Origin of the sequence: Dehalobacter sp. TeCB1 (genome assembly GCF_001707455.1) — a bacterium.
In the GTDB taxonomy this organism is placed as follows: Bacteria; Bacillota; Desulfitobacteriia; order Desulfitobacteriales; family Syntrophobotulaceae; genus Dehalobacter; species Dehalobacter restrictus.
The window spans coordinates 1-95,307 of sequence record NZ_MCHF01000017.1 but is presented as its reverse complement, the minus strand read 5'-3'; the positions used below and the strand labels follow the sequence as shown (position 1 = coordinate 95,307).

Annotated in this window: 84 protein-coding genes, 1 tRNA gene, 2 pseudogenes and 2 riboswitches; of the genes and pseudogenes, 17 read left to right on the top strand and 70 right to left on the bottom strand. The window is 44.3% G+C overall.

The genetic code is table 11. The annotated features are described in order from the left end of the window. The coding region (locus A7D23_RS05490) for a cation-translocating P-type ATPase (RefSeq protein ID WP_068883402.1) at positions 1-2,438 on the bottom strand (2,438 nt) is incomplete at its 3' end. A gap of 54 nt (positions 2,439-2,492) precedes the next feature. After that, positions 2,493-2,590, bottom strand: a riboswitch (NiCo riboswitch). Between the two features lie 216 nt (positions 2,591-2,806). On the opposite strand from A7D23_RS05490, the gene A7D23_RS05485 reads away from it, so the two are divergent. After that, positions 2,807-3,298 carry a DUF2127 domain-containing protein gene (locus A7D23_RS05485; protein WP_019225473.1) on the top strand — a complete coding sequence of 164 codons (492 nt, stop codon included), beginning with the start codon at positions 2,807-2,809 and terminating at the stop codon, positions 3,296-3,298. Between the two features lie 24 nt (positions 3,299-3,322). On the opposite strand, the gene A7D23_RS05480 is transcribed toward A7D23_RS05485, so the two are convergent. The 4 genes from A7D23_RS05480 to A7D23_RS05465 form a co-directional block, all read right to left on the bottom strand. Then, positions 3,323-5,149, bottom strand: a complete 1,827-nt coding sequence (locus A7D23_RS05480; protein WP_019225472.1) for an APC family permease — start codon at positions 5,147-5,149, stop codon at positions 3,323-3,325. A gap of 240 nt (positions 5,150-5,389) precedes the next feature. Continuing rightward, positions 5,390-6,091, bottom strand: coding sequence for a response regulator transcription factor (locus A7D23_RS05475; RefSeq protein ID WP_019225471.1), 702 nt, complete (start codon positions 6,089-6,091; stop codon positions 5,390-5,392). Further along, complete coding sequence (locus A7D23_RS05470; RefSeq protein ID WP_019225470.1) at positions 6,084-8,765, bottom strand: sensor histidine kinase KdpD; 2,682 nt, start codon at positions 8,763-8,765, stop codon at positions 6,084-6,086. The genes A7D23_RS05475 and A7D23_RS05470 overlap by 8 nt, the downstream gene beginning before the upstream one ends. A 257-nt stretch (positions 8,766-9,022) precedes the next feature. Further along, positions 9,023-9,445: an iron dependent repressor, metal binding and dimerization domain protein gene (locus A7D23_RS05465; protein WP_015044310.1), complete on the bottom strand. Its 423-nt coding sequence runs from the start codon at positions 9,443-9,445 to the stop codon at positions 9,023-9,025. 196 nt (positions 9,446-9,641) lie between these two features. On the opposite strand from A7D23_RS05465, the gene A7D23_RS05460 reads away from it, so the two are divergent. Next, on the top strand, positions 9,642-10,910 hold the full coding sequence (locus A7D23_RS05460) for an Nramp family divalent metal transporter (protein WP_019225469.1): 1,269 nt from the start codon (positions 9,642-9,644) through the stop codon (positions 10,908-10,910). 14 nt (positions 10,911-10,924) lie between these two features. On the opposite strand, the gene A7D23_RS05455 is transcribed toward A7D23_RS05460, so the two are convergent. Then, positions 10,925-12,124: an MFS transporter gene (locus A7D23_RS05455; RefSeq protein WP_019225468.1), complete on the bottom strand. Its 1,200-nt coding sequence runs from the start codon at positions 12,122-12,124 to the stop codon at positions 10,925-10,927. Between the two features lie 256 nt (positions 12,125-12,380). On the opposite strand from A7D23_RS05455, the gene A7D23_RS05450 reads away from it, so the two are divergent. The 7 genes from A7D23_RS05450 (at position 12,381) to A7D23_RS16005 (ending at position 17,980) form a co-directional block, all read left to right on the top strand. Next, positions 12,381-13,979, top strand: a complete 1,599-nt coding sequence (locus A7D23_RS05450) for a spore germination protein (protein WP_019225467.1) — start codon at positions 12,381-12,383, stop codon at positions 13,977-13,979. Positions 13,980-14,015: 36 nt separating this feature from the next. Continuing rightward, positions 14,016-15,206: a Ger(x)C family spore germination protein gene (locus A7D23_RS05445; protein WP_019225466.1), complete on the top strand. Its 1,191-nt coding sequence runs from the start codon at positions 14,016-14,018 to the stop codon at positions 15,204-15,206. Positions 15,207-15,209: 3 nt separating this feature from the next. After that, complete coding sequence (locus A7D23_RS05440; RefSeq protein WP_019225465.1) at positions 15,210-16,292, top strand: endospore germination permease; 1,083 nt, start codon at positions 15,210-15,212, stop codon at positions 16,290-16,292. Positions 16,293-16,303: 11 nt separating this feature from the next. After that, the gene (locus A7D23_RS05435) at positions 16,304-16,528 is read left to right on the top strand and encodes a hypothetical protein (protein WP_019225464.1); all 225 of its coding nucleotides are present in this window, start codon (positions 16,304-16,306) and stop codon (positions 16,526-16,528) included. A gap of 186 nt (positions 16,529-16,714) precedes the next feature. Continuing rightward, on the top strand, positions 16,715-17,017 hold the full coding sequence (locus tag A7D23_RS05430; RefSeq protein WP_026071844.1) for a zinc-ribbon domain containing protein: 303 nt from the start codon (positions 16,715-16,717) through the stop codon (positions 17,015-17,017). A gap of 278 nt (positions 17,018-17,295) precedes the next feature. Further along, positions 17,296-17,814 (top strand): CarD family transcriptional regulator, encoded by a 519-nt coding sequence (locus A7D23_RS05425; RefSeq protein WP_019225462.1) that lies wholly within the window; start codon positions 17,296-17,298, stop codon positions 17,812-17,814. 1 nt (position 17,815) lies between these two features. Then, positions 17,816-17,980 (top strand): hypothetical protein, encoded by a 165-nt coding sequence (locus A7D23_RS16005; RefSeq protein WP_019225461.1) that lies wholly within the window; start codon positions 17,816-17,818, stop codon positions 17,978-17,980. Positions 17,981-18,099: 119 nt separating this feature from the next. Here A7D23_RS16005 and A7D23_RS05420 read toward each other — a convergent pair whose 3' ends face one another. The 25 genes and pseudogenes from A7D23_RS05420 to A7D23_RS05305 form a co-directional block, all read right to left on the bottom strand. Next, entirely contained in the window at positions 18,100-19,278 is a 1,179-nt protein-coding gene (locus A7D23_RS05420) for an iron-containing alcohol dehydrogenase (RefSeq protein ID WP_019225460.1), read from the bottom strand. 66 nt (positions 19,279-19,344) lie between these two features. Beyond that, complete coding sequence (locus A7D23_RS05415; protein ID WP_019225459.1) at positions 19,345-19,827, bottom strand: hypothetical protein; 483 nt, start codon at positions 19,825-19,827, stop codon at positions 19,345-19,347. Between the two features lie 98 nt (positions 19,828-19,925). After that, entirely contained in the window at positions 19,926-20,687 is a 762-nt protein-coding gene (pflA, locus tag A7D23_RS05410) for a pyruvate formate-lyase-activating protein (protein WP_019225458.1), read from the bottom strand. 12 nt (positions 20,688-20,699) lie between these two features. Further along, on the bottom strand, positions 20,700-22,934 hold the full coding sequence (gene pflB, locus A7D23_RS05405) for a formate C-acetyltransferase (RefSeq protein ID WP_019225457.1): 2,235 nt from the start codon (positions 22,932-22,934) through the stop codon (positions 20,700-20,702). A gap of 73 nt (positions 22,935-23,007) precedes the next feature. After that, positions 23,008-23,090: riboswitch (ZMP/ZTP riboswitch) on the bottom strand. 97 nt (positions 23,091-23,187) lie between these two features. After that, positions 23,188-23,910: a DUF421 domain-containing protein gene (locus tag A7D23_RS05400; protein ID WP_019225456.1), complete on the bottom strand. Its 723-nt coding sequence runs from the start codon at positions 23,908-23,910 to the stop codon at positions 23,188-23,190. A 1,001-nt stretch (positions 23,911-24,911) separates the two neighbouring features. Further along, on the bottom strand, positions 24,912-28,055 hold the full coding sequence (locus tag A7D23_RS05395; RefSeq protein WP_019225454.1) for an SMC family ATPase: 3,144 nt from the start codon (positions 28,053-28,055) through the stop codon (positions 24,912-24,914). Next, complete coding sequence (locus A7D23_RS05390; protein WP_019225453.1) at positions 28,052-29,203, bottom strand: exonuclease SbcCD subunit D; 1,152 nt, start codon at positions 29,201-29,203, stop codon at positions 28,052-28,054. Before A7D23_RS05390 ends, A7D23_RS05395 begins: the two co-directional genes overlap by 4 nt. 275 nt (positions 29,204-29,478) lie before the next feature. Beyond that, entirely contained in the window at positions 29,479-29,649 is a 171-nt protein-coding gene (locus tag A7D23_RS16615) for a hypothetical protein (protein WP_019225451.1), read from the bottom strand. 341 nt (positions 29,650-29,990) lie between these two features. Further along, a complete protein-coding gene (locus A7D23_RS05385) occupies positions 29,991-31,409 on the bottom strand; it encodes a cell wall-binding repeat-containing protein (protein ID WP_019225450.1) in 1,419 nt (472 codons plus the stop codon). A gap of 168 nt (positions 31,410-31,577) precedes the next feature. Further along, positions 31,578-33,380: a hypothetical protein gene (locus A7D23_RS05380; protein WP_019225449.1), complete on the bottom strand. Its 1,803-nt coding sequence runs from the start codon at positions 33,378-33,380 to the stop codon at positions 31,578-31,580. Continuing rightward, a complete protein-coding gene (locus A7D23_RS05375; RefSeq protein WP_019225448.1) occupies positions 33,373-33,711 on the bottom strand; it encodes a hypothetical protein in 339 nt (112 codons plus the stop codon). The genes A7D23_RS05380 and A7D23_RS05375 overlap by 8 nt, the downstream gene beginning before the upstream one ends. A gap of 62 nt (positions 33,712-33,773) precedes the next feature. After that, the gene (locus tag A7D23_RS05370; protein ID WP_019225447.1) at positions 33,774-34,334 is read right to left on the bottom strand and encodes a hypothetical protein; all 561 of its coding nucleotides are present in this window, start codon (positions 34,332-34,334) and stop codon (positions 33,774-33,776) included. A gap of 37 nt (positions 34,335-34,371) precedes the next feature. Beyond that, positions 34,372-35,169, bottom strand: coding sequence for a hypothetical protein (locus A7D23_RS05365; protein ID WP_019225446.1), 798 nt, complete (start codon positions 35,167-35,169; stop codon positions 34,372-34,374). Positions 35,170-35,227: 58 nt separating this feature from the next. Further along, the gene (locus A7D23_RS05360) at positions 35,228-35,653 is read right to left on the bottom strand and encodes a hypothetical protein (RefSeq protein WP_019225445.1); all 426 of its coding nucleotides are present in this window, start codon (positions 35,651-35,653) and stop codon (positions 35,228-35,230) included. 243 nt (positions 35,654-35,896) lie between these two features. After that, on the bottom strand, positions 35,897-36,829 hold the full coding sequence (locus A7D23_RS05355; protein WP_019225444.1) for a helix-turn-helix domain-containing protein: 933 nt from the start codon (positions 36,827-36,829) through the stop codon (positions 35,897-35,899). Between the two features lie 183 nt (positions 36,830-37,012). Then, positions 37,013-38,461: pseudogene (locus A7D23_RS05350) on the bottom strand (IS66 family transposase); the annotation flags it as partial. Between the two features lie 12 nt (positions 38,462-38,473). After that, positions 38,474-38,659 carry a hypothetical protein gene (locus A7D23_RS16375; RefSeq protein WP_242871503.1) on the bottom strand — a complete coding sequence of 62 codons (186 nt, stop codon included), beginning with the start codon at positions 38,657-38,659 and terminating at the stop codon, positions 38,474-38,476. Between the two features lie 15 nt (positions 38,660-38,674). Beyond that, positions 38,675-39,031, bottom strand: a complete 357-nt coding sequence (tnpB, locus tag A7D23_RS05345; protein WP_019225441.1) for an IS66 family insertion sequence element accessory protein TnpB — start codon at positions 39,029-39,031, stop codon at positions 38,675-38,677. Further along, entirely contained in the window at positions 39,025-39,357 is a 333-nt protein-coding gene (locus A7D23_RS05340) for a hypothetical protein (protein ID WP_019225440.1), read from the bottom strand. Before A7D23_RS05340 ends, tnpB begins: the two co-directional genes overlap by 7 nt. A gap of 250 nt (positions 39,358-39,607) precedes the next feature. Next, entirely contained in the window at positions 39,608-41,134 is a 1,527-nt protein-coding gene (locus A7D23_RS05335; RefSeq protein WP_019225439.1) for an AAA family ATPase, read from the bottom strand. 27 nt (positions 41,135-41,161) lie between these two features. After that, entirely contained in the window at positions 41,162-42,022 is an 861-nt protein-coding gene (locus A7D23_RS05330; RefSeq protein WP_019225438.1) for a DNA adenine methylase, read from the bottom strand. 3 nt (positions 42,023-42,025) lie between these two features. Beyond that, positions 42,026-42,775: a hypothetical protein gene (locus tag A7D23_RS05325; protein WP_025205350.1), complete on the bottom strand. Its 750-nt coding sequence runs from the start codon at positions 42,773-42,775 to the stop codon at positions 42,026-42,028. Positions 42,776-42,795: 20 nt separating this feature from the next. Continuing rightward, positions 42,796-43,458 (bottom strand): hypothetical protein, encoded by a 663-nt coding sequence (locus A7D23_RS05320; protein WP_025205349.1) that lies wholly within the window; start codon positions 43,456-43,458, stop codon positions 42,796-42,798. A gap of 400 nt (positions 43,459-43,858) precedes the next feature. After that, positions 43,859-44,749 carry a recombinase family protein gene (locus A7D23_RS05310; protein WP_019225436.1) on the bottom strand — a complete coding sequence of 297 codons (891 nt, stop codon included), beginning with the start codon at positions 44,747-44,749 and terminating at the stop codon, positions 43,859-43,861. 144 nt (positions 44,750-44,893) lie between these two features. After that, positions 44,894-44,969 (bottom strand) — tRNA-Ala (locus A7D23_RS05305). Positions 44,970-45,254: 285 nt separating this feature from the next. Between A7D23_RS05305 and A7D23_RS05300 the strand changes: the two genes are divergently transcribed. Next, positions 45,255-46,574, top strand: coding sequence for a ferric reductase-like transmembrane domain-containing protein (locus tag A7D23_RS05300; RefSeq protein WP_019225128.1), 1,320 nt, complete (start codon positions 45,255-45,257; stop codon positions 46,572-46,574). On the opposite strand, the gene A7D23_RS05295 is transcribed toward A7D23_RS05300, so the two are convergent. From A7D23_RS05295 to A7D23_RS05225, 15 genes are all read right to left on the bottom strand, one after another. Beyond that, complete coding sequence (locus A7D23_RS05295) at positions 46,567-47,361, bottom strand: aminotransferase class IV (RefSeq protein WP_019225127.1); 795 nt, start codon at positions 47,359-47,361, stop codon at positions 46,567-46,569. The two genes, A7D23_RS05300 and A7D23_RS05295, sit on opposite strands and share 8 nt — an antisense overlap. Further along, the gene (pabB, locus tag A7D23_RS05290) at positions 47,342-49,555 is read right to left on the bottom strand and encodes an aminodeoxychorismate synthase component I (protein WP_019225126.1); all 2,214 of its coding nucleotides are present in this window, start codon (positions 49,553-49,555) and stop codon (positions 47,342-47,344) included. Before pabB ends, A7D23_RS05295 begins: the two co-directional genes overlap by 20 nt. Before the next feature lie 31 nt (positions 49,556-49,586). Further along, complete coding sequence (locus A7D23_RS05285; RefSeq protein WP_019225125.1) at positions 49,587-51,017, bottom strand: NADH-quinone oxidoreductase subunit N; 1,431 nt, start codon at positions 51,015-51,017, stop codon at positions 49,587-49,589. Beyond that, complete coding sequence (locus tag A7D23_RS05280) at positions 51,017-52,555, bottom strand: NADH-quinone oxidoreductase subunit M (RefSeq protein WP_019225124.1); 1,539 nt, start codon at positions 52,553-52,555, stop codon at positions 51,017-51,019. The genes A7D23_RS05285 and A7D23_RS05280 overlap by 1 nt, the downstream gene beginning before the upstream one ends. After that, positions 52,555-54,528: an NADH-quinone oxidoreductase subunit L gene (gene nuoL / locus A7D23_RS05275; protein WP_019225123.1), complete on the bottom strand. Its 1,974-nt coding sequence runs from the start codon at positions 54,526-54,528 to the stop codon at positions 52,555-52,557. Before nuoL ends, A7D23_RS05280 begins: the two co-directional genes overlap by 1 nt. A gap of 37 nt (positions 54,529-54,565) precedes the next feature. Beyond that, a complete protein-coding gene (gene nuoK, locus A7D23_RS05270; RefSeq protein ID WP_019225122.1) occupies positions 54,566-54,901 on the bottom strand; it encodes an NADH-quinone oxidoreductase subunit NuoK in 336 nt (111 codons plus the stop codon). After that, entirely contained in the window at positions 54,898-55,398 is a 501-nt protein-coding gene (locus A7D23_RS05265) for an NADH-quinone oxidoreductase subunit J (RefSeq protein WP_019225121.1), read from the bottom strand. Before A7D23_RS05265 ends, nuoK begins: the two co-directional genes overlap by 4 nt. Continuing rightward, positions 55,398-55,811: an NADH-quinone oxidoreductase subunit I gene (locus A7D23_RS05260; RefSeq protein WP_019225120.1), complete on the bottom strand. Its 414-nt coding sequence runs from the start codon at positions 55,809-55,811 to the stop codon at positions 55,398-55,400. Before A7D23_RS05260 ends, A7D23_RS05265 begins: the two co-directional genes overlap by 1 nt. A 12-nt stretch (positions 55,812-55,823) precedes the next feature. Next, the gene (gene nuoH, locus A7D23_RS05255) at positions 55,824-56,870 is read right to left on the bottom strand and encodes an NADH-quinone oxidoreductase subunit NuoH (RefSeq protein ID WP_019225119.1); all 1,047 of its coding nucleotides are present in this window, start codon (positions 56,868-56,870) and stop codon (positions 55,824-55,826) included. Positions 56,871-56,906: 36 nt separating this feature from the next. Next, the gene (locus A7D23_RS05250; RefSeq protein WP_025205348.1) at positions 56,907-58,016 is read right to left on the bottom strand and encodes an NADH-quinone oxidoreductase subunit D; all 1,110 of its coding nucleotides are present in this window, start codon (positions 58,014-58,016) and stop codon (positions 56,907-56,909) included. Positions 58,017-58,051: 35 nt separating this feature from the next. Beyond that, a complete protein-coding gene (locus A7D23_RS05245) occupies positions 58,052-58,513 on the bottom strand; it encodes an NADH-quinone oxidoreductase subunit C (RefSeq protein ID WP_019225117.1) in 462 nt (153 codons plus the stop codon). Further along, positions 58,506-59,045, bottom strand: a complete 540-nt coding sequence (locus A7D23_RS05240) for an NADH-quinone oxidoreductase subunit B (protein WP_019225116.1) — start codon at positions 59,043-59,045, stop codon at positions 58,506-58,508. Before A7D23_RS05240 ends, A7D23_RS05245 begins: the two co-directional genes overlap by 8 nt. After that, positions 59,036-59,392, bottom strand: coding sequence for an NADH-quinone oxidoreductase subunit A (locus A7D23_RS05235; RefSeq protein ID WP_019225115.1), 357 nt, complete (start codon positions 59,390-59,392; stop codon positions 59,036-59,038). The genes A7D23_RS05240 and A7D23_RS05235 overlap by 10 nt, the downstream gene beginning before the upstream one ends. 300 nt (positions 59,393-59,692) lie before the next feature. Further along, entirely contained in the window at positions 59,693-60,073 is a 381-nt protein-coding gene (locus A7D23_RS05230) for a desulfoferrodoxin (protein ID WP_019225114.1), read from the bottom strand. Continuing rightward, entirely contained in the window at positions 60,070-61,242 is a 1,173-nt protein-coding gene (locus A7D23_RS05225) for an FprA family A-type flavoprotein (protein ID WP_019225113.1), read from the bottom strand. Before A7D23_RS05225 ends, A7D23_RS05230 begins: the two co-directional genes overlap by 4 nt. Before the next feature lie 255 nt (positions 61,243-61,497). Between A7D23_RS05225 and A7D23_RS05220 the strand changes: the two genes are divergently transcribed. Both A7D23_RS05220 and A7D23_RS05215 read left to right on the top strand, forming a co-directional pair. Further along, the gene (locus A7D23_RS05220; RefSeq protein WP_019225112.1) at positions 61,498-61,755 is read left to right on the top strand and encodes a hypothetical protein; all 258 of its coding nucleotides are present in this window, start codon (positions 61,498-61,500) and stop codon (positions 61,753-61,755) included. A 208-nt stretch (positions 61,756-61,963) separates the two neighbouring features. Then, complete coding sequence (locus A7D23_RS05215; RefSeq protein WP_025205346.1) at positions 61,964-62,797, top strand: histidine kinase; 834 nt, start codon at positions 61,964-61,966, stop codon at positions 62,795-62,797. Between the two features lie 323 nt (positions 62,798-63,120). Here the strand turns inward: A7D23_RS05215 and rbr are convergent, their stop codons facing one another. The 7 genes from rbr to A7D23_RS05185 form a co-directional block, all read right to left on the bottom strand. Continuing rightward, positions 63,121-63,657 (bottom strand): rubrerythrin, encoded by a 537-nt coding sequence (gene rbr, locus A7D23_RS05210; RefSeq protein WP_019225110.1) that lies wholly within the window; start codon positions 63,655-63,657, stop codon positions 63,121-63,123. A 187-nt stretch (positions 63,658-63,844) separates the two neighbouring features. After that, a complete protein-coding gene (locus tag A7D23_RS05205; RefSeq protein ID WP_019225109.1) occupies positions 63,845-64,603 on the bottom strand; it encodes a fumarylacetoacetate hydrolase family protein in 759 nt (252 codons plus the stop codon). Positions 64,604-64,629: 26 nt separating this feature from the next. Next, on the bottom strand, positions 64,630-65,277 hold the full coding sequence (locus A7D23_RS05200; protein ID WP_019225108.1) for a hemolysin III family protein: 648 nt from the start codon (positions 65,275-65,277) through the stop codon (positions 64,630-64,632). A gap of 88 nt (positions 65,278-65,365) precedes the next feature. After that, the gene (locus A7D23_RS15565) at positions 65,366-65,488 is read right to left on the bottom strand and encodes a cyclic lactone autoinducer peptide (RefSeq protein WP_019225107.1); all 123 of its coding nucleotides are present in this window, start codon (positions 65,486-65,488) and stop codon (positions 65,366-65,368) included. Beyond that, complete coding sequence (locus A7D23_RS05195; protein ID WP_019225106.1) at positions 65,485-66,072, bottom strand: accessory gene regulator B family protein; 588 nt, start codon at positions 66,070-66,072, stop codon at positions 65,485-65,487. The genes A7D23_RS15565 and A7D23_RS05195 overlap by 4 nt, the downstream gene beginning before the upstream one ends. 20 nt (positions 66,073-66,092) lie before the next feature. Further along, positions 66,093-66,545 (bottom strand): hypothetical protein, encoded by a 453-nt coding sequence (locus A7D23_RS05190; protein ID WP_068883400.1) that lies wholly within the window; start codon positions 66,543-66,545, stop codon positions 66,093-66,095. A 119-nt stretch (positions 66,546-66,664) separates the two neighbouring features. Next, on the bottom strand, positions 66,665-68,494 hold the full coding sequence (locus A7D23_RS05185; protein ID WP_019225104.1) for an ATP-binding protein: 1,830 nt from the start codon (positions 68,492-68,494) through the stop codon (positions 66,665-66,667). Positions 68,495-68,768: 274 nt separating this feature from the next. Between A7D23_RS05185 and A7D23_RS05180 the strand changes: the two genes are divergently transcribed. Both A7D23_RS05180 and A7D23_RS05175 read left to right on the top strand, forming a co-directional pair. Continuing rightward, a complete protein-coding gene (locus A7D23_RS05180) occupies positions 68,769-69,608 on the top strand; it encodes a hypothetical protein (RefSeq protein WP_242871502.1) in 840 nt (279 codons plus the stop codon). 219 nt (positions 69,609-69,827) lie between these two features. Continuing rightward, entirely contained in the window at positions 69,828-73,262 is a 3,435-nt protein-coding gene (locus A7D23_RS05175) for a pyruvate carboxylase (protein ID WP_019225102.1), read from the top strand. Between the two features lie 186 nt (positions 73,263-73,448). Here A7D23_RS05175 and A7D23_RS05170 read toward each other — a convergent pair whose 3' ends face one another. The 7 genes from A7D23_RS05170 to A7D23_RS05145 all read right to left on the bottom strand — a co-directional run bounded on the left by A7D23_RS05170 (position 73,449) and on the right by A7D23_RS05145 (position 77,759). Continuing rightward, the gene (locus tag A7D23_RS05170; protein WP_025205344.1) at positions 73,449-74,270 is read right to left on the bottom strand and encodes a methyl-accepting chemotaxis protein; all 822 of its coding nucleotides are present in this window, start codon (positions 74,268-74,270) and stop codon (positions 73,449-73,451) included. Positions 74,271-74,437: 167 nt separating this feature from the next. Further along, a complete protein-coding gene (locus tag A7D23_RS05165) occupies positions 74,438-74,803 on the bottom strand; it encodes a hypothetical protein (protein ID WP_019225099.1) in 366 nt (121 codons plus the stop codon). A 22-nt stretch (positions 74,804-74,825) separates the two neighbouring features. Beyond that, the gene (locus A7D23_RS16000; protein WP_019225098.1) at positions 74,826-74,990 is read right to left on the bottom strand and encodes a hypothetical protein; all 165 of its coding nucleotides are present in this window, start codon (positions 74,988-74,990) and stop codon (positions 74,826-74,828) included. Between the two features lie 184 nt (positions 74,991-75,174). Next, positions 75,175-75,606, bottom strand: a complete 432-nt coding sequence (locus A7D23_RS05160) for a hypothetical protein (protein ID WP_019225097.1) — start codon at positions 75,604-75,606, stop codon at positions 75,175-75,177. Between the two features lie 10 nt (positions 75,607-75,616). Then, complete coding sequence (locus A7D23_RS05155; protein WP_068883398.1) at positions 75,617-76,324, bottom strand: M23 family metallopeptidase; 708 nt, start codon at positions 76,322-76,324, stop codon at positions 75,617-75,619. Between the two features lie 116 nt (positions 76,325-76,440). Further along, positions 76,441-76,986, bottom strand: a complete 546-nt coding sequence (locus tag A7D23_RS05150; RefSeq protein WP_068883396.1) for a hypothetical protein — start codon at positions 76,984-76,986, stop codon at positions 76,441-76,443. A gap of 233 nt (positions 76,987-77,219) precedes the next feature. Next, entirely contained in the window at positions 77,220-77,759 is a 540-nt protein-coding gene (locus tag A7D23_RS05145) for a hypothetical protein (RefSeq protein WP_242871501.1), read from the bottom strand. A gap of 185 nt (positions 77,760-77,944) precedes the next feature. On the opposite strand from A7D23_RS05145, the gene lexA reads away from it, so the two are divergent. Then, entirely contained in the window at positions 77,945-78,571 is a 627-nt protein-coding gene (gene lexA, locus A7D23_RS05140; RefSeq protein ID WP_068883394.1) for a transcriptional repressor LexA, read from the top strand. Between the two features lie 87 nt (positions 78,572-78,658). Here lexA and A7D23_RS05135 read toward each other — a convergent pair whose 3' ends face one another. Together A7D23_RS05135 and A7D23_RS05130 are read right to left on the bottom strand one after the other, a co-directional pair. Then, positions 78,659-78,853 carry a hypothetical protein gene (locus A7D23_RS05135; protein WP_068883392.1) on the bottom strand — a complete coding sequence of 65 codons (195 nt, stop codon included), beginning with the start codon at positions 78,851-78,853 and terminating at the stop codon, positions 78,659-78,661. A 318-nt stretch (positions 78,854-79,171) separates the two neighbouring features. Continuing rightward, positions 79,172-80,047, bottom strand: a complete 876-nt coding sequence (locus A7D23_RS05130) for a methylenetetrahydrofolate reductase (RefSeq protein WP_068883390.1) — start codon at positions 80,045-80,047, stop codon at positions 79,172-79,174. A gap of 338 nt (positions 80,048-80,385) precedes the next feature. Between A7D23_RS05130 and carB the strand changes: the two genes are divergently transcribed. Beyond that, a complete protein-coding gene (gene carB / locus A7D23_RS05125) occupies positions 80,386-83,610 on the top strand; it encodes a carbamoyl-phosphate synthase large subunit (RefSeq protein WP_068883389.1) in 3,225 nt (1,074 codons plus the stop codon). A gap of 184 nt (positions 83,611-83,794) precedes the next feature. Next, a complete protein-coding gene (locus tag A7D23_RS05120; protein ID WP_025205335.1) occupies positions 83,795-84,112 on the top strand; it encodes a hypothetical protein in 318 nt (105 codons plus the stop codon). A 12-nt stretch (positions 84,113-84,124) separates the two neighbouring features. Here the strand turns inward: A7D23_RS05120 and A7D23_RS05115 are convergent, their stop codons facing one another. From A7D23_RS05115 to A7D23_RS05080, 8 genes and pseudogenes are all read right to left on the bottom strand, one after another. Further along, positions 84,125-84,532 carry a response regulator gene (locus tag A7D23_RS05115; RefSeq protein ID WP_038603138.1) on the bottom strand — a complete coding sequence of 136 codons (408 nt, stop codon included), beginning with the start codon at positions 84,530-84,532 and terminating at the stop codon, positions 84,125-84,127. A 47-nt stretch (positions 84,533-84,579) separates the two neighbouring features. Beyond that, positions 84,580-88,407 carry a PAS domain S-box protein gene (locus A7D23_RS05110; protein WP_025205333.1) on the bottom strand — a complete coding sequence of 1,276 codons (3,828 nt, stop codon included), beginning with the start codon at positions 88,405-88,407 and terminating at the stop codon, positions 84,580-84,582. A gap of 13 nt (positions 88,408-88,420) precedes the next feature. Then, positions 88,421-89,440 (bottom strand): chemotaxis response regulator protein-glutamate methylesterase, encoded by a 1,020-nt coding sequence (locus tag A7D23_RS05105; RefSeq protein ID WP_025205332.1) that lies wholly within the window; start codon positions 89,438-89,440, stop codon positions 88,421-88,423. 22 nt (positions 89,441-89,462) lie between these two features. Beyond that, the gene (locus A7D23_RS05100) at positions 89,463-90,278 is read right to left on the bottom strand and encodes a protein-glutamate O-methyltransferase CheR (RefSeq protein WP_025205331.1); all 816 of its coding nucleotides are present in this window, start codon (positions 90,276-90,278) and stop codon (positions 89,463-89,465) included. A 103-nt stretch (positions 90,279-90,381) separates the two neighbouring features. Continuing rightward, on the bottom strand, positions 90,382-92,052 hold the full coding sequence (locus A7D23_RS05095) for a methyl-accepting chemotaxis protein (RefSeq protein ID WP_025205330.1): 1,671 nt from the start codon (positions 92,050-92,052) through the stop codon (positions 90,382-90,384). After that, complete coding sequence (locus A7D23_RS05090; protein WP_015044367.1) at positions 92,049-92,558, bottom strand: chemotaxis protein CheW; 510 nt, start codon at positions 92,556-92,558, stop codon at positions 92,049-92,051. Before A7D23_RS05090 ends, A7D23_RS05095 begins: the two co-directional genes overlap by 4 nt. A gap of 19 nt (positions 92,559-92,577) precedes the next feature. Then, positions 92,578-93,438 (bottom strand): annotated as a pseudogene (locus A7D23_RS05085) (chemotaxis protein CheW); the annotation flags it as partial. A 228-nt stretch (positions 93,439-93,666) separates the two neighbouring features. After that, positions 93,667-95,142, bottom strand: a complete 1,476-nt coding sequence (locus A7D23_RS05080; RefSeq protein ID WP_176714395.1) for a recombinase family protein — start codon at positions 95,140-95,142, stop codon at positions 93,667-93,669. Positions 95,143-95,307: the final 165 nt, after the last annotated feature.

Here is a 95,307-nt window from a genome sequence, read left to right as displayed (position 1 = left end):
TTCAATAAGTGATTCAGCGGCGTATAGATAATAAGAAGCAATCCTGCTAGGGTCCCAATATTTACCATCCACATGACCTTATCTCTGATTAGTTTCGCAAAAGACCGAAAAGCAGAATCCGTATTGGAGCTGTTCACCTGAACCAGCACTAGGTTTGCCAGCAAAATAATCGCTAGTGCCATAGTCCTGGCCAGAGAAGCCTGATCAGGATGGTTGTTTAAAATAGTGAAATAGGTACCGAATGATGCCCCAAAGATCACGAGACCCTGTAGGACACTTTTGGTCAGTATTTTTGCAGTGAGCAGCTTTTCATTGGGATTGCGCGGAGGCTGATCCATGATATCCCGTTCGGCCGGCTGCCGCTCCAGCACAATGGAACAGGTGGGGTCAATGACAACTTCAAGCAGTACCACGTGCAGCGGCAGCAGCAAAAGACTCGCCGGACTGATTCCCAGGAAGGGTGCAAGTAAAGAGGCAAATGCGATCGGGATATGAATCGTGAAAACATAGCCCACGGCTTTTCTGATGTTATCATAGATTCTTCGGCCATCCTTAATGGTATCAACAATGGTTGAAAAGTTGTCATCCAGCAGGACCAGATCGGCAGCCTCACGAGAAACCTCAGAACCGCGCTTGCCCATCGCAATCCCAATATCGGCATATTTCAAGGCTGGCGCATCATTGACGCCGTCTCCGGTCATCGCGACAATCTCGCCGTTATCTTTAAAAGCTTTGACGATTCTCATTTTATGTTCCGGAATTACCCTGGAAAAGATACTGACATCCTTGACTTTCTCACGCAGTTCTTCCTCGCTCATTTGATTCAGCTCATCGCCGGTGATAATCTTATCGCAGTTCGGCATGTTAATCTGCCTGGCAATCGTGCTTGCCGTAATCCCGTTATCTCCGGTGATCATAACGACCCGAACCCCGGCTTTGTTGCAGATTTGAATATCCTGCTTAACAGATTCCCGCGGCGGGTCGGCAAGACCCACCATACCACAAAGCTGCAGCCGGCATTCCGGCAGGGTGTCCGGGACTTCCTCTTTGCCGGTCAGTACCATTTGGCCAACAGCAATCACCCGCAGGCCCTGCTGCGACATTTCTCTGATTTTGTGCTCGGCAACTTTTCTCTCCTGATCCGTCAGACTGCATACGTCCAGAATACGTTCAGGCGAGCCTTTGGCTGCGACCACAAGCTCATTTTCATTTTGCCAGACGTGTCCCATCATCTTGGTCTGATCCGTGAACGCATATTCTTTGATCAGCTCTCCGTCAAAAAGGAGCTCTCTGCCTACCCCTTGCGCTTCACAGTAAGCAATCATAGCCTTCTCCATCGGGTCATAGGCATCCGGCTCGCAGCCCATGCCCATAATCCGGATCAACCTTTCGCCGTCATCGTTCAGACTCCAGGTATCCCGGACCGTCATTTGGTTCATGGTAATGGTACCTGTTTTATCGACACAAAGAACGGATACAGCCCCGAGCGTTTCTACGGACGACAATCTTCTGACCAGTGACTGCTTTTTGGCCAGCCGCCAGGCACCCATCGATAGAAACACGGTCAAAATAACAGGAAACTCCTCCGGGATCATGGCCATGGCCAGGGTGATCCCAGACAAAATGCTTTCGATGACCCGTTCACTGCCAACATGGTCCGGCAGGTTGAAATAGGTTACGACTCCGACCAGCGCGAATAAGACTGCGGCAATTCCCGCGCACAGCTTGACCAGTTTTCCGGTTTGTTTTTCCAGCGGGGTCGGACGGTCAGGCGCGGCGGCTATTTCCTGCCCGATTTTTCCGTATTCGGTAGCCGGGCCGATTTGATCGACCCTGATCGCTCCGGTGCCCTGGGTAACCAGCGTCCCGGCGTAGCAATAGTCCCGTCGCCAGTATTCTTTGCTGTCGAGGGACAATTCCCCATCGGCAGCCTTCTCTCCGTTGACAACTTTCCAGACACCTGCCGATTCGCCGGTCAGCGAGGATTCATCGACACATAGTGTACTCGCTTTTAAAACCGTGCCATCCGCCGGCACTTTGACGCCTTCAGCAATAAACATGATGTCGCCGGGCACCAGGTCCGAACTGTTGATGATCTGCATCATCCCATCGCGCAGTACGGAAATCTTCGGCGTGGATAAATCCTTCAAAGCCCTAAGTGTTTGGTCGGTTTTCCATTCCTGGATGACTTCTATGCTGATAATCCCGACAACAAAAACAAGCATGATGGCGCCGTCCCGGGGTTCTCCGAGGATAAAATAGATCACAGCCGCAATGAGCAGCAGCAAAAACATGGGTTCACTAATTACCTGCAGGATCTTGCGCGGAAAGCTTTCTTTTTTTTCAGGCACCAGCTCATTCTTCCCGAACCTTTCCTGAAGCTGTCTGGCTTCGGGACTTGAAAGTCCCTGCAGTTCCCTGATTTGTTGTTCTGTCATACAGATGCCTCCATTTATTGTCTTGAAGGATATAAAAATACCTGTAGAACATTTTACTGTCCCACAGGTATATGTGTATCATCACCTGCTGCCCAACGGGCCCAGCCCCATGAACTTGTGTCCAAGTTCATCGCCTGCTCAGTTTGTACTGTAGATTGATATGCAGTGCAAAGAGATAGTTGAATTTTACCATATTGTTTTTTTTTAAGCAATATTTTATGCAGATTTTATTTAGACATTTTTATTTAGACATTTTAAGGCATCTGCTTTTTTTAATGAATAATTAATTGAATTTTAGTGGACATTTAATAAATATCGTATACGATTGAAAGAGACCAATTACTTAATATTACGCAAAGGATATAAGGATGACAACACCTAAGACAAATAAACGGAAAGATATTTTCCATATCGGCTTCGAAATCGGCTTGCTAATGAAAGGCATTGACGGTCTACTGGAAATTATCGGCAGTATCTTGCTGCTGTTTCTGACGCCGGACCGGTACAACTGGCTGATACGCCTCTTGACGCAGCATGAATTATCTGAAGACCCGCAAGACTTGTTTGCCAATTACCTGATTAATTCCAGCCCCAGCTTTTCCTCCAGCACGCAGCATTTTGTGGTATTCTACCTGCTGTCACACGGGATCATCAAATGCATTCTCGTACTTCTGTTATGGCGCCAAAAACTGTGGGCTTACCCTTTGGCCATTTTGTCCTTAATCTTGTTTGTCGTTTACCAGCTTTACCGCTATACGTTCACACATTCCGCATTTCTGATTCTGCTTACGATCTTCGATGTGCTCATGATTTTCCTGACTTACAAAGAATCGAAACAAGTAAGATCTAAGGCTATGTGATTCTGTCTGATCGGTCATTTAGTTTCATTTTTGTAAATGGTACGGTATCGTAGCCACGCACACATTTCTCCGATATAGCAAATGTGTGCGGATTAGTAAGCTCGACTGGTTATGCAGAATATGGTGCCATCCTTTTTTCGGAATAAATTCCGGGATCAGAACCATGATCTGATAATTCTGATCGGTTGCTTTGTGTTCGATCATATCGATAAATTTGGTCAGCGGATGGACAATGCTCCGGTGTAGAGAATTCAACGTTACCAAACGGACGTCGGGATTCCATTTCTCCCACTTTTCCTCGAGCTTTTTCTCTTCTTCTTTATCAAAGCAAACACTTACTGCAATGATCTGGTTTGCCGACAGCGATTTTGCATAGTTTAACGCATTTTCCACCACGCGCGTGATGCTTGCAACAGGAATAATGATAATATTTCCTTTAATCGGTACTGTTGGTTCAGCCGCTGATACCCGAAGCTGTTCTGCGACGTCCATATAATGCTTGTGGATTCTGTGGAAGAGCAGAATAATCAACGGCAGGAAGATCAAAATCGGCCAAACCTGCGTGAACTTGGTTAACAGGAACATCATGACAACGACGAAGCTGATCAGCGCCCCGAGCGAATTAATAATTAGCTTTGGCATCCAGCCTTTCGGCTTTTCGCGGAACCATTTTACGATCATTCCGGTCTGGGCCAGGGTAAACGGAATAAACACGCCAATCGCGTAAAGCGGAATCAGGCGCTCCGTTTTCCCTTTAAAAGCCACAATCAAGAGGATCGATAAAAAGCCAAGGATAAGGATTCCATTGGAGAATCCAAGACGGTCTCCGCGGATCGTGAACATCCTTGGAATAAATTTGTCTTTGGCAAGATTCACAGCCAGTAAAGGGAAAGCCGAGTATCCGGTGTTTGCGGCCAGAATCAAAATCAACGCGGTTGTGCCCTGAATAAAGTAGTAGATAAAATTACGTCCGAATATTCCCTCAGCCATTTGGGAAACAACCGTTTCCTGTGCATTCGGGGCTATTCCATAATAAAAGGCCAGAAATACAATCCCAGAAAACAATATCGCGAGCAAACTACCCATCGCCATTAATGTCTTGGCCGCATTATTCGGAGCGGGCTCTTTAAAATTCGGGATCGCGTTAGAGATAGCTTCAACACCAGTCAAAGCCGAACAGCCGGAGGCAAAGGCCTTGAGCAGAATAAACAAGCTTATCCCTGCGACAGGTGTGCCGACAGCCGCATGCAGTTCGGCCGGCACCTGACCTGTAAAGACATTGTACAGACCGGCACCAATTAAAATAAACAGGGCCGCCACAAACAAATAGACAGGATAGGCCAGGATCGTAGCGGATTCTCTTATCCCGCGCAGATTAAGGACCGTAATTAAGAGAACAAAAAACACAGCGATCGCTACTGCATGGACATGCAAGGCCGGGAAAGCTGAGGTAAGCGCATCGGTTCCTGCAGACACGCTAACCGCTACAGTCAGAATGTAGTCGACCAGCAGGGAGCCTCCGGCGATTAAGCCTGAATTCATGCCGAGGTTGTTCTTCGATACGACATACGCTCCGCCGCCGCGCGGATAAGCAAAAATGATCTGCCGGTACGACAGGATTAAAGCAATTAAGAGAACCAAAACACCGATCGCGATCGGAACAGAATACCAGAATGCTGCCGTTCCAACCGTAAAGAGAACGATCAGGATTTGTTCCGGGCCGTACGCTACCGAGGATAAAGCGTCGGAAGAAAGAATCGCAAGGGCTTTCTTCTTGGTCAGCTTCTGTTCGCCAAGCTCCGTTGATTTTAAAGGACGCCCGATTAAGAAGCGTTTAAGGGCAGATACCATGAAATGTTTCACCATCCAATTAAAATAGTTGCGTTCCTTGCCATCTATAGCCGTTGGCAGCCTTTGCTGCACTTAGATATATTATGAAGTACTTATACTTCATGATATACCAAAAAAGGTTAATTTCGTTCGCACACCTATTTATAACACCGATGGCATAAAGAAAGAATTCAGATATATGCCCTTCATATAAAGAATGTATAAAGATTATGTTAAATAAAAAAAGCCCGTTTGTACGGGCTAAATCTCCTCAACCATCCGGTATCCTACCCCAACCTCGGTTAGAATATACCTGGGTTCTGCAGGGTTGATTTCCAGCTTTCTGCGGATATTGGCCATATTGACCCTGAGCGCTTGGATCTCATTGGTGTAAGGTCCCCATATTTCCTTCATGATGAAATCGTGGGTCAGTACTTTCCCGGTGTTTTTGGAAAGCAGCACAATGATCTTGTATTCAATCGGTGTAAGGTGGATTTCTTTACCGGCCATGGCTACAAGTCTTTTCTGATAGTTTATCTCTAGATCGCCGACTGTCATCTTCTCTGATTCGGGAAAACTGACACTAACGTTCTTTTGACTGTGACGGATCCCGGTTCTTATCCTGGCCAGCAGCTCGGAAGTACCAAACGGTTTGGTCAGATAATCGTCCGCACCAAGATCCAGGGCTTCAACTTTTTCCCGCTCCTGTCCACGGGCCGACACAACGATGATCGGAATTCCGCTCCACTGCCTGATTGTACGCAGCACTTCCACGCCGTCCATATCCGGCAAACCGAGATCCAGCAGGATCAAATCGGGCGAATAGGATGCCGCCATTGAGACAGCCTCTTTCCCCCGGGCTGTCCGGATAATCTGATAATCATTGGAACTCAGGATCGCCGAAATAAAGTTGCAGATTTTTTCATCATCTTCGACAATCAGGAGCAAAGGTTTGTTACTCATAAATGTTCTCCTCCAGAGGCAGTGTGAACCGGAATACGGCACCGCCCTGCTCTTTATTGGCAGCCTCCATTTTCCCATTGTGAGCCTTGATAATCGACATGCATATTGACAGACCGATTCCCATTCCGCGGGCTGAATCCGAGCTGCGTTTGCCGCAGGGCACATAACTTTCAAATAAATACGGGAAATCCTCTTCGGCAATTCCTGGTCCGTTGTCACTGACCTCAAAGACAGCCTGAGCTCCGGCTTTTGTCACCTGCACCGCGGTCACGGTGTCATCCGGCGAATGCTTGACCGCATTTTCGAGCAGATTGATCAAAACCTGCTCAATCAGCTTTCCATCCATCGGCACCAGCAAAAGGTCTTCAGGCACCTGCACCGCTATTTTACTGTTCGGGTAACGATGACGGGTTCTACTGATCGCTTCAGCCACGATCTCCTCAGCGGCCTCAAATGTTTTGGCGACATTCATGGTCCCTTCCTTGATCCGGGTCACGGACAATAAGTTTTCGACCATGCGTATCAGCCATTGCGAATCTTCTTTGATGTTCGAGACCAATTGGCTATGGGTCTCTTTATCCAGATGATCACCATTTTCAAGGATTGCTGAGCTCGCCCCGAGAATGCCGGTCAGCGGGGTCCTCAGATCGTGCGAAATTGCGCGCAGCAGATTGCTTCGCATTTTTTCTTTTTCTGATTCGATTAATATTTGCCGTTGTTCATCAGACAGGTACTGCCGTTCCAAAGCCATGGCGACTTGGGAAATAATCATTTTTAGCAGCAGACGGTTATTACGGTTTAATCTGCCTTTGAGACATGAAATTCCAATCACGCCAAGCACATCGCCTTGGGAAATGATCGGCATATAATAAGCGCCTGCTTCTGTATGCGTATCTGTTCCTGCACCGGCCTGTTTTTGATTGGCAAATACCCATTGAGCAACCTTGCTTTCGCGCTCCGACAGCAGAAATGAAGCATCAGGTTCTGCGGAGGATTGCGTCAGAATACCTGATGAACCATGATGATTGGATGAACGATACAGGTTTGCCGGTCCATACTGATCCCGGGTGTAAAAAACCGCGGAGCATTTAAAAAGTTTCACAATGTATTCGTTCGTCAGCGTAACAATATGTTGAAGTCCTCTGGTCGTTAAAAGCCTTTTATTTATCTCATACAATAACTCGGTGCGCCCTTCTCTTTCCGCGGCGAGCCGTGCCTGGGTCTGAATGCGGACAGTCGTCGTACTTGTGATCAAAGCCACAACCAGCATAATCACAAAAGTGACCGGATAGCCTGTCTGGATGGCATAAAACGTGAAAAGCGGCGAAACAAAAAAGAAGTTAAAAACAAGTACACTTAAGACCGAGGCAGTCATGCCGTACACATACCCCATGGTGAGTCTGGAAATAAAAAACACAGACAAGATATAGACCATGATAATATTTTGATTGCCAAATTCCAGCGCCCGAAGGCCAAAGGAAAGCAGGGTTGCCCCAGTCAGAACCCCTATCGTTTTCCAGATATCCGGCCAGGATAAGAACAGGTCTTGGCTGATCCGCTTCCTTCGCGGTTCGCGATAGGATCTTTGAGGCCAGCTGCTTGGGATGATATGAATTTCAATGTTTGGCAGCAGCCCGATGAGCTTATCCTCAAGTGCCGGATCAAATAATGTTTTCAGCGTCTTTTTATTTCTGCTTTTTCCAATGACAATATTTGTGATGCCCGTAAGCTTGGCATATTCCGAAATGATGGAAGCCAGACCATGTCCGTTCAGCGTCACAATTTTGGCGCCTAAGAGCTCGGCCAGATCCAGATTCTCCTGGACGTTTTTCTTTTCTTCTTCCGTAAAATACCTGCTTTCCATATCTTCGATATACAAAGCAGTCCACGGGGCATGGAAGGCCTCTGCCGATCTGGCCGTCCAGCGGATGCATTTAGCGGCCGACGGCGAAGAACTGATACAGACTAATAGCTTAATTCCGGCTGTTTTTACGGATAAGCGCTGTTCATTTTGATTCTCGTTGACGATCCGGTCCGCAACCTTGCGCATAGCGGTCTCACGCAGGAGGCGCAGGCTTTCAAGACTTAAGGGACATTTCTTTCCCCCGCAGCGTTTCATCAGTTCGTCCGGCTCGATATCGATCAGCTCAACTTTATCGGCGCTGTCAAACATATAGTCCGGAATCGTGTCCTGCTCATTAACCTTCGTGATATCCTGCATTAGATCTCTCAGGCTTTCGATGTGCTGCACATTGACTGTGGTGTAGACGTCAATTCCGGCATTCAGCAGCTCTTCGATATCCTGGTAGCGTTTTTTGTTCCGCATGCCGTCCGCGTTACTATGGGCCAGCACATCAACCAGCAGGAGCTCGGGTTTTCTTTGCAAAGCGGCGTCCAGATCAAATTCTTTGCGGTAACGGTTTTTATGGTTAACAGTCTTCGGCGGCAATGCCGGCAGTCCGTCCAGCAGCTGAATGGTTTCAGGACTTGTATGCGGCTCCAGATAACCTAGGACAACATCTACCCCGCTTTTCAGCTGGCTGTGGGCATCATCAAGCATCGCATAGGTTTTTCCTACACCCGGGGCATAGCCAAAGAAGATTTTTAGTTTTCCGGTTTCCTTTGCAGCCCTGGCGCGAATATCCTGCACGCCGCCACCACCCTGACTCTTCATTCGTTTATCATACCCCCGATAGGGTGATTTAGCAAGAAGCGTTCGACTCACCTTGCCGCTTCATTTGAACGCATGGTATGCTGAGGAAACAGACTCCGCCAGCTTCAGGAGCATACCACATTAATCAGACGAACACCCCGGCTAACATTCGGGGTGTTGTTTATTATGTGATGCACACTTTTTTCTTCTCCAACATATTCTGTTTTAGAATCACTCGTTAAAGTTAGCTTCGGCTAACCTCCAGAGAATACCTACAGTTATTTCTCCCTTGTATGACGCAGAACAAAGTCGTCAAAATCCTGTTTCCAGGACGTATTGCTTTTCATGAACTCCACCAGCGTTTTTATCGCATCAATCGATGCAATTGAAAGGTAGTGTTCCATCGCTTCAGCCTCAGCAGCAATATTGCATTTGCTACATATCAGCGAAAGAAATTCCTGCAGCAGCTGATTCCTGGCAACCAGGTAAAACCCATACTCTTTTCCTTTATCCGTAAGCTTGATTTCGCCATACGGTTCGTACTTTATATAGTCAGAGTCTCGCAGTCTGTAGAGAGCTTTCGTTACGGAAGGCAAAGCGACCTGAAGCCTATTACTTATATCCGTGACTCGAACTTCATCAAGTGACAGCGAAAAGCGATAAATTTCCTCCAAATAATCTTCCAGGCTCGGTGAAAGCATCTTCCCCACTCCTCTCGCTTCACCTGAAGTTACTGATATTTGTTAGCATCCACCTAAATGCTTATCGCTATTTAAGAAAGAATTATTCAGCCGTATCACAGTAGATTCACATCTATGTGTACTGCTTCGTTCTATACCTATATCATTTTCTTGCCTCATATGACAGTTCATTAGAAATAAGCGGAGGGTTATAACAATGAGCAAAGAAATCAACCTTGTTCAAACTTCATTAACATTACCTTTGCCTAAAAATACCTGGCTGGAAAAGATCAAAGACACACTGAGATACCTGGGTCCGGCCTTCATCGTGAGTGTCGCCTATATTGACCCCGGCAATTTTGCCACCAACATCAGCGCAGGTTCCAATTTCAATTACAATCTTGTTTGGGTTGTCTTATGGAGCAACCTGATGGCGATTTTCTTGCAAACACTGTCGGCGAAGCTCGGCATTGTTACCGGTGTTGATCTGGCTACGCAGTGCGGACGTGTTTTCTCCAGGCCGGTAAATCTTTTACTTTGGATCATCATGCTGTTTGCCGTCATCGCAACGTATATGGCAGAGTTCCTGGGCTCGACGCTTGGCCTGTACCTACTTTTCGGCATACCGCTCGTGGCAGCAGGTCTGATAACCGTATGTCTGACCTTCGTCATTGTTTATTTGCGGCGTTTCGGCCAGCATATGGTTGAAAGAATTATCATCAGTCTGGTGGCCGTCATCGGGGCCTCGTATTGTCTCGAGCTGTTCTTGGCTAAACCGGATTGGCACGCGGTCGCTTTGCACACCTTGGTTCCTAGCCTAGGTCCCGAAAGCATTCTGGTTGCCGTCGGCATGTTGGGCGCGACCGTTATGCCGCACGTCATTTATCTCCATTCGGACTTGATGAAAGCAAGACGTACTTCCGATGATTTGGCCGAAGCAAAAAAGCATTTCCGAATGGAATGCTTGGATATCGCCTTTGCTATGAACATCGCGTTTCTGGTCAACGCTGCAATGGTTATTATCGCTGCAGCCGTTTTTTTTAACCAGGGTCCCGTCGATTCCATTGAACAGGCACACAAGTCCCTGGCGCCGCTACTTGGCAGTTTATCCAGCGGTGCTTTTGGCCTGGCGCTGCTTGCTTCAGGCCTTTCCTCATCCACCGTTGGCGCTATGGCCGGAGAATGTATGCTGAAAGGGTTCATCGGTCTGGATATTCCGGTCAATATCCGGCGGGCAATTACTATGATTCCGGCCATCATTCTCCTGTGGCTTGGCTTTAACCCGATGAAGATGCTGATTATGAGCCAGGTTACCTTAAGCTTTGCGCTGCCGGCAGCGGTCATTCCGCTGCTTCTGATCACCAAACGCCGGGACATTATGGGTGAAATGACAAACCGTAAAATCACCAATGCTGCCGGTGTGGTAATCGTAAGTCTTATTGTCTCGCTGAATGTTGTTCTGTTATATTTAACTTTCTCCGCTTAAGTTAGAACTAAACATCAGTTTTCAAGATGCCTTAACCCTTTCCGATAAAAGATAATCATGAACAGCGCAGCAATCAGAGCCATCACAGAGCCATAGTAAAATGGCACGCTGTAATTGACATGATCATAAAGCAAACCTGCTATGACACTGGCCGGAAGAAGCGTAATACCCACAAGGCTGTTATATATGCCCAGTCCTGTTCCCCGTTTGTCTTTGTCAATCAAATCAGACACCAATGCCTTCTGTACGCCGTCAGTGGCTGCGCTGTAAAGTCCGTACAACGCAAAAAGCAATACCACTACGGTTCCGCTGTTTGTTCTGCCAAACCCGAAATATAGGATTGAATACAGCAGATAGCCAAAAATAATCAGTCTTTCTCTGCCGATTTTATCTGACAGCATGCCGGCTGGTACGGAGAAGAGCGCTGACACTGCGTAAAAGATCAAATAGATCATCGGAATCAAGGAGTCTTTGATCCCAATATCACTGGCTTTGACCAAAAGAAGCGCATCGGTTGAATTTCCCATCGTAAAGATAAAGATGATTCCAAGAAAGGCATAGTACTTTTTCGGGAAGTCCTTCAATGTAATTTTCCCAAGCGGTTCCATCTTCTCCGATTTTGCTTCCTTCACAAAGCATATAATGTTTATCAGTCCCAGCAAACCTGGGATGGCTGCTATAAGAAATATCAGCCGGTAATCATTTGGAAACAACAGCAGGATTCCTGCTGCCAGAAGCGGCCCAACGATCGCCCCGCTGTTATCCATCGCTTTATGAAAGCCAAAGTTTTTGCCTTTGCTGCCGTCTTCAGAGGACGCGGCGATCAGGCTGTCTCTTGGCGCCGTCCGGATGCCCTTGCCAACCCGCTCGGTAAACCTGATAAGCAGAACCTGCAGCGGCGAGGTTACCATCGAAAACATGGGTGAAAGAACTGCCGTGAAAGCATACCCTATGACCATGAATGGCTTATTTTTTCTGATCTTGTCACTCCACCATCCGGATAACGCTTTAAGCACGGATGCCGTACTCTCCGCAATCCCTTCAATCAAAGAGAGCTCCGTTTTAGTTGCTCCCAAGGACATTAAAAATAACGGCATTACAGAATAAATCATTTTCGTCGTCGTATCCGTTAGAAAACTTGTCAGGCCTACGAAAAAGATGTTCTTCTCTATGCCCAAGATCTTCTTTTCCCGGATCTTATTGTTATTGCTCATTTTCTTTTCTCATTAAAAAGAGCGATCTCCATCGCCCTAGCTCCCTTTGTCATATCCGTTACGTCAATGCTAACACATTGTAATATCAGTTACAAGCAGAGATAACACATATCGCCGTCATCACATCCCATATTCCAGTTCGCAAATCTTACGTGCTCAGCCAATTTTTGAATCCAAAACAGTATTCATAAATAACTTCATTCCTAACGGGAGATACTACGTAAGGTTAGGTTCAAAGTGGAAGGATGAAAGCAGTATGTTCCGCTCCATTCATTCTAAACTGCGTTTTTGGCAGTTAGCAAATCATAACGGCGCTAACGCCAATCATTCAGAGAATTCTCAATCTAACCTTTTCGACAATCTGAACAAAAACCTTACCGCTTTAAAAGGTATGTTCGGAAAGAGCTATGATGTTAACATGCGTGAATTTAACTTTGGTGATCAGGGACTTACGCGTGGTGCGATCGTCTTCTTATCCGGGATGACGGATACAGCCATAATTAACGAAAGTATTATAAAACCATTGATGTACGACATCCGGTTAAGCTCCAGACAAGAAACATCATTACTGAATAATATGAGTATTATTCAGACAACGCTGCTTACAGTGGGAATGGTTCAAAAAGCTTCTAAGATCGATGAAGTCGTAGATGGCTGTTTGTCCGGAAAAACAATTCTACTGATTGATGGCTCAAAAGAAGCTTTAGTCATTGGCACCGAAGGTTGGGAAACCCGTGGTGTGGACGAACCCAAAACAGAATCCGTTGTCCGGGGTCCGAGGGAAGGCTTTACCGAGAATTTGCTTACCAATACAACCCTGTTGCGTCGTAAAATAAAAAACCCTAATTTAACTCTGGAAACAATGAAAATAGGTGAACGAACCAAGACTATTGTTTGTGTTGCCTATTTAAAAGATCTCGTTCATCCACAGCTCATCAAAGAAATTCAACGGCGTCTTAATAGAATTAAGACAGATGCAATTCTGGAATCAGGGTATATCGAACAGTTCATTGAGGATGCTCCTTTTTCTATTTTCTCCACAGTTGCTAACAGTGAAAAACCGGATCTTGTTGCAGCAAAAATCTTGGAAGGAAGGGCGGCCATTTTTGTTGACGGGACTCCCTTTGTGCTTACCGTTCCAATGGTCTTTATTGAAAGTTTTCAAAGCGCTGAAGATTACTATTCCCGGCCTTATTTTGCAAGCGTGGTTAGACTCCTCAGGCTTTTAGCTTTTCTGATTAGCATTACAGCTCCGGCAATCTATGTTGCTTTAACAACTTTTCACCAAGAATTGATTCCTACTTCCTTACTTTTTACCATGGCTGCATCCGAGGAGGGCGTCCCTTTTCCTGCGATGGCAGAAGCACTCATTATGGGAACAACATTTGAAATTCTCAGGGAGGCCGGGGTTCGCTTGCCCCGTCCTATTGGTCAAGCGGTCAGTATTGTGGGGGCTTTGGTTATTGGCGAGGCTGCTGTAGGCGCCGGAATAATCGGAGAACCTATGGTTATCGTGATAGCTTTGACAGCAATTTGCAGTTTTGTGGTTCCTTCCCAAACAGATTCCGGTAGTATCCTACGATTAATTCTTGTTCTCTTAGCCGGGGCAATGGGAGGGTTTGGGATTGCACTTGGATTAATGGGGACATTTATTCACCTGGCTTCCTTAAGATCTTTTGGCACCCCCTATTTATCACCTTTCGCTCCTCTCAGTACGCAAGACTTGAAAGATACATTCATCAGGGCGCCTATTTGGGCAATGTTTACCCGCCCTAGGACGATAGGCTGGCATGACCCTGAACGCCAGGAGTTCAGATTAAAACCCAGCCGTCCGTCAGAAGAAGACAAGAGCTAGACCGGCTTGAATAACATTGAAAACAAGAGGCAATTGATGAAAAATCGTATGGGTTTCATTATAAAAACCATGGTATGCTTCATGTTAATTCTACCTATAAGCGGATGCTGGAGCCGTCATGAGTTAAATTCTTTATCGTTCGTGGTTGGCGTAGGTTTAGATAAAGCCGAGAAACCCGGAGAAATACAATTGACGACACAAGTGGTAAAACCAGGTGAACTAAAATCTGCTTCTGCTAAAAATAAGAGTAGTGGGAGCGGCGGGAACGGGACAAATGCTTACTGGAACATAAAAAGAACGGGATATGTTGCCTCTGAAATTATCAGAGATTTTAGTCATGAATCCAGCCACAAGTTGTATTTCCCACATAATCAGGTTTTGATAATCGAGAGGAAATTGGCTGAAGAAGGAATACAAAAATATATTGATACGTTTATACGGGATAATGAGACTCGCTTTAATGTTCTGATTGCGGTCTCCGAAGACCGGGCAAGTGAGGTACTTGATGTTTCGCCTGGATTGGAGAAACTGCCGGCAATTAACATTGCCAAATTAGTTGAAACGCAAAATGTAACGTCTGAATCGCCAACAGTTAGATTAATCGATTTTATTCGTCGTTTAATGAGTAAGACCACTGCTCCTATCGCACCCTTGATTAGAGTGACCGGTGACGGAAATGAAAAAACAGTGGAAGTCTTTGGAACAGCAGTTTTTAAGCATGATAAATTGGTTGGCGAACTGAATAAACGTGAAACGCGCGGACTATTATGGGTTATCAACAAAGTAAAAGGCGGAATGATTGATGTTGCTGTCCCTAGCGGTGATGGTACAGTGAGCCTGGAGATTATGCGTGCGAAGAGTAAAATGACACCCGTCATCCAAGATGACACGATTCTGATAAAGCTGGATATCAAAGCGGAAGGGATTATCAATAGCCAAAGTGGTTCAGAAGACATAACATCACCAGTCCATGTTGCCTCTCTGGAAAAAGAACTATCTGCAGAAATCAGAAAGGAAATCATAGCTGCTTTAAAAACGGCCAGGGATCTCAATTCAGATATCTTCGGTTTTGGTGATTCAATCTATTGGAAATACCCCTCCAAGTGGAAGAAACTAAAGATGAAATGGGACGAGGTCTTTCCGGACATTGAAGTAGCGTTAAATATCGATACCACGCTGCGCAGTACAGGCAATATCAGCGCTCCTGCCGTACCTGCCAAGGAGTAATTCATGAGACTTGAAAGAGGAATCATATCAAGTTCACAATTGATGTTTTTAGTTGCAGGATATGTCCAGGGTTCTGTTATGGTAGTTGCAATTACGAATATAATTACCAAACAGTATACTTGGCTGGTTGTTTTATCCGGATTGGCTGCAAGTATCCCCCTTGCGATGGTTTATATTGCCTTAGCGAGGAAATTTCCCGGCAAGGACCTGGTACAAATCAATCGTATTGTCTATGGTCCCTATTTAGGCAAACTGGTTTCCGCCTTATATATTTGGTTCTTTTGCTCTGTTGCAGGTTTTATGTTAACCTATGTCGGCGAAATCATAAAGTATTACATGATGCCGGAAACTCCTAAGTATGCAATTTGTATTCTATTTGCTTGCATCTGCGCCTGGACAGTTCGCAACGGAATAGAGGTCCTTGCCCGGACCAGTGTTATATTTGTCATGATCATCATATTTGTAATCCTAATCACTTTTTTTCTACTGCTGAAAGACATGCAACTAACCAATTTCCTGCCATTTTTTGATCTTTCCCTGAAGGATTTTATTCAGGGTACACATGTCATGCTGACCCTTCCCTTTAGTGAAATCGTGGTGTTTCTCATGGTAATGCCCTATGTGAACAAGGGAGTAGAAGCAAAAAAATCCGTTATTTTAGGATTAATCATCGGAGGGGGCAGCATATTAATTGATACGGTTCGCAATACAGCTGTGCTGGGAGTAACATCGACGATTATGGTTTCTCCTTCGATCGAATCAGTGCGCCTGATAGACCTGGCAGAGATCATAACCAGGCTGGAAATGCTTGTTATTACTTTATTATTAATTGCAATGTTCATCAAAGTAAGCGTCATGTATTATGGCTCTGTATTAGGGATAGCCCGATTATTTAATTTACGTTCCTATAGGCCACTGGTACTTCCGATTGGAAGTATCATTGTTAGTTTATCTATTCTGTCATTTACTTATCTGGCACAAAACGTTAGTTTTGCAACTGGGACAGGGCCTTTTTTCACCCTTACGTTTGAATTTTCGCCTGTAATAACATTACTAATAGCAAAAATACGAAAGTTGCCAAAATAACAGGAAAGGAAATGGCCGTGATTTTTTTATTAACGATAGCTTTTGTGGCCATAGGATTATTTGAAATCCCTGCTCTTGTCAGAAATAAGCATTGGCGGGAACTTGCCGTCTTTTCGGTCTTTTTTGTGTTAGCGTTTATACTGGCTCTATTACAAGCAGCAGATGTCAAAATACCCAGCCCAGTCAAAGGCATGGAATATTTGTTCAAGGATATATTAAAACTGAGTTATTACTAGAATCAAAAAAACTCCACCAAATTTGCTATATATTTGAAATATTCCTTTGACATATACTTTCATTGCAGTTATACTTAAGCAGCTCGTTCATTTTGTGGATTTACTAATAACCTCTCCATTGCCTAAAGCTCTGGGAAGCTATGAATTCTTCCCATAAAGCGGGTAATATATTTTGGAGGTTTTTTTATGTTTGAAGACAAAGTTTTAACCTGTAAGGACTGTGGAAATGAGTTTTCCTTCTCCGTTTCCGAACAAGAATTCTACGCAGAAAAGGGATTTACCAATGAACCTGGCAGATGTCCGGAATGCCGCTCTGCGAGAAAGGCACAGGGTAGATCCAACAACCAATACGGTCGTCCGCAACGAGAAATGTTCCCAGCCGTCTGTGCTACTTGTGGAAAAGAAACTCAAGTCCCTTTCCAACCCTCAGGTGACAAACCGGTTTATTGTCGTGATTGTTATCAACCACGCACACGTAATAATTGGTAAGTATTTGAAAGAAGCCTTCCTAGTACACACACTAGGGAGGCTTTTTTATTTCGGGTCTTTTATTCCATAAGCAGCCCAACCTTTTACCATTTTATAAAAAATGTTTATGGCTATTAATTATGGCTTTATTTTACAAATGAAGCTTATTAATTTATTAACCATTAATTCATTGACATTAATCATTGACATACATTTTTATAAATGATAAAATAATTGATTTGCTATATATCATTTTCTATGATATGCTTAATAAGCTACTGACTCAGGGAGGTGAATATATGTTCCAAGTTGGTGATCAGATTGTCTATCCTATGCATGGAGTCGGAACTATTGAAGCTATTGAAGAAAAAGAAATCTTGGGGAAAAAAAGAATTTACTATATTGTCAATGTCCCCCAAACCAGGATGCAGATGATGATTCCCCAGGATAAAGCTGAAAGCTTTGGCATCCGGAAGCTGGTTGAATCCTCTATCTTTGAGGAAATTCTGGAAAATTTTAATGAGGGAATTACCGATCCCCTGCTTTATAAAAACCAGAAATACTGCACTGATTTAAATACGAAAAAGATGAGAAGCGGCGATATTTTCAAAGGGACAGAAATAATCCGTGATTTAACGCGGAAAAACCTCCTTGGTAAATTGGGAAAAGAAGATTCCAAAATGTTGGAGGGTGCCCGTAATATATTTATCAGTGAACTGATGCAAGTAAGATGTATGACTAAAGAGAAAGCAACAGATTTATTAGATTCAGTGTTAGCAGCCAACGTTTTAGATGTAGAATTTCAGGAGGTAAAATAATTTGAAACCATATACTTGGTATGATTTTAGTTATTTATCGAAAAAACAGAAGCTTCAGTTTCTGATCGATGTCAAACCTGCTGCTGAAAAAAATGGCAGATTTGATCTAATCTTATACAACAAATACGCAGAGCAGTTTGGTTTAGACAAGACCAAAGAAGCTTAAGAGACCTTGATTCTATAAGAGGCGGATAGTATTGGGTCTGTCATACGCGCGTCGTGATATTGTACAAGAAGATTGTCAAAATCTTCAAAACTCAGCAGAGTAGAGTTCCTACTCTGCTTTTATAATGCAGCTTGGTAGATATCGATGATATCTTCAACCGATCCCTGCCTGGGGTTCGTTAACGTGCAAATGTCTTGCATCACATTATTTGCCAGTTCTTCAATATCACCTTCCTCAAGACCCATCATAGATAGCTTTCCGGGAATACCAATTACAGAAGACAGATTCTTAATCGATTCGATAATAATATTTATCGCTTGCTCCTTATGATGTGTAACAGTCCCCATAGCTTCGCATAATTTCAAAATCCGATGTTCCGGTATCGCCGTGGAATTGAATCTAAAAACATGAGGCAGCAGCGCAGCATTATTGAATCCATGAGCACCATTATAAAAACCGCCCAGCTGATGCGCCATTGCATGCACATAGCCTAGACCTGCGCTATTAAAGGCAAGCCCTGCCATAATATTGGCATACATCATTTTTTCTCTGGCTTCCAAATCATTGCCGTTCTCATAGGCTCTCGGTAAGTACTCAAATGACAACCTCAGTGCATCCAAAGCCAAAGCATCTGTAATCGGAAACGCCTCTGTCGAAACAAACGCTTCTATCGCATGCGAGACAACATCTATTCCAGAACTGGATGTTACTTCCTTCGGCATCGTGGTCATAAAAATTGGATCGTTTACGGATATAAACGGTGTCAATAAAGCTGAAGTAATTACCATTTTTACCTTTCTTGTATTATCCGTGACGATTGCAGTATGTGTTACTTCTGCTGCAGAACCAGCCGTTGTGTTGATTGTAATAAGAGGGATCATCGGTTTGGTTATTTTGTTATATCCTTCATAGTCTATGATCGAGCCACCATTTACAGCAACTGCAGCAATTGCTTTTGCACAATCATGATTTGTACCGCCGCCGATGGATATAATTAATTTATAGTCTCGTTTAAAGACATTCCAGCCCTGCTTAAAATATCTTAATCCGTCCTCGACAAAAGATACTGTCGGATTGGGGTGTAAAATCCCGTCAAAAATATCATAGGAAATAAATAGACTCTTTAGTATTTTTTCAATATTTTCAACATACCCAAGTTTGATCATATTCTTATCCGTGACGATTAACACTTTACTTAGTTTCCAAGACAATAATTGATTAGGAAGATCCTTAATTGCCCCAACGCCGATCAGATTGGTTTTGGGGATAAAAAAATTATGGGTATTTTCCAAGGCCAATCACCCACTCTCTGCAAAATGAATTATTAATATGAAAAAGCCGCAAGCATTGCTTAATCGCAATGCTTAGTAGGGATACATTTTCTCTCTGCTTTTATCCTCGACAAAATGGCTCCATTTTAAAAATGCCCAGGTGGCAACAAAAAACCAGACCGTAAAACCGATCAGCGGCAGAATTAATCTGCTGGAAGCCTTGAAAATCCCTATATCAAGCAATAAATTATAGTATAAGATCGAAGCAAAGACTCCTGCTGCTATAGAAATATAATAAAACGGCCTTTGTCTTGGTAAATAATAAAGATAAATAATGAAAAATGCTGTCCAGGCAATATTGGCAAAAAGATGAACACCAATGAAGCCAAAAGGGCCAAAATTCGTCCAAGAAAATAGTCCGGTAAAATATCCAAAAGCGTGGACAATAGAATCCATCATCCCGCCTAAGACAACACCAAACAAGGACAATCGCTGAATATCTTTTTTTGGCACAATAACGATTAAGAGTAAAATAAAAGTCGCAGCATAGAACGGATGCAACAAAAAAATTGGCATTACTGCAATCCCCTTTATATTATATGCAAGCTTAGGATATCCATTAAGGCATTAAACTATTCGGATATTAGAAGAGCTCCGTTTAACGTTTTCATTTTTTAATAGCCCGGAGCAGTTTCCGGCAGCTCTTTGGAGCAATACTTCAGCAACTCGGCAAGTCTTCCTTCTTCGAGTTCCTGAACATCGGCCAGCCGGTATGACAGTCCCAGCAGCTTATATTTTTCAATACCCATCCTGTGATAAGGTAGCAGTTCCATTCGTTCCACAGCTACTCCGCTATCATGAATAAGGCTACACAGGCTGCCGATATCATCTTTCTTGTCGTTAATGCCCGGTATCACCACGTGCCGTATCCATATCCGACAGCCTGCCGCCGAAGCTGCCTGCAGAAAATTCATTGTCGTACTTAGACTGCCTCCGATATATTGATCATACCGCTCTTGATCCGGCATTTTGATATCCAGCAGGACCGTGTCGGTATTTGCCAGCACCTCGGCTACCTCCTCCGACGGTGTCGTACCGGCAGTATCCAGAGCCGTGTTGATACCGGCCTTTTTAAGCTGTTTAAACAGTTCTGCCGCAAAAAGGGGCTGCATAAGCGGCTCTCCGCCGGAAAGCGTGACACCGCCTTCCCGGCCAAAGTAAGTGCGGTAACGCATCGCTTTTTGCACCAAAGCTCCCGCAGTGAACTCCCTCCCCCCATTCCTGTCCCAAGTATCGGGATTATGGCAATAGATACAGCGTAATGGACATCCCTGCATGAAAATAACCATTCTCAATCCAGGTCCATCCGCTCCTCCAAGGGTCTCAATGGAGTGTATCCTTCCCGTCTTTCCTATCTCTTCCGCTTTACCGCTCATCTGCTTACTGCCTCACAGCCTTTCATGGTAGGTCCTACTGATGACCTCCTGCTGCTGCTGACGGCTTAGCTTGTTGAAGTTGACTGCATAACCCGATACGCGTATCGTCAGGTTGGGATAGTGTTCCGGATGCTCCATAGCATCAATCAGTTGTTCACGGTTCAAAACGTTAATATTGATGTGATGGGCCTTCATATCAAAATAGCCGTCTAGGACCGCTACCAGGTTGCTCTTCTGTTCCTCAGGGTTCTTGCCGATGGTGGAAGGAGTTATGGAAAAAGTACAGGATATCCCGTCCCGGCAGGCTTCATACGGAAGCTTTGAAACAGAATTCAATGATGCAAGCGCCCCGTTTGCCTCTCTGTTGTGCATCGGATTAGCACCGGGAGCAAAAGCTTCGCCCTTTTTCCTTCCGTCCGGGGTTGCACCTGTCTTTTTGCCGTAGACCACATTGGAGGTAATTGTCAGCACCGAAAGGGTGTGTACGGCGTTCCTGTAAGCAGGCGTCTTTCTCAGTTCCCCGATAAAATCCTCTGTTAGCTCTGCAGCAATCGAGTCCACACGGTCGTCATCATTGCCAAACCGCGGGTATTCTCCATCTATTTCAAAGTCCTGGATCAGGCCCTTTTCGTTTCTGGCTGCCCGGACTTTGGCATACCTGATCGCACTCAAAGAATCCGCAACCACGGAAAGTCCGGCGATTCCGAAAGCCATAAAGCGTTCGACATCCGTGTCATGCAATGCCATCTGCAGCTTTTCGTAGGCATACTGGTCATGCATATAATGGATGACATTCATGGTATTGACATACAGCCTGGCGAGCCATCCCTGATAAAAAGCGAACCGCTTCATGACATCCTCGTATTCCAGCAAACTGTCCTTAACCCCTTCGGATACAGGCCCGACCTGTTTGCCGGTGATTTCATCCCTTCCGCCGTTTAAAGCCATAAGCAACATCTTTGGCAAGTTGCAGCGTGCTCCGAAATACTGCATTTGCTTGCCTATCTTCATCGCCGATACGCAACAGGCGATCCCATAGTCGTCCCCATATAAAGGACGCATTACATCGTCGTTCTCATACTGAATAGAGTCGGTATCGATAGACACCTTGGCGCAATAACGTTTAAAAGCCTCCGGCAGCACCGCGGACCACAGCACAGTTAGGTTAGGCTCGGGTGCCAGTCCCAGATTATATAGCGTATGCAAGAAACGGTAGGACATTTTAGTAACCAGCGTCCTTCCGTCCTCGCCCATACCTCCGATAGCCTCTGTGATCCACATGGGATCCCCGGCAAAAAGCTCGTTGTATTCTGGTGTCCGAAGATGCCGGGCCATTCTCAGTTTAATGATGAAATCGTCTATGATCTCCTGGACCTGCTGTTCGGTCAATCTTTGCTGATCAATATCCCGCTGAGCATAGATATCCAGAAATGTGCTGACCCTTCCCAGGGACATGGCGGCGCCATTCTGCTCCTTAATCGCGCCAAGATAGCCAAAATATAACCACTGAACCGCCTCTTTAAAATCTGCGGCTGGTTGGGATATATCGAAACCATAAAGCTCCGCCATCTTTTTCAGCTTTTCTAAAAAATCGATCTGCTTGTACAATTCCTCGCTTACTTTGATATTCTCCATGTCCATCAGTAACTGACCTTTTTTGCGCTTATCTTCTTTTTTCCCTGCAATCAGCCTGTCAACGCCATATAGTGCTACACGCCTGTAGTCCCCGATGATCCTTCCCCGTCCATAGGCATCCGGCAATCCGGTAATGACTCCGCTCCTGCGGGCTTCCTTCATTTCATCGGTGTAAACACGGAAAACGCCGTCATTGTGCGTCGTCTTGTAAAAGAACTCTCTTTCGATTTTCTCATCCATGGTATAGCCATAAGCCTTGCAGGCTTTCCTGGCCATATTGATCCCGCCAAAAGGATTGACTCCTCTTTTTAACGGCCTGTTGGTCTGAATGCCAACGATGAGTTCCTTTTCCTTGTCCAGAAAGCCCGGCGCATAGCTTAGCAATGAAGAAACCGTTGAGGTATCGATATCCAGCACGCCGCCGAATTCCTTCTCAAGCTTTTGCAGCCTTGAAAGTTTCTCTAGGATATGCTGCGTCCGATTCGTTATCTCCGTTAAAAAAGTTTCATCACCTTCATAAGGCTGGTAATTTGCTTGTATGAAGTCCCTAACATCAATTTCCTGCTGCCATCTGCCGCCTTTGAAGTTTTCCCATCCTGTATTATTCATCATTTTAATCCTCCTGATTTGCCAGGTTCTGAATTTTATGAGGGTGACTCAGAAAATAAAAAAACCTGGACAATATTTATACTGCCCAGGCGGTCGACGTTTGAACTCTTCCAATCCCTTATGGTTCAACCCATATGTCCGCCAGTCTTGGAAGCTTACCGACATTCTATTATGGATGTAATGACTTTGTCAATTACCTTGTTTATACGGAGTTTATATGGAGCTATGTTTATTCAAAGCTCGAACAGAATAACGCTTATTCGAGTACGTCAAAAGGGACTGGATCATTGTTTTTTAGGTCTATATGCAATGTGCCGTCATAATCAAGAGACCCCAGTAAAACTTCTTGCACCGAATTAATCTTTTGTTTCTTCAATTCATGAGTTAACCACTTTTCATCCCGGTTCACAAGGCTGAGATGTTTTTTTAAGACTGTTCCGTCAATAATCAGGTTGGCAGCAATACCTTTAGCGGAAGTATTTATATTCATATCTTCAGGTGTTAAAGGTTGTTTTTGTGCTTTAAGTTGAATACTGACTTGGCCGCTTGTCTCAAGGATTGCGTTTTCTACATCGCTAATACTAAATGCACCTTTGTTCCTGCATTCCTCCATTACTTCATTGATATGAAATCTGGCTTTCTTTAAGTTTTGTTCGATCAATTTGCCATTCTGTATTAAAATCGTCGGCACTCCACATAAAAATTTTCTGGCCCGGATACTTCTCCGGGATACATAAGAAGACAGTAATACAAAGCTGCCATAAATAAGAATTCCGAGTATTCCGTGTAAATAAGGAATTTCATTATCTATTGCTAAAGATGCAGCAATAGAACCAATAGAAATGCCTATTGTGTAATCAAAAAAGCTTAATTGAGAGAGTTGTTTTTTTCCCAGTAAGTGAGTTAACAAAAATAAGATAATAACTGAAAGTATGCTTCTGAGCACAATATCTAAAATACTGATGATATTATCGTTCATGGTAATCACCCCTGTAAACTCGACCCAATTATTATGCGTATTATACATTCAAAGACAGAGAATTATACACCAAATGCCCTATCAATCCACCTTTTATTTTTTTCACCTGTTGCTTCAATGTCCAAACGGAGTAAGATAGTACGCTTACAATGCTTCCAAACTTCTTAAACGGCAAACCAGGAAAAAGGTAGTTTTACATATTCGTGACGATATCCCGACCCAAAAGCTCCGCTTATGTCTGTCTAAAAGTCTTTTTTGCTCATTTTTCGCTTCAAAATCGGTCTCTAACCACTACATCTTGTGATAGAACCTACCTTTCTGCCTTAGAACCACTATTCGTCATCAGAATTATACACTCAACGTGCCTTAAGTGCGTAAAAAACGACATGCCTTCGCCAATGAATACAGCATTCAGGTTCTCCATATTTGATACAAAACGGTTTAATCCCGCTTCGTTTTTAATTCCCTCGAATTCGGGGGAATTAAAATTTCCACCTTTTAATCTCCTACTGCTGTTGTGGCATTTAACTTATTACTACATTGCACAGCCTCCAGCATTGATATGCAAATATCCATTACCCATTTTAGCGCATGATAACCCAAGTCCTGAATTTGCTCCAGTAATAATGATTGTTTTTTTATTATTCATTATAGCCTGCAATCCTCCTATTCTCATTGAGCATACATATGTATTTGGCTAATCTTCTAAGAATCTATTCACGGATACTCCTCAATTTCGGCAGAAATTAACTCATACAGACTATTTCAGGTGGATGCCGAGATCCTGCATGAACAACTTATTTATCTTATATATTACTTTGCACATAAATTAAATTATTACCTGCATATATTTTTTAATTCTGTCATTTTAAACATGCTCCTTTCTCTCTCCCTGGTGGATTCAATAGCAGCACTTCTAATTTATTAATACACCATTTTTAAAATAAGCATCGGGCTAAACACGCTACTTAGGCCAGCCGGAAGTTTTCTTCTCGATTTTTTCAAGAAATGAGATTAATACTACTTCCCCTATTACTCTTCATAATCACAACCTGCCGGTCAATCCGCTCTTTCAGCTCACTCACATGAGAAATTATGCCGACCAGACGATTTCCCGCCGCAAGACCTATAAGTGTCTGCATTGCCTGCTCTAATGACTCGGTATCCAGTGCTCCAAAGCCTTCATCAATAAACAATGTATCGATTTCCACGCCGCCGGCATAGCTTTGAATCACGTCAGAAAGTCCCAGCGCTAGGGACAGGGATGCTTTAAAGGATTCTCCGCCGGACAGCGACTTTACCGAACGTATCCGGCCGGTATAATGATCCAAAACATCAATTTCCAGTCCGGTCTGAGCACGGAGATCTGCCGCGTCTTCTCTGCGCAGAAGCTCAAACCGGCTGTTTGTCATAATCTTCAGCCGCTTGTTTGCCTCAATAAGAATCTGGTTAAAGTATGAAGCCTGTACATACTGCTCAAAAGCCAGCTTTTGTTTGCCGCCCAACTCGCCGTTCGCCGTTTTTGAAAGATTGCTCAGAAGGAGGTATTCCTGTTGATAGATAGCTGCGTCTGAGATTGCTCTGCCGAAAGCTTTTGTAATCGGTTCATTGGTTCCCAACCGCGCTATCAGCGTCCGAATAGATTCATCCGCCTTCCTTTTTTCCTGCTCCAGCTTTTGTTTTGCGGCTTCAAGCTGTTCCATATCCTGCTTCTGCTTGTTTTCGGTTTCTTTGAAAAGCCTCCGTAAATCCTGTTCTACAGCTTGGACTTCATTCTGATACTGGTCGATAGAATGTTTTAACTCGCTGATTTCCGATTCTGTTTTCAATGCGCTATGATAGGCTTCTTCATTGGGAAAATCACATTCAGACAGCTTTTTTGTGTAAGCTGCCAGTGCCTGTTGTTTTGTTTGGATGGTGTTGCTCAGTCTTTCTCTCTGGTCGCTAAGAAGAGTTTGGTTCCCCTCCAACTTGTTTTGAAGTGCATGATATGCTTCTTCAGCTTGCCTGAAAGCTTCTTTCAAAGAATTTAGATTTCCCGTCCATTCTTCTATAGATGCCACAGCCTGTTGGCGGTCTGCATACTCCAAAGAGGATTTCAGCACCTTGAGTTCTCCGGTCTTGGAAGCAATATCTGAGATGATGTTATTTTTCTGTTGTTCGTTCTGAGTCGTTGCTTCCTCGTTGGTCTGTAAGGATCCCTCTAAAGATGCAAGTTGTTCCTTAGATTGGTTTTTACGAGAGACTTGTTTTTTCAATTGGAGATAGTGATCGTCATTCTCTTTCTTTTTTTGCCTGCTTTCTGCTAAGGCTGATTCGATCAGGGTCGCAAGTTGCTCCTGCATGATGCTCTTATCGACATCGGGGAAATATGCTCCGGCAGCATGTACCAACTGTTCCCGCGCCAGTTTGACTTCCGCCAGCTTTGCAGCCGACTGTTCGCTGGCTTCCTGCATATTCTGCCGGGCAAGGTCACTTTTTTGTTTTAATTCATTCAGCTCTGCCTCGATAGGAGCATCCGCGCCCAGCGTTGCCTTGTTGGGGTGAACAGTGGAACCACATACAGGGCAGGGATTTCCATCTTCCAGTGATGCCGCCAGAAGTCCCGCCTGTTCACGGAAAAAAGCAGTTTCTTTTTCCATATAAACTGTATTAACGGTTTGGAATGCCCCTTGTGCACTAGTGAACTGCTGCTGCAGCCTGGCGCTCTCACTTTGTAATTTGCTGAGCCCGGATAAAAAATTCTGTAGATCAAGCAATCCGGATTGAGTGGCTTGCAGTTGTTTTGCTTCCTGCTCACAGACTGCCGCTTTTGCCTCTATGTCCGCAAGCCGCTCCAATTCTTGATTGAGGTTATTTTTCTGCTCCAAAAGATCCGCTTTTTGCTGTTGGAGTTCTCCCAGCGCCGCACAAACTGCCGATTGCTTTTCCGTCAGTTTTTCCAATTCTCTTTCAAGTAGCTCGGAAGCTTCATACTGGGGAAGCATTTTTGTAAGCCGATCAATTGCGGAAGCAAGCTTTTCCCGCTCCGGTTCCTTTTCTTTCTCTGCTTGGTAGGCCGTTTGTACTGTTTCCAGGTCTTTTATCTGTGCCTGTATTTCAATATCCAGTGCCATGATGCTCTGTGTTAATTTCTGTTCGGCCTCCTGCTCCCGCAAAAATGCGGCTTCCAGGGGAGAGACGATATATAGCGCTTTTTCCGCGTCCTGCAACATTTTCTTCTGAACGTTATGTTCCCCTTGACGCTCGATCAGAGCGTTCCGCTTTTCTTGGACGATCTTCAAATCGTTAAAGGCTTGATTAATATATTGGGCCTGCATGATTATGGCAATCTGCGAAGCAAGATCCTTATCCAGTTTATCTACCTGCTGCTTTAAGCTATCCCGAAGAGTTGTGTCCACTGTGATCAAAGCCTGTAATTCTGACAGGATATCCTCCGCGGTATGTATGGTAGCTGTGCCTATCTTCGCGGATAGTATCTGCCCTTGCTCACTTTCAGGACAGGCGATTCCAGAGATATATTGAAAGATGCTCTGCTCAATGCTCTCACAGCGCTTTTTAGATTCGCGTTCACTGTCTTTCAATAAGCGTTGCGCAGTTTGATAAAGATCGGTATTGAATACACGCCGGAAAATATCGCCCCGTTCTTTACTGTCCGCAAGCAAAAGCTGGAGAAATTCACCCTGGGCAATCATAGCAATTTGCTTGAACTGTCGATAGTTGATACCTAAAAGCTCAACGATTTCTGCCGTAACATCCCGATAGCCGGTGATGATGTCTCCGTCAGGCAGTTGCAGCGTGGCATCGGAATTTTCAGTCGTTACCCCGTCGCCGCTCTTTTTGGGCCGCTCATAGCGGGGATTCCGCGTTATGGAGTACATCTTGTCTTTATGCAGAAAGGTAAATTCGACATAAGTCTTAGCATTAGGCTCTGCAAAATCACTGCGCAGGGTGTCCACGGTTCTGGTGCAACCGCTCACCTCGCCAAACAGTGCAAATGCGATGGCGTCAAAAATGGTTGTCTTTCCAGCGCCGGTATCACCGGTAATGAGAAATAATCCCTGACCACCAAATGCTGCCAGATCCAGTTCAGTTCTGCCGGCATAGGGGCAAAAGGCGCTCATCACTACTTTTAACGGCTTCATACTCCAGCACCTCCCGCCTGTTCAAAAATCCGTTCCATTACCTGGACTTGTTCTGGAGTTAGCTCGTTGTTGTTTTGCATCTGATAGAATGCCGCAAATAAATCCATCGGGCTTTTTTCGGCAATGTCACCGGAAACGGCAATCTGTGCGGAAACGGCTTGTCTAGTGCGGCTGTTTTCAAAGTTCAGTACCATCAGATTACGATACACCTGACGCAACTGCCCAATCGCGTCATAGATTTCTTCCTCGTCCGTTAGGGTTGCATGGAGGTAATCTTCCGCACTCTTCGGTTCTTCCCGTCCAATGCGAAGCAGTCCGGCAATCGGCCCTTTGATTTCACGGAGATCATGCAGAGGGATAAGCGGAAGCTGGTGGATTAAAAGCTCGCCTTTTACGCCAAGCTCTACAAATGTCACTGATTTTTGATGACGTACTTCGGAAAAGGAATATTTTAGAGGTGAACCGGCATAGCGGACGGTATCCCGTCCGATTCTCTGTGGTCTATGGAGATGGCCTAATGCGACATAATCGAAAGACTCAAAGGCGGAAACGTCCACGTTGTCCAGACCACCTACAGACAGGCTTTCTGACTCCGAACGCTCCGGCTGCTGTGTGCCACTTATCACAAATTGATGCGCCAGCAAAATATTTCGTTCCTGGGCATTGATTTCCGTCGCGGAAATGACCGCGCGCACAGCTTCGTCATAGGACTCCATTAGCTGTTCAAAATAAGGTTTTACCATTGCCGGTTTCAGAAAGGGAAGCAAGTATATATTGACGATACCATGCTCGTCCTCCAGCGATACCTTTTGCAGAACACCATCAAATACACCGGCGATATGAAGTCCGTTTTTCTGCATGATCCGGCTTCCAAAGCCTAATCGCTCAGGAGAGTCATGATTCCCGCTGATCATGAAAACGGGCTGTCCGAATGCAGTCAATTTTGTCAGGAACTCGTCGAGCAGCTCCACCGCTTCAACGGAAGGCTGGCTCTTATCATAGACATCCCCAGCGATGAGGACACCATCCGGTTTTCCCTCGTCGGTTATTCGCAAGATCTGTTCCAGTATGTATTTCTGATCATCAATCATATTAAATTCATTGACGCGCTTTCCGATATGCAGATCGGCAATATGGAGCAGTTTCATTGTATCATTCTCCCGAATTTCTATTCCTTTTCCGGTTTACTCTTCTTATACCTTTCATCTCTCGGTTTTTGTGCATTTCCGATATGGCCCAAGCGTTTCCAAAGAGACAGCACCGGGTATTTTCCCATGAATGCAAAGCACCTGAACCCTCCGTTGTGTAATTCCCCATCATCTTGATGCTTCTCGGGTTGTGATATAATTCATAAATTCAATCTTTCACAGGAGAACTTTGTATATTTTAATTATGCTTCCATACCGCAAATAATACAACGAATTCAACCGATAAGTTGATTATTTTTTAGAAAAATAGCGTTATTTGTAGTTGCAAGCCTTTCTTCTTTACTTTTCCCTTCCTTTATTAACTCGGCATTATGTGTTTCGAGATTGGATAAAACCGTTAATTCATTTATCGATGCAAAATCTCTTATATTATTTTTCTTTGCCAATTCTACATTAGCCTGTCCCCATTGTTTCGCCGTACAGCCGAAAAGCGCTACATTTAATAAATCGGCTTCGTCCGCATAAGCAAGCCATTCTGTCTGTTTTGTATAATCACTCTGTGGCAGTACATATTTTTATGATATCAGCAGCCCGTGCATCCCCACCTTTAGCTTTTGCCATATCAGTGATGCAAATATAATCATCCATATTAAATGAAGCTATGGTAACAGAAATGACCTGTACTAAATAAGGCCACTGAAAAAGTCAAAGAAGCCACTGCTTTTTAGGCAATGGCTTCTTATCCCCAATATTGGGTTATTTTCTCTACTTTAAATTCCAATTAAACTTATTCGTAAATTTGTTCTATTTCATTGCGAACCGTGTCCGCAATAGCGCCTGTCCCTCCTAAAAGTTGGACCGTTGTGGTATTTTGCTTGTTATCCCCCAGATACTGCTTAACATAAGCGGAAAGCGGGTCTCCGACAAACAGTATCGGGCTGTTGAATTTGGCGGCTACAGCTGAACCGGACAGCGCATCCGGGAAATCCTTACCCGTAGCCAGAAATACTCTTTCCGTATTTGCCCCAAAATTCTTTGCCACCAGAACCGCCGTTTCATAGATGTCACTGCCGCTGATGCGCCGGGCGTTGGTAAGTTGACTCAGTACATTGTTGCTGACGGCACTTGGGTTTCCAACCACAATGGTCTCCGTAGGTGCTATCGTTTGCAGCGCCGTTTGAATAACAGCCGGCAGGGAATTCGGCTGGGTCAGTAAAATGGGAATCCCCTGATAGGCGGCTTGAGGCGCAACCACCAGCGCGTCATGGAAATCCTGGCCAGTCGTTATGACGACCTTGCCCTTATAGCCAAGCTCCGCGGCAATTTTGGCCGCTGTTGCATACCGGTCGGTACCGCCGATCCTTTGCACAGTGTAATTCTGTTTCAGTTTGCTCTCAATCGCCTCGGATACAGCGCCGCTGCCGCCCAGAATAATGACCTTTTTCACTCCCAAGCGGGTAATTTCCGCTGCCGTGGCAGGGGTCAGCGTCAGACGGTTGGTAAATAAAATGGGCGCGTCGTATTTTTTGGACAGGGGCGTTCCTGTGAGCGCGTCGGGATAGTTGTCCTCTCTTGTTAAAATGATGGTTCCGGCACCGTTTGGCCAGCCCTCTTGCGATACCGCAATTGCTGTTCCTATTCGGCTTGCTCCGCTCAAACGATCCGTTTTGGAATACGTCCCCGAACCGATGGTAACCATGTTGGATATGGGGGAAGATATAGGCTGTACGTCCGGCCAGCCCTCGTAGTAATCGTAGTAGACGCGGAGCTGGTAGGAATAAATATGGCTTTTAATATCGACGGAGGTCAGGGTACCTTCGTCAATGGGATCGAAGGTAATTGCAAAGGTTCCGGCGCTAACGGGCGCTTCGCCGTCCTCGCCGCCGGTGTAAACATTAATATATCCGCCGCCGCCGAACTCTTCCCAGGAACCGTCGTCAACCTTCACCGAATACTCCCAGAAAACAGAACCGCCGCCGGGGGCCTCGCTGTCGAGATTGAGAACGCTCTGGGGGAAATAGACCTGGGCTTCAAAATATGGCCTGCCGTCATCATATGTCTTTAACGCGATGTTCTGGATAGAAGGAGCTTCTAATGACGAAGGAACACCTTCCGGCAAATCTGCAAATGCAGTGATCGGGAATAGTGCGGTAACGAGAAGTGCCACAATTAATAGCAGACAAGTCCTAACAGACGGTTGTTTCATGATAATCCTCCTAAAAATAATATAGACTCTCGGCATTCACCGAGGCAGATAGCACAAACCTTTGCTTGTACCATCCCTATTGATTTCTCCTGCTTTCGGGTAGTGGGATTTCATTTATTACACGATGCCGTATGCTTTGTGTTGAAACATGCTTAAAAACAAGAGTAGTTACTTGGGCGTATGCTTAATCTCAATCGTATACGCAATGCTTCCAGAGGCGCTACCTTCTTCAGGATAGCTGATCGAAGCGGTTTTGGTGAAATTTTCCGAGCCCATCACTGCATTGTTGTTGGTGAAGGGCACTTGGAAAAGGTAATTCCCATCTTCCTGTTTGTAATCTTGGAATAATTGTTCCGCCATAAAGTTGACAAAGCTGTATTCATCGGACGATTTTTGATCAAGCTCGAGGTTATACCAGACTTCCGTCTGCGCTCCGATGGTATCCACTTGGACATCCACCGTTTTACTGTCGCAGGGAGAGAAGTTGACAAACTTCATATTTACCGGATATTTGTTGGGATAATCAATTCGTGTCGTATTTGGCGAGCTGTTGGAATAGCTTACATATTCGCCCTCGCCTTTTCCGGTAAACACTTTTTCGTCGTTTTCATCCAGCCAGGACAGTTCCACTTTGCCCTTTAACGTCATTCTTTGATTGGCGATGCCGGAATGCAGCGAGACGTCGTAGTTTACAGTGAAGGTCATCGCATCCTTAAGCTTCTGCAGGTACTTCCGGGAAAAGTCCTGGGAGACCTGAAAATCCGAGGTAAAAATCAGCGCGCTCTGAATCAATGACACTGCCGGTCCCATTGCTTTGTAATTATGCTCTTCTCTGATTTCTTTAATCTTCTTGTCTGCAGCACGGACCATCCAGTCGGAAAACGTATCCAAATAAGGTTGGATAGAGATATCCACTCCCAGAGTTTGAGCTTCTTTTAAAATCTTCAAAGAAGCGTTCATTACCGGGATCAGTTTATCGACATCATTTTTGTAGGAGGCGATCAATTTATCGGCTTTCTTGATATTTCTCAGCTGCAGAAGCCCGGCATAATAAAAGGCTTCCTGGTTCTGGTCCAACAGAGCAACTTCACGGCCTGAGGCCAAAAGCTTGATGATCAAATCCTTCTCCGGCTGAACCACATTTTCAATGTACATATCCAGGGCCCGATTTCTTACCTCCGACGCATTTTCGCCATCTTCATCCTTACACATAAAGGTATAATCCGGTGGCACAGGGGGGGCGGATATCGGGGTCTTGAGAAAAGCTTTAGCTTCTTTTACGGCTTCTTTGTACGACTCTGCAGCCATTTCAGCCGCCTGCTGAAATTCCCCTTCGCTTACCGGTGTATAGAGAATATAGGAAGAAAAATGGGCTACTTCTACGGAAAGCTTATCCGTTTCTGCTTTCTTGGCAGCAAAGTTCAGATACTTTCCGGACTGATCCCCGAAAAAAACAAAGGATTTGTCCGTACTGGCCTTTGGCCCGGTAATGGACAGGGTAGCCGGAATAATAAATTGCAGGCCTTCGGGCTGTAAAACGACACCGGCATTCAGCTGGCCGGAAACCATGTCTGTGCTGATATCTCCAGCCAATTGCATGGAAATCGTTTCGGCATACGGCAGGGCATTTTCCGGAATATCCAGGCGCCAGACATTTCCTTCCGTATCTTTAAGCTCCAGAAAGACCGGATCGCCCAGAGGCACATAGCGGACGGAAACTTTGTGTGTTTTATCCAGGGTTAGAGCGGCATTCCCTAAAGAATAATATGAACTCGCTTTGTCGTTATTGCTGGTTTCCTGATCTGCCAAAGTAACCTCTTGCTTTTCAATGAATTTTTTCAGGTCATCATCCGTTGTTTTTTTAGCTGATGTTTTCGCGCAGGAACAGGCAGTCATTAGCATGGCAACAGATAAGAAAACACAGACTATTTTTTTAATTTTTGCAATCATTCCACAGCTCGGATTACTCATTTTTAATAATTCTATACTTGCCAATAACGGGAAGTTCTTTTGCCTTACCGTTTAAGGTATGAATCAGGCCCAGAATTGCAATAATTAATATCGCCAGCGAAAATAACGGCAAGAGAAGCCAACCTAAAACAGGGATAAATGACAAAATGACACTTCCGGCAACCCCCATGATTAACAACAATAATCCCTGATTGGCATGGAATTTTCCGAATGGTGAATCTGAGCAAACGATAAGCGGCAGAAAGAAAATAATATATGCCAGAGCTGAAATCACTTTGTTTTTTTCAATATCTTCCGCTGTAAATTGAGTTGGGTTTTCTTGTTGATCCATAAATATCCTCCTCTTCTGTAATCATATAAAATCATCTAACTTCGACGAAACCAGGCATATTTTTATTCAAAGCGGATATCCGAAAGTATTTTCGCATAATCTGCCGAGAGTGAATCAAAGGAACCTGCTAAATCGCCAAAAGTAATCGCATAGACGTCTGCGCCCACATAAAGATAGACATATTCATATTTCATCTGCATGCTACTGACCGTACAGGTGAACATGATTTTTTGGGCGTCGATTCCTCCTATACTTATCTTCTCTGATTGACCAATGTACTTGACATCACCAAAGGATCGTTCGAAGTATCCTTTGGCTTCCTGTACAACATCCCCAAGAGTTTTTCCACTAAAATTTTCTTTTTTAACCATAAAGCTGGCCGTGTTTTTCATATATTGGACCTGGAGAACGGAACCGGTTACCGGCTCCCAGCCGGAGGGTGGCGTAATCTGAATTTTCGTTTCTGCTGTTGTGGCCGTTGTCGGTGAAGTTTGCTGGGCGCTTGGTTCGGATTTTCCTTGACTTATCGGTTTTTGGTCCTGTACAGGGGTTTTTTGAGAGCCGCAGGCTGAAAGAGCAGCCATTAAAATAAAGCAAAGACAAAGCATCATTAGTTTTTTCATTGCGGAAATTCTTCTTTTTTGTAAAGTAACCGAATCGCTATTGCGCCGGTTTTTCCATTGTAATTGTCGCTGTATTATTGCCTTCCACAATGTTCAGGCAAGCATTAGCCCACTCGCCTTTAGCATTATAAGCCCGAAAATCACTCGAAGAAACGCTTGTGCTTTCATCCACATCTTTCGTAAAGCCGTTCAGCTTAAGCAATTTGATATAATCTTCAAAAATTGCTTTATCCACATGTTCCAAAGAAACCGTGACACTCTTGTTATTGTCATTGACAACATCCACGATCCTTCCTACCAGTTCGGGAACGCCTTCCATATAGTTTTCCGGCCAGGACGCAGCATCGGTCATATCGACGGCCGTAGCGGATTGGCCGGAAGCGTCACCGGTACCGAAGGAGATCGTACCTTCCTTGGCGGTAACATTATAGGTGAAAACCGCTGTTGAACCGTTTGCCGCCTTGCCGCTGTGAATCAAACTTTCCTCGTCGGCCACACTCAGCTCCCCGGTATATCCCCTTTTTTTCATTTCGGCAATATAGGCTTGGGCATCTTCTTTCGCCATTTCGGAAAAAGCCACTGTACATTGCCCGGTACTGTCATCCTTCAACACGGCGCTGATCTTGCCTTTTAATCCCGGTAGATTTCCCATGCTATCGGTAGGCCATTTTAAATTTTCTCCGACATCCAAGTCGCTATTCGTACTTTGGGCCGCATTTCCTTGGCTTTGCGCCTCACTGTTTTCATCAATTTTACTGCCTGATCCACAAGCCGTCATCATAAACGCCATACATACGATGATCACCACAGTAACAAAATACCTTATTGTTTTCATTTACTCACCTTGACTTTCCAGTTCTTTTTAAGAAGCGCTAATATCACACAATAACCGCTTACTTCATAAGCATCACCGCTCCATGAGATATATGATCATTGCTTTCAACTACCGGGAAAAAAACGGCGCTTTCATAACCGTCACTATAATCCGGGACGAAGTCATCCCTCACAAACATGGAGAGATGCTCAACTAGATTTTTCAGTAACGTTGTTTCCCCTAAAAAGATGTCTTCCACAGCTTCCAGCACAGCAGAATTCTCATTGGTAATGCGGCTTAGAAAATTGATTTTTCCCGCTTGTACATCGTCAGGCTTTATGTTTGCTCTTTGCAACAGGATATGATTGGCCATGATCAGTATGCCGTTGCGTTCAAAAATGGCAATAGGATAAGGAAAATTACCAATTACCTGAAAATGCAGTCCCTCGTTTTGAATTAACAATTGCATGCTTTTTATTAAGCTGTCCTGAATCTTAACCTTCACACCTTCTTTTCAATGTTTTTTTGCATCTGAATTAGATCTTCGAGAAGTTTCTCCTTGCTCTTTTTTTCACTCACTACTCACCACCTCATTTCATAAAAAGCCCCTTTTTACCTCATGGTAGTAATTTTCAGAAAATAAATATAGTTAATATCAACCTGACTTTAGTAAATATATTGCTCAATTAAAAAAGCTCCCGTGTTCTTATCACAGACACGGAAGCCTTTATCCTATACTTTTTTATTTTTATCCAAGTGTTTTTCGGTATTGTGATGGTGTCATTCCTACCTTTTCCTTGAACACCCTGGCGTAATTTCCATTGTAATTCAAACCGCAGGCAGAAAAAGCTTCGCCAATAGATAGATTCTGATCGCAAAGCTTCTCCTTCAGCTTATTTATTTTAACGTCCTGATAATAGCTGAAGGGAGTCATGGAAGTATACCTTTTGAAAAGACGGGAAAAGTGATATCGACTCAGATTTACCGACCTTGCCGCCTTGTCCAGATCAAATTCTTCCAGCCAATGACTTTCTATATATACCTTCGCTTTAACCATTTCTTCTTTACCATTATACAGCTTGGATGTAACAAAGACATGGACGACATAGGCCAGTCGATTATGATCATCAAAAATAGGAAAACAAGTGATGTTTTGGAAGCTCATGTCAAAGCAAAGCTCGCCTACCTCAAATCGATTAATAATTTCTTGAATTGGCATTTCTAAATCTTGAAATTGTACGGTTTCACCTTGAAATGACTTTAATATTTGTTCTCTTGCTCGTTCTTCCCATTTGTCGATAACTGGATCTTTCAATACATTAAATTTTCCGATTAAATGATCTTTCGAGGGTATATGCATTAGCCTTAATGATGCTTCGTTAGTTAAAACCATCGTCCCGTTCGGTGAATAAACTTGAATCGGATAAGGAAAAAATTCTATAATCCTTGAAAGCATCTCTTCATTTCCACCCCAGGATTGAAAAGGACGGCCAATGTCCTTTGGACTTTCTTCCATTACTTTATATCTGCCATCTCTTGGTTTGGCAGTGTCGTTGGGAATGGTCCAGACCTTGCCAAACTGGACAGCTCCTGCTATCATATCCTGTTTGCATAGATATTGCACACGTCTTACAGATACTCCCCACTTTTCCGCAGCTTCCCGAACTGTCATGTAGTCCATAAAATCACGTCCTCTATTTTAGATAAGAACATATAGACAAATATGTTATTGGTTTCCAGTATAATACGTGAGTGCGTATTATACCAGAGATTTTCATTCAACCCATCGCCGGTCCGTAAGCGTAAACTCTAGCAGCGTAAAAAGGAGCCCACTGTAAACCAGAAGGCCCGCGTCATATAAAAATCATTCGTTACTTTTGCATTGCAAACGCGGTACTCGGCACAGCTCCGGAGCATTTGCCGGCAACAGCTGAGTTACCCAGTCTGGTTGTGTCCGATCCAGGTTGGGTGCAGTGGTTAAGACATAGACCAAATACCGATACGGATTCAGGTTGTTCTCCTTGGCTGTTTCAATCATACTGTACATCACCGCACTGCCTTGTGCACCGCTGGGCGTATTTGCAAACAGAAAGTTTTTGCGGCTCATAACAAACGGTTTTATGCTTCGTTCTGCCCGATTGTTGGAGAGTTCCAATCGACCGTCCTTCAGATACTGGATAAGATGTGGCCACTGTTCCTGCAGATAATGCAAAGCTTTTCCCAGAGCGGACTTTGGGGCCGCATTTTTCGTCTGTGCCCATGCCAAAAAAGCATCCAAAACCGGTTTTGCCAGCTCCAGCCGCTTGGTATAGCGTTCTTCCGGAGAAAGAGCTTTTAGCTTTTTCTCAATTGCAAATAGCTCGCTGCAATATCTCTGCCCAATTATTGCAGAAGATTCTTTTTGCTCGGATTTCGGCAAGGAATTGACTGCCTCGTCAAATTTGCGCCGCGCATGGGCCCAGCAGCCAACTACCGTTATGTTTTCCGGCAGTGTGTAATAGGATTGGTAGCCGTCCGCATGCAAATATCCGGAGAAACCTTCTAAAAATCTTTTGGGGTTTTCAGCTTTCCGATCCGGTCTGTATTCATACAATACAATCGGTTGCTCTGTATCCCCGCCGGTTCTGTACAACCACATGTAGCTTTTAGCCTGTGCCGTCTTGCCGGGTTCATGCAATACCTGCAAGGTGGTTTCGTCCGCATGAATAACATGATGTTGTAGAAGCAGTCGGTGCAGTTCCTCATACACAGGCTTTAACCAATCTTCGGATGCTCTTAATATCCAACTGGACATGGTCTGGCGGGATAGCATCACGCCGCTTCGGTTCAGTTCTTGTTCCTGCCGGTAAAGAGGAGAGCCCATCACGAATTTCTGGGTCATGATGTGGGATATCGCTTCGGGTGATGCAAAGCTTCCGGAGATGACAGGTTTATCTTTCTGCGTTTTTAACACAGGTGTTTCCAAAGCCTCTACTTTACAGGTCTGGCAGGCATAGCTGAAATACCAATCCTCATGGATTTTTACTTGTGCCGGAATAATCACCAGGCTGCGGCGGACTTCCTTGCCAATTTCCTGCATGACCGTGTCACAGGCGGAACAAATCCGCTTATCCTCCGGCAGACGATGCTCGACCACTTCAACGGGAACATCATCTGGCAGGATTTCCTCAAGGCTGCCCGATCGCTTTTTGCGGGTATGGGCGGCAACCGCTGTTTTCTCCGGTGGCTCAACTTTGGTATACGCCTCCGCCTCGTTAAAAAGAAGGCTTAATTGGTCCATGACTTCTTCATGTACTTTCTCAGAAGAAGATCCAAAGCGTTTTTTCTAGCCCAGGCGTATCTGCTGCATAAGCCACTCAATCTGTCGGCTTTGCTCTGCCATCTGCTCCTTAAGGGCTTCATATTCTGAACGTGAAATGGTGATCATTTCAGCGTTATTTATTTCATCTTTCGGCGCATTTTTCATGGTTAAATTATACCATAAAACATGCCGATTCTCCAGTGTTTTCAATGCTTTCAGGCTTTTTTAGACCATGCTTAAGCCTGCTGCCAGCCGATGCGCTTTGGGCTGTTCCACATTTAAGCCTTCCATGAGCCACCGATACTGCTGAGGAGTAAGCGCCTTCGCTTCGTCACCACTCCTAGGCCACTGGAACCTGCCGTTTTCTAGCCGCTTATACAGGAGAACAAACCCATTGCCTTCCCAATACAGGGCTTTTATCCGGTCACACCGGCGGCCACAAAACAGAAACAGGATGCTCGAAAACGGATCCAGCCGGAACTTTTGCTGGACGATACTGGCAAGACCGTCAATCCCACATCGGAGATCGGTGTACCCGCAGGCAATATAGATGGCGTCAGCTCCGGTAAAATCATTTAGCATGTCTTCAGCGCGCGACAGACCGCCTCAATGGTTCCTGCATCAGCACCGGTGTAGATGTCGGCTTGTGCATTTCCTATGCGTACAGTTACCGCTACGTCCTGGCTGCTATTCTGACGTTCTACAGGAACTCTGGCAAAGTATGGCTCTTGCTGCGCAGTTAATGCCTGAAATACGCGGCGTTGCCAGTAGTAATATGTTTTTTCGGGTATTCCTTGTTCCTGACACCATTGTTTGACGCTTATTCCGCTGTTCCGGCAGGATGAGATCCGCTCGCTCCACTCGGCCATGCGTTGTTTTGCACTTAAGACTTGCAGGCTCTGTTCCATTTGAGACACTCCCTTTCTATCTGAGTGTCTCCCTTAGACTCTTTTAGGGATACTCAGATACTTTGGGATATTTTCTTATTCTGCCGATTCACTGACAATCCGCCGCTATAGTTTACGCTTACACAAAAACAAAAAGGCAGGATTTCCCTGCTGTAAAAAAACATCAAACCCGCATGAATAGCGGGTTCTCGGAAAAATTTTGAGAAGTTTGGTAATGAAAGATGTCATATTACTGAATGATAGACATCATTCAGATGGTAGGTATGGACCGTCTTTTTGCTATTTCATTGTATACTCGAACAAATCGGATACGAAAATCTTCTGCTTGTTCAGGATGATGATCCAACCAGCACTTGAAAATATTGCTTCCTCCTCGTCCCCAAAACTTTTTTTGATTATTAAACCAAGCTTTCATCTTGTTCCTATCATCGTAGCGCCCATTTGTCTGTTTTGATAGTTCTTTTTCGAATACTTGCTTTGTATATCTTAAATCATTTTGCCAAAAAACATGATCAGGAGGCATATCCTCCAACAACTGACGAAAAACATTTTCAGGATTAGCATTACCAGGCAAACATAAAACATTGGACGCCGCTTTTGAAGGTTTCTTATCACCATCCAGGACTATAATACTGCTATTAAATTCCGAGATATTCTTCTCTGCAAGAGAACTTAAAAAATCGCCGCCAAATGTCGCAGCACAAAAATTAAGATACTTTGTTTTTTGAGGCCCAAGTATTCTTTTAATAAACCAAGAAGCTTCCGCATCTTCACAATACAAATTTATTTTTTGAAGCGGTGAGCGGGAAATAGTAGCCATATTCAAATCGCTCCTAATGCGTTGCATTTGAGGCGCTACTATTAAATCTAGCTTTCCATAGACATTGGTAAAATACAGCACCTCTGTATCACTATTATTATGCTGTCTTTTATCAATAATATGTTCTAAGGTGTCCAAAGAATGTGTTGTAAATACAAATTGCAAATTATATTTCCCCGCAAGCTTATAAAACAGGTCTACCAGATTTGTCTGCGCTGCAGGAAATAAAGTTGCATCAAATTCATCGATTAAAAGAATGCCTCCTTTGTATTCATCACCAAGTTTTGCCTTCAGACGATCAAAGGATATGATTGCACCTAAAATTTGGCCAATATTATCTTGACCAGCAGAGTTTGCGAAGTAATCATATTTTTCTGAGTTTACAGCTAAAGTATCTTTTTGTAACTTAGAAGTTATCTGTATCGGAGATATTTTTTCCTGCGGGAAAAATATCTCTTTATACCATTTATTGAATATCTCAATTTCAGATTCAGTGAGAGTAGGTTTTGACTCAGTGATTTCACGCAATTCCCCAATTGGATATGTACGCTTAAGTCCCAAGTATATTACCGGATAATCTAAATTCCCCTCACCTTTCCCTCTCGTTTTCCCTACTACCAAGCGAATGTGTGATGTATCATGCTGAGCACGCTTATAGGATTTTATATATTCAAGGTTCTTACCAAAAAGAGTTGAGTCAAAAAACTCAATTTGATACTCATGCTCTCCTGGTAAGTCATTATTTTTTGAGAACTTAAAGATATCGGAGAACTTAGTTGAAAATGGCTTGTCAAAAATGGTCTTTTCATCTTTTAAACCAAAGGGTTGTCCAATCATTCCTAATAAAGTAGATTTACATGTAGCATTTTGTCCAGCAATAACTGTGATTTTTCGCCCTAAGGGGATAGATAATTTTTTCATTGCTCTGAACTGTTCTATATACAAAGATTTTATCATTTACATTACATCCCCCTGTTAATGTAGCTATTCTATCGTAATCGCTGAATATTTACCTTCTGGAATTATAAAATTGTTACTAAAAGCCAGCATTTCACTGCCTTTTACTTTCTGAGATGCGGTGTAGCTTAATGTTAGCAACCTTTTTTCAACATCACGGTACATTTCAATAATTTTGGGAGTATAGTCATATGTCAACATCCATTTGCAGTTCAAGCGCTGGATATATCGAGATAATTCAACATGATTGTCATGTGTATAATGATTTACATATAAGGCCGAACCTTGATTGTAATACGGCGGGTCAAAATATATTAATGTATGGTCATCAATGTCAGGTAAAATCTCATCAATGAAAGTAATCGAATCTGAGCAATGAAGTGAAATTCTATCACGATATAAAGCAATTTTTTCGATTCTTTTAATTAGATCGTCCTTATTAAACCTTACATCCATCTTCCATTCGCCTGTTTGGTTTTTGCCTCCAATAACCCCACCTTTGATAATCCCTGATCTATTCGTTCTATTCAAAAAAAACGTCGAAAAGGCTAGATCTAAAAACTCCGCCTGTTCTTTTTCTTGCTGAACAGCTTTTTGATTTTCCCATTCAACCATAGTTATTGCTGTTTGTTCAATCCTGCTGCATAATTCCTGTGTGTTGTTTAAAACACAATACCAAAATGCATAGATTGATCTGTCAATGTCATTTATTATGATTTGGTTTACAGACTCATTAAACAACAAATAGAGCGCTACACTCGCGCCCCCTGCGAAAGGCTCAACATAGGTCCCGCCCTGTATATCATTCTTAATAACTGCATCTTTCACAAATCCAGCCAGTTTACGCTTCCCGCCTGGATAGCGCAATGGCGAAGAAAACTGCACCATAAATTACCTCCAAACCTGCTCTATGAATGTCCATATATCATCCCAAGCAGATTTCAGATCTGTCGAAGATGGTGTCACGTCTTTGTTATGTATATATGAGTGAAATGTTCTTATAGATTGCGTTTGGTTTTCACTTGCGGTCATCTGCCGTATAGCTCTGAGTTCATGCTTTGTCAAAATCTTGTTTATTTCAAAATAAGCCGCAACAGCATTTATTTTATACGCCAGAGTACTGTCCACATTTAATCTCGAATCAATGAGGCTTTTATTCGTAATAAAACAATCTACGCTTAATTCTATAAACACTCTAAAAAGCACCGACACAGCATTAGGGTAATCATCTACTGCAAGAGCTTTTAATTCATTGAAAATTTTTAATATCCTTGCATGTGTAATAGTTAACTTATGAGGAGAAGGAATAAGAGTTTTCCTGTTTATATGATAACTGTCCCCTCTCTTCGAATTATGGTTTGCATTGGATGCTTGTTGATTAGCAGATGAAGATTGCTGCTTGCTATCTGTATTTTCATTATTATAATAATTATTGCCGGATGAATTAGAAGCTTTATAACCTCCACCTTGACTGTTATTGGCTTCTCTTGTATTCTCGGAAATCTGCTCATCAGAAGATTCCATATTTTCTTGCATGAGTCGTTGTTTTAACGATTCTATGTATTCAATACGATCTTTTTTTCGATATATATCCCCGACACTAAGGTCTTCATAAATCAGGTCATAAAGTATCATTAGCAAAAATGGATTAATCCCATTTTTTAGTTGAAGCTTGTCACCACTAATCTCAAGTCCATAATTTCACGGATATCAGGGTCTCCTATGAGACGGTCAAAGTTGGTTTTCTTGATATTTCCTAACCCATCCTTTATAGATTGAGGAACATCAGCTATGAGCCGTAATTCATCTAAAAAGGACAACCTCATATCTGGCTTTCCTTCAGCAATTACACGAAACCGACTGGTTTGCTGCCCATCCCAACTCACAGTGCCAGAACCCTCATTTTGACCTGTATGTTTCAATCGCACCCATTCATTGATTTCATCTTCATTCTCTAAAACAACACACTGAATATTCTTCAATATATCTTTGTCAAAAGATATATTGATTAGTTGGAATTCCTTCTTCAGTTTAGGAAAATCAGATGGAATCAGAGCCGGCTCATTTATCAGCTTTAAAGTCGTTATGCGCCGATTTCCCTCACGTACGACCCACTGTTTGTTATGAGGTTTCACAAGAACAATGTCGCTGGGATTTAATCCATAAAGAGCAATATGTTTAGCTAGAGTAACTAGTTTATCCTGCTGGTCACGAACCATAGCGTCAATAGCTTCCGATTGATGCTCCACAGGATTAAACCGCGGATTACTGGAATTAAGTAATAGATTAGTAATATTAATGCTTTTATAAATCGGATTACTCATATCCAAATTTCCCCTTAGTACTTATTCCAGTTTTTTCGCTGATCATCTGGTTTTTTTGCATCAACAGGTATTGCCCATGCATTGCCCAGTCTAAATGCTCCCTCTATTCGTTTCTGAGAACACAAAACTTGTACACGTCGGTCTGACAATCCCCATTTTTGAGCGGCATCTTTTACACTTATGTATGCACCCACGTCAGACACCTCAATTTCCAAAATAATCTAATTATATTATATGCGTAGGTGCGAACAAATGCAATGGTTAATCAGTTGAGAATTCGACAAAAACTCTCAATGGTTCACAGAATATTAATTGTCCCGCTTATTATGGCAAATTCGCCATATTTAGAATGATGTACAGTTGTTTTTTTAATATAAGGGCCTGACTTCTAATGCAAACTTTACGAGGATTTTCTATGCTGGACTTCCTCAAAAACCTCCTTGCTTATAATCGCTTCGTGATTATTCTCCATAAGATACATAGGCGACTCACCGTTGTTTTTTACCTGTTTGTGAGTCAGGCAATTTTCAACATAGCTCTTTTGGGATAATATAGTTCCAATATATTTTTCATTGCAAAGGATCCGGTCAATGGTGGAAGTGCTCCATTCAGACTTTCCCGTTACCGTTTTTATGTCATTCTTTTCAAGGTAAGATTTAATCTTGCGGTAGCCATAGCCTTTCAGGTATAAATCATAAATGAGCCGGACTATTTTGGCTTCTTCTTCAACGATAACCAATTTGCCATTCTCATCTTTTGTGTAACCGAGGAAGTTGGTATGGTTCAGCTTGACATGCCCTTTTTCAAAGCTGCGTTGAATTCCCCACTTGATATTCGCACTCTTTGACTCACTTTCACTTTGAGCAACAGCTGCAGCTGCGGTAATGATTTTTCGCATTCGCCAATCAGACGAATCCAACCTCTCCATTTCAAAGTAAATTGTAATACCTAAACCAAGGAGTTCATTAAAGCTCCGTAAAAAGGGAAGAGTGTTTCGCCCGAAACGACTGATAGACTTGGTAATGATATAATCAATTTTTCCGGCGCGGCAGTCTTTCATCATACGGTTGAATGCGGTTCTGTTATCAAAGCGCGTACCTGATGCCTGCTCAGAATAGATATCTGCAAGTACCCAGCCCTCATGATTGTTGATGTAATCTGTATAATATCGAATCTGTGAATCCAGACTGGTTTGTTGTTCTTCATAAGCTGTGCTGACCCTGCAGTAAGCGGCGACACGTAAAACTTCTTTTTTGATAGACGGTATTTCAATGACTATATTGTTATTCATTTGAAATGCTCCTTTCTATGCTTACAAAATAAAAAGACATGACAGTTAACGAGCCGTCATGCCGAAGTTATATTTTTATTGCTGATATATAAAGTAAACTACATTTTCTTGTGCGCTTTTCACAAGAAAATGTAGCTTTTAACTTGGTGGAGATGATGGGATTCGAACCCACGACCTCTTACATGCGAAGCAAGCGCTCTCCCAGCTGAGCTACATCCCCACTGTTTCAAAACAAAAAACAATTATTCAATTCACATGAATATCATTATACTGAATAATCCTAGTTTTCGCTAGAGTTAGATAATTAAAAATTATGATTCCGGAACTATTTTTTGATAAACACTTCATTCTGACGGAGAATTGCAGATGTGATACACTGTATCCAATAGCGCTTAAAGGAAAAAAGCAGGTCTGTGTGGAATATATTACCTCATCATACTATAGCAGCACTATAGTATGATTGCTTTATTCCTTTACTATTCTATTACACTCGGAGGATGAAAACATGCGTAAACGTCAAGGCCCCCTGTTCATTCTGCTTACTTTGATCCTGACCTTTATCTTCTGGTCAGTCAGCGAACCATTAAGGAATGTTGCCCCGGTCAGACAATACTCCGAGATGGCTGCTTCGCTCATGCTAGTTTGCTTTGCCTGGGTCAATTTTATTTCAACACGTCATCCGCTGCTGGACTCCCTGTTCCATGGCCTGGACAAAAGTTACCTTTACCATAAAGTTTTAAGTATCACGAGTGTTCTTTTGATCTTCGTGCATCGATTTACGCTCGACGCAGGTAAGGGTAATCATTATGGGGAGAACAGGGTGAATTTGGGACCGGGTCCACATGGTTTGAATGGTCCGCCACCAGGAGTGGAAAATGGGGCGGAGCTTTTTTCCGGGATCGCCAACCTGAGCATGCTGCTTTTTATCGTCTTAATCTTGCTTGCGCTGTTCGCCTGGAAAATGAATTATGAAAAATGGAAGAATATTCACAAGCTCTTTTTTATTCCTTATATGATCGGAATCATTCATTATTACGGCAGCTCGGACTATGCCGTTACAGGCTTAAGCGCCCTGGGGCTGTGGCTGAATCTGGTTAATCTGGTCGGTCTGACTTCGGCAATCTACAGTATAGGATTTTATGAAAGAACAGCATTTCAATCCCGCTATGTCGTAACGAACATCCGCACGGTCGCCAAAAATACTCTTGAAATTACCGGCAAAGCCTTTAAAAAAGGAATCCGCTATAAGGAAGGACAATTTACTTTTATCAAGTTTACCGAGGAAGGTAAAAAATTTCCTTCTCATCCGTTCACGATAAGCCAGTCTTTCCGAAAGAATGAGATACAGTTTGCGATCAAGGCTTTGGGAGATCACACCTCTGCTTTACTGGAAAGCGTTCAGGAGGGAGATACTTTTGCCGTAACCTCCCCCCACGGCCGCTTCGATTATAAGGCTGGATCAAACCGTCAGGTCTGGCTGGCCGGCGGAATCGGCATTACGCCATTTCGCAGTTTCTACCAGTCTGCGATCCCTCCGCAATATTCCATTGACCTGTTTTACTGTTATAACAATGAAGCCGAAGGACCCTATTTGGATGAAATAAAAACCCTTGCAGCCGGGAGTGGTATTCGCGTGCATTTGCACGATCTCCAGACGAAAGGGTTTCTGGGTGCCGAAGATATTTGCGAAGCGGTACCCAAGACCGAAACTGTTGATGTCTATTTCTGCGGTCCGGAACCGTTGAGGATCAAACTGGAAAGAGAATTAAAGACCTGCGGACTGCGTATCGGATATTTTCACTACGAGTCTTTTCAGTTCAAATAGGCAAGGACAGCCGACGCCCAAGTGTTCCATCAAGCCGAAATACTTTTTCTTCCAGTTCTCTTACCGGCATGACGTCCATCAGGGAATTGGTAAGGAAAACTTCATCAGCATTCAATAAGTCTTCAGGATAATAAACGCCTTCACTGAACGGTATGGTCAGCTCAAGGGCTTTTTCTATCACGATCCTTCTTCTGATACCGGCCAGGCAGCCGCTTTCCAGGGAAGGCGTATAAAGATGCCCATCCTTTACAAAGAAAATATTGCTTCTAGTCCCCTCCATTATCTGGCCCCTGCTGTTCAACCAGATCCCTTCAAACGCACCGCTGCCCTGCACCGCGCGCAGGGCAGCGGCAGTATCCAGAAAATCTGCGGATTTAATGTAGTTGAGCGGTATAGGGTCAGACCGGTGCTCCGGCATAAACAGGACCCGGACACCCTCTTCATATTGTTCACGAGTATAGGAGACTGCTCTAGTGCTGAAAAGCCACTGGTTATTATGATTATGATTTTGGCTTTGATCGGAAATCAGACTCGGATCTTTCCTGATTTCTGCTCTCAAAGCAACTGGCAGCTGCTCGATTTCTGTTTCTCTTAGGTAAGTCTCGATCTCATTCAGCCATTCATCATAAGCGGGAATGGTGATTCCAAGAAGCTTACCGCCCTTGCTCATCCTCTCCCAATGCAATCCAGGTACGACGATCCCGTCGGCAGTAACCTTTATCGTTTCAAAAACCCCGATACGCTCGATTTTATCGAAGCTTCCGCATTTACTGTTTTGATTTCCCATCAAGCTTAACCCCCAAAACTTCCAGAAGCCTTCCCGCTTTATGGATTGTTTCTTCATATTCTTTTTGGGGGATCGAATCGGCAACAATCCCTCCCCCGGCATGAAGATACGCCGTTTTCTCTTTCAGCAGAATGGTCCGGATCACAATATTTAAATCCCAGGCCCCATCGAAGCCGATATAGCCGATGCTCCCGGTGTAAATACCCCTATTATACGGTTCAAGCTCATCAATGATTTCCATCGCTCTGATTTTGGGCGCACCGGTGATCGAGCCGCCCGGGAAAATGGCTTTGATCAGTTCTTCCGGTTTTAAGGATTTCTTGAGTTTCCCAACGACTGTGGCAACGAGGTGCCAAACAGTCGAATATTTTTCCAGGGTCAGCAGTTCTGTGGTAAGCACTGATCCAAACTCACAGATCCTTCCAAGGTCATTGCGTTCGAGATCGATGATCATCGTAAGTTCAGCCCTGTCTTTTTCACTGTTAACCAGCTTGTCTGCAAGTCTTTGGTCTTCCTCCGGCGTTTTTCCCCTTGGCCGGGTTCCCTTGATTGGGCGCGTTTCAATATTTCCGTCCGGTGTAATCTTAATAAACCGTTCCGGAGAGGATGACAGGATCTGAAAATCGGGATACGGCAAGAACGCAGCAAATGGAGCAGAATTCTTGTGATGAAGCTGCTTATACAAATCCCAGGGGTCTCCTTCATACCTGACACTGAACATCTGAGCCAGATTCGCCTGATAGATATCACCGGCATAAATGTAATCAATGACCCGCTGCAGATCCCTGTAATATTGTTCCTGGGAGACAGCTTTATGAACTTCGGCAAAGGAAATACCGAAAACAGCTAATTCATTTCCTGTGCAGGGGTGCTCTGCTGAACCATTAGCCAAATATTGTTCCTCTACATAGTGCCGGAGGAGCTTCTCCAGTTTATCAAGCCTTTCCTGCGCGAGAGAGGGGTCGCAGCAGCCCTGATCCGTCATGCCGCAGGCCGTCAGACTGTAAGTTCCCGTTGCGTGTTCGTAGACAACAATCCCGTCATACCAGGCCAGCCGCCAGAGCGGCATCCCAAGGTCATCTTTGACCCGTACAGGCAATTCTTCAATCTCATTTTTCAGATCGTAGCTGAAGTATCCGACAGCCCCTCCGGCAAACGGAAAAGGTGCCGCGGAAGGAGCCTGATATTTCAAGACATAGTCGTTCAAAATTGTTAGGCTGTACTGCGGTGCGGAGTAAGCGATCAGTTCCTCGTCTTTGCAGCTCTTTGCGATGCTATACTGATATCTATGAGCGCTGATCTTTAAGAAAGGATCCGCCCCAAAATAAGAATACTTCCCAAGTTCGGTATAACCGTCCCCACTGTCCAAGAAGAAAGGATCTCTGGCATTTTTAAACACCTGAAGCATCTCGAACGGCTTCAGATCTGTGATAAAAGGCCTAACTTGCCAGATATTCTGCTTGATTTCATCTTCATCAGGCGTTTCCTGGGTTTCTGATATTTCTAATTCTGGTGTTTCCAATGTCTTTACTGATCCTGGTATTCCTGGTTTCTGAATTGTTTGTGGTATTACAGATGCTTTTAACGCTTGAATCATCTTTGATTTGCCGTGTTCACTAAGCCACCTGCGGGCATCCTGTACTGCGTTCCGCAGCATTTGATGACCGTTTTCTGTAAGAATAGCCTCCGGATGGAACTGTACTCCTTCAATCGGCAAATAGCGGTGACGGATCCCCATCACCTGACCGTCTTCTGTTTCCGCGGAAATAATAAAGTCAGCAGGTATACTGTTTCTGCGCAGGGCCAGAGAATGGTAGCGGGTTACCGTAAAGGGGCTGGCAATATCCCGGAATACGCCGGATTGATCATGCATGATGCTCGATATTTTGCCATGAACCGGCGTCTTGGCCCGGACAACCTCAGCCTCAAAAACCTGCCCGATCGCCTGATGGCCAAGGCAAATGCCCAGCAGCGGAATTTTCCCCTGGAAATGCCGAATGACTTCCAGCGCAAAGACCGATTCATTCGGTGAGCAGGGACCCGGAGAAATCACAATAAGCTCCGGTTCCAGCTGCTGGATCCAGGCGATCGTACACTCCTCAGGACGCCGAGCGAGTACTTCCTCCCCGAGCTCTCCAAAATACTGGTACAGATTGTATGTGAATGAATCATAATTATCCAAGATGAATATCATCGATAATACTCCTTTGATGCCTTCATTTACATCAGAAAGGAAACATCGCATTTCCAGCCATATTTGCCAGCACTGACAGTGGCTCGGCATAGACACCGAGAACCAGCGTGAGGACCAGAATCAGCAGTAGGGTAACATTGGTTCCGACCGGAACCTTGATTGGTGTGCTGGAGACAGGATCGTTCATATACATGGCTTTAACCACGAGCAAATAGTAATAGACGGAAACCATGCTCATGACCAGACCGAGAATGACGAGCCATAAATAGCCCTGGTTAACGATCGAAGAAAACAAATAAAGTTTGCCGACAAAACCGGCGAGAGGCGGTATCCCTGCCATCGACAGGAGACATACCGTCAGCACGGCGGCCATAAACGGTGAACGCTGGGCAAGCCCTGCATAATCTTTAATCTCTTCACTCCCCGTATTCTGGGAGAATGTGATGACAACCGCAAAAGCACCGATCGTCGCAAACACATACACCATCGAATAGAACGCAACTGCTTTGATCCCAGCGGAACTTATGGCGATAATTCCCGTGATAATATAGCCGGCCTGCGCGATACTTGAGTACGCAAGCATTCTCTTGATATTGGTCTGCGGGATGGCAGCAATGTTTCCGATGACCATCGTCATCGCAGCCATAATCGCCAGGATATACGTCCATTGTCCGCTGTAGCTTGGCAGTGCTTCAATCAGGATACGGGCCAACGCTGCAAAAGAAGCCGCTTTGGAACCGGTGGCGAGGAAGGTGGTGACAGGTGTCGGCGCACCTTCGTAGACATCCGGTGACCACATATGGAAAGGCACCAGCGAAACTTTAAAGCCAAGTCCTGACAGCAGGAAGATGATTCCGACGAGAATCGCCGGTGACAATCCATCCATCTGCTTAATGCTTTCAGCAATATCACGGATCACAAACGTACCAGTCATGCCATAGACCAGGCTTAAACCGTACAGCAGGATTCCGGAGGAAACGGCACCGAGAATCAGGTATTTGACCCCGGCTTCAGAGGACTTCAGATCGGTCTTGTAGCCTGCCAGGATGTAGAATGAAATTGTCATGGTTTCCAGCGCGACATAAAGTGTCAGCAGGTCTCCGGCGGAAACCAGCACCATCATGCCCAGCGCAGCAACGAGGGTGATGATATAGAACTCATAGTTGCCGCCCATTTTCCTGACATACACCGTGGAGGTCAGGATGACCAGAACGGCAGCTATCAGGAACAGCTGTTTAAAGAACACGGCAAAATCATCGACGATGAACATGCCGTCCATCACACTGGTATTCTGTCCATAGCTTCCGAAACTGTATACGAGGATCACCGCAAGTCCCACGGCAATGACGTAACCAAGTCTATGCCGTTTTTCTTTGGACAGGAACAGGCCAATGGCCAGAACTACCAGTCCAAGGAGTGCCGTTGCAATTTCAATGGTAAATAAAGAAAAGTTTATATTCATTACAGGTTACCTCCTATCTGGGAGCTAGCCTCGACCAGTCTTTCAGCAATAGGCGTTATCCCTGAATTGACCATATCCATCAGCAAGGATGGGAATAAACCGAAGATGACAGTGAACGCGACCAGAACGATGACCGGAATCATATAGGAGCCTTTGATATCTATTTTTCCGTCCCATTCTGTCTTGCGTGGTCCAAACAGTACATTGGCTGCCATTCTGAGGACATAGACGGCTCCAATAATAATTCCCGTCAGGGCCAGAATCGCAGGAATCCTGATGGCCGGTTCGCTAAAAGCACCCATAAATACGGTAAACTCAGGAACAAACGTAATTAAGCCCGGCAGTCCGGCCGAAGCCATCGTCGCTACTAGGAACACACCGGCTAGACGCGGCATCTGATGTGCGACCCCTCCGAGATCAGGGATATGCCTAGTTTTCGTTTCAGCATAGATATAGCCGACGACCGAGAAGAACAGGGCCGCCATGATGCCATGCGCGAACATATTGGCAACCGCACCGTTCAGACCAATCACATTAAGCGATGCGATACCGATCAGTACGAAACCCATATGGCTCACGCTGGAATATCCGACGACATATTTCATGTCTTTTTGGGCCAGGCTGATGAACGCCGCGTACAGCACGTTGCAGACAGCCAGGATTGCAATCAGCGGCGCCCAGAATTTAGCACCGAGCGGGAAGATAAAGATACCGATCCGGATAAGACCATAGCCGCCAATCTTTTTCAGAACACCGGCGTGAATCATGGAAACCGCAGTCGGCGCACCGGCATATCCGTCCGGTGACCAAGAGTGAAACGGAAACATGGAGATCAGGGACGTGAAGCCAAGCGCCATCAAGCCAAAGATCGCAATCTGAAGGTTTCTGGAGAAGTTCAGCGTGGCGAGCTTTTCAATATCAAAGGTCGGCGTTCCAAGCATATTGCCGGCCAATACATACATCCAAATCAATCCGGCCAGAAGGAAGGCGCTTCCGATCAGTAGATAGATCGTCAGTTTCATACCGGCGTATTCTTTGTTGACATCTTTTGTTTTGCTGCCGCTTCCCCAGATGATCACCATGATGTAAATCGGAATGACCACCACTTCATAGAACAAGAAGAAGATAAACAGGTCCCTGGCAATAAAAGTTCCCATGACACCGGCAATCAGGATCAGCAGCAGGATATAGAACTCTTTGGCTCTTTTCTCGATACTCCAGGAACGGGAAAACACTGCTGAAAAGCCAATGACGTTGGTCAGCAGCAGGAGAGGCAGGCTCAGGCCGTCAACCCCAAGCGAATAAACAACACCCAAGTCCGTCACAAACGGAATATCTTCCGTAAAGGCGAACCCACCGACAGCCAAGTTCTGCGTGTAATAAATATAATACACAAAAATGGACAGGGCAAGGGAAATGAACGTCGCGATGCCGGCAACGGCTTTGATCGCGCCGGATCTTTCTTTCGGTATAAAGACACTGATCAGCGCACCGATGATCGGTGCCAGTAAAATGGTGGTTAAGACAGGAAAATTCATTACTTGACACCTCCCAGCAGCCCGATATTCAGTTGACCTAAGTCTGCAGTTGTTAAAATCATGATCAGGACGATCACACCAACAAAGAAGACCATTGCATAGTGCTGAAGGTTGCCGGTATTGACTCTACGGGCAGCATCACCTGAATCCCGGGTAAGCTTCGCAAGACCATTGACAATACCGTCGACGATAACCACATCAACCCACCACAAAATCCGTCCGAACCCATCAATGATGTGATTAATGACCCAGAGGTAAAACTCATCAATATAGTATTTATTAAGCGAAAGCTTATACAGGAACGGGATCTTTTGGGCAACGGCTTCAGCTGAGAATGTCTTCTTCAGATAGAACAGCGCAGCCGTTCCAATTCCGATCAACGCTAACGCTGTTGACAGGATGATCAGGAACCAGTTTGCTTCCACCTCGTGGAAATGGCCCAACCGGACAAAGTAACCAAAAGCATGTCCTTCCCCAAGTCCCGGCCAGCCTACCCAGCCGCCGGCCAGCGAAAACACAGCAAGAATGATGAGCGGGATCGTCATGGTCTTCGGTGCTTCATGCGGATGCGCATCGTGGCTTCTGAGTTCACCGTGGAAGCAGATGAAGAACATCCTGAACATATAAAATGCCGTCATTAGGGCTGTCAACGCTGCCAGAATAAACAGGACCGTGTAGACGCCCTGAAACGGACCGGCAGCATGTCCCGATAATGATGAAGCAGCATAGGTGACTTCCAGGATCAGGTCCTTACTGAAGAAGCCGGCAAACGGAAAGATACCGGAAATGGCCAGGCAGCCAACCAGCATGGTCCAATAAGTAACCGGCATGTATTTTTTCAAACCGCCGTATTTCGCAATGCTGGCTTCATTGTGCATCGCATGAAGCACAGCGCCTGCGCAAAGGAAGAGCAACGCTTTGAAGAAAGCGTGGGTGAACAAATGAAACATACTGGCGGTAAGGCTTCCTGCTCCAAGGGCCAGCATCATGTAGCCGAGCTGGGAAACCGTTGAGTAAGCCAGGATCTTTTTCATCTCGGTCTGCGTTAAGGCAATAGAGGCCGCAAAGATTGCGGTGAAACCGCCGATAATCGCCACAAAAACCATTGCCGTAGGAAGCGTAATGAACAGCGTAAGCGTTCTGCCAACCAGATAGACCCCTGCCACAACCATGGTAGCCGCATGGATCAGTGCACTGACCGGAGTAGGGCCTTCCATGGCGTCGGGAAGCCAAACATGGAACGGGAACTGACCGGATTTGGCCATAGGTCCGAGGAACAGCACGATCGCGATTGCCGTCAGCGCACCAGCCGAGAGGGTGGTGTACTGCGCAAAATTCGGGATCATTTCAGCGAGTTCCTGCAGGTCAAGGGTCCCGAAGTTGACTTGCAGAAGAATAATCCCCAGAAGCAGGCCGAAGTCCCCTGCCCGGCAGGTAATGAACGCCTTTTTTGCTGCTTCACGCGCGGAATTCTTCTCGTACCAGAAACCAATCAGCAGATAGGAACACAGGCCGACCAGTTCCCAGAACACAAACATTTGCAGAAGGTTCGGCGCAATGACCAACCCCAGCATCGAGGCGGCAAAGAGCGAAAGGTAGGAATAAAAACGGGAAAATCCAGGATCTCCGTGCATATAGCCGAGAGAATAAATCTGGACCAAAGACGCGACCAACGTCACTACGAAAAGCATCATGGCCGATGTAGGATCGATCTGCGTTCCTACGTCGATCGTGAGCCCATGCATACTGAACCAAGGAACAACGACTTTTAAAGGATGTTCTATTAAGAATTCGCCGCGTTGAAGTACGCCTATTCCAATAGCAACCGACAGTACAAACGATACAAGGATGCCCAGAATGGAAATGAAAGCGCTTAGCTTTTGCGAGGGTTTCGTCACAAAGACGATCAGAGCAAAGGCCAACGCTGGCAACAACGGAATCAACCAGGCGTTATTCAAAGCAAAATCAATCATTATAGTAAATTACACCTGCCTTTATCTTGAATTAAGACTACCATTTCATTGAATCGATATCATCCGCTTCAACTGACTTGTGCTGGCGGTAGACAGAGATAATCAAGGCCAAGCCTACCGATACTTCCGCTGCTGCCAAGGCGATCACAAAAAGCGCGAAGACGTGGCCGTGCAGAGCCGGAGCGGTGGTATATCTGTTAAATGCAACAAGGTTGATGTTGACTGAACTCAGCATGATTTCCATTCCCATGAGGATCGCAATCAGGTTTCTTTTGGCCAGAACACTGAAAAGCCCGATGAAGAAAAGAGTTCCGCTAAGAATCAGAAAATGCGGCAATCCAATATTGAATAAAAAGTCGATGATACTACTCATGAGGACTTTTTCACCTCTTTCACGATAACAATCGCGCCGAGCATGGCCACCAGCAACAGTACTGCGGTCACTTCAAACGCAACGACGTATTTTGTCAGCATCAGATTAGCAATTTCCTTCGCTGTTGACTCCGGAGCTGTCGTAGCCTTCAGCGGCCACTTCGTTGTCAGCACCATGACTGCATTCACGACGATCATGATCAGCGAGAGCAGCGCTCCCGGAATCAGGTTCCTGGAGAACAAGTTTGTCGTTTTCATATCCCCGCGCATGGTAAACATGATCGCGAAAACAACAAAGATCGTAATCGCCCCGGCATAAATCAGAACCTGGGTGGCGGCCAGAAAATCAGCATGCAGCAGAACAAAAACCCCCGAAATACCCAAGAATGCTACCAGCATTAAAAGCGCACTGTGAAAGATATTTTTGCTGATGACCATCATAAGTGCCGAACCGAGGGTAACGATGGCAATTACGTAAAACATCACTGTAAAGCCCATCACGCTTCACTCCTTTCAGCCTGAACCGACTGAGGCTCGGCTTTATAGAGGATTCTGTTAAGATCTTCCCGGAAGAAGACCGTCTGTTCAAAAGCTTGCGTATTGTACAAAGCATCTTGAGGACAGGCCTCAACACAAAACCCGCAGAAAATACAGCTTTCCATCAGCATACGATACTGAACCAGCTTTCTTTTGTTGTTCTCATCCTTATAGCTTTCAATGGAGATAATCCCGTTGGGACAAGCGTTGACGCAAAGTCCGCATGCCGTACATTTATCCGGGGTCAGTTCAAACCATCCCCGGGAGCGCTTCGGCAGGTTAGGCTTTTGCTCCGGGTACATCTCCGTGACTTTCTTCTTAAAAAAGTGTCTGATTGATATTCTTAAGCCTTTTAAAAGTCCTTGTCCGTACACGATTTCACCACCTTAACCTGCAATCATCCGGTAGACGTAAACGCCAATGCCGGTGATCACAATATTGAATAACGTAAGCGGAATCAGGAATTTCCAGCCAATATGCATCAAATGCTCGACCTTTACCCTGACAAATGTCCATCTGACCCACATGAACAGGAAAATCATCAAGTAAATTTTAAACATCATCCAGATGAATCCCGGTATGAAGGTCAAGCCAAACGGTGCATTCCAGCCGCCGAGGAACACAACCGCTGCAATCGCCGAGACCGCAACCAGATGGGTATATTCAGCGACCATAAACAACGCATAGCGGATACCCGAATACTCAACGAAATATCCCGCAACCAACTCCTGCTCCCCTTCCGCCAAGTCGAACGGTCCACGGTTTGTTTCCGCGATGGAACAAACAAAATAAGCGAAGAAGGCGAGAATCTGTGGGAAGATAAACCAGACGTTTTTCTGGGCATCGACAATCTCGGTAAGGCTTAAGCTTCCGGTGATCATGACGATGCCGAGCAAAGAAAAGGCCAGCGGAATTTCATAGCTGATCATCTGAGCAGCCGTTCTCATGCCGCCGAGCAGCGCGTATTTATTATTGGAAGCAAAACCGGCCATGACAAAGGCAATCGTTCCTGTAGAACCGATCGCAATAAAGTACAATAGTCCGACATTCAAATCTTCCAGGATCATACCTTTGCCGAGAGGAATAACGGCCCAGCCCATAATTGCTGTAAGGAATGCGCAGATACTGGCAATCTTAAATACCGGTCTGTCCACGTTTTCGGGAATGATATCCTCTTTCCCGAGCATTTTGACAATATCAACTGGGAACTGCAGAAAACCTGCAGGTCCAAGGCGGTTGGGGCCAACGCGGTCAGCGTAAAAAGCAGCAAACTTACGTTCCAGCCAGACCAGAACAATCAGGTTCGTTAGCACAAAGATAATGACAATTAAAACCAGAATGGTTTTAATCAATATTTCAGCAGGCAATGCCGGTATTCCAATCCCAACAAGCCACTGTCTGAACATATCGACCCAAACAAGAAATAGTACCATATTTTCCTCCATCTTCTGAATTCTTGTTTCTGTCTGTTAGCGATCAATTTCTCCCAACACAATGTCTAAGGAAGCAAAGGCAACGACTGCATCCTGCAGATGCAAACCGACAGCCATTTCTTCAAAAACTGCCACATTTACAAAACAGGGAGAACAAATCCTTAAACGGTAAGGTTTGGCTGTACCGTCACTCACAATATGGAAACCAAGATGCCCTTTGGAATGCTCGATACGGTGATAGACTTCTCCGGCAGGAGGTTTAATTATTTTCGGGACCTTGGCCAAAACCGGACCTTCCGGAAGTTCTCTATAAGCCTGTTCCAGAATTTTGACGCTTTCAGCCATCTCGTCCATACGAACGATATAACGATCAAACGTGTCCCCAGTCTGACGGACCGGCACATTGAATTTAAAACGGTCATAGATCCCATATGGCTCGTCCCGACGCAGATCATAATCAATGCCTGAAGCCCTGGCCGAAGGACCGGATATCCCGTAATTCAAAGCTTTTTCGCGGGAAAGCGAGGCAACCCCCTTTGTACGGGCCTGGAAGATCTCATTGCCGGTTAATATACCGTGGTACTCTTCCATGCATTTAGGCATGATATCGAGCAATTTGCGCAGGGCAGGCATAAATTCTTCGTTTAGATCCGCTGCAACGCCACCAAACCGCATATAATTCGGCATCATGCGGCTGCCGGCTGCCATTTCAAATAAATCCAAAATCGTGTCTCTCTCGCGGAACCCGTAGGTCCAAGGTGTGAAACCGGCCATGTCCAGCGCCATCGAGGAATAAAACACCAAGTGGCTGGCGATACGCTGAAGTTCAGCCATAATCACCCGGATATATTCGGCCCGTTCGGGAACCTGATCGGAAATACCCATCAATTTTTCCACCGTACGGACATAAGCCTCTTCATTCAACATGCCTGAAACATAGTCCAACCGTCCGTTGTACGGAATAAACTGGGTATAGGTACGGGACTCCGCCATTTTTTCAATGCCGCGATGAAGATAACCGATATGGTTCACGCACTTGGTGATATATTCGCCCTCCATTGTGAACACTCCGCGATACACCCCGTGCGTACTGGGGTGCTGAGGACCAAAGTTTAAGTTCATCTCCTGGGTTCTTATGTCATTCATTCTTACACCTCAAATTCTGTTTCGCATTTTGGTGTTTAATCAGCCTGCTGCGTAAAATCTTTGCGCAAAGGATGTCCGGCAAAGTCCTCCGGCAGCAGAATCCTTCTGAGATCAGGATGATCATTAAATAGAATCCCCATCAAATCGAAAACTTCCCTTTCGTGTACCTGAGCCGCTTTCCAGACGGAACTGACCGACGGTACCCAGCAGGGATTCTCTTTGGTTATTTCCACTTTAACAGTCAAATAGTGCTTATGCTCAATCGAAAACAGGTGATAGATCACCGTGAAGTTTTCCGGATAATCCACAGAGCTTAGATTCATCAGAACATCGAATTTGTACTGTGGATTTTCCCTAAGTTCCTGCATGGTCTCCACAAGCTTCAAGCGGGATACTTTTATGGAACCTTCCGTATTGTCCTCAAAGACTTCTGCTTGAGCATCCATCTTCTCATTAAGGAAGGCAACCAGTGCTTGACGATCCATCTTCTTATCCATTCTGCATGATCCTCTCCTTGTTGTTCTCAGCGAACTTTCTGGGATTCGTCACTTTTTTCCGCAGCTCGAGAAGTCCGTAGAACAGTGCTTCGGGTCTCGGCGGACAGCCCGGTACGTAGACATCTACCGGCAAGAACGTATCGGCTCCTTTCACAACACTATAGGAGTCTTTGAACGGACCGCCGCTGATTGCGCAACTGCCCATTGCCAGCACGTATTTCGGTTCGGCCATTTGTTCATACAGTCGGGCAACAATCGGTTCCATTTTTTTCGTGACTGTCCCCGCGATAATCAGAAGGTCGCACTGACGCGGCGAAGGTCTGAATACTTCGGACCCGAAACGCGCGATGTCATAGCGGGCATCTCCAGCCGCCATCATTTCAAACGCACAGCAGGCCAAACCGAACGTCAGCGGCCAGAAGGACCGGGAGCGGCACCAGTTTAACGCATCTTCGATCTTGCACATGATAATATTGTTTGGCATCTCATATTCCGGCACTTCAACTTTATAGTTTTTCTTGACTACATCCATTCCAGAGCACCTTCCTTCCAGGCATAGGCAAATCCAAGGATGAGAATTGCAATAAAGATCACCATCTCAACAATGGCAAACAAGCCCAAATTTTGGAACAACATGGCCCAAGGATAGAGGAAAATTGTTTCAACATCAAAAACCACAAAAATTAAAGCATACATAAAGTAACTAATTTTAAAACGAATCCACGTATCCCCCTGGGTATCAAGGCCACACTCGTAAGTCAACAATTTTGCCTTGGTTGGATTGCTAGGACAGAGCAGCCTCTGAACCACCAGCAGAATTACTGGGAATACAATTCCCCACGCTAAAATTACTGCGATCCCTGCGTAGTTAATTAACATTGTCTACCTCCTCTATATATAAATGAAAATGAATTTAAATTCTCACCAGAGAATTATTGCAAGATGCGTGCCAGAAGTATCCGACACTCAACTTATAAAAATAAAGGCCCAAATACAGGCTTTTTCTCAAATTGTTAAAGTCTCGTAAAAACAAAATATCATTCCGAAAAATTCATAAGTGTACAATTTATTTTCAATTTGATCAACTGAAACAAAAAAGAGATGGTAATCTCAGTCTTTATTATACCATCCCTCTCCTATGATCACATCATCAACTATTAAGAATAATAAACCGTAGGTCTATTTTGTTTTCCAGAGCCCATGCAGATTGCAGTATTCCCTGACCTCGAGAACGGCTGCGATATCTACTGGGAAAGAAGCCTCAGGCTTCTGACCAGGTTTAAGCTCTACACGGCAGACTTTATCTGCGGTCAGAACTTCGATAAACTGAATAAAATGTTTTTCTTCCATGGGGTGCTCAATACTGCCAACCGTTACTTTGATGCCCTTTTCTGTTGGCTGAACTATCGGAAGGTGTTTTTCCAAACCCATATCTTCCGAACGTCCCTCAAGCTTTTCCATGGGCTGGCCACAGCATACCAAGGCTGGAGCCCCTGTGTGAACAATCTCCACAACATTGCCACAGACGTTGCACTTGTAGATCTCTCTTAAATTCGTCATAGGATATTTCCCTCCAACTTCTCTTTCATTTCTTCCAGTTGATCCTCTTCCGGAATGTATTGAATCCTGATATTTTCCAGGGTTTCAAAACCGCAGTCCTTCAGATACTGCTCGACTTGTCCGATACTCTGGCCGCTCCAGCCATAAGAACCGAAAGCCAGTCCAATTCTGTCCTTCGGAGCCAGACCCTTCAGATAGGTTAAGAAACTGGCTACACTTGGCATCAGGTTATTATTCAGAGTCGGTGAGCCGACGCAGATATATTTTGCTGTGATCACTTCAGTCATAATATCTGAAATATGGTTATTTTTTAGATCCATGAACCGGACGTTATAGCCCTTTTTCTCAAATGCATCGCTGATGCTCTCCGCAATAATCTCCGTTGCGTTCCACATCGTGTCATAGACAATCACAACCTTTTTTTCCGTGGCATTCGTGGACCATTTTTGATATTCGTTGAGAATTGCCGGGATGTTGGAGCGCCAGATCAGCCCATGGCTGGTCGCAATTACCTCGACATCCAGTCCGCCTAAGGTTCCTAAAGCTTTTTGAACCTGACCGCCGTACGGCAGGACAATATTCGCGTAATATTTCCTGGCTTCTTCCAGGATAACCCCGAGCGGGAGCTCATCATCAAATCTCTCGGTTGAAGCAATATGCTGGCCGAAAGCATCATTCGAGAACAGAATTTTATCTTCCTCAAGGTAGGTCACCATATTATCCGGCCAGTGTACCATTGGGGTCTGGACAAAAGTTAGATTCCTCTTGCCGATATTCAGGACATCTCCTGATTTGACAATCCGATAGTTCCAATCTTCCCGGAAATGTGCCTTGAGCCCCTTTTCCCCATTGGGGGATGTGACCAGGGTTGCCTTAGTGGCAATCTCCATAATTTCCGGCAAGCTTCCTGAATGGTCCTGCTCAACATGATTGGAAATAACGTAATCAATATCTGCCGGATCAATCACATCCGAAATCCGTTCCAGCATTTCGTCAAATAGGTAATGCTTTACCGTGTCAATTAACGTAATCTTCTCATCAATGATCAGATAAGCATTATATGTACTCCCCCTTTGGGTCAGATACCCATGAAAATTTCTGATGTTCCAGTCAATTCCACCTACCCAGTAGACATTTTCCTTAATTTGAATTGCTTTTATAGAAATCACCTCATATCTTTGTCTTGATATCCACTTCCAAGAATTCACATTTTATTGATTTGTTATTTTCTCTTAACACCTAGTTTATAATATTTCTATTATTTTTTCAACAGCATACTTATTGATAATTATTATAAATCAAAATTACTTTGGTCATTCGGTTAAATCGTTCATGTGAAAGAAGGAAATCATTACGCCTTCCAAGAATATATCTTCAAATATAATGGAGAACTCTATTTTTCTATGACAAAGGAGGCTGAACAAATGTCTTGTTTTAAGCTTATGGCTATAGCTGTTAACCACAGGGCAAAAAATGCTGCCGAAGTACAGGGCGTCTTGACAAAATATGGTTGTATGATCACCGTGAGACTGGGTCTTCATGAGGCCGGTAATGTATGTTCGGACTCAGGGCTAATCATTCTTCAGCTTTCCGGCACTCCCGAAGAGTCGGAATCCTTTGCCGGTGATTTGAACTCAATTCCCGGCGTCAACGCCAAATTTATCGAGATCTGCACCGAGTAAGAAACGCTACTTTTGACTTAAGCAAAAGGCTTCAGATATCAATTTCAAAAGTTTTGTCAGAACAGGTATGATATAAGTTTCGACTGCTTCGACTGCCTATCTCCTTTCTTTTATTGTTTTTTACAATTTTACAAATTATACTAAATTATTTACACCTTTTGTAATAAGATAAAGATACCAATATGGAGTCGAAAAGGAGGTATCATTTATGTCGAAAACCCAGGTAAGCGAATTATTAAAGATTCTTGACAGAGAAATTATGACAAAAAAAATACTCTCCGAACTGAATAATTATATCAATTTGAAAGACTCAATCATTGCGGTTATGAAGCATTTAAAGCAGATCACTAATTGTGACGCTATCGGTATTCGCATATATGATGGCAAAGATTATCCCTTTTATGCCTGTGAAGGCCTGCCTGAGATGCAGATTTCTGAAGAACCACCCCTGTGTTCCGTAAACCCTGAACTCAAAATCCTGAAGCTTTCTCAGGATGAATTCTGGTCTACAAAGTGTATCTGCATGGATGTTATCCAGGGAAAAGCAGACAGGAACATTCCTTTTTTCACTTCTCAGGGAAGCTTCTGGGCCAATGATCTGCCTTCGGTCCTTAAAACCAAGGATAAACATTGTATTGCGGCTGGCTTTAAATCTGTGGCTTTGATTCGTATCATGGCCAGGGATAACTGTATCGGTCTGATTCAGTTGTTGTGCAAGTCAGCGCCGTTTTATCTTGATATGATTCTTTACCTCGAAATGGTAGGAACCTACATCGGTATGGCCATCAACAACAGTTTGACCTATACCCGTATGAAGGAAGCCTACGATTCTATGAATCAGCTTATCCCGATGTGTTCAAGCTGCAAAAAAATTAATACCGAGGAAGAAAGCTGGATCACGATTGAGGAATACCTATTCCAGCAAACCGGCTCTGAATTCACCCATACCATTTGCCCCGAGTGCATTGAGGAATTGTATCCTGCGCTCTATCATAAACTCAAGGAAAAGGAAAATAAAGAAGAAGCGTTTAAAGCCGTGTGATTACAATACCATTATGTTTGGGTAAGTCTGAGGGCCACAATAGCCGCGTACCACGGATGGCACAATACAAAAAGCCTCGCTTCGTATCGTACTCCGCTCACAGCGGGACTGTGGCCCCAGACTGGTATCATAGGTTAACTTGCTGAAAGCCCAGAGGTCTTGGAATATTAGCGAGGATTTTTTCCATAACAGTTCACTGGGCTGTTATGCTGCGAAAACGTGTTCGCGAAGTATCCGTGTAAATCTACACTGTCCCAGAAATAAGAAAAACGTCACAATTGTGACGCCTTCCATAATACTGAATTTAGTTACAGCTACAACAATTAATAGTTCTGTGCAATCACTTCAAAGTACGCTTGCGGATGATCGCAGACCGGGCAGGTCTCAGGTGCTTCAGTCCCGACATGAATATGTCCGCAATTACGGCATTTCCAGGTCGTATTTTGCTTTTTGGCAAATATCTCCTTGTTCTGAAGATTCGACAGCAGCTGCTTGTACCTTTCCTCATGTTCTTTTTCTATTTTCCCAACGCCTTCGAATAATGCGGCAATGTCTCCAAATCCTTCTTCTCTGGCCTCTTGCGCCATTCTGGCGTACATACTGGTCCATTCTTCTCTTTCCCCTGCGGCAGCTGCAACAAGATTTTCTGTCGTGCAGCCAATCCCCTGGAGCTTCTTAAACCAAATCTTCGCATGTTCTTTTTCATTTTCTGCTGTTTCTAAGAAGATGGCGGCAATCTGCTCGTAACCCTCTTTTTTAGCGGCAGATGCGAAATAGGTATATTTGTTTCTCGCCTGTGATTCTCCGGCAAAAGCCTCCATTAAGTTCTTTTCTGTCTTTGAACCTTTTAAATCTTTCATCCCATAACTCCTCTCTGATTAGACTGGCCCTTGTACTTAGTCAACTCTAAAATGCATGTAAAACATCAGAAAGTATTCCATATGAATTGATCTTATATTTTGAGGACCTAAAAAGATTTTAAACGATCCGATATGATTATGCAACAGTTATTTATAATAATTACAATTATTAACTTAGTATAGTTATTTATATTACATAATTTCTTAACACACCGATCTTCTCAATATCAGCTTCTACCCTATCTCCAGGATTCATTGCTCCAATTCCGCCAGGTGTTCCGGTCAAAATAACGTCACCGGGCAGCAAAGTCATGATTGCCGACAGATATTCCACAAGCTCAAAGCATCTGAAAACCAGGTTCTTTGTGTTGGATTTCTGGCGTACTTCTCCGTTCAGGGTAAGCTTGACGGCCAAGTTGTCAGGATCGGCAACATCGGTCTCAATCCACGGTCCCAGCGGACAAAATGTATCAAAACCTTTTGCTCTTGACCATTGACCGTCTTTATGCTGAATATCCCTGGCAGTCACATCGTTCCCGACCGTATAACCAAAGATATATTCAACGGCTTTGCTTTGCGCCACATTTTTTGCTTTTTTGCCAATTACGATTGCCAGCTCCGCTTCATAATGCAGGTTTTGCGTTTGAGGCGGATAGACAATATTCTCTTCAGGCCCGATTACACTCGTAGAAGGCTTAAGAAACAGCAAAGGTTCCGCAGGAATGGGCTTGCCAAATTCAATCGCATGATCCTGGTAATTCAATCCGATACATAATACCTTGGACGGTTCAACAGGTGCCAGAAGCTGCACATCTTCCAGCGAACATATCTGGTCCGTTGCCTCATAAACTCCAAAAATATCCCCTTTGACATAGCGGATCATCTGACCTGTCAATACGCCGTACCTGACCTGGTTTTCCGCATCCTTGAATCTAAGAAATCTCATGCGTCTTTACTCCCTCTATGATTGTGTTAACCCATAACATACCGGTAAATAAAAAAATAATGCACAATACTCCCTGCTAAGATAAAAAGATGAAATATTTCATGGAACCCAAACTTCCCCAACCTGATCCACTGAGGTTTCACAGCATAAAAGACCGATCCTACAGAATATAACAGTCCTCCTAAGATTAGAAGGAATAAGCCCTGGCCAGGAATAGCCAGAGAAATTGGGTAAATAAAAAATATGGCAATCCAGCCCAGAAGCAAATAGAAAGCGGTATATAACCAGCGAGGAGCATTGAACCAGACAAGCTTCAGGACGATCCCTAAAACGGCCAGCGTCCAGACCCCGATCAGCAAGCCCATTCCCAGCGCACCCTGCAATGTGATCAGACAAATCGGGGTATATGTACCCGCGATCAGAACATAGATCATACAATGATCGATTTTCCGCAGCGTACGGATGACCTGTGCGCTGGAGACTACCCAGTGATAGATCATCGAAGCAGAATAAAGCAGAATAAGACTCCCCCCAAAGACTAGGGCAGAACCTAAATAGGCCATACTGTCGTGTTCCAGCGACCGCAGCAGAAGCAGAACCAGCCCGGAGAGCGAAAGTACAGCTCCGAGCATATGGGACATTGAATTGACCGGTTCCCGAATTCTTAAAGACATTTCTTACACTCCCACTGAAGATTTATTCTGTTACAAGCGTCAAAAATTGTAAGGATAAAAAATGAGGCGGGAAACCCGCCTCATTTTTTTATTTTTGCAGTGACTTTGGTGTCTTTGGCTGATAAGCCCAATAACCACAGGCAAATACAGAACTTGCAGTAGCGAGAAGTACAAGCATGGACGCCATCAGTGTGTAGAGAATTTTTTTCATGTTGTTATCCCCCTTTTTTTATTAAATACAGGCAGAAGGGTCATCGTCTGGAAAACGATCCCCAATACTGCACTGGTATTCACCAGGAAGTTATGACTGACTAACACTACACCAATCGTCAGGATAACAAAACCTATGGAAATAATCTTAAGTTTTCTTCTGAAATTTTGAGAGTGAATAGGTTTGGCCTCACAGTCCACCGGGGCAAGAATAGCAACTAGGGCCAAAGAAAACAGTAAAAAGGCCAGGAGAAAACCGGAGCTCTGGAAACCGTAGTTAACAATTTCCTTGGCAATAACACCAAGAATAGAATAAACTACCGCCCCAAAAGCCAGGCACTTTAGCGGCGTGTCGAAATGAGCCCCACCGGATACTCTCCGTAGAAATCCCCCGAAAACAGCAGCGATGACCGTGGGTACCAAGGCTTTAAAAAGAAAGGCCATTCCCATTATTGCCAAAAAACCCAACACTGTTAAAACAAGTGACTCAATACCATAAGCAATGATCTCTTTTTTATCGTCATCAAAATCTAATTCAGCTGTCAGATTACGGGAAATACGCTCACTGATTTGAGAGAGATCCATTTTCTTCCCTCCTGGTATACCTATCTTTTAACACCTTTTTTTATTTTTAAAATAATTAAACTCGCTATGAATAAAACAAATACTTGAGGTAAAGTAATCAGTATCCTTAATCCAACATCTGTGTTTAGCATCTCAGCTGAAACGTGAAATAATGGCATTAACAAAGACAAACAAACTGTCTCACTAATAATTAAGGCTAAAAAGCCAAGAAGGCTTGCAACCAAACCAGCATAAAAATTACTCTTGCCCCCAAAAAACAAAAGAATAAATAAAAGGACCAACATAATCACAGTGTGTAAACCAAACAGGATTGGAAAAAATCGAAGTAAATAAGAGGTCAAAGCCAAAATTATCCCCATGGAAACAATTTTTTTCCATGCAAAAGGCATACCCGCAATAACATAGGCTAAAGTAACAACAGCGATCTGTTCCGGTATTCCTTGCAAAATGAGTGCTATTATTGAAATCTTCATCGATTTCCTCCTTTGGCATTATATGTATTTAGTTTCTACAGTTTTGGCATTTTTCCTTTAATAATCTTAAAAATATTTCATAAGTCCTATAGTTTTTTTCTAGTCTGGCAGTTCAATCATTAGATCTGCTCATTTTCATTACTGCTATAATTATTAAGCGGGAAAGTTATAAAAAACGTAGTCCCCTCCTCCCCTGTCAGAAATTCAAGCCTGGCTTGGTGTCTGCGTACAATACCTAAAGAAATCGCAAGGCCTAAGCCTGTCCCATTCTCTTTCGTCGTAACGAACGGTGTACCCAAGGTATCCTGAACACTCTGAGGAATTCCTTTGCCATGATCTTGGATTGCCAGAACGACCCCTTCCTGAACCCGGTACGTTTTGATGTAGACCTTTCCCTTCGTAGCAGTCTCTTCCAGAGCATTTCGGACTAAATTAAGGATAAGTTGTTTAATCTCTGATTCATTGAGATCAATGCTTGGAATATCCATTAATTCCAAGAGCAGCTCTTTGTCTGAACTATGCGCATCAGCCTGCAGCATCGGATACAACCTGTTGATAATGTTGTTGATATTCTCCTCTTTTGTTCCTTCAGCACTAACTTTGGCCACAGATAGAAAATCGGTAAGAATCTCATTGGCTCTGTCAATCTCCGTAATCATCAGATCCATGTATTCTATCTTAAGTTCCGAATCAGACTGGCCCTCCAGCAGTTGCAGAAAGCCCCTGACCGTACTCAGCGGATTTCTGACTTCGTGGCTGATCCCTGCCGCCATTTGTCCGATCAGGTTGAGCCGCTCCAGGCGCTGCATTTCCTTGTCTCTTTGTTTCAGCTCAGTGATATTCCTGACAAAAACTGTGAGGCCTTGTTTAAACGGGTAGGCATGATACTGGAAATATTTATTTTCCGGAGAGATATATTCCTCCCAATGCAGGGATATATTCTCTTCTAAAGCCTGTCTCAGGTTGACACGCGTTGCAGAATCAGCTAATACACTGTAAACGTCCCAAATATTTCTTCCAATCAGGTCTTCACGATCGTGTCCCATGTTTTTCTTCATCTCTTTATTGACATAGGTAAAGCACCACTCCTTGTCCAACGCGAAGAATCCATCGCCAATGCCTTCCATGATGGTCAGGAGCTTATCATTGGAGCTTTCCAATTCAACATTCAATTGATACAAGCTTTCCAGGTGATTTCTGATCTCTTCAAATACCGGTTGGAGTTCCGGCAGCCTTTCCAGGTCCTCCACGCTTTCCAGACTGTTGCTTTTAATTGTATGGGCAAATGACTCTAATGAAGCCTTGATTCTGACAATATTCTTTTTAATAATGGCCAGCACAATGATCCAGAGAATAATGCTTGGGACCAGCACTTTAGCATATTTGAACGATGACAGATAAAAGATATTATCGGTCCCTATTTCGGCCCAGGTGTAACCAATCACTGTATTCTGGTAATACAGCGGTACAGCAACCGCAATAATGCCTTGGCCGTTCCAGTCAATAACGCCCGCTTCATTGATAAATTCTGCATTCCCAGATTGAAAAAGCCGGAAGAACTCGGCATTAAGCTGATCCTTAACAACGGATTCCACACTAGGTGCAAAAATAATATTCTGATCCATTTCCTTGTCAAAATAGCCCATGCGAATATTGGAGTACTTCGCGGAAAGATCGGCAACATCCTGGCCGAGCAACGCATTCATTTCTGTTATCTTTTCTTCGTCAGAAAGATTGCGATCATCTTCGTAAAGCTTGATGTCCGTATAGTGCGCTTGGATCTTATTTTCTAAAACTGACGCTGCACTCATCAGTTCAAACTCTTTCTTTAATACTTCTTCATCCCAATAAATATTTGCGATAAAAAAGTATAAAATAACCATGATCCCGAAGATGAGCAGAGTTATCTTAATCATCGTCGACTGAATAATTGACTTACTGAATCCCATTTTTTCTACCTCTTTCCACAAATGCCGATAGTGTTCAAAAATATGCTCACTTGTGTAAACAGTTTTTATATATTCCTTTCCATTATTTCAGAACTTTGGCATTAATTCAATAAGTTTCTTAAGAATAAGAAGCAAGAAACTGCAAATAATAACAGAAAAAAGTAACAAAGGAAGTATTTATATGGGATATTTTACAATAAAAAGTAGGAATTGGTCTACAAGATTAATCTGCTTTTTTATCATTTCTTTATTGTTTTTTCCGGGATGCAGCATGATGAATAAAATTACAGGCAAGCAGCCCGAAAAATCCGAAAAGTCCGAAGCAATTCCTAAACAGCTTGAAGACGTCGAGGCATCAATCGAAAAGATCTTCGGCGTATTAAAAGGGCCGTCCCTTGTTTCAGGAGAAGCAAACGGTCAGAGTGAACAAACTCAAACCGGTGAGCAGAATCAAGCAGGCAGCAGTCAGAGCCAAACGAACGGCCAGAATCAAACCGAAGGGGGCAGCCAGCAGAAAGAGCAGTCGGGTAAGAGTTCCTCCGGGCAAACAAATACGAATCAGGTTGCTGATCCGTTCCAGCAGGCAGCACTCGAAATTAACAAACTCCATTATCTATGGAATGAGATTATGCCCGAAATTAATAAAAAAGGCGCTCCCAAAAAACTTACTGAGGATTTTAGCAATTCCCTGAATAATCTTACAGAATCCGTGACGACCAAAGATAAAATGAAAATCATGCTGGCCTTAAACGCCCTATACGCAAAGATTCCAAATGTTTACGCGCTTTATAAAACCAATATTTCTCCCGAAATTAAGAATATCATCTATTTCAGCCGAAGCACCATTTTATTCGCTGAGTCTAAAGACTGGGGAAAAGCATCAGTCGCCATCAAAGAACTTAAATCATCCTGGGCCATGCTGAATAACGCGCTGGAAGGAAAACAGCAGGATGATTCCGGCAAGCTGGACATGTCCATTCTGGAGCTTGAAAAGGTGGTCCAGGAACAAAATACGCAGCTTGTGCAAATTAAAGGGAAAATCACGCTGGCCAATATTGCTGCACTTCAAAAGTCTTTGCAAGAAGCACAGCAAAGCGAAAAGCAAAAGAAATAAACAAAACCCTCATGCTTAAGATCTGACAATTGGCGTATCCGTTTGCGTTGCAAAGAATTTCTGCTATTTTAACAAAATCATATTGGTGAAAACTTGGATTATTTGTACAATTAATTCTGTATTCCGGTATTTTTTTTCTGAAGGACTTTTTACCGCACCCTCAATGCCTTATAATAGTAGGAATAAGATGATTGATTTCAAGACCAAAGGAGATACCAAATGAAAATACAGAATTTTAATAAAGTGCTGGTCGCAAACAGGGGAGAAATTGCGATCAGGGTTTTTCGGGCCTGCAAAGAGCTTGGGATCAGAACCGTTGCTATTTACTCGGAGGAAGACAAATATGCCTTGTTCAGAGCAAAAGCGGATGAATCCTACCTGATTGGTGAGAAAAAGAAACCGATCGAAGTATATTTAAGCATTGGTGAAATTATTAACCTCGCCTTAAAAAAGGGCGTTGACGCCATTCATCCCGGCTATGGCTTCTTATCAGAAAACCCGGAATTCGCGGAAAAGTGTGAGGAAGCCGGTATTGTTTATATCGGACCGTCTGTTCATACACTCGAAAATCTCGGGGATAAAATCAAATCCAAACTGCTGGCTCAAAGCGTAGGCGTTCCTGTCATTCCCGGCGTGGACAAACCGATGACTTCCGTGGACGAAGCTGTGGTCTTTGCCGAGAAATATGGATATCCCGTGATTCTGAAAGCGGCAGCAGGCGGCGGCGGAAGAGGAATGCGCGTCGTCTACAGTGAAAAGGACCTGGAGCGTGAATTTAATAATGCCAGAACAGAGGCTAAGAAGGCTTTTGGTATTGAAGATATTTTCATTGAGAAATACCTAGAAAGACCTAAACACATTGAAGTCCAAATTCTGGCCGACAAGTACGGCAATATCGTTCATCTGTATGAGCGGGACTGCTCCGTGCAGCGCCGCCATCAGAAAATTCTCGAATTCACGCCGGCTTTTTCGATTCCCCAGGAAGTCAGAGATCGCCTGTACCAGGATGCGCTTAAACTTTCCAGAGCTGTCAATTATGTTAATGCAGGCACTGCGGAGTTTCTGGTTGACAAGCATGGCAACCACTATTTTATTGAAATGAATCCCCGGATTCAAGTCGAGCACACAATCACTGAGATGACGACAGGGATCGATATTGTTCAAAGCCAAATTCTGGTCGCTCAGGGCTACCCGCTAAATTCGAAAGAAATCGGAATTTCGTCCCAGGAATCGGTTGTTCCGCGCGGATACTCGATCCAGTGCAGAATTACCACGGAAGATCCGCTCTCAAACTTTATGCCGGATACAGGGAAAATTGACGTATACCGGACGAGTTCCGGTTTCGGCATCCGGCTCGACGGCGGGAATGGCTACACCGGCGCGAACATCTCACCTTACTATGACAGCCTGCTCGTTAAAATTATCTCCTGGGCCAGAACGTTTGAAGGAACCACGCAAAAAGCAATCCGTTCTGTTAAAGAAATGAATGTCAAAGGGGTCAAGACCAACGAAGCCTTCCTTATTAATGTCATGAACCACGAGAAATTCTTAAGCGGAGAATGTGATACCCATTTTATCGATGATACGCCGGAGCTTTTTGACATCAAACCCAAAAAGGATTACGAAACAAAGCTTCTGAAATATATCGGCGAAAAGATTGTCAACGAAGTCAAGAGCACCAAGAAAGACTATAACATCGCCCCAGTGCCAAAGATAGAACTGCCTTCCGAACGTACAGGAATCAGAGACATCCTGCAGCAGCGCGGCGCTGACAGCTTCGTATCCTGGGTCAAAGACCAGAACAAACTACTGCTGACCGACACGACCTTCCGGGACGCGCACCAGTCCCTGCTGGCAACCCGGGTTCGAACCAAGGATCTTGTGTCAATTGCCGAAGCAACTTCCGTCCTGGCCAGTGATCTGTTTTCCATGGAAATGTGGGGCGGAGCCACGTTTGATGTTGCCTACCGCTTTTTACGGGAATCACCCTGGCGCAGGCTGCAAAAACTCAGACAGCTCATCCCAAATATCCCGTTCCAGATGCTGATCCGCGGCGCCAATGCCGTAGGATATACGAACTATCCCGACAACCTGATCCGAGCCTTTATCCAGGAAGCCGCAACGCAAGGTATCGATATCTTCAGGATCTTTGACAGCCTGAACTGGCTGAAAGGTATGGAAGTGGCTTTTGACGAAGTGATGAAGACCGGAAAAATAGCAGAAGTATGTTTATGCTATACCGGGGATATCCTCGATGAAAGCAAAGAAAAATACTCGCTGAACTATTACCTGAAGATGGCGAAGGAAATTGAGAAGATGGGTGCCCATATACTTGGCATCAAAGATATGTCCGGCCTGCTGAAACCCTATGCCGCAACTAAACTGATCAAGGCCCTGAAGCAGGAAATATCCATTCCGATCCACCTGCATACACATGATACCAGCGGAAACGCTGTCGCCACGATTCTGATGGCGGCTGAAGCAGGGGTGGATATCGTTGATGCGGCGCTCAGTCCGATGGCAGGGACTACAAGCCAGCCTTCCATGGATTCAATTATCGCTGCACTCCGCAATACCAAGATGGATCCGGGAATGGACCTCGACGATATCCAAAAGCTCTGTAATTACTGGAGTGAAGCCAGAACGTTCTATGAGCAGTTTGAATCCGGACTGAAATCTGGAACTGCTGAAATATACAAATATGAGATTCCTGGAGGCCAGTATTCCAATCTGAAGCCGCAGGTGGAAAGTTTTGGTCTTGGCCACAAATTTGATGAAGTCAAAGCGATGTATATAGAGGTCAATCAGATCCTCGGTGACATCGTCAAGGTTACCCCTACCTCCAAAGTGGTCGGAGATATGGCCATCTTTATGATCCAGAACGGACTGACCAGAGAAAATCTGCTTGGAAAAGGAAAAAACCTAGCGTTTCCCGATTCGGTCGTCGACTATTTCAAAGGGATGATAGGCCAGCCGGAGGGTGGTTTCCCAGAAGAACTGCAAAAAATTGTTCTGAAAGGTCAGGATCCAATTACCTGCCGGCCCGGTGAAATCCTCGAATCGATTGATTTTGAAAAAATTAATAAGAAACTCCAGGAAGAATACCATATAGAGCCCAATATCCGGAACGCCCTGAGCTATGCACTTTATCCGAAAGTATACAGCGATTACCTCAAATCCCTGGATGAATTCGGGCATCTCTATAACCTGGAAAGCCACGTCTTTTTCTACGGATTGAAAGAAGGCGAGACCAGCGAAATCGAACTTGACGAAGGCAAGACCATGATCTTGAAGCTGGTTGAAGTCCGCGATGTGGATGAAGAAGGCTATAAGACGCTGCTTTTCGAGATCAACGGTAATAGAAGAGAAGTACGGATCTTTGACCGGAACTTTGAAGAAAAAGAAAAGGTCTCCGTCACACTGATGGCAGACCCGAATAATCCAAAGGAAATCGCCTCATCGATCACCGGAATCATCTCCAAAGTGTTTGTCAAAGAAAACGAAAAAATTATCAATAAACAAAGCATGCTGATCATTGAGGCCATGAAAATGGAGACGAATATTATGGCCCCAACGGACGGAGAAATCGAAAGCATTCTAATCAGCGAAGGCCAGCAGGTTAAATCCGGTCAACTGATTATTAAACTCAAGTAAAAGCCATCATTAATAAAATAAACCTTAAGTAATAAGATTCCGTAAGAATTGCGCAGACAAACCTATTTTTGTCTGCCTTTTCTTCATCCAAAAAAGAAAACCCGGCATAACAGAGTCCGAAGAGCGACACAATGTGCCCGCCTCGACATCTGTAATACCAGGTGTTTTTTCAATCATGGTTATTATTTACAGTTTGGCAGCCGTATCTTTAACCGTCTCCGCCAGTTTCCGCAGGTGATCGATCGTGGCTGCATTCTCCTGAGTGGCCGCAGCCTGCTGCTGGGCGATCTGTCCCGATTCTTCAGCTGCATTGGTCATGTCGGTAACCGCCGAAGAAATCGACTCAATAATCTGCCGGACTTCTTCTGCTGCTTTTTTACTGTTTTCGGCTAACTTCCTGATTTCCTGGGCAACTACGCCGAACCCGCGGCCGTGTTCCCCGGCCCGGGCCGATTCAATCGCGGCATTTAAGCCAAGCATATTCGTCTGATTCGAGATGTTTGTAATGGTGTTGATAATGACTTCAGTTTCATCAATTTTCTGATTAGATTCCTGCGCTTTCACGGAGAGGGCTTGACCGACTTCGGCCAGTCTCCCGGCACCCATGGCGACCTCCTCAACCGCTGAGGCAATCTGATCCAGATAATTGGACAGCTGTACAGCTACCTCATTAACATCCTGTTGTTTCTTCCTTCCGGTCGCACATACCACCGTCCCGACAGGACTTCCGTTTTCATCAGGTATCGGTATATTTACTCCGCGAAACAGTGTCCCGGTCCGGACATTAAACACGGTCTTCCTGTTCTCTTTCATACATTTTTCGGTAGCTGTTCCCATAATCTCACTGCCGACTTCAATACCAATATTAAGCTCTTCTCCCTCGGCTACCTGAAGATACTTTTTCCCATCCGTCACGTATAAGGCCATGTCAGGAGGAAGAGCCTTCACAACGTAAGGCAATATGCCGCAGAGTGCCTCAAGTGCATCTTGTCCCTTAAGTAAGACCATTCTATTCCCCCCCTTATTCAAACAATTATTTATACTTTAATTGGATATTCGACGCAATTAAAGCAATTCCTTTTTGTTAAAAAAATAACTTGTATATACTTTTATTTATCAAAATTTTAATAAAAAAATACCCGCTTAAACTTCCTCTGCCTAAGCGGGCTCTTGGTCTAAGCGGGCCGTATTTGAATGTACCAGATAAAAAAGCCTGCAAGCAGGAGGAATACTGTCGTAGCAGTCCATCGAAGAATGGACAGGACTGCTTTCACCGAACCGGCGAGACTTTCAATATCTTTTTCTTTTTTGACACACTCCATCTCCTGCTCTTTGATCCTTTCGTCGTGACTGCTAAGCATCTCTTTGATATCAAAGCTAAACTCCATCAACTGCTCGCACAAACTATCCAGCCGCTTGGATTCCAGCACCGAGGAAGATTCCAGGATCGTCAGCCGTTCATCATGCTTTTTAAGCGTCTCTTCATGCTCTTTCAATCTTTCTTCAAGTCCTTTCTTACTCTTTTCATTTTCAACCGTCATGTCCTTTCCTCCCTTCGTTTTCTTATTGCAACACCTCGCTGACCAAAGCATTATCCTGGTCGTAAGTCAGGAGATAGGTCTTGATTGCCTTGGCGGTCACGCCGTCTTCGTGATAATAAGTATCCGTCCGCAAGGAATAATACGGCGGAGTTCCCCCGGCCCCTCCCTGCCTTCTGGATTGCATCATACCCGCCGTCTCCGGCACTCCGTTTTAGATACTTAAAATAAAAACGCCCTTACAAGGACGTTCCAATTAAGTTGCCAAACTATGTTTGGTGTGATTCTCACTGTACTCAGCATACCCGAAATTTTGCTTCAAAATCGGCAAATAACCGGAAAAAATTCGGAAAACTTTATCCGTTAGAAACCTTTTATCCAGATATGTTATTTGAATTAGATATGTTTTTTGCCTCAGATGATCCTTGATTTTCAAGATTATTTTTCAGATTCTCTTTATCCATGGCCTGCAAAACAGCTTTCTCCTTCGTTGGAGCCACAATATAGTCATGGGCCGCTCCGGCGATCAACGCGACAAGAAAAGCATTAATGATGGCCAGACCAATGTTTTCGGCACTAACCTCTTCCCGAATGACCAGTGTCCAAATGATGATCAGGAAGGAAATCAGGACAGAGGACGGACGCACGATCCAGTCCCCTGACCCGTCTTTGGAAATCCTCTTTCCCAATATTTTCAGGTAATCTTTCAGAAAAGATACAATGACGTAGACAGCGATTACTGTACCACCGAGCGATGAAAGATCCTGCAGGGTAAAAAAAGTCTGGGGCAGCGTAATCGTATCCATAACTTCCTCCTTACTTGCCTTTACAGAGATCAAGCACTTTTTGGCAGGTATCGTAACGGTCCGCACCGATGATATTGATTGATTTTTCTGCTGCTTGATAATTGTTGCCGATCACATAGACTTTTTCTGCACAGTCAATGAACTCTTTCGTTACATTTGCGAGGTAACATACCGGTGCCTTTAAATGATCTGCCAGATAAGCTGCTGCTCTTTCATCCGGGCCCGGATTGCATAAAATAATATTTCGAACCACCATTTTTCCCTCCTCACTTGAATTCTCAGAAACATTTTTTACGGGTCCTTCTTTGTTTACTATCCCCAGAAACACAGCTGGATTAATTTCATTATTGTTTGTCCATGGCGCTCTCCTGACCTCAAAATGAAGATGAGGGCCGGTGGTATTTCCGGTTCTGCCCATCATACCGAGAATGGTTCCTTCATTGAGTGTCTGTCCGCGGGTCACCTTCACGGAGGCAAGATGGGCATAGATCAGATCGTAATTGCCATTCCTGGTTCTTAGGATAACGTAATTTCCCCACCCCGCCGGATCTGCACCCTGACCACCGGCATAGGCTGCCTTAATGACAGCACCCGCAACAGCAGCATATATGGCTCTGTCTTCTGAAATCAGATCAATTCCCTGGTGATAACCTTTACCATATACACTGTTTCTGACACCATAGGGGTAAGATACGCTTGCTGACTTTAAAGGCATCATCCGCTTTCCCACCTTTCCGATAGACCAAAGAAAATAAGACCTGTCCTTTATTAGATAAATATTCATAAAGTCTCAGGTCTTATGCATAATATGTGGCTTGTCTCATTTTTGTGCTATTAGCCGGATTTAACGAGGTGTTTTACCTTCAAATAATCGCTGAGTTTCTGGTTAATATTTTTCCGGCGATATCTTATGGTCTTTTCATCCATATTCAGCGCCAGTCCAATTTGCAAATTACTTTTTCTTTTTAAACCATAATACTGTTCACAAATCATCCGTTCCACAGGATCCAGCAAGTTCAGCGCAAAACCAATTCCCTCAATGGAAGATTCCAGATGCATGATCTCCATTTTTAGCCTAATCTTTTTTTCAAGCAAAATCACAAGCTCCCTTTGCGATTTTTCCATGGAGCGTGTAAATTCCGCATAGGCTTGCGCAGTTGGATCACAGACCAAGCCGCTTCCTCCTCCCGTGACGGGACGATAACTCGAAACTGTTCCTTTCGAAGGAATAAGCTGATTTACATCCAATAATATTCTTCTGATATCTTCGGCATTCTTTTCCACCGCTTCCAAAGCTCTTTTCTTGACCTGCAATTCATCTAATTTCCGGTAATAGCTTCGCAAGGCGGCTTCCATACCTTTCATAGCGGTGTCGTTCATGTTCACCTCTCCTCTCCGGTTGTTCCTGTATGTTCTTTATGGAGAATACTTCCACTGTAACAAGCATACGTTATTTTCAAGGATTAATTCGGCAAAAGCCAGGAAAAAATTCGGAAATCTCTTTGCATGTCTAGCACCTTGTCAACCCTAAAATGATTATATAATGACGACAACGCGGTATTACGAGAAATCTGCCGCCAGGGTATATAAGGTTCAGGGCTGACAGGTACTGGTTATTGATTCACACACAAACAATCCTGCAGGTAAAGATTGAGTTTCTGATTAATTTTTTTCCTTCTGTACCGAATCGTTTTTTCGTCCATCCGAAGTTCTTTGGCAATTTGAAGATTGCTGTGCTCCTTAAGGCCGTAACACTTCTCACATATTGTTCGGTCAACAGGATCAAGTAGACTTAAGGCATAAGTGATCCCTTCAATGGCTGATTCAAGATAGATGATCTGAATCTTCAGTTTGACACCGCGATGCAGCAACGCAGCTAATCTCTTCTCAAATTTTTCTACGGATGAAGTAAATTCATAATAGTTTTGCGCAGACCTGTCGCAAACGTACACACAACCGCCTGAAACAGCCATATATTGCGTAACAATCCCTCTGGAAGGTACCAGTTCATTGACATCCAGCAAAATATTTCTGATCTCATTAGCATTTTTTCTAAGGTTTTTAATAATCGCCTTTTTTACCCACAGTTCATTCAAGCTTCGATAGTAATTTTTCAACATGTTCTCCGTGTCTGTTATCTGTGATTTCTGCAAAACTTCACACCCCTTTTTGCCCGCAACCAAATGTCCTTACGCTTTAATTCAAAGCGTATATTAATTATATTGCTACATTGCGTAGCAGTCAACTTCTATTTTTGGAATTTTATGTTGTTATTTATATTTTGTCCTATTGAATTGCTACTCATTGTAGAGTAGAATATTTTCTTAGAGGTGATGATGTGAGTTTTGGTGAAACTTTAAAATATTTGCGTGGGACGAAGAAAATTACGCAGAACCAGTTGGCCTTACACCTGGAGGTATCGCGTTCAGCTTTGTCTTTATATGAACTTGGTTTAAGAGAACCGGATTATAGATTTCTGCAGAAAGTCTCCGATTTCTTTGGGATCTCTCTGGATAGTCTGCTGGGCAAAAACCCTGCGATGAACGAACTGCCGAATTTTAATAACGGGCATACCATTCCTGATCTTGCTATGGTTCCAATCGTCGGCCGAGTCCCCGCCGGAACCCCGGCCATTCCTTTCGAAGATATTGAAGATTATTTGCCGGTTCCCCGTTCGTTTGTCCGCGAAGATGAATTGGTCTTTGCCTTGAAAATTAAAGGCGATTCGATGATTGATTTAGATATCAATAACGGCGACCTTGTGCTGGTAAGAAAACAGCAAACGGCCCAAAACGGGCAGACAGTAATAGCCAGGATCAACGGGGAAGAAGTGACCTGCAAAAGGTTCTACAAGGTTGATAATAAAATTACGCTGGAACCGGCCAACCCTACCTACCGGGCGTTGGAACCTGATCATGTCGAAATTGTCGGCGTTGTGTTCAAAGTCATCAAAGATATTTTCTAAAAAAGGAAGTAAAGAAGAATAAAAAAGCAAAGACTTCGTTTCATTTAATTTGAAACGAAGTCTTTTGCTTGGGAAATAAGCTGTTAACTATTGATCCATCAGCTTATTTCTAGATAAGTATTTTCTTGCTTCCTTTTTTGTATAGATAATTGCTTCAACAAGCATTTTTTTATTTTCAAAGACTTTTGGTCCTGCTAATATTTCCGGCGTATTGTCATCCTCAGACAGGCAGAGTCTGGCTTTTTCCCCCATGCAGTCAATGACCCAAACTCTTATCTTCATAATGATTTCCTCCTCCTGATGTAAAAGAAGATCACGAAAGGAAATATTAATGGTTTTACTGCCGTGAAGCTATAACTTTTTTATTAATGTCAATTTGTTAAGACAGATCTTCATGTTGAAATTGACTAAAAATTTATATGTTATCTCCTTCCTTTGTATTTGGCTCAAAATCTTAATGAGTAAAAGTAATTATACCATTTACTTCCTGCGAAAATTGTAGAAATACTTGATTATCATAAAAAAATGACCTTAGGATAGTACTTTCGTCCTAAGATCAATCTTCGGAACAGAATAAATAAACCTATTCAAAAATAATACTTACAGCAAGCCCTTCTCTCGCAGGATTTTAACAATACCGGCTGTTGATTCGCTTCTGTCCATCGTGTAGAAATGCAAGCCGCAGGCTCCTTCTTGGAGGAGCTCTTCGCACTGTGCCGCAGCGTATTGAATACCAAATTCCACTAGGGCATCCGCATCACCTTCCGGCAATGCAGCGATTCCTCTTTTCAATTGTTCCGGTATAGTAGCCCCGCAGTTTGCTGCAAGCATTTCCATCATTTTGACACTGTAGACAGGCATCAGGCCGGGAATAACAGGAATAGTAATGCCGCTCTTTTGGCAGCGCTCCATCAAATGATAGAAGTAAATATTGTCATGAAAGAAGTTGGCAATGACAAAATCCGCGCCTTGATCCACCTTATACCTTAAATATTCAATATCCTTTTCCAAACTTGGCGCCTCAAGATGGCCTTCGGGATATCCTGCTACCCCTATACAAAAGTTATAATTCTTTTTGGCAAACGTTACGAGTTCATAAGCGTAGTGAATGGTATCCGCAGGAATTTCCTTCGCTCCGTCTTTTCCCAGGTCTCCACGCAGTGCCAGGATGTTCTCAATCCCAAGGTCCTGGTAAGCATCCAGCACTGCAGCCACTTCGTCCGGCCTTAAACCATAAGCCGCCAGATATGCAACAACTTCGAGCTTTTTCTCCTGCTTCAATTTCTTGACCAGTTCATAAGATCCTTCCCTTGTCGAACCACCTGCCCCGAAGGTGACCGAAACAAAACTCGGATTAAGACCTGCTAAGACACCAAGCGTCTTTTCAAGGATTTCTGCATTTTTTTCCGTCCGTGCGGGAAAATATTCAAAAGACAAGGTTGGCTTGCCGGTTTTGAATAATTCAGATATTTTCATACTTCTCTCCTTATCAATTCTTTTTATCGTTATTGCCGCATCAACCATACTGCGTTAACGTTTAGCTGGTTTCCAGATTATGGACAGCTGCTAGTAATATATTAATTCAGAATGATGATTTCTGCAAGCATATACTCTTATAACAAATACTTTTATGCAGATACTTTTATAGCGATACTTTTGGACATTAACGGCATTTGATTATTATGTATATAGAATACATAATTCTTTATGAAAAGCATCATCTTGTCTTGTTTTTTCTGATAAAATGGCTGTGAGGCTTTTACATAAAAATACACTATTTCAGCTTTATTTTTTATAAAGAAAGGAAATACAACATGCCAAAAAGAACCGACATTAATAAGATCCTGATTATTGGGTCAGGTCCCATTGTGATTGGACAAGCCTGCGAATTTGACTATTCGGGAACCCAGGCCTGTAAAGCGCTTCGCAAACTGGGCTACAAGATTGTACTGGTCAATTCCAATCCTGCCACCATCATGACAGATCCCGGAATTGCTGATGTCACCTATATTGAACCATTAAACCTTGAAAGTCTGACGAAAATCATTGCCAAAGAACGTCCCGATGCCCTGCTGCCAAATTTGGGCGGTCAGTCGGCCTTGAACCTTTCCTCCGAGCTGCACCAGGCAGGCGTCCTTACGAAGTATAACGTTAAGGTCATCGGCGTTCAGCTGGACGCGATTGAACGTGGTGAAGACCGAATTGCTTTCAAAGAAACCATGAACAGGCTCGGCATTGAAATGCCCCTCAGCAAAGCGGCCTACAGCGTAGAAGAGGCTGAAGCGATTGCCCAGGAACTCGGGTATCCGGTGGTTATCCGCCCGGCCTATACCATGGGCGGAACCGGCGGCGGTCTGGTTTACAATGCTGAAGAACTAAACGTAATTGCGAGCCGCGGTATTGCCACAAGCCTGGTCGGTCAGATTCTGGTGGAAGAATCCGTACTTGGCTGGGAAGAACTCGAGCTTGAAGTCATCCGTGATGCCAAAAACCAGATGATCACCGTATGTTTTATTGAAAATATCGATGCGATCGGTGTCCACACCGGCGATTCTTTTTGTTCGGCCCCAATGCTGACGATCAGTCCTGAGCTTCAGGAGCGCCTGCAAAAATATTCTTATTCTGTCGTCGAAGCCATTGAAGTCATTGGCGGCACCAATGTGCAGTTTGCGCATGATCCGAAGACCGGTCGGGTTGTCATCATTGAGATCAACCCGCGTACTTCCCGATCCTCAGCATTGGCCTCCAAAGCAACAGGTTTGCCGATTGCACTGATCTCTTCCATGCTGGCGGCAGGGTTGACCCTGGACGAAATACCGTACTGGAGAGACGGCTCTTTGGATAAATACACACCTTCAGGCGACTACGTCGTTATCAAGTTTGCACGCTGGGCCTTCGAAAAATTTCCCGGTTCGGTGGACAAGCTTGGTACCCAGATGCGCGCGGTCGGCGAAGTCATGAGCATCGGAAAAAATTATAAAGAAGCGCTGCAAAAGTCTATTCGCTCTCTCGAGATCAACCGTTACGGCCTGGGCTTTGCGAAAGATTTCCATCAGCGGTCTCTGGAAGAACTGATGGCCATGCTAACTGAACCGACCAGCGAGCGTCAGTTTATCCTTTACGAAGCGCTGCGCAAAGGCGCAGATATCCATGATCTATACGCTTTGACCTATATCAAGCCTTACTTCCTGCAGCAAATGAGAGAACTTGTGCTGCTGGAAGAAGAAATCTTAAAATACAGCGGCCAAAATCTGCCGGATGAACTACTGACCCAGGCCAAAAAGGACGGCTTTGCAGACCGCTACCTTGCAATGCTCTTAAACTTAAGTGAAGCGGAAATTCGCAAACAGAGAGTTGCCCTGGGGGTAGTGGAAGGTTGGGAAGCTGTTCCGGTAAGCGGCGTTGAAGATGCCTACTATTATTTCTCTACCTATAATGCCCCAGATAAGACCACAAGCAGCAACCAGCCAAAGGTAATGATCCTCGGCGGCGGACCGAACCGCATCGGTCAGGGCATAGAGTTCGACTACTGCTGCGTGCATACCGCCTTTGCGCTGCGTGATCTTGGCTACGAGACCGTCATCGTAAACTGCAATCCCGAAACGGTCTCCACGGACTACGATACCTCCGATAAACTGTATTTTGAACCGCTTACCGTCGAAGATGTCCTGAGCATCTACGAAAAAGAAAAACCGCTCGGCGTAATCGTGCAGTTTGGCGGCCAGACACCACTGAACATTGCAGATGAGCTCAAAAAAGCCGGTGTCAAAATTCTTGGCACAACTCCGGAAACCATCGCGCTGGCTGAAGACCGTGATTTATTCCGTAAGATGATGGAAAAGCTGGATATTCCGATGCCGGAATCCGGAATGGCCGTCAACCTGGAAGAGGCGCTTGTTATCGCTGACCGGATTGGTTATCCTTTGATGGTCCGTCCTTCATTTGTTCTGGGTGGACGCGGTATGGAAGTTGTTCACGACGCAGAGATGCTAAGCCGTTACATGGCAGCTGCGGTAGGCGTGACGCCCGACCGGCCGATTCTGATCGACCGTTTCCTGAGCAACGCGATCGAAGCGGAAGCCGACGCGATCGCGGACGGCAAGGATGCTTTTGTGCCGACCGTCATGGAACATATCGAGCTTGCCGGTATCCACTCAGGGGACTCCGCCTGCATCATCCCGCCGATCAGCATCCCTGAAAGACATCTCGCGACGATTGTGGAATACACAAAAAAAATTGCCCAAGAGATGAACGTTATCGGACTGATGAACATGCAGTATGCGATTGCCGACGACAAGGTTTATGTTCTGGAAGCAAATCCGAGAGCCTCAAGGACTGTACCGCTCGTATCCAAAGTCTGTAATATTTCCATGGCCCGGATCGCGACCGAAATTATGATGGCTGTCAATGACGGCAAGGAAACATCCGTTAAAAACTTGACTTCCAAAACAGTACCTTATTACGGAGTCAAGGAAGCAGTCTTCCCGTTTAATATGTTTACCGAAGTTGACCCTGTGCTCGGACCGGAAATGCGTTCGACCGGTGAAGTGCTCGGCCTAGCCGATTCGTTTGGTTTGGCTTACTACAAAGCGCAGGAAGCAACCAAGTCCCCACTGCCGGAATCAGGTACTGTGCTGATCAGCGTCAATGACGACGATAAGCCCGCAGCGCTCGAGATAGCCAGGAACTTTGCCCAGATCGGCTTTAAGATCATGGCTACGGAAGGGACCCACAAATTCCTACTGGAGAACGGAATCGAAGCTGAAAAAATCAAGAAGCTGTATGAAGGCCGTCCGAACATCGTGGATAGCATCACCAACAAGGAAATCCATCTGGTGATCAATTCGCCATCCGGCAAACGCAGCAAACATGAGGATGCCTATATCCGCAAAGCGGCGATCAAGTATAAGGTCCCGTATATCACTACGATGACCGCTGCAGCGGCAAGCGCCAAAGGCATTGCCGCCTATGACGCGAATGGTGCATCTGGAATTACCTTAAAGTCCCTGCAGGAATATCACGCTGAGATTAAAAGGTAATACAGGTTCCCTGTCAAATATTGAAGTTCCAATAACACCAAATTACTCTCCGTATAATTTCAGAAGTGAAGCAAGTGTATAACAAGAAATCCTCAGCGTTAGATATGCCAACGATTTCCGCTCATAACCGTCCTACTGTCGCGGTGCCATTAATAATAATTCTAATATATAAGGATGTGAAGCCATGATCAAGGTATCTGTTAACGGCGGCGCCTGCGGCTTTATGACCAATATTGAAGTCAACGCTGAGCGCAGGAATGCGAATATCAAGATTATTACGGAATGCCCCAGCCTGAAACCTTTAAGCGAAGAACTGAAAACAGTCAATGGTTATGAAGAATGCTTCGGCAAAATCGGTGATACCTCTGTCTTTCAAATCGCGCGCCAATACTGCAAGCATGCCGCCTGCCCAGTTCCTACCGCAATTATCAAAGGTGCGGAAGCAGCCTGCGGCCTTGCTTTGCCCAGAGATATTGAGATTAAGATCACCAAGGAAGACTAGCTCATCAAGCACCTATTTCGTATTCTTCACCACTCCGAGCTTTTCCATGACCTCCAGAAATTTGACGGAATCGATGGGTTTGGATGCATACGCGTCACACCCATATTCAAAGGCCTTTTGCACATAATCCGATTCAGCCAGAACGGTCGTCATAATGATCTTGGCTTGTTTTTCACACGGAATCCCTTTTTGTATTTCCAGATCCCGAATAGCCTTTAACGCCCTGACTCCATCGACCTTCGGCATCATGACATCGAGACAGATCAGCTCATAAGGGCTCTCTTCCTTGAGCGACATCAAATAGGCATCGATCGCTTCCAGTCCATCAACCACCAGATCGCACTCACCATATTCTGATAATAATTTGTACAAATATTTTCTGCTGGCTAAATCGTCTTCAGCTATGAGTATCTTCAACATCCCGTTCCCTCCTAATTACTTTGTTACTTCGTACTTTTCCTTCATTGCTAAGTGACTTTTTGAAATGACTTTTTAAAAACATAATACGCTTCTTTAAATAAGCTGAAATACTCAATCTCATCCCCAATATTATTTTTTCTTCTCGCCAGTTCGATTTTAAAAGCACAGAATTTCAATTCATCTGCTTCAATCTGATTGCACAGGTTTTTCAGCCGGTTGGCAATCGATTCTATCGCTTCATATTGCATGCTTTCGAAATGATCGTCGAGTTCTTTGATGCAATGCTCGATTTCCTGCATTACGGAAGTATAATGTTCAGTGTCTTTATTCTCAGATTTACTTGTAAAAATAATTTCGCCGTGATCCCCGAGCTCAACCTTATCCGGAAATTCTTGCCGGTTTTGACCCACCGAACCAATTTTTTTCATTAGATCGTTGATGTCAATCGGTTTTGCCAGATAACTATCCATTCCCATCGCCAGAAACCTTTGTTCGTCACCCTGCAACGCATAGGCAGATACTGCAATGATCGGTGTATGGGTCCGGCCGCCTTCAGATTCCCTGATATTTTTCGTTGCTTCTATCCCGTCCATCACGGGCATCTGGATATCCATCAGGATCAAGTCATATTTTTTTTTCTTAAAAAGATCCAGGACCTCCAAACCATTGTCTGCAGTATCGACCTGATGGCCTCTTTCCTTCAGCATGCGGCGAAGAAAGACTTGACTTACCTTATCATCCTCAGCAAGAAGAATATGCAAGGGCCGGATCATTGGGCTGATGTCAGGTCTAAGGAACGGCACTGTTTCGCTTAGTTTTCCTATTTTAAATTTGATCGGAAAATAGAATGTGCTTCCTCTTCCTTTTTGACTGCTGACCCCCATGGTTCCACCCATCAGCTCGACTAGCTGCTTGGAAATTGCCAACCCCAGGCCTGTTCCGCCATATTTTCGGGTAATAGAGCTGTCGACTTGGGTAAATGTTTTGAACAGGAAGGTCTGATCTTCTTCGGAAATACCAATTCCGGTATCCTGGACAGCAAATTTCAGTTCAATGTCCTGATCTGTCTTCAGAACGTTGTTTAAAGTGACAGATATTTTACCGGTGTCCGTGAATTTTATTGCGTTATCAACCAGGTTATTCAGGACCTGCCTAAGTCTGTTCGGATCACCGATCAGATACTTCGGGATGCTGGGATCGAGATCATACGTTAATTGAAGCCTCTTTTTACTGGCCCGCAGCGTATGCACCTTCGAATTCTTCTCAACCAGATCATGCATGTCAAAATTGATGTTCTCAACAACGAGTTTCCTGGCCTCAATCTTGGAAAAATCAAGGATATCACTGATCAACGCCAGCAGGGAATTGGCACAGATTTTGGCGGTTTCGAGGTTATCCCGCTGTTCAGGATTCAAGTCAGTGGCCAGCGTTAAATCAATCATACCGTTGATGCCGTTCACCGGTGTCCGGATCTCATGACTCATATTGGCGAGGAATTCACTTTTGGCCCGATTCGCGGCTTCAGCTTCTTCTTTGGCCTTGATGAATCTCTCCTCATTCTTTTTTCTCTCCGTAATATCCCGTGCAATGAGAATGAGATAGTCTATATGATTAAGTTTAAATTGCCGTATATTGATCTCAACGGGAATCTCTCTGCCATTTTTGGAAATGTGGATATCTTCAAACACATAGGTTTGATAGTTTCGAACTTGAGTCATCAATATATCCACTTCCGCTTTGCCTATTCTGGAGATCATCTTTGGCGAATGTCCGATCAGCTCATCCCGCGTATATTCGAGTCCTTTGCAAGCGACTTCATTTACTTCGACAATCGTGACTTCACCTTTTTCATTAACCTGCTCCAGGAAAATGGCATCTTTGGCATTTTCAAAAACGCTTCGGAATTTTTCTTCACTCTCGATTAGTGCCCGCTCCGAAGCTCTCCGCTCGGATATATCCCGTGCCAGGCAATATATGCACGTTTTGCCGTTAATATTTATCAGATGCATACTGACTTCAACCGGGATCTCCCTTCCGTCTTTAGTGACATGCACATGTTCGGCTGTATCGAATCCCTGCTGTATCAGCTTTTCCAATTGTTCAATTTGATCTTTCGTATCGTATTTAACGATATCCGGCAGATATAGCTGAAAGAGTTCCTCTCTCGTATAGCCGAGTCTTTGACAGGTAATATCATTGACTTCAATTATTTTCCCAATCCGGTCATCATTCTCGATAATTTCAACGATGTAGATTGCATCCGTGACATTGTTATATAAATTTCGATACCGGGTTTCACTGTCCAGCAGCTGTTTTTCAATTTTTTTACGTTCGGTTATTTCTCTAAGCACGCACAACAACACCTGGTGGCCATTAATCATCGTGGTCTGTGCACTCACTTCAACAGGAACTATACTTCCATCTTTCCGTTTCGTGTTTGTTTCAATAAAGAATCCTTTTTCCACGGCAATCTTCAGTTGTTCTCCGGCAAACGTCACATCTTCTGCAAAATCAAAAACTGTTTTTTGCACAATTTCAAGATGATCATAGCCGTAAGCTTTCAAAGCTGCTTTGTTGGCTTCGAGAATTTTCCCATCCTGTGAGACGAACATAATCATATCCCTGGCATTTTCCGACAACAGTTGATAGCGCTTTAAAGCGTCTTCAGCAATCTTTCTGTCGGTGATATCCAGTATAATGCCGATTAGGCCGGCATACTCTCCTTCAAGATCATAATATGGGCCGCCTGAACTGAGACACCATCGATACTCCCCGTCATGATATCTTAAGCGATGCTCATATTCAAAAGATGTATGGTTCGCTTCTGCATTTTTTAGTATTTCTTTATAAGCGGATTTGTCTTCGGGATGTATGACTGATAACCAGTGAATATTCATGCACTCTTCAAAGTTCATACCCAAAAAATCCAGCAGATTTTTATTCAGGTAAGTTATTTCTTTTTCTGTGGAACGCCAGATAGAAACCGGGAAATAATCCAGCAGCTTCAGCTGGAAATCGCGGGACTTAACCAGTGACTCTTCAAGTATCTTTTCTTCGGTGATGTCATTTAACGCAATAACGATATTTTTTTTGCCGTCTACCATCAGCGGGGAGATGCTGACATGAAACCATAATTGTTTTGTCTTGCCGTTAAGGATAAATGATTGGGAGAACTCCAACCCCTCGATAGATTCATTGTTTTTAAGCGCCCGCAAGCCGGCATGTGTAATCTCACACTGCTTACATTTCGCTGCGTAGCCGCAACCCCTGGGATGTTCAAAGCTGGCTGCACATTTGAAAGCTTCGCCAAATGTTTTACCAAGCACATCTTGTTTTTCCACATGCATCAGTTCGAGTGCTGCGTTGTTTACGCAGCTAATGTGCGCCAGCTCATCGATAATAACCATATTAACTGGAGACGAATAAAAGATTGTCCTAAAATTTTCTGCTTCATTTTTATAGTCGTTTTCAATTTCTTTGATTCTGGTGATGTCCCTGAAGACAAAGATGACCCCTCTGACTTGGCCGTCTTGTTCGATCACTGGGGAACTGCTGGCCGAAATGCAGATGATTTGGCCATCTTTTTTGATCAGTGCCGAATGGTTTTTTAAGCCCAGAGCTTTCTTTTTTTTAATGGTCAGCTCTATCGGAGAATCCATTATTTCTTCGGTTTCTTTATTGATAACTGGAAAGACTTCTTCAAATATTTTACCCTGAGCCTCTTCTGGCAACCAGCCCGAAAGCCTGGCAGTGGAATCATTGATGTATAAAATGGTTCCCAGATGATCCGTATACACGACACCATCTCCGATGCACGCCAAAGCCAACGCCATTTCATTTGTTGTGACATTGTAGCTTTTTTTGCTTTTATTCATTGGCCTTCATTCCTTACTTCAGCATCGTACAAATTAACTGAGGGATGTTCATTAAAGAAGTTTGTCTTTCAACGGCCCCAATATCATGAGCAACTTTCGGCATGCCGTAGACCACACAGGAATCCTGATCCTGACCGATCGTTCTGGCCCCTTTTCTTCTCATCTGCAGGAGTCCCTTGGCCCCGTCATATCCCATACCGGTCAAAATGACACCCAGCGCATTTTTGCCTGCTTCCTTGGCCACGGATTCAAATAAGACATCAACGGAAGGACAATGACCGTTGACCTTTTCTCCTGCGAAGCACTCAATCCTGTATCGATTGGCTATCTTTTTGATTCTGACATGCTGGTCTCCAGGCGCAACTAAGGCCATTCCCTGTTCCAGGTAATCCCCGGTCCGAGCTTCCTGGACCTTCAGTTTGGTCTGATTATTCAGCCGCTCGGCAAACATCCGGGAAAAAACAGGAGGGATATGCTGGACGATAACGATCCCGGGCATATTCGCAGGCAGTCGCTTCATGATATTGCAGACGGCTTCCGTTCCGCCGGTGGAAGCGCCGATCGCGATGATTTTTTCCGAATTCTCGGCATGCTGGCTTTCAACTTTTTCAGTCGTATCCTTCATCGACGGGATAATCCGGGCGACGGAGGCTACCTTGATCTTAATCTTCAACTCATTTAAAAAGGTTTCCACTCTCTGCGCAGCCTTCATATCCGGCTTGCCGACAAATTCGACAGCCCCGGCATTCATCGCATCAAAAACAGCATCGCTCACCGTACTGATCACAATCACCGGAATCGGATATTGCGGCAGCAGCTTGCAGATAAATTCAATCCCGTTCATTTTGGGCATCTGGACATCACAGGTCATGACGTCCGGTTCAACTTCCAGGATTTTATCCCTGGCTTCAAACGGGTCTGCGGCCATACCCACAACTTCGATCTCCGGGTCACTGGCGATTCCTCTGGCCAGAATCTCCCGGAAAACGATGGAATCATCTACAATTAAAACCCTAATCTTTTTTTTGGCCATGATATCAACCTACTTCTAAATATTATTCTTTTCTGTATACGGCTGGCATGACATATTTATATTGGGTTGTATCTTTGTTGAGTGATTCCGAATGACCGATGAACAGGTAGCCGCCATACTCAGTCATGTCATAAAATTTCTGAACAAGCTGTTCTTTGGTTGGCCCGTCAAAGTAAATCATCACATTTCGGCAAAAGATCACATGGAACTTCTTTTTAAAAGGAAATACCTTTTCCATCAGATTAAAGTTGCGGAAGATCACTTCATTCTTAATTTTTTCTACAACGATCGAACTTTCCCTGTCGAGCTTTTTAAAATAATTTGTTCTCCACAGCGCTGGCAGCGCCGCAACCTTATCATTGGCGTATTCGCCATTTCTGGCAATCGTTAAGGCTTTATCGGAAATGTCCGTTGCAAGAATCTTCGTATCCCACCAGACTTTTTCTCTGCCAAAAAACTCATCAATGATCATCGCGAGGGTATACGGTTCTTCACCACTGGAGCACGCCGCGCTCCATATCCGTAGATCCTTATCCCGGCAATGGGCCGCCAGCACAGGCAGAACGTTCTCTTTTAAGAAAGTAAAATGCTCCGCTTCCCGCATAAAAAACGTATGGTTGGTGGTAATCTTATTAATAAAGGTGGTCATGGCCTCCCCGCCGTTATGTGAAGTAATGAAATCGTAATATTCCGAGAAACTTTTAAAGCCGTTCTCGATAAGGACACCCTGCAGTCTGCCGTTAATCAGCGATTGCTTTTCTTTTTTTAGATGAATCCCATAATTAGCTTCGATATACGCTGCAAACTTCACAAATTCTTTTTCCGTTATTGTTATCATAACAGACCACCATCTTCTCCAGGCGTTTTTTATAGAAACTTCTAATTTCTGTTATTCTGAAGAGAGGGCCTCGAATCAGGCCCTCTCTTCTCTTGCATTTCACTTAGTACTTGCCGAATTCGTCGTCACTCAGGACAATTTTCTTTTTTGGCTTTTCCTTTGGTGCAAGAGTCGGACTACTACTGTTCATATTCTCGAGCATTTTCAGAATATCCGGGCTCATGTTTTCGATTCCTTTTAAGGAAGCGTACTGGCCGTTTTTCCGCAGTTTGAATTTGGCAACCTGAACATTCAGCAGCTCGGACTGGCTCGCCAGTTCCTCACTTGCAGCGGCACTCTCTTCAGCAGTTGCCGAGTTGGTCTGAACGACTTCCGCGACCTGAGCAATACCCTGGTTGATTTGGTTGATGCCAATGGCCTGTTCATTGGAAGCCACTGCAATGTTGTTCACCAGGTTGGCTACCTTCGAAATTCCTTCGACAATGTTGTTTAATTCTTTTGCCGTGTCGCTTGCTATCCGGGTACCGTTATCAACATTCTTGATCGAACCCTCGATCATATCCGTTGTTTCCTTAGCAGCGTTGGCTGAGCGAGCTGCGAGGTTTCTGACTTCTTCTGCCACAACGGCGAACCCTTTGCCGTGCTGTCCTGCCCTTGCAGCTTCAACAGCAGCATTCAGGGCCAAGATATTGGTCTGGAAGGCAATATCGTCGATGACTTTGATAATTTTGGAGATATTATTGGAAGAATTATTGATTTCATCCATTGCGCTAAGCATTTCCTTCATCTGGCTGTTGCCCTGGGCCGCATTCTTCTTGGCTTCTTCCGCCAGCTGGTTTGCTTCATTGGCATTTTGGGCATTGAGTTTGGTCTGGGAACTGATTTCTTCCAGAGAGGCCGTCAGCTCTTCAATCGAACTAGCCTGCTCGGTTGCGCCCTGGGAAAGGGCCATACTGGAATCGGACAGTTGCTTCGAGCCTGAAGCGACCTGCTCGGAAGCACTGTTGATATTACTGATCACTTCATTCAGGGTCAGCGTCATGGTCGAGAACGATTTGGCAAGCGCTCCGATCTCATCTTTGCCGTGGACATCGATATCGACATTCAAATCGCCGTCAGCAATTTTATCGGAAACTCCTACCAGTTTGCGGACAGGGTTTGTGATCGAGCGAGCCATAAAAAATCCGAGGATGATCGACAGAACGATTGCGGTCAAGGTGGAGACGGCCAGTATAATTATAGTTCTGGTTTCTTTGGATGCAATACGATCCTTTGCCGCACCAATGTTTTGAGCTCTTTGCTCTGCCATTTGCGTATTTAATTCGATTAGGGCTTTTGTTTCCGGTGCAATTTTTGCTCCAACTGCCGTGATTTGTGCAGCATTGCCTCCTTTGACTGCCGCAAACAGCTCTCCACTTACTGCAGCGGTCCAGGCGTTGCTTCTCTCTACCATGGCCTTGTTCTCAGGCGTATTCTCCATGGCTAACAATTCCTCTTGCAGTTTGGTGCACTTCTGGGAAATCGCATTGAAATCGTCAACATAGGACTGTTTTCCATACAACATGTAGGCTCTGGCAAGACTTGCTCCATCGGTGAAGCTTAAGGCCAGGTCTTCATTAATTTGGAATTTCACAAATTCGACTTCGGTCATCTGATTAACATCTTTGACCATAGAATTAACCTGGGTATAAGTGACTACAGAAATGACTGCCAGGATGACGACAATGACAATATAGCCAGCTAAAATCTTGGTTTGAAGCTTGTTGAAATTCATGATATTACCCCCTCACTAAGTGTAGATGTCAGATTAGACAGTTCTTCTTCTTTTAATAATTTGTCGCAATCAAGAATGAGCTTGATACTGTTATCGACCTTGCCGATTCCTTTAATGTATTTGTTACTGGCACCTCCGTTAACACTGGGAGGAGGCACTATTTCGTCTTCAGGGATGACAAGCACCTCGCATACGCTGTCCACGATCAGACCAATTGATATTTCCTGAATGTCGATCACGATGATACAGGTCCGGTCACTGTATTCCATAAATGGCTTTTTGAAACGCAGGCGCACATCGATGACCGGAATGATCTTCCCTCTCAAATTGACAATTCCACGAACATAATTGGGCAGCTCCGGCACTTCAGTAACCGGCTGGATACCGATAATTTCTGTCACGTACTTAATTTCAATCCCGTAGATTTCGTTGCCTAGAGAAAAGGTCAAAAACTTGTTTTTCTGAGTATCTTCTTCCAAATAATCTTCTGCAATCATTTCTGCCATTAAAATCACTCCTTTCTTGTTATTTCTTCACAAGTCTGGTTATACTCTGGATGTCAAGGATTAAACTAATGCTTCCGTCACCTAAAAGCGTACACCCTCCTAACACGTTATCTTTTTTAAAATTTTGAATGTAATACGGCAGTGCTTTAACAACGACCTGTTGTTCTCCAAGCAGTTCATCAGCAAATATACAACAAGATGTTTCTTCATCTTCAACCATGATAAATATGCCCTGGCTTAATTCCGTAATTTCAGTTTTGACTTTGTACAGCGTATGGAGCCTGATAACCGGATAACACTCACCCCTTACCATAATCATTTCATTTTCGTCAGGGTCTCTGATAATATCGGATTCTTTCGGCCTGAATGATTCTCTGATGGATATTGTCGGTATGGTATACCTTGAATTTCCGACTTTAATATTCATTCCGCCGATAATCGCCAATGTTAATGGGATCTTCATCGTAATGGCAGTGCCTGCACCTTCAGTGCTGTCTACCGAAACGGATCCGCCTACCGTCTGGATATTCTTGGAGACGACATCCATGCCGACGCCTCTTCCGGAAAATTCCGTGATGTTCTCTTTGGTTGAAAATCCGGGCAAAAAGATCAGATTAAAGATTTCGCGGTCGCTTATCTCCTGTTCCGATTTGGTCAGAAGGCCATTCTGTCTGGCTCTGCTCAGGATTTTTTCTTTATTCAGTCCTTTACCATCATCCCTGACAATGATCAGAACATCGCTTCCAGCGTTTTTTGCTTCCAGGGTGATTGTCCCAGCTTTGGACTTCTCTGCCGCAACCCGTTCCCCAGCCGCCTCAATCCCATGATCAATCGCGTTGCGGATCAGATGCATCAGCGGATCAGAAATATGTTCAACGATATATACTACATTTCAACGGTCATGCTTTACCGCCCGATTACCACAAAAACCGCCCATAGCCGTATCGCCACGAGAGCAACGGTTACAGGCGGTTTTATTGGTTGGTGGGTACTTTGTTGGGTTGTAGGCTAAAACCATGAGAGAGCCACGCGATTTAGGCGAGATTTGCCGCAGAATGAAAGAAGCCACTTCCTATTACAGAAGCGACTTCTTAGCCGTAGTATTTCATTATGACACTCTCCGAGCGATACCGAATTCTATCTGCTTTTCTATCGGAATGAAGTGCCTGTGTTTATCCATCAGCCTTTCTATTTCCTCAAACGCCTTATAGCGTACTGCCAATTTTCCGTCCTCTCTGACGGTGATATACTCTATATCTGCCACTATTTCTTCTTTTGTCGCTGTAAACTGCCCACTTTCAATTTCTCGCTCTGCCTTATCTTTAAGAGTGTTGAGGTAGCTTACGGATTCCTCGATTTCCTTTATGTCTGCATAGATTTCATCATTGCTCTTAGATAAAGAATTGATTTTAGCACCGAGTTCTATTTGTTCAGCGTCCAATGGCTCTAAATAAGCGTCAAGCTGTTCTTTTGAAAAAGAGTTTTCGAGATACAGCCCCAACAACTTCTTTTTCTTTTCCTGCACCAGTTCTAATTGCTGTTTTAACTCGTTGATGGCTTTAACGTCCTGTTTATTTATCCTCGACAGCAAGGCAACGGAGAGCGAGTATAATGCCAATGAGCCAAAACTTGCCTTTTCATATATACTGCTGACATATGAAATCCCATAAACAAATTCATTTAGAACCGTTTCGGACACATTGCGATTATTGCAAAGCATGACCCTGTTACCGTCTTTATCCTTGTGCATTGTCCGTTTTTTACTGCAAGCGTAGCTTCTGACCCTGCCGCCAGCCGATTTAATATAATCACTGCTTGAAGCATAATAAGTGCTACCGCAACAACCGCAAATAATTTTCCCTGCAAAAAGCGTCTTGCCCTTGTGAATACCCTTTTGTGTAGAGTGCTGTACCCGACTTTCTAAAACCGCTTGCGCCTTTTCAAATGTTTCTATGGAGATAATAGCGGGAATTTTGTCAGTTTCAAAAATGATGGCTTGTCCTGTTTCCCTTGTAGCGTGCTTATTGAAGATTAAACCGTTGGTGAACTTCTTACGCACCGCCCGCCCCGAGTAAGTTTCATTCTGTATCATAACTCGCAAACCCCGCTCACTAAAAGGCTTGCCGCTCCTTGCAAATACACCATGTTCAATTAGGTGCTGTCTGATACGGTGAACACCCATATTATGATTAACGTATAAATCGAAAATCAGCCGTATAACTTCGGCTTCTTCCTCGATAATTTCAAGCCTGTTTTCGGGTTTCGGATAGTATTTGTAGCCATATAGATTGCCGTGGGTATGGATATTGCCTCGCTTGATACCTTCTTCGATACCAAACAGCACCTTACGGCTTTTATCTCGGCTGTCATTTTCATCAAGAACCTGTAACATTTGAACGACTATAATGTCTGCGGCTCGTTCCGTGGATAAACCCGTATCAATAAAATCAATATGCACGCCATTTTGAGTGAGTGTTTTAATAAGCATATCAGCACTAACATTACGAGCAAAACGGCTCGTATTTTTTACGAGTATGCGGGTAAACTTCGGCTTGCCTGTAACGAGGTATAAATCACCGTCCATTTTGCTTTTGTCAATTCCCGCATCTGCAATCATTTTATTGTTTTTAGCAATGATAAAGTACCGAAAGGTACTATTTTTTTCTCACAATGCCCTTCCGCCGGAACTGGAAATAGTGTAGGATAAAAAGTAAGAGCACCCTCAATATGTCCTGGTTGACATAAATAT

Bases quoted from the DNA above. Each gene is read 5' to 3' on its own strand.
- A7D23_RS05485 (WP_019225473.1), top strand. From the start codon at position 2,807: ATGACAACACCTAAGACAAATAAACGGAAAGATATTTTCCATATCGGC.
- A7D23_RS05480 (WP_019225472.1), bottom strand. From the start codon at position 5,149: ATGGTATCTGCCCTTAAACGCTTCTTAATCGGGCGTCCTTTAAAATCA.
- A7D23_RS05475 (WP_019225471.1), bottom strand. From the start codon at position 6,091: ATGAGTAACAAACCTTTGCTCCTGATTGTCGAAGATGATGAAAAAATC.
- A7D23_RS05470 (WP_019225470.1), bottom strand. From the start codon at position 8,765: ATGAAGAGTCAGGGTGGTGGCGGCGTGCAGGATATTCGCGCCAGGGCT.
- A7D23_RS05465 (WP_015044310.1), bottom strand. From the start codon at position 9,445: ATGCTTTCACCGAGCCTGGAAGATTATTTGGAGGAAATTTATCGCTTT.
- A7D23_RS05460 (WP_019225469.1), top strand. From the start codon at position 9,642: ATGAGCAAAGAAATCAACCTTGTTCAAACTTCATTAACATTACCTTTG.
- A7D23_RS05455 (WP_019225468.1), bottom strand. From the start codon at position 12,124: ATGAGCAATAACAATAAGATCCGGGAAAAGAAGATCTTGGGCATAGAG.
- A7D23_RS05450 (WP_019225467.1), top strand. From the start codon at position 12,381: ATGTTCCGCTCCATTCATTCTAAACTGCGTTTTTGGCAGTTAGCAAAT.
- A7D23_RS05445 (WP_019225466.1), top strand. From the start codon at position 14,016: ATGAAAAATCGTATGGGTTTCATTATAAAAACCATGGTATGCTTCATG.
- A7D23_RS05440 (WP_019225465.1), top strand. From the start codon at position 15,210: ATGAGACTTGAAAGAGGAATCATATCAAGTTCACAATTGATGTTTTTA.
- A7D23_RS05435 (WP_019225464.1), top strand. From the start codon at position 16,304: ATGGCCGTGATTTTTTTATTAACGATAGCTTTTGTGGCCATAGGATTA.
- A7D23_RS05430 (WP_026071844.1), top strand. From the start codon at position 16,715: ATGTTTGAAGACAAAGTTTTAACCTGTAAGGACTGTGGAAATGAGTTT.
- A7D23_RS05425 (WP_019225462.1), top strand. From the start codon at position 17,296: ATGTTCCAAGTTGGTGATCAGATTGTCTATCCTATGCATGGAGTCGGA.
- A7D23_RS05415 (WP_019225459.1), bottom strand. From the start codon at position 19,827: ATGCCAATTTTTTTGTTGCATCCGTTCTATGCTGCGACTTTTATTTTA.
- pflA (WP_019225458.1), bottom strand. From the start codon at position 20,687: ATGAGCGGTAAAGCGGAAGAGATAGGAAAGACGGGAAGGATACACTCC.
- pflB (WP_019225457.1), bottom strand. From the start codon at position 22,934: ATGATGAATAATACAGGATGGGAAAACTTCAAAGGCGGCAGATGGCAG.
- A7D23_RS05400 (WP_019225456.1), bottom strand. From the start codon at position 23,910: ATGAACGATAATATCATCAGTATTTTAGATATTGTGCTCAGAAGCATA.
- A7D23_RS05395 (WP_019225454.1), bottom strand. From the start codon at position 28,055: ATGAAGCCGTTAAAAGTAGTGATGAGCGCCTTTTGCCCCTATGCCGGC.
- A7D23_RS05390 (WP_019225453.1), bottom strand. From the start codon at position 29,203: ATGAAACTGCTCCATATTGCCGATCTGCATATCGGAAAGCGCGTCAAT.
- A7D23_RS05385 (WP_019225450.1), bottom strand. From the start codon at position 31,409: ATGAAACAACCGTCTGTTAGGACTTGTCTGCTATTAATTGTGGCACTT.
- A7D23_RS05380 (WP_019225449.1), bottom strand. From the start codon at position 33,380: ATGAGTAATCCGAGCTGTGGAATGATTGCAAAAATTAAAAAAATAGTC.
- A7D23_RS05375 (WP_019225448.1), bottom strand. From the start codon at position 33,711: ATGGATCAACAAGAAAACCCAACTCAATTTACAGCGGAAGATATTGAA.
- A7D23_RS05370 (WP_019225447.1), bottom strand. From the start codon at position 34,334: ATGAAAAAACTAATGATGCTTTGTCTTTGCTTTATTTTAATGGCTGCT.
- A7D23_RS05365 (WP_019225446.1), bottom strand. From the start codon at position 35,169: ATGAAAACAATAAGGTATTTTGTTACTGTGGTGATCATCGTATGTATG.
- A7D23_RS05355 (WP_019225444.1), bottom strand. From the start codon at position 36,829: ATGGACTACATGACAGTTCGGGAAGCTGCGGAAAAGTGGGGAGTATCT.
- tnpB (WP_019225441.1), bottom strand. From the start codon at position 39,031: ATGCTAAATGATTTTACCGGAGCTGACGCCATCTATATTGCCTGCGGG.
- A7D23_RS05340 (WP_019225440.1), bottom strand. From the start codon at position 39,357: ATGGAACAGAGCCTGCAAGTCTTAAGTGCAAAACAACGCATGGCCGAG.
- A7D23_RS05335 (WP_019225439.1), bottom strand. From the start codon at position 41,134: ATGATAAAATCTTTGTATATAGAACAGTTCAGAGCAATGAAAAAATTA.
- A7D23_RS05330 (WP_019225438.1), bottom strand. From the start codon at position 42,022: ATGGTGCAGTTTTCTTCGCCATTGCGCTATCCAGGCGGGAAGCGTAAA.
- A7D23_RS05320 (WP_025205349.1), bottom strand. From the start codon at position 43,458: ATGAGTAATCCGATTTATAAAAGCATTAATATTACTAATCTATTACTT.
- A7D23_RS05310 (WP_019225436.1), bottom strand. From the start codon at position 44,749: ATGAATAACAATATAGTCATTGAAATACCGTCTATCAAAAAAGAAGTT.
- A7D23_RS05300 (WP_019225128.1), top strand. From the start codon at position 45,255: ATGCGTAAACGTCAAGGCCCCCTGTTCATTCTGCTTACTTTGATCCTG.
- A7D23_RS05295 (WP_019225127.1), bottom strand. From the start codon at position 47,361: ATGGGAAATCAAAACAGTAAATGCGGAAGCTTCGATAAAATCGAGCGT.
- pabB (WP_019225126.1), bottom strand. From the start codon at position 49,555: ATGATATTCATCTTGGATAATTATGATTCATTCACATACAATCTGTAC.
- A7D23_RS05285 (WP_019225125.1), bottom strand. From the start codon at position 51,017: ATGAATATAAACTTTTCTTTATTTACCATTGAAATTGCAACGGCACTC.
- A7D23_RS05280 (WP_019225124.1), bottom strand. From the start codon at position 52,555: ATGAATTTTCCTGTCTTAACCACCATTTTACTGGCACCGATCATCGGT.
- nuoL (WP_019225123.1), bottom strand. From the start codon at position 54,528: ATGATTGATTTTGCTTTGAATAACGCCTGGTTGATTCCGTTGTTGCCA.
- nuoK (WP_019225122.1), bottom strand. From the start codon at position 54,901: ATGAGTAGTATCATCGACTTTTTATTCAATATTGGATTGCCGCATTTT.
- A7D23_RS05265 (WP_019225121.1), bottom strand. From the start codon at position 55,398: ATGGGCTTTACAGTGATGTTTTACGTAATTGCCATCGTTACCCTCGGT.
- nuoH (WP_019225119.1), bottom strand. From the start codon at position 56,870: ATGGTACTATTTCTTGTTTGGGTCGATATGTTCAGACAGTGGCTTGTT.
- A7D23_RS05250 (WP_025205348.1), bottom strand. From the start codon at position 58,016: ATGAATGACATAAGAACCCAGGAGATGAACTTAAACTTTGGTCCTCAG.
- A7D23_RS05245 (WP_019225117.1), bottom strand. From the start codon at position 58,513: ATGGATAAGAAGATGGATCGTCAAGCACTGGTTGCCTTCCTTAATGAG.
- A7D23_RS05240 (WP_019225116.1), bottom strand. From the start codon at position 59,045: ATGGATGTAGTCAAGAAAAACTATAAAGTTGAAGTGCCGGAATATGAG.
- A7D23_RS05235 (WP_019225115.1), bottom strand. From the start codon at position 59,392: ATGTTAATTAACTACGCAGGGATCGCAGTAATTTTAGCGTGGGGAATT.
- A7D23_RS05230 (WP_019225114.1), bottom strand. From the start codon at position 60,073: ATGACGAATTTAAGAGAGATCTACAAGTGCAACGTCTGTGGCAATGTT.
- A7D23_RS05220 (WP_019225112.1), top strand. From the start codon at position 61,498: ATGTCTTGTTTTAAGCTTATGGCTATAGCTGTTAACCACAGGGCAAAA.
- A7D23_RS05215 (WP_025205346.1), top strand. From the start codon at position 61,964: ATGTCGAAAACCCAGGTAAGCGAATTATTAAAGATTCTTGACAGAGAA.
- rbr (WP_019225110.1), bottom strand. From the start codon at position 63,657: ATGAAAGATTTAAAAGGTTCAAAGACAGAAAAGAACTTAATGGAGGCT.
- A7D23_RS05205 (WP_019225109.1), bottom strand. From the start codon at position 64,603: ATGAGATTTCTTAGATTCAAGGATGCGGAAAACCAGGTCAGGTACGGC.
- A7D23_RS05200 (WP_019225108.1), bottom strand. From the start codon at position 65,277: ATGTCTTTAAGAATTCGGGAACCGGTCAATTCAATGTCCCATATGCTC.
- A7D23_RS15565 (WP_019225107.1), bottom strand. From the start codon at position 65,488: ATGAAAAAAATTCTCTACACACTGATGGCGTCCATGCTTGTACTTCTC.
- A7D23_RS05195 (WP_019225106.1), bottom strand. From the start codon at position 66,072: ATGGATCTCTCTCAAATCAGTGAGCGTATTTCCCGTAATCTGACAGCT.
- A7D23_RS05190 (WP_068883400.1), bottom strand. From the start codon at position 66,545: ATGAAGATTTCAATAATAGCACTCATTTTGCAAGGAATACCGGAACAG.
- A7D23_RS05185 (WP_019225104.1), bottom strand. From the start codon at position 68,494: ATGGGATTCAGTAAGTCAATTATTCAGTCGACGATGATTAAGATAACT.
- A7D23_RS05180 (WP_242871502.1), top strand. From the start codon at position 68,769: ATGAATAAAATTACAGGCAAGCAGCCCGAAAAATCCGAAAAGTCCGAA.
- A7D23_RS05175 (WP_019225102.1), top strand. From the start codon at position 69,828: ATGAAAATACAGAATTTTAATAAAGTGCTGGTCGCAAACAGGGGAGAA.
- A7D23_RS05170 (WP_025205344.1), bottom strand. From the start codon at position 74,270: ATGGTCTTACTTAAGGGACAAGATGCACTTGAGGCACTCTGCGGCATA.
- A7D23_RS05165 (WP_019225099.1), bottom strand. From the start codon at position 74,803: ATGACGGTTGAAAATGAAAAGAGTAAGAAAGGACTTGAAGAAAGATTG.
- A7D23_RS16000 (WP_019225098.1), bottom strand. From the start codon at position 74,990: ATGATGCAATCCAGAAGGCAGGGAGGGGCCGGGGGAACTCCGCCGTAT.
- A7D23_RS05160 (WP_019225097.1), bottom strand. From the start codon at position 75,606: ATGGATACGATTACGCTGCCCCAGACTTTTTTTACCCTGCAGGATCTT.
- A7D23_RS05155 (WP_068883398.1), bottom strand. From the start codon at position 76,324: ATGATGCCTTTAAAGTCAGCAAGCGTATCTTACCCCTATGGTGTCAGA.
- A7D23_RS05150 (WP_068883396.1), bottom strand. From the start codon at position 76,986: ATGAACGACACCGCTATGAAAGGTATGGAAGCCGCCTTGCGAAGCTAT.
- A7D23_RS05135 (WP_068883392.1), bottom strand. From the start codon at position 78,853: ATGAAGATAAGAGTTTGGGTCATTGACTGCATGGGGGAAAAAGCCAGA.
- A7D23_RS05130 (WP_068883390.1), bottom strand. From the start codon at position 80,047: ATGAAAATATCTGAATTATTCAAAACCGGCAAGCCAACCTTGTCTTTT.
- carB (WP_068883389.1), top strand. From the start codon at position 80,386: ATGCCAAAAAGAACCGACATTAATAAGATCCTGATTATTGGGTCAGGT.
- A7D23_RS05120 (WP_025205335.1), top strand. From the start codon at position 83,795: ATGATCAAGGTATCTGTTAACGGCGGCGCCTGCGGCTTTATGACCAAT.
- A7D23_RS05115 (WP_038603138.1), bottom strand. From the start codon at position 84,532: ATGTTGAAGATACTCATAGCTGAAGACGATTTAGCCAGCAGAAAATAT.
- A7D23_RS05110 (WP_025205333.1), bottom strand. From the start codon at position 88,407: ATGAATAAAAGCAAAAAAAGCTACAATGTCACAACAAATGAAATGGCG.
- A7D23_RS05105 (WP_025205332.1), bottom strand. From the start codon at position 89,440: ATGGCCAAAAAAAAGATTAGGGTTTTAATTGTAGATGATTCCATCGTT.
- A7D23_RS05100 (WP_025205331.1), bottom strand. From the start codon at position 90,278: ATGATAACAATAACGGAAAAAGAATTTGTGAAGTTTGCAGCGTATATC.
- A7D23_RS05095 (WP_025205330.1), bottom strand. From the start codon at position 92,052: ATGAATTTCAACAAGCTTCAAACCAAGATTTTAGCTGGCTATATTGTC.
- A7D23_RS05090 (WP_015044367.1), bottom strand. From the start codon at position 92,558: ATGGCAGAAATGATTGCAGAAGATTATTTGGAAGAAGATACTCAGAAA.
- A7D23_RS05080 (WP_176714395.1), bottom strand. From the start codon at position 95,142: ATGGACGGTGATTTATACCTCGTTACAGGCAAGCCGAAGTTTACCCGC.